Source organism: Stenotrophomonas sp. 10N36 (assembly GCF_056395005.1).
The window spans coordinates 1-115,343 of record NZ_JBFTIS010000011.1 but is presented as its reverse complement, the minus strand read 5'-3'; the positions used below and the strand labels follow the sequence as shown (position 1 = coordinate 115,343).

89 protein-coding genes and 1 pseudogene (1 of these 90 running past the window's edge) are annotated in these 115,343 nt (G+C 67.7%); 47 read left to right on the top strand and 43 right to left on the bottom strand.

What is annotated here, in order from left to right; translation table 11 throughout:
- Both AC1DCJ_RS12520 and tldD read left to right on the top strand, forming a co-directional pair.
- Positions 1 to 2,789, top strand: the 3' portion of a protein-coding gene (locus AC1DCJ_RS12520) for a YhdP family protein (RefSeq protein ID WP_478071094.1). The gene continues 1,090 nt to the left of window position 1, outside the view; only the last 2,789 of its 3,879 coding nucleotides appear in the window; the start codon falls outside the window, past its left edge; it ends in the stop codon at positions 2,787 to 2,789.
- 54 nt (positions 2,790 to 2,843) lie between these two features.
- Positions 2,844 to 4,289 (top strand): metalloprotease TldD, encoded by a 1,446-nt coding sequence (gene tldD / locus AC1DCJ_RS12515; RefSeq protein ID WP_038687117.1) that lies wholly within the window; start codon positions 2,844 to 2,846, stop codon positions 4,287 to 4,289.
- A gap of 83 nt (positions 4,290 to 4,372) precedes the next feature.
- Here tldD and yjgA read toward each other — a convergent pair whose 3' ends face one another.
- Entirely contained in the window at positions 4,373 to 4,990 is a 618-nt protein-coding gene (gene yjgA, locus AC1DCJ_RS12510) for a ribosome biogenesis factor YjgA (protein WP_137191762.1), read from the bottom strand.
- 69 nt (positions 4,991 to 5,059) lie between these two features.
- On the opposite strand from yjgA, the gene pmbA reads away from it, so the two are divergent.
- Together pmbA and AC1DCJ_RS12500 are read left to right on the top strand one after the other, a co-directional pair.
- Positions 5,060 to 6,427 (top strand): metalloprotease PmbA, encoded by a 1,368-nt coding sequence (gene pmbA / locus AC1DCJ_RS12505; RefSeq protein WP_478071093.1) that lies wholly within the window; start codon positions 5,060 to 5,062, stop codon positions 6,425 to 6,427.
- Positions 6,428 to 6,505: 78 nt separating this feature from the next.
- On the top strand, positions 6,506 to 6,883 hold the full coding sequence (locus AC1DCJ_RS12500) for a DUF4870 domain-containing protein (protein ID WP_038687123.1): 378 nt from the start codon (positions 6,506 to 6,508) through the stop codon (positions 6,881 to 6,883).
- A gap of 631 nt (positions 6,884 to 7,514) precedes the next feature.
- Here the strand turns inward: AC1DCJ_RS12500 and AC1DCJ_RS12495 are convergent.
- The 5 genes from AC1DCJ_RS12495 to AC1DCJ_RS12475 all read right to left on the bottom strand — a co-directional run bounded on the left by AC1DCJ_RS12495 (position 7,515) and on the right by AC1DCJ_RS12475 (position 12,303).
- The gene (locus AC1DCJ_RS12495) at positions 7,515 to 8,393 is read right to left on the bottom strand and encodes a polyprenyl synthetase family protein (protein WP_313246712.1); all 879 of its coding nucleotides are present in this window, start codon (positions 8,391 to 8,393) and stop codon (positions 7,515 to 7,517) included.
- Positions 8,383 to 8,643 carry an exodeoxyribonuclease VII small subunit gene (locus tag AC1DCJ_RS12490; RefSeq protein ID WP_038687128.1) on the bottom strand — a complete coding sequence of 87 codons (261 nt, stop codon included), beginning with the start codon at positions 8,641 to 8,643 and terminating at the stop codon, positions 8,383 to 8,385. The genes AC1DCJ_RS12495 and AC1DCJ_RS12490 overlap by 11 nt, the downstream gene beginning before the upstream one ends.
- Positions 8,644 to 8,679: 36 nt before the next feature.
- On the bottom strand, positions 8,680 to 9,966 hold the full coding sequence (gene tilS, locus AC1DCJ_RS12485; protein WP_428712287.1) for a tRNA lysidine(34) synthetase TilS: 1,287 nt from the start codon (positions 9,964 to 9,966) through the stop codon (positions 8,680 to 8,682).
- A 67-nt stretch (positions 9,967 to 10,033) separates the two neighbouring features.
- Entirely contained in the window at positions 10,034 to 10,594 is a 561-nt protein-coding gene (locus AC1DCJ_RS12480) for a WG repeat-containing protein (RefSeq protein WP_478071092.1), read from the bottom strand.
- The gene (locus AC1DCJ_RS12475) at positions 10,594 to 12,303 is read right to left on the bottom strand and encodes an alkaline phosphatase (RefSeq protein WP_478071091.1); all 1,710 of its coding nucleotides are present in this window, start codon (positions 12,301 to 12,303) and stop codon (positions 10,594 to 10,596) included. Before AC1DCJ_RS12475 ends, AC1DCJ_RS12480 begins: the two co-directional genes overlap by 1 nt.
- A 149-nt stretch (positions 12,304 to 12,452) precedes the next feature.
- On the opposite strand from AC1DCJ_RS12475, the gene AC1DCJ_RS12470 reads away from it, so the two are divergent.
- From AC1DCJ_RS12470 to AC1DCJ_RS12440, 7 genes are all read left to right on the top strand, one after another.
- Positions 12,453 to 13,781, top strand: coding sequence for a dicarboxylate/amino acid:cation symporter (locus tag AC1DCJ_RS12470; RefSeq protein ID WP_137191756.1), 1,329 nt, complete (start codon positions 12,453 to 12,455; stop codon positions 13,779 to 13,781).
- 947 nt (positions 13,782 to 14,728) lie between these two features.
- On the top strand, positions 14,729 to 15,259 hold the full coding sequence (locus AC1DCJ_RS12465) for a hypothetical protein (RefSeq protein ID WP_478071090.1): 531 nt from the start codon (positions 14,729 to 14,731) through the stop codon (positions 15,257 to 15,259).
- Positions 15,256 to 15,894, top strand: coding sequence for a hypothetical protein (locus AC1DCJ_RS12460; protein ID WP_313426774.1), 639 nt, complete (start codon positions 15,256 to 15,258; stop codon positions 15,892 to 15,894). Before AC1DCJ_RS12465 ends, AC1DCJ_RS12460 begins: the two co-directional genes overlap by 4 nt.
- Before the next feature lie 56 nt (positions 15,895 to 15,950).
- Positions 15,951 to 17,360 (top strand): adhesin, encoded by a 1,410-nt coding sequence (locus tag AC1DCJ_RS12455; RefSeq protein ID WP_392732997.1) that lies wholly within the window; start codon positions 15,951 to 15,953, stop codon positions 17,358 to 17,360.
- A 135-nt stretch (positions 17,361 to 17,495) separates the two neighbouring features.
- Positions 17,496 to 18,194 carry a C39 family peptidase gene (locus AC1DCJ_RS12450; protein WP_478071089.1) on the top strand — a complete coding sequence of 233 codons (699 nt, stop codon included), beginning with the start codon at positions 17,496 to 17,498 and terminating at the stop codon, positions 18,192 to 18,194.
- A gap of 8 nt (positions 18,195 to 18,202) precedes the next feature.
- Positions 18,203 to 18,961: a hypothetical protein gene (locus tag AC1DCJ_RS12445; protein WP_137191751.1), complete on the top strand. Its 759-nt coding sequence runs from the start codon at positions 18,203 to 18,205 to the stop codon at positions 18,959 to 18,961.
- Between the two features lie 48 nt (positions 18,962 to 19,009).
- Positions 19,010 to 20,314, top strand: a complete 1,305-nt coding sequence (locus AC1DCJ_RS12440) for a transporter family protein (RefSeq protein ID WP_137191750.1) — start codon at positions 19,010 to 19,012, stop codon at positions 20,312 to 20,314.
- 230 nt (positions 20,315 to 20,544) lie between these two features.
- Here AC1DCJ_RS12440 and AC1DCJ_RS12435 read toward each other — a convergent pair whose 3' ends face one another.
- From AC1DCJ_RS12435 to AC1DCJ_RS12425, 3 genes are all read right to left on the bottom strand, one after another.
- A complete protein-coding gene (locus AC1DCJ_RS12435) occupies positions 20,545 to 21,882 on the bottom strand; it encodes a sigma-54 interaction domain-containing protein (RefSeq protein WP_478071088.1) in 1,338 nt (445 codons plus the stop codon).
- A 572-nt stretch (positions 21,883 to 22,454) separates the two neighbouring features.
- Positions 22,455 to 23,231, bottom strand: coding sequence for a C40 family peptidase (locus AC1DCJ_RS12430; RefSeq protein ID WP_038687151.1), 777 nt, complete (start codon positions 23,229 to 23,231; stop codon positions 22,455 to 22,457).
- 131 nt (positions 23,232 to 23,362) lie between these two features.
- Positions 23,363 to 23,890, bottom strand: coding sequence for a C40 family peptidase (locus AC1DCJ_RS12425; protein ID WP_392732967.1), 528 nt, complete (start codon positions 23,888 to 23,890; stop codon positions 23,363 to 23,365).
- 110 nt (positions 23,891 to 24,000) lie between these two features.
- Here AC1DCJ_RS12425 and AC1DCJ_RS12420 point away from each other — a divergent pair, with 110 nt between their 5' ends.
- The 7 genes from AC1DCJ_RS12420 (at position 24,001) to AC1DCJ_RS12390 (ending at position 31,212) form a co-directional block, all read left to right on the top strand.
- Positions 24,001 to 24,480, top strand: a complete 480-nt coding sequence (locus AC1DCJ_RS12420; protein ID WP_128096127.1) for an FKBP-type peptidyl-prolyl cis-trans isomerase — start codon at positions 24,001 to 24,003, stop codon at positions 24,478 to 24,480.
- 98 nt (positions 24,481 to 24,578) lie between these two features.
- Positions 24,579 to 25,838, top strand: a complete 1,260-nt coding sequence (locus AC1DCJ_RS12415; RefSeq protein ID WP_478071087.1) for a DUF418 domain-containing protein — start codon at positions 24,579 to 24,581, stop codon at positions 25,836 to 25,838.
- A gap of 117 nt (positions 25,839 to 25,955) precedes the next feature.
- Positions 25,956 to 27,311 (top strand): glutathione-disulfide reductase, encoded by a 1,356-nt coding sequence (gene gorA / locus AC1DCJ_RS12410; protein ID WP_478071086.1) that lies wholly within the window; start codon positions 25,956 to 25,958, stop codon positions 27,309 to 27,311.
- An 87-nt stretch (positions 27,312 to 27,398) separates the two neighbouring features.
- Positions 27,399 to 28,319 (top strand): DMT family transporter, encoded by a 921-nt coding sequence (locus tag AC1DCJ_RS12405; RefSeq protein WP_313422118.1) that lies wholly within the window; start codon positions 27,399 to 27,401, stop codon positions 28,317 to 28,319.
- Positions 28,226 to 28,684: an MGMT family protein gene (locus AC1DCJ_RS12400; RefSeq protein WP_478071085.1), complete on the top strand. Its 459-nt coding sequence runs from the start codon at positions 28,226 to 28,228 to the stop codon at positions 28,682 to 28,684. The genes AC1DCJ_RS12405 and AC1DCJ_RS12400 overlap by 94 nt, the downstream gene beginning before the upstream one ends.
- Before the next feature lie 97 nt (positions 28,685 to 28,781).
- Complete coding sequence (locus tag AC1DCJ_RS12395; RefSeq protein WP_038687159.1) at positions 28,782 to 29,453, top strand: rhomboid family intramembrane serine protease; 672 nt, start codon at positions 28,782 to 28,784, stop codon at positions 29,451 to 29,453.
- A 97-nt stretch (positions 29,454 to 29,550) separates the two neighbouring features.
- The gene (locus tag AC1DCJ_RS12390) at positions 29,551 to 31,212 is read left to right on the top strand and encodes an SDR family oxidoreductase (protein ID WP_478071084.1); all 1,662 of its coding nucleotides are present in this window, start codon (positions 29,551 to 29,553) and stop codon (positions 31,210 to 31,212) included.
- Between the two features lie 125 nt (positions 31,213 to 31,337).
- Here AC1DCJ_RS12390 and AC1DCJ_RS12385 read toward each other — a convergent pair whose 3' ends face one another.
- Together AC1DCJ_RS12385 and AC1DCJ_RS12380 are read right to left on the bottom strand one after the other, a co-directional pair.
- Positions 31,338 to 33,371, bottom strand: a complete 2,034-nt coding sequence (locus AC1DCJ_RS12385; protein WP_478071083.1) for a M13 family metallopeptidase — start codon at positions 33,369 to 33,371, stop codon at positions 31,338 to 31,340.
- A gap of 339 nt (positions 33,372 to 33,710) precedes the next feature.
- Positions 33,711 to 35,825, bottom strand: a complete 2,115-nt coding sequence (locus tag AC1DCJ_RS12380; protein ID WP_181406247.1) for a M13 family metallopeptidase — start codon at positions 35,823 to 35,825, stop codon at positions 33,711 to 33,713.
- 231 nt (positions 35,826 to 36,056) lie between these two features.
- On the opposite strand from AC1DCJ_RS12380, the gene AC1DCJ_RS12375 reads away from it, so the two are divergent.
- Complete coding sequence (locus AC1DCJ_RS12375) at positions 36,057 to 37,655, top strand: phytoene desaturase family protein (RefSeq protein WP_478071082.1); 1,599 nt, start codon at positions 36,057 to 36,059, stop codon at positions 37,653 to 37,655.
- Between the two features lie 52 nt (positions 37,656 to 37,707).
- Here the strand turns inward: AC1DCJ_RS12375 and AC1DCJ_RS12370 are convergent, their stop codons facing one another.
- The 3 genes from AC1DCJ_RS12370 to AC1DCJ_RS12360 form a co-directional block, all read right to left on the bottom strand.
- A complete protein-coding gene (locus AC1DCJ_RS12370; RefSeq protein WP_137191740.1) occupies positions 37,708 to 38,502 on the bottom strand; it encodes an SEL1-like repeat protein in 795 nt (264 codons plus the stop codon).
- A gap of 119 nt (positions 38,503 to 38,621) precedes the next feature.
- Complete coding sequence (locus tag AC1DCJ_RS12365; RefSeq protein WP_258317501.1) at positions 38,622 to 40,601, bottom strand: alpha/beta hydrolase family protein; 1,980 nt, start codon at positions 40,599 to 40,601, stop codon at positions 38,622 to 38,624.
- A gap of 98 nt (positions 40,602 to 40,699) precedes the next feature.
- A complete protein-coding gene (locus tag AC1DCJ_RS12360; RefSeq protein WP_478071081.1) occupies positions 40,700 to 43,513 on the bottom strand; it encodes a TonB-dependent receptor plug domain-containing protein in 2,814 nt (937 codons plus the stop codon).
- Positions 43,514 to 43,962: 449 nt separating this feature from the next.
- On the opposite strand from AC1DCJ_RS12360, the gene apbC reads away from it, so the two are divergent.
- Positions 43,963 to 44,820 (top strand): iron-sulfur cluster carrier protein ApbC, encoded by an 858-nt coding sequence (apbC, locus tag AC1DCJ_RS12355; protein ID WP_137191738.1) that lies wholly within the window; start codon positions 43,963 to 43,965, stop codon positions 44,818 to 44,820.
- Between the two features lie 172 nt (positions 44,821 to 44,992).
- Positions 44,993 to 45,565: a dCTP deaminase gene (gene dcd / locus AC1DCJ_RS12350; RefSeq protein WP_038687170.1), complete on the top strand. Its 573-nt coding sequence runs from the start codon at positions 44,993 to 44,995 to the stop codon at positions 45,563 to 45,565.
- 243 nt (positions 45,566 to 45,808) lie between these two features.
- Here dcd and AC1DCJ_RS12345 read toward each other — a convergent pair whose 3' ends face one another.
- From AC1DCJ_RS12345 to AC1DCJ_RS12335, 3 genes are read right to left on the bottom strand one after another with little or no spacing between them, the layout of a single operon-like run.
- Entirely contained in the window at positions 45,809 to 45,976 is a 168-nt protein-coding gene (locus AC1DCJ_RS12345; RefSeq protein WP_019182647.1) for a LiaI-LiaF-like domain-containing protein, read from the bottom strand.
- A 15-nt stretch (positions 45,977 to 45,991) separates the two neighbouring features.
- Positions 45,992 to 46,414, bottom strand: a complete 423-nt coding sequence (locus tag AC1DCJ_RS12340; protein WP_038687173.1) for an HIT domain-containing protein — start codon at positions 46,412 to 46,414, stop codon at positions 45,992 to 45,994.
- Entirely contained in the window at positions 46,411 to 47,082 is a 672-nt protein-coding gene (locus tag AC1DCJ_RS12335; RefSeq protein ID WP_141058947.1) for a dienelactone hydrolase family protein, read from the bottom strand. The genes AC1DCJ_RS12340 and AC1DCJ_RS12335 overlap by 4 nt, the downstream gene beginning before the upstream one ends.
- A gap of 204 nt (positions 47,083 to 47,286) precedes the next feature.
- Here AC1DCJ_RS12335 and rimO point away from each other — a divergent pair, with 204 nt between their 5' ends.
- Together rimO and AC1DCJ_RS12325 are read left to right on the top strand one after the other, a co-directional pair.
- Positions 47,287 to 48,651: a 30S ribosomal protein S12 methylthiotransferase RimO gene (rimO, locus tag AC1DCJ_RS12330; protein ID WP_137191735.1), complete on the top strand. Its 1,365-nt coding sequence runs from the start codon at positions 47,287 to 47,289 to the stop codon at positions 48,649 to 48,651.
- A complete protein-coding gene (locus AC1DCJ_RS12325; RefSeq protein ID WP_478071080.1) occupies positions 48,648 to 49,478 on the top strand; it encodes a DUF3025 domain-containing protein in 831 nt (276 codons plus the stop codon). The genes rimO and AC1DCJ_RS12325 overlap by 4 nt, the downstream gene beginning before the upstream one ends.
- 696 nt (positions 49,479 to 50,174) lie before the next feature.
- Here the strand turns inward: AC1DCJ_RS12325 and greB are convergent.
- Together greB and AC1DCJ_RS12315 are read right to left on the bottom strand one after the other, a co-directional pair.
- Positions 50,175 to 50,681 (bottom strand): transcription elongation factor GreB, encoded by a 507-nt coding sequence (gene greB / locus AC1DCJ_RS12320; protein WP_038687182.1) that lies wholly within the window; start codon positions 50,679 to 50,681, stop codon positions 50,175 to 50,177.
- Positions 50,682 to 50,690: 9 nt separating this feature from the next.
- A complete protein-coding gene (locus AC1DCJ_RS12315; protein ID WP_137191734.1) occupies positions 50,691 to 52,196 on the bottom strand; it encodes a helicase HerA-like domain-containing protein in 1,506 nt (501 codons plus the stop codon).
- 134 nt (positions 52,197 to 52,330) lie between these two features.
- On the opposite strand from AC1DCJ_RS12315, the gene AC1DCJ_RS12310 reads away from it, so the two are divergent.
- Positions 52,331 to 53,935, top strand: a complete 1,605-nt coding sequence (locus AC1DCJ_RS12310) for a transglycosylase SLT domain-containing protein (protein ID WP_478071079.1) — start codon at positions 52,331 to 52,333, stop codon at positions 53,933 to 53,935.
- Positions 53,936 to 54,020: 85 nt separating this feature from the next.
- The gene (locus AC1DCJ_RS12305; protein ID WP_137191732.1) at positions 54,021 to 54,362 is read left to right on the top strand and encodes a ribonuclease E inhibitor RraB; all 342 of its coding nucleotides are present in this window, start codon (positions 54,021 to 54,023) and stop codon (positions 54,360 to 54,362) included.
- A 136-nt stretch (positions 54,363 to 54,498) separates the two neighbouring features.
- Here AC1DCJ_RS12305 and asd read toward each other — a convergent pair whose 3' ends face one another.
- Together asd and AC1DCJ_RS12295 are read right to left on the bottom strand one after the other, a co-directional pair.
- Positions 54,499 to 55,341 (bottom strand): archaetidylserine decarboxylase, encoded by an 843-nt coding sequence (gene asd, locus AC1DCJ_RS12300; RefSeq protein WP_478071078.1) that lies wholly within the window; start codon positions 55,339 to 55,341, stop codon positions 54,499 to 54,501.
- On the bottom strand, positions 55,338 to 55,988 hold the full coding sequence (locus AC1DCJ_RS12295; RefSeq protein ID WP_137191730.1) for an SCO family protein: 651 nt from the start codon (positions 55,986 to 55,988) through the stop codon (positions 55,338 to 55,340). Before AC1DCJ_RS12295 ends, asd begins: the two co-directional genes overlap by 4 nt.
- Positions 55,989 to 56,639: 651 nt before the next feature.
- On the opposite strand from AC1DCJ_RS12295, the pseudogene AC1DCJ_RS12290 reads away from it, so the two are divergent.
- The 8 genes and pseudogenes from AC1DCJ_RS12290 to AC1DCJ_RS12255 form a co-directional block, all read left to right on the top strand.
- Positions 56,640 to 57,446, top strand: a pseudogene (locus AC1DCJ_RS12290) (IS110 family RNA-guided transposase); the annotation flags it as partial.
- Between the two features lie 274 nt (positions 57,447 to 57,720).
- On the top strand, positions 57,721 to 58,212 hold the full coding sequence (locus AC1DCJ_RS12285) for a chemotaxis protein CheW (protein WP_038688527.1): 492 nt from the start codon (positions 57,721 to 57,723) through the stop codon (positions 58,210 to 58,212).
- Between the two features lie 151 nt (positions 58,213 to 58,363).
- The gene (locus AC1DCJ_RS12280; protein WP_128095882.1) at positions 58,364 to 58,747 is read left to right on the top strand and encodes a hypothetical protein; all 384 of its coding nucleotides are present in this window, start codon (positions 58,364 to 58,366) and stop codon (positions 58,745 to 58,747) included.
- Positions 58,748 to 58,843: 96 nt separating this feature from the next.
- Positions 58,844 to 61,213 (top strand): methyl-accepting chemotaxis protein, encoded by a 2,370-nt coding sequence (locus AC1DCJ_RS12275; RefSeq protein ID WP_478071077.1) that lies wholly within the window; start codon positions 58,844 to 58,846, stop codon positions 61,211 to 61,213.
- Positions 61,214 to 61,765: 552 nt separating this feature from the next.
- Positions 61,766 to 64,036 (top strand): methyl-accepting chemotaxis protein, encoded by a 2,271-nt coding sequence (locus AC1DCJ_RS12270; RefSeq protein ID WP_137189406.1) that lies wholly within the window; start codon positions 61,766 to 61,768, stop codon positions 64,034 to 64,036.
- Positions 64,037 to 64,090: 54 nt separating this feature from the next.
- Positions 64,091 to 64,954: a CheR family methyltransferase gene (locus tag AC1DCJ_RS12265; protein ID WP_038688533.1), complete on the top strand. Its 864-nt coding sequence runs from the start codon at positions 64,091 to 64,093 to the stop codon at positions 64,952 to 64,954.
- Complete coding sequence (gene cheD, locus AC1DCJ_RS12260) at positions 64,951 to 65,547, top strand: chemoreceptor glutamine deamidase CheD (protein ID WP_038688535.1); 597 nt, start codon at positions 64,951 to 64,953, stop codon at positions 65,545 to 65,547. Before AC1DCJ_RS12265 ends, cheD begins: the two co-directional genes overlap by 4 nt.
- A complete protein-coding gene (locus AC1DCJ_RS12255) occupies positions 65,544 to 66,614 on the top strand; it encodes a protein-glutamate methylesterase/protein-glutamine glutaminase (RefSeq protein WP_137189405.1) in 1,071 nt (356 codons plus the stop codon). Before cheD ends, AC1DCJ_RS12255 begins: the two co-directional genes overlap by 4 nt.
- Positions 66,615 to 66,829: 215 nt before the next feature.
- Here AC1DCJ_RS12255 and acnB read toward each other — a convergent pair whose 3' ends face one another.
- From acnB to AC1DCJ_RS12240, 3 genes are all read right to left on the bottom strand, one after another.
- Complete coding sequence (gene acnB / locus AC1DCJ_RS12250; protein WP_478071076.1) at positions 66,830 to 69,415, bottom strand: bifunctional aconitate hydratase 2/2-methylisocitrate dehydratase; 2,586 nt, start codon at positions 69,413 to 69,415, stop codon at positions 66,830 to 66,832.
- 61 nt (positions 69,416 to 69,476) lie between these two features.
- Entirely contained in the window at positions 69,477 to 69,875 is a 399-nt protein-coding gene (locus AC1DCJ_RS12245; RefSeq protein ID WP_038688541.1) for a type II toxin-antitoxin system VapC family toxin, read from the bottom strand.
- 7 nt (positions 69,876 to 69,882) lie between these two features.
- Positions 69,883 to 70,107 (bottom strand): AbrB/MazE/SpoVT family DNA-binding domain-containing protein, encoded by a 225-nt coding sequence (locus AC1DCJ_RS12240; RefSeq protein WP_038688544.1) that lies wholly within the window; start codon positions 70,105 to 70,107, stop codon positions 69,883 to 69,885.
- 287 nt (positions 70,108 to 70,394) lie between these two features.
- Here AC1DCJ_RS12240 and acnA point away from each other — a divergent pair, with 287 nt between their 5' ends.
- The 3 genes from acnA to rpfF all read left to right on the top strand — a co-directional run bounded on the left by acnA (position 70,395) and on the right by rpfF (position 76,695).
- Positions 70,395 to 73,151: an aconitate hydratase AcnA gene (gene acnA / locus AC1DCJ_RS12235; protein WP_478071075.1), complete on the top strand. Its 2,757-nt coding sequence runs from the start codon at positions 70,395 to 70,397 to the stop codon at positions 73,149 to 73,151.
- A 261-nt stretch (positions 73,152 to 73,412) separates the two neighbouring features.
- Positions 73,413 to 75,089 carry a long-chain fatty acid--CoA ligase gene (locus AC1DCJ_RS12230; RefSeq protein ID WP_478071074.1) on the top strand — a complete coding sequence of 559 codons (1,677 nt, stop codon included), beginning with the start codon at positions 73,413 to 73,415 and terminating at the stop codon, positions 75,087 to 75,089.
- 736 nt (positions 75,090 to 75,825) lie between these two features.
- Positions 75,826 to 76,695, top strand: a complete 870-nt coding sequence (rpfF, locus tag AC1DCJ_RS12225) for a diffusible signal factor synthase RpfF (RefSeq protein WP_313247053.1) — start codon at positions 75,826 to 75,828, stop codon at positions 76,693 to 76,695.
- A gap of 12 nt (positions 76,696 to 76,707) precedes the next feature.
- Here the strand turns inward: rpfF and AC1DCJ_RS12220 are convergent, their stop codons facing one another.
- The 4 genes from AC1DCJ_RS12220 to prfB all read right to left on the bottom strand — a co-directional run bounded on the left by AC1DCJ_RS12220 (position 76,708) and on the right by prfB (position 83,533).
- Complete coding sequence (locus AC1DCJ_RS12220) at positions 76,708 to 78,882, bottom strand: response regulator (protein WP_478071131.1); 2,175 nt, start codon at positions 78,880 to 78,882, stop codon at positions 76,708 to 76,710.
- A gap of 544 nt (positions 78,883 to 79,426) precedes the next feature.
- Complete coding sequence (gene rpfG / locus AC1DCJ_RS12215; RefSeq protein ID WP_478071073.1) at positions 79,427 to 80,566, bottom strand: cyclic di-GMP phosphodiesterase response regulator RpfG; 1,140 nt, start codon at positions 80,564 to 80,566, stop codon at positions 79,427 to 79,429.
- Positions 80,567 to 80,763: 197 nt separating this feature from the next.
- On the bottom strand, positions 80,764 to 82,281 hold the full coding sequence (gene lysS / locus AC1DCJ_RS12210; RefSeq protein ID WP_141058308.1) for a lysine--tRNA ligase: 1,518 nt from the start codon (positions 82,279 to 82,281) through the stop codon (positions 80,764 to 80,766).
- A gap of 126 nt (positions 82,282 to 82,407) precedes the next feature.
- Positions 82,408 to 83,533, bottom strand: a protein-coding gene (prfB, locus tag AC1DCJ_RS12205; RefSeq protein ID WP_137189397.1) for a peptide chain release factor 2 whose coding sequence is annotated in 2 segments (ribosomal slippage) — positions 82,408 to 83,457 and positions 83,459 to 83,533 — 1,125 coding nt in all. Because the reading frame shifts where the segments join, the coding sequence is not laid out codon by codon here.
- Between the two features lie 204 nt (positions 83,534 to 83,737).
- Between prfB and AC1DCJ_RS12200 the strand changes: the two genes are divergently transcribed.
- Entirely contained in the window at positions 83,738 to 84,484 is a 747-nt protein-coding gene (locus AC1DCJ_RS12200) for a M48 family metallopeptidase (protein ID WP_478071072.1), read from the top strand.
- Between the two features lie 58 nt (positions 84,485 to 84,542).
- On the opposite strand, the gene AC1DCJ_RS12195 is transcribed toward AC1DCJ_RS12200, so the two are convergent.
- Both AC1DCJ_RS12195 and AC1DCJ_RS12190 read right to left on the bottom strand, forming a co-directional pair.
- Positions 84,543 to 85,418: a LytTR family DNA-binding domain-containing protein gene (locus AC1DCJ_RS12195; protein WP_478071071.1), complete on the bottom strand. Its 876-nt coding sequence runs from the start codon at positions 85,416 to 85,418 to the stop codon at positions 84,543 to 84,545.
- Between the two features lie 128 nt (positions 85,419 to 85,546).
- Positions 85,547 to 88,468 (bottom strand): VIT domain-containing protein, encoded by a 2,922-nt coding sequence (locus AC1DCJ_RS12190; protein ID WP_478071070.1) that lies wholly within the window; start codon positions 88,466 to 88,468, stop codon positions 85,547 to 85,549.
- A 138-nt stretch (positions 88,469 to 88,606) separates the two neighbouring features.
- Between AC1DCJ_RS12190 and AC1DCJ_RS12185 the strand changes: the two genes are divergently transcribed.
- A complete protein-coding gene (locus AC1DCJ_RS12185; RefSeq protein WP_478071069.1) occupies positions 88,607 to 89,665 on the top strand; it encodes a DUF1176 domain-containing protein in 1,059 nt (352 codons plus the stop codon).
- A 30-nt stretch (positions 89,666 to 89,695) separates the two neighbouring features.
- Here AC1DCJ_RS12185 and AC1DCJ_RS12180 read toward each other — a convergent pair whose 3' ends face one another.
- Both AC1DCJ_RS12180 and recJ read right to left on the bottom strand, forming a co-directional pair.
- Positions 89,696 to 90,307 (bottom strand): hypothetical protein, encoded by a 612-nt coding sequence (locus AC1DCJ_RS12180; protein ID WP_478071068.1) that lies wholly within the window; start codon positions 90,305 to 90,307, stop codon positions 89,696 to 89,698.
- Positions 90,308 to 90,377: 70 nt separating this feature from the next.
- Entirely contained in the window at positions 90,378 to 92,156 is a 1,779-nt protein-coding gene (gene recJ, locus AC1DCJ_RS12175; protein WP_394343835.1) for a single-stranded-DNA-specific exonuclease RecJ, read from the bottom strand.
- 168 nt (positions 92,157 to 92,324) lie between these two features.
- Between recJ and AC1DCJ_RS12170 the strand changes: the two genes are divergently transcribed.
- Positions 92,325 to 93,362 (top strand): DUF1176 domain-containing protein, encoded by a 1,038-nt coding sequence (locus tag AC1DCJ_RS12170; protein ID WP_478071067.1) that lies wholly within the window; start codon positions 92,325 to 92,327, stop codon positions 93,360 to 93,362.
- Positions 93,363 to 93,413: 51 nt separating this feature from the next.
- On the opposite strand, the gene AC1DCJ_RS12165 is transcribed toward AC1DCJ_RS12170, so the two are convergent.
- The 5 genes from AC1DCJ_RS12165 to dapB form a co-directional block, all read right to left on the bottom strand.
- Positions 93,414 to 94,334 carry a phosphoglycerate mutase gene (locus tag AC1DCJ_RS12165; RefSeq protein WP_428712319.1) on the bottom strand — a complete coding sequence of 307 codons (921 nt, stop codon included), beginning with the start codon at positions 94,332 to 94,334 and terminating at the stop codon, positions 93,414 to 93,416.
- 6 nt (positions 94,335 to 94,340) lie between these two features.
- Positions 94,341 to 94,805 carry a transcription elongation factor GreA gene (gene greA, locus AC1DCJ_RS12160; RefSeq protein ID WP_026069738.1) on the bottom strand — a complete coding sequence of 155 codons (465 nt, stop codon included), beginning with the start codon at positions 94,803 to 94,805 and terminating at the stop codon, positions 94,341 to 94,343.
- A gap of 8 nt (positions 94,806 to 94,813) precedes the next feature.
- On the bottom strand, positions 94,814 to 98,056 hold the full coding sequence (carB, locus tag AC1DCJ_RS12155; RefSeq protein ID WP_137189390.1) for a carbamoyl-phosphate synthase large subunit: 3,243 nt from the start codon (positions 98,054 to 98,056) through the stop codon (positions 94,814 to 94,816).
- Between the two features lie 148 nt (positions 98,057 to 98,204).
- Positions 98,205 to 99,335, bottom strand: coding sequence for a glutamine-hydrolyzing carbamoyl-phosphate synthase small subunit (gene carA, locus AC1DCJ_RS12150; RefSeq protein ID WP_141058315.1), 1,131 nt, complete (start codon positions 99,333 to 99,335; stop codon positions 98,205 to 98,207).
- Between the two features lie 291 nt (positions 99,336 to 99,626).
- Positions 99,627 to 100,367 (bottom strand): 4-hydroxy-tetrahydrodipicolinate reductase, encoded by a 741-nt coding sequence (gene dapB, locus AC1DCJ_RS12145; protein ID WP_314402876.1) that lies wholly within the window; start codon positions 100,365 to 100,367, stop codon positions 99,627 to 99,629.
- Between the two features lie 155 nt (positions 100,368 to 100,522).
- Between dapB and AC1DCJ_RS12140 the strand changes: the two genes are divergently transcribed.
- Both AC1DCJ_RS12140 and AC1DCJ_RS12135 read left to right on the top strand, forming a co-directional pair.
- Complete coding sequence (locus AC1DCJ_RS12140) at positions 100,523 to 100,924, top strand: MerR family transcriptional regulator (RefSeq protein WP_478071066.1); 402 nt, start codon at positions 100,523 to 100,525, stop codon at positions 100,922 to 100,924.
- A 53-nt stretch (positions 100,925 to 100,977) separates the two neighbouring features.
- The gene (locus AC1DCJ_RS12135; protein WP_478071065.1) at positions 100,978 to 101,559 is read left to right on the top strand and encodes an NAD(P)H-dependent oxidoreductase; all 582 of its coding nucleotides are present in this window, start codon (positions 100,978 to 100,980) and stop codon (positions 101,557 to 101,559) included.
- Between the two features lie 138 nt (positions 101,560 to 101,697).
- On the opposite strand, the gene AC1DCJ_RS12130 is transcribed toward AC1DCJ_RS12135, so the two are convergent.
- From AC1DCJ_RS12130 to AC1DCJ_RS12120, 3 genes are read right to left on the bottom strand one after another with little or no spacing between them, the layout of a single operon-like run.
- Entirely contained in the window at positions 101,698 to 101,952 is a 255-nt protein-coding gene (locus AC1DCJ_RS12130) for a DUF6587 family protein (protein WP_137189385.1), read from the bottom strand.
- The gene (gene feoB, locus AC1DCJ_RS12125) at positions 101,952 to 103,811 is read right to left on the bottom strand and encodes a ferrous iron transport protein B (protein ID WP_448135770.1); all 1,860 of its coding nucleotides are present in this window, start codon (positions 103,809 to 103,811) and stop codon (positions 101,952 to 101,954) included. The genes AC1DCJ_RS12130 and feoB overlap by 1 nt, the downstream gene beginning before the upstream one ends.
- Positions 103,808 to 104,062 (bottom strand): FeoA family protein, encoded by a 255-nt coding sequence (locus AC1DCJ_RS12120; RefSeq protein ID WP_313247042.1) that lies wholly within the window; start codon positions 104,060 to 104,062, stop codon positions 103,808 to 103,810. The genes feoB and AC1DCJ_RS12120 overlap by 4 nt, the downstream gene beginning before the upstream one ends.
- 119 nt (positions 104,063 to 104,181) lie before the next feature.
- Between AC1DCJ_RS12120 and AC1DCJ_RS12115 the strand changes: the two genes are divergently transcribed.
- The 6 genes from AC1DCJ_RS12115 (at position 104,182) to yeiP (ending at position 110,498) form a co-directional block, all read left to right on the top strand.
- The gene (locus tag AC1DCJ_RS12115; protein ID WP_137189384.1) at positions 104,182 to 104,970 is read left to right on the top strand and encodes an enoyl-CoA hydratase-related protein; all 789 of its coding nucleotides are present in this window, start codon (positions 104,182 to 104,184) and stop codon (positions 104,968 to 104,970) included.
- Between the two features lie 9 nt (positions 104,971 to 104,979).
- Positions 104,980 to 105,366: a VOC family protein gene (locus tag AC1DCJ_RS12110; protein WP_478071064.1), complete on the top strand. Its 387-nt coding sequence runs from the start codon at positions 104,980 to 104,982 to the stop codon at positions 105,364 to 105,366.
- 192 nt (positions 105,367 to 105,558) lie between these two features.
- On the top strand, positions 105,559 to 106,452 hold the full coding sequence (locus tag AC1DCJ_RS12105; protein WP_478071063.1) for a hydroxymethylglutaryl-CoA lyase: 894 nt from the start codon (positions 105,559 to 105,561) through the stop codon (positions 106,450 to 106,452).
- Between the two features lie 83 nt (positions 106,453 to 106,535).
- Positions 106,536 to 109,016, top strand: a complete 2,481-nt coding sequence (locus AC1DCJ_RS12100) for a sensor domain-containing protein (protein ID WP_478071062.1) — start codon at positions 106,536 to 106,538, stop codon at positions 109,014 to 109,016.
- Between the two features lie 78 nt (positions 109,017 to 109,094).
- A complete protein-coding gene (locus AC1DCJ_RS12095) occupies positions 109,095 to 109,865 on the top strand; it encodes an SDR family NAD(P)-dependent oxidoreductase (RefSeq protein WP_141058320.1) in 771 nt (256 codons plus the stop codon).
- Positions 109,866 to 109,931: 66 nt separating this feature from the next.
- The gene (gene yeiP, locus AC1DCJ_RS12090; protein WP_038688595.1) at positions 109,932 to 110,498 is read left to right on the top strand and encodes an elongation factor P-like protein YeiP; all 567 of its coding nucleotides are present in this window, start codon (positions 109,932 to 109,934) and stop codon (positions 110,496 to 110,498) included.
- 273 nt (positions 110,499 to 110,771) lie between these two features.
- Here yeiP and AC1DCJ_RS12085 read toward each other — a convergent pair whose 3' ends face one another.
- From AC1DCJ_RS12085 to AC1DCJ_RS12075, 3 genes are all read right to left on the bottom strand, one after another.
- Complete coding sequence (locus AC1DCJ_RS12085; RefSeq protein WP_478071061.1) at positions 110,772 to 111,506, bottom strand: MliC family protein; 735 nt, start codon at positions 111,504 to 111,506, stop codon at positions 110,772 to 110,774.
- Between the two features lie 99 nt (positions 111,507 to 111,605).
- Positions 111,606 to 111,995: a nuclear transport factor 2 family protein gene (locus AC1DCJ_RS12080; protein ID WP_478071060.1), complete on the bottom strand. Its 390-nt coding sequence runs from the start codon at positions 111,993 to 111,995 to the stop codon at positions 111,606 to 111,608.
- 1 nt (position 111,996) lies between these two features.
- Positions 111,997 to 115,110, bottom strand: coding sequence for a multidrug efflux RND transporter permease subunit (locus AC1DCJ_RS12075; protein WP_478071059.1), 3,114 nt, complete (start codon positions 115,108 to 115,110; stop codon positions 111,997 to 111,999).
- Positions 115,111 to 115,343: the final 233 nt, after the last annotated feature.

Sequence of the window (115,343 nt, the reverse complement as noted above, 5' to 3'; positions counted from 1 at the left end):
TGCAGCACGCCGCGCCGCATGCGCGCATGACCCAGGTACGGGTCGCCGCCGAACGCGGCGGCCCCGTGTCGATCCAGGGCGAACTGGCCGACGTCGGCTTCGCACCGTCCGGACACGCGCCCGGGCTGAGTGGCGTGGGCGGGCGCTTCAGCGCCGACGCCGACGGTTTCCAGCTGGACCTGCAACCGAACCGGGTGATGCACTTCGACTGGCCCACCGGCTTCGGCCAGCGCCACGACGTGCGCCTGGCCGGGCAGCTGGTTGGCTGGCGCGACGAGGCCGGCGGCTGGCGGTTCGGCACCCCGGCGCTGCGCGTGCAGGGCACCGACTACGCCGCCGACGTGCGCGGCAGTGTCTGGTTCCAGGGCGACGGCACCCGGCCGTGGCTGCAGCTGGCCGCGCGCATCGACGACGTGCCGATGACCGTGGCCAAGCGCTTCTGGATCCACTCCAGGATGAGCAAGGGCGCCACCGACTGGCTGGATGCCGCGCTGGTGGCCGGGCAGGTCCGCAACGGCGTGGGCCTGGTCAGCGGCGACCTCGACGATTGGCCGTTCGACCGCAACAACGGTCGCTTCGAGGCTACCGGGCATATCAGCAACGGCACCATCCGCTTCCAGCATGACTGGCCGGCCATGGGCAAGGTGGACGCCGATATCGCCTTCATCGGGCCCGGCTTTGAACTGCACGGCGGCGGCGACCTGGCCGGCGTGGCGGTGAACCGCTTCGATGCGGGCATCGTGGATTTCGGCGAAACCCCGCTGTACGTCAAGGCCACCACCCAGACCGACACCGGTGCCCTGCTGGCGATGCTCAAACAGAGCCCGCTGCACGCCACCTATGCCGAGACCCTGGACAATCTCACCGCCAAGGGCCCGGCCAAGGTCAGCTATGACCTGCTGCAGCCGCTGCATCCCGACCAGGGCCCGGGCCACATGCTGGGCACGGTCGACCTGCAGGGCGTGGCACTGACCGAAAAACGCTTCGCGCTGGCCTTCGACGGCATGCGGGGCCAGGCCCGCTACAGCCGCGACGGTTTCGGTGCCGAAGGGCTCAACGTGCGCCACCTGGGCCAGGACGGGCTGCTCAGCCTGCGCGCCGGGGGCTTCGTGCGCGACTCGCAGCAGGCCTTCGAATCCGAACTCACCGCGTCACTGGATGCCGGTGCCTTGCTGGACCGCGCGCCCGAGTTGAACTGGCTCAAGCCCTACATCGCCGGCAACGCGCGCTGGACGATCGGGGTCACCCTGCCGAAGGTGGCCGCCGGTGCGAAGACCGAGCCGCCGACTTTGCTGACATTGCGCTCGGACCTGGTCGGCACCCGCCTGGACCTGCCAGCGCCGTTGGACAAGGCCCCGGGCGTGCCGCTGGCAACCACGGTCAACGCCCAGTTGCCGATGGGCAGCGGTCGCGTCGACGTGGCGTTCGGCCAGCGCCTGGCCCTGGCCGCCCGCACCCACAACAACCAGACCGGCGTGCAGGTGACGCTGGGCAGTGACCGGGTCGACCGCGATCCGCCGGCCAGTGGGTTGGCGGTCAATGGTCGCAGCGGGTCGCTGGATGCCTTGGAATGGATCGGTCTGGCACGCACGCCCGATGGCGGTGACGGCAAGGACGCCATGCCGTTGCGCCAGGTGGATGTGCAGGTCGGGCAGCTGCTGCTGGCCGGGGGCGTGTTCGCGCAGACCCGCCTGCAGCTGCGGCCCACGCCGTCCACGGTGGAAGTGCGCCTGGACGGCCCCTCGCTGGCGGGCACCCTGAGCGTGCCCAATGCCGACGGCGGCACCATCGTCGGCAAGCTCAGCCGCGTGCATTGGCAGTCGCTGCCGACGCCGGCGAAGGTGCCGTCCGATGGCGCGCCGATCCTGCTGCCGCCCGATGCCACCCTGCCGGCCCGGGTCCAGGCCAGTGCCAACGACACCAACCCGGCCAAGATTCCCCCGCTGGCGCTGGACATCGACGACCTGCAGTTCGGCAAGGCCAAACTGGGCCAGGCGGTGCTGCGCACGCGCCCGTTCGGCAACGGCCTGAGCGTGGACCAGCTGCAGTTCCGCGCGCCCAAGCAGGCCATCGACATCCAGGGCCGCTGGCTGGGCATGGGCGCCGCTGCGCGCACCCAGGTCAATGTCGATGTGAAAAGCGAGGACCTGGGCGGCCTGATGCAGAACCTGGACTACGGCGGCCAGTTGCGCGGCGGCCAGGGCCAGCTCAGCCTGGACGCCGGCTGGCAGGGCGGTCCGTCGGACTTCCAGCTGGGCGCGCTGCAGGGGCAGATGCAGGTGCATGCGCGCAACGGCCAGTTGCTTGAGCTGGAGCCCGGCGCCGGGCGTGTGCTGGGCCTGCTCAGCGTGACCCAGCTGCCGCGCCGGTTGATGTTCGACTTCCGTGATTTCTTCTCCAAGGGCTTTGCCTTCAACCAGGTCGAGGGCGCGCTGGAGTTCGCCAACGGCATGGCCACCACCGACAAGGTGCTGATCGAAGGCCCGGCGGCCAACATCAGCATCCGCGGCCAGACCGACCTGCGCCGCCAGCAGTTCGACCAGACCATCGACGTCAACCCGCGTGCCGGCAACCTGCTGACCGTGGTCGGCGCGGTCGCTGGCGGACCGGTGGGCGCCGCCGTGGGTGCGGCGGCCAATGCGGTGCTGGGCAAGCCGCTGGGGGCGATCGGGGCCAAGACCTACCGGGTGACCGGCCCCTGGGCCGAACCCAAGGTCGAGGTGATCGACCGTGACGATGCCCCGCCGCCACGGGCGGCTCCCGCTGCGTTGCCGCCCCCGGTACGCTGACCTCCTTTCCCGCGCCCGGGTTGCGAACGTGGCCCGCGCCCTCAGATAGATGACATGACCGATAACGCACTTACCCTTGCCAACGACCGCCTGCTGCTGCCCGCCGGGCTCGATGCCGGTGGACTGGAACGTACCTTCGGCACCCTGCTGGGCCCGGGCATCGATTTTGGCGATCTGTATTTCCAGCACGCCCGGCGTGAAAGCTGGAGCGTGGAAGATGGCATCGTCAAGGACGGCGCCCATTCGATCGAGCAGGGCGTCGGCGTGCGCGCCATCGCCGGCGAAAAGACCGGCTTTGCCTACTCCGACGACATCCACCGCGACGCGCTGCTGGCGGCGGCGCAGTCGGCCCGTGCGATCTCACGCGAGGGCGGGGCGCAGCAGGCGCGCTCGCTGGTGCGTGGCAACGGCCGCGCGCTGTACCCGGCCCTGGACCCGATCGACGGCATGGGCAACGAAGCCAAGGTCGAGGTGCTCAAGCGCCTGGACCGGTACCTGCGCGCCGCCGACCCGCGCGTGCAGCAGGTGATGGTGAGCCTGTCCGGCGGCGTGGACACGGTGCTGATCGCGCGCAGCGACGGCGTGCTGGCGGCCGACATCCGGCCACTGGTGCGGCTGAACGTGCAGGTGATCGTCGAGCAGCACGGGCGCCGCGAGTCCGGCTATTCCGGCGGCGGTGGCCGTTACAGCTATGCCGAACTGTTTGCCGACGACCGCCCCGAGCGGTTCGCCCGCGAAGCGCTTCGCCAGGCGCTGGTGAACCTGGAGGCGATCCCGGCCCCGGCCGGGGTGATGACCGTGGTGCTCGGCCCGGGCTGGCCCGGCGTGCTGCTGCACGAGGCGGTGGGCCATGGCCTGGAAGGCGACTTCAACCGCAAGGGCACCAGCGTCTATGCCGGCCGCGTGGGCGAGCGCGTGGCGGCCCCGGGCGTGACCATCGTCGATGACGGCACCCTGGACGGGCGTCGCGGTTCGCTCAACATCGACGACGAGGGCCATCCCACCCAGTGCACCACGCTGATCGAGGACGGCATCCTGGTCGGCTACATGCAGGATTCGCTCAACGCGCGCCTGATGGGCGTGGCCCCGACCGGCAACGGCCGCCGGGAATCGTTCGCGCACATGACCATGCCGCGCATGACCAACACCTACATGCGCGCCGGCCAGCACGATCCGGAAGAAATGATCCGCTCGGTGAAGAAGGGCCTGTATGCGGTCAACTTCGGCGGCGGGCAGGTCGACATCACCAGCGGCAAGTACGTGTTCTCGGCCACCGAGGCCTACCTGATCGAGGACGGCAAGGTGACCGCGCCGGTGAAGGGCGCCACGCTGATCGGCAACGGGCCGGAAACCATGCAGAAGGTCCGCATGATCGGCAACGACCTGGCCCTGGACGAGGGCGTGGGGATCTGCGGCAAGGATGGCCAGAGCGTGCCGGTGGGCGTGGGCCAGCCGTCGCTGCTGATCGATGGCATCACCGTGGGCGGCACCCAGGCCTGAGCCAGGCCATGCGCCCGTGCTGCCGGTTCGAGCGCCCCGCGGGGGCCAGCCCTGGGCTGGCACCGCCGCGTGGGCAGCCGGGCTCAGTCTTCGGCGCTGTCGTCGCCGTCCTGGTCGTGCCGGTCGTCCTGGTCATCCAGGTCGTCGGCCGCGGTCAGGTTGGCCGCGTCCAGGCCCAGCGCGGCCGGCAGCAGCAGCGTCCGCAGCAGCTGGTAGATCTCGCGGTAGGCGCGCGGCGGCTTGTTCTTGGCCTTCTCGGCCTGGGCGTTGCGCACCAGCGTGCGCAGCTGCTGGCGGTCGGCATGCGGGTATTCGTCCAGCAGCGCGCCCAGCGCCTTGTCGCCGTCCTTCAGCAGGCGCTCGCGCCAGTCTTCCACGCGGTGCATGGTGGCCACTTCACGGCGCGAGGTTTCGCTGTTGGCATCCAGCGCATCGCGGATGGCATCCAGTGCGGCATCGTCTTCGCGGCGCATGTGCTTGGCCAGGAACGCCAGCTGGCGCTTGTGGGCGATATGCGCGGTGATGCGCTTGGCCTCGGCGATGTGCGGCAGCAGGTCTTCGGGCACCGGCACCCGGGCCAGCTGGGCCGGGGTCAGCGCGACCAGCTTCTCGCCGAGCGCCAGCACGTCCAGGGCGTCCCGGCGGTTCTGGCTACGGCTGATGTCTAGGAATTCACCGGTATCTTCGTCGCGTCCGCGCATCGTCTTATTTCCACATCCGTAAACTGTGCCCCGCGTTGCGCCAGGCACTCACCCGTACAGGATAAAGCATTGAACGTGATCTCCCCTGAAGTCTCCCCGGCCGACGACAGCCTGCAGCGCCTGGAGCAGCTGGCCGACATCTCTCAACGCCTGCTGGAACGGGCCAAAGCCATGGGCGCCAGCCAGGCCGAGGTCAGCTGCAGCGACGAGCGCGGCCTGGACGTGAATGTGCGCCTGGGCGAGGTGGAAACGGTGGAATCCACCCGCGACCGCGGCATTGCGGTGACCGTCTACTTCGGCCAGCGCAAGGGCAGCGCCAGTACCGCCGACCTGCAGGACGCCAGCCTGGAATCGACCGTGGCCCAGGCCTGCGCCATTGCCCGGCACACCGAGGACGACGCCGCGGCCGGGCTGGCCGAGGCCGCCCTGATGGCACGCGAGTTCCCCGATCTGGACGGCTGGCACCCCTGGGACCTGGGCGCCGACGAGGCGCTGGACCTGGCCCTGGCCTGTGAAGCGGCCGGGCGTGAGGCCGATGGCCGCATCAGCAATTCCGATGGCGCCTCGGCCGCCACCTCGCAGAGCCTGTCGGTGTATGCCAATTCGCATGGTTTCATGGGCCGCGAGCGCAGCAGCCACCACTCGGTGGGCTGTGCGTTGATCGCCGGGCAGGGCGACGGCATGCAGCGCGATGGCTGGTACAGCAGCGCGCTGGCCCGTGAAGACCTGGAATCGGCCGCCGCGATCGGCCGCCGTGCCGCCGAACGCACCGTGGCCCGGCTGCAGCCGCGCTCGATGGCCACCGCGCAAATGCCGGTGCTGTACTCGCCGGAGGTGGCGCGGTCGTTGATCGGCAGCCTGCTTGGCGCGGTGTCCGGCGGCGCGCTGTACCGGCGGGCCAGCTTCCTGCTCGACAGCGTCGGCACCCGCCTGTTCCCGGACTGGTTCCAGGTGGACGAGCTGCCGTTGCTGCGCCGCGGGCTGCGTTCGTCGGCATTCGACGGTGATGGCGTGGCCACCCGCAACGCGGCGTTGATCACCGACGGCGTGCTGCAGCGCTACATCCTGGGCAGTTACTCGGCGCGCAAGCTGGGCCTGGCCACCACCGGCAATGCCGGCGGGGTGCACAACCTGAAGGTGGCGGCCAATGCCGGCGACCTGGCCTCCATCGCCCGGCAGATGGGCGAGGGCCTGCTGGTGACCGAACTGATGGGCCAGGGGGTGAACGGGGTGACCGGCGACTACTCGCGCGGTGCCGGTGGCTTCCGCGTGGAGAACGGCGAAATCAGCTATCCGGTCGATGGCGTCACCATTGCCGGCAACCTCAAGGACATGTTCGCCAGCATCGAGGCGGTGGGCAGTGACGTGGACCGTCGCTCGCACGTGCAGGTCGGTTCGATCCTGGTCGGGCGGATGACCGTTGCAGGCAACGATTGACGTATCCTATCCCGGCTGCTCTGGCAGGCGGGGAGCCTGTCGCGCAATACCTACACACACCGAACAAGGAGTTTCACCGTGAGCGAATTCGACAACGTCACCGCCCCGCCGCCGGCCCCGACCGGTACCGCGCCGGCCGATCAGCGCACCATGGCGCTGGTGGCCCACATCCTGGGCATCTTCACCTGGTTCATCGGCCCGCTGATCATCTGGATGATCAACAAGGATGACAGCAGCAAGTCGTTCGTGACCGACCAGGCCAAGGAAGCGCTGAACTTCCAGATCACCATCACCATTGCGATGCTGATTTCGTTCGTGCTGATGATCGTGATCATCGGCGGCCTGCTGGCCCCGCTGGTCGGCATCCTGAACCTGGTCTTCTGCATCATCGCCGCGGTGAAGGCGAACAACGGCGAAGCGTACCGCTACCCGTTCACCCTGCGCCTGATCAAGTAATCAGACCCGCAGTGTGGAAACAAAAAACGCCCGGCACTGCCGGGCGTTTTTTTGTGTGTTTCCCCTGCGCGGAAGCGGTCTGGCGCGCAGCCTGGTCAACACGCGAAGGTACTGGGGGATCGGGGCTTTCGCTGCAGGCGAGGGCGTGTGTCTTCGGTCTGGCATCGCGCGCGCGTCCGGGCCCCTTGGCGGCCGGCAGGCCCTTGTGCAAATGTCCCCCGGCGCCGGCCTGCGGCCGTCACCTCCTCCTTTATTTTGCCAAGGACCTGTCGGCGGCCAAGGGGCTGGGCTTGCGGGATGTGAGTGCGGGCTTCCACGCTTGGTGATGCTGCCGCGAGTTCTCTGCACACGATGCGCAGGTGGGTACGTCGCCACCGTCGGGGGCGACGCTGTTTTGCAGGAATGCCTGCGTCCAGCAGAGCCTCGCCGTGCGTGGAGGCCGCTGTTCACCCGCCACACGCCGAGCCGTTTGGCGGCCGGCAGGTCCTTGGCAAAATAAAGGAGGAGGGCGACGCGCAGGCGTCGGCCGGGGGACATTTGCGCAAGGGCCTGCCGACCGTCAAGCGGCCCCGAACGCGCGCGCAACGGCTGAGCGAAGACACCGCACCCCGCCAAAACGCCGCCAGGCGCGTCAGTGATCGCGTTCGACCGCCAGCCGCCCCAGCGCACGCAAGGCATCGGCGCGTTCGTCGTAGCCGGCCAGGCTGTCGTGCATGCGTTGGCTGAGTGCGGCCAGTTCGGCCTTGGCGCCGTCCATGCCGAGCAGGGCGGGGAAGGTCGACTTGGCCTGCGCCTCATCCTTGCCGGCGGTCTTGCCCAGCTGTTCGGAACTGGCTTCGACGTCCAGGATGTCATCGCGCACCTGGAACGCCAGTCCCAGTGCACTGGCGAAATCATCCAGCTGCAGCAGGTCGGTCTGCGGCGCATCGCCACACAACGCGCCCATGCGCACCGCCGCGCGGATCAGCGCGCCGGTCTTCAGCGCATGCATGCGCTGCAGGGACGCCAGCGGCTGCGCATGGCCGGTGGCATCGATGTCCAGCGCCTGACCACCGCACATGCCGGCGGCGCCGGAAGCGTGGGTCAGCGCCTGCAGGCAGTGCACGCGCAACAGCGCCGGCAGCGCGGCATCGGCCAGCAGGCCGAACGCACGCGTCTGCAGTGCATCACCGGCGAGGATCGCGGTGGCTTCGTCGAAGGCGATGTGCGTGGTGGGACGGCCGCGACGCAGCGCGTCGTCGTCCATCGCCGGCAGGTCGTCGTGCACCAGCGAATAGGCGTGGATCAGCTCCACCGCCATCGCCGGTGCATCCAGTGCGTGCTCGTCGGCACCGAACACCTGGCCGCTGGCATACACCAGCAGCGGCCGCATGCGCTTGCCACCGCCGAGCACCGCGTAGCGCATCGCCTGATGCAGGCGCTGCGGTGCGTGTTCGGGAGAAGGCAGGCTGGCGTCGAGCTGGCTTTCGATGCGGTCGCGCCAACGCGCGAACGTAGACTCAACCATCATGGCCGGGCGGATCGAAGCGTTCGGCGGTGTCGGGGCGGGCCGGGTCGCTGAGCAGGCGCACGCGCAGTTCGGCCTGCTCCAGCGCCTGCTGGCACTGGCGGTACAGGCCGACGCCGCGCTCGTAGGCGCTGAGCGATTGTTCCAGGCTCAGATCACCGGCTTCCATCTTCTCCACCAGCTGTTCCAGTTCTTCCAGCGACTGCTCGAAGTGGACGACCGGGGAGGTTTCATTGGGGGACTTCTTGGGCATGGGACAAGTGTGATGCGCCAACCCAGCGGGGTCAATTCACGCCGCGCCCGGGGTCCAGCGCAGCTGTGCGTGGTGTTCATCCAGCCAGTGCTGCAGCGGTGCGGCGATGACCCGGTCGCCGGCCGCCATCAGCACCGCGCCGTCGAACAACAGCGGCAGCTGGCGTCGCTGCCACGGCGGCAGCCCTCGTTGTTGCAGCAGGTCCTTGAGCGCATGGGAGTGTGTGCGCCCGGGCAACTGGATACGCTCGCCGCCGCGGCGCGCGCTCACCTGCAGGGGCGTGGCCAGCTGCTTGGCGCCCAACAGCTCCAGCTGGCCGCCGTCGGGCAGCGCCAATGGCGCACGGCCATCCCAGTGCACGCTCCAGTGCGGGGGCAACGCCAGCGTGGCCGACAGCAGGTGCAGTTCGCTGCGCCACCGGCGGATCCGCGCGCCCTGCCAAGCGAACTGGGCGTCGGCGTCGTGCGCGGCCGGCAGCAGGTCACGCTCGATGGCGTCCACCCCGGCGGCAGGCAGCGGCGGCAGCCCGCAGTTGCGCACCCACTGGCGCAGCAGGCGGGCGCGGCGTTCGCGCGGCAGCCGCAGCAGGCGCGTGCCATCCAGCACCCCGGGGGCCAGGCTGCAGCGGCGCAGGGCGTCCTGGTCGGACACGTCCAGCAACTGCTGCGCCTGCGCGCAGAGTGCGGCGCTGCGTGCGAAGGCGGCATCGGCCTGCGGCCAGCGTTGCTGCAGCAGGGGCAACACATGCAGGCGCAGGAAATTGCGGTCGGCCTCGTCGCTGGCATTGCTGGGGTCGTCGACCCAGTGCAGCGCCTGCGACTGCGCATAGGCCAGCAACGCGGCGCGCGGCACCTGCAGCAGCGGGCGCCACACGGTACCGGTGGCAAACGGTGCCTCGCTGCGGATCGCGGCCAGCCCATCCACCCCGGACCCGCGCAGGGCGCGCAGCAGGAACGTCTCGGCCTGATCATCGCGATGATGGGCCAGGGCCAGCTGTTCACCCGGGCGCAGGGCGCTGGTGAACGCATCGCGGCGGGCGTGGCGCGCGGCGGCCTCCAGGCCGTGGCCGCTGTCGCGGGCCACGTCGACGCCGATCACCTGCAGGTCGATGTTCCAGGCCGTGCAGATCGCCTGGCAATGCTGCGCCCACGCGTCGGCAGCCGGTTGCAGGCCATGGTGCACGTGCACCGCACGCACGCCGGCATCGCGCTGTGCAGCCGACTGCGCCAGCCAATGCAGCAGGACGGTGGAATCGAGTCCACCACTGAAGCCCACCAGCACTGGGCGGGGGGCATCAGACAGGTTGGGTAAGGGCGAGGACATCGGTTCGGTCAGGCTCAGGCAGGGAGGCAGTATCGACGCTGCGGGCCAGGCTCGCCACGCACAGCGGTCAGGGAGTGGGCGGTTCGGGCACGCGGATGCCCTGGCGATTGATATGGAACCAGTGGCCGCCTTCCACCGGCGTGTGGCCTTCGCCGTCGGGTGTGCCGGGGCGGCAGCCATTGCAGACCTGGGCGATGCCGTCGGCGAAGGGCCAGGCGAAATCGAAGGTGGCCGGGAACGCCTGCTCCAGCGCGGCGGTGAAGTAGCCCACGCGTGGGCCGATACGGCCGCGCAGCAGGCCCTCTTCAACATAGTCCGGCCCGCTGTCCCAGGTCAGCACGGCCTGGCTGCGGCCGGTACGGGTCACGTAGTGGAAGCTGCCGGCGGCATACACCGCCGCCAGCCCATCGGCATCGTAGGGGAGATCGGGCAGGACGCTGGCGGCGATGCGTGGCGAGCCATCGACCACCTCGCAGCCGGGCAACGCCCACAGGCCGTGTTCGTCGGTGAGCACCTGGCAGGCCGGTGCCTGGGCCAGCGCGGTGCCCGCCCAGGCCAGCCCGGCCGCCAGCAACAGCGGCCGCGCGTGGCGGCCCCTGCGGCGTGCGGCCGGCGTGCGTGCCGGCATCAGTTGGCGTCGGCCTTGCGCTCGAACGCCTTCGGCGTGGGCAGGTCCACCGGCACGCCCTGGGCGTCGCAGGTGCCGGCCTCGCACAGGCGCTGGCGCAGGCGCGGGGTGGCCTGCACGATCATGTGGTAGATCGTGTTCTGCTCCATGGTGCCGCGGATGGCCTTGCTGCCCGGGCCGCGTGCCCAGATGCCGACGTCTTCGCCACCATGGGTTTCACTCTTGGTCGGCACCAGCGCTTCCTGCATGTAATCGGGGTGCTCGGTGTCCACGTGGCTCAGGTCCGGGCGACCGGCGGCCGGGTCGAAGCTGCTCGGGTTGTGCGGATACACCTTCGGGCCGGCCGGCTGCTGGTTGGTGGCGCCGGTGTAACCGGGGCCGTTGGCGTAGCTGAGCGTGGTGTAGGGCAGGCCGAGGCCGTCGCGGGCCACGTCCAGGCCGCCCACGCCGTCTTCGCCGCCCTTGTCCTTGACCTTGCCCAGGATCGGGTTGCCGCGGGCCGGGTAGCCGACGAAGTTCAGGGTGTGCGAATGGTCGGCGGTGACGATGATCAGGGTGTCCTGGTCGGAGGTCGCCTCGACGGCCGCGCGCACGGCATCGGACAGGGCCACGGTATCGCTGAGGGCGCGGTACGCGTTGCCGCTGTGGTTGGCATGGTCGATGCGCGCGCCCTCGACCATCAGCACGTAGCCTTCCTTGTGCCCGGACAGGGTGCTGATGGCGGCCTTGGTGAGCTCGGCCAGGCTGGGTTCGCCGGACGGGTCGTCCTTGCGCTCGATCTCGTAGCGCATGTGGTCCGGCTCGAACAGGCCCAGCAGCGCCGGGGCATTGCGCGCGGCCTGCAGCTGCTTGGCGTTCCAGACATAGGCGCCCTGCGGGTGGGCCTGCTGCCATTCGGTGACCAGGCTGCGGCCGTCCAGGCGCTGGCCGACCTTGTCGTCATACTCGGGATCGCGCTCTTCCACGGTGGTGAATTCACCGCGGCCGCCGCCGAGGGCAACCAGCGGGCCACGGCCATAGCGCGCGGTGGACAGCAGCTGCTGGGCGATGTCGGTGCAGCCGGCGGCCTTGGCGGCGTCGGGCACGTCGGTGTCGTTTTCCCAGTTGCGCTCGGGCGAGTGCGCGTAGGTGGCCGCCGGGGTGGCGTGGGTCAGGCGCGCGGTGGACACGATGCCGGTGGCCATGTGCGCGCTGTCGGCCAGCTGCAGCCAGGTCAGCAGGCCCTTGTTGAGGCTGTCGGCGCAGTCGTTGCGAGTGCCTGCGCTGACGCCGATGGCGCCCATGTGGGTCTTCACGCCGGTGGTGATGGCGGTCATGGTGCCGGCCGAATCGGGGGTCTGCGAGTCGGTGTTGTAGGTCTTGCTGAATGCGGTGGCCGGGAAGCGCTCCCAGGACAGCAGGTTCTCTTCACCCGGATTGCCGTTGCGCTGGCCTTCGAAAATGCGCGCGGCGGCGACCGTGGTGAGGCTCATGCCGTCACCCAGGAACAGGATGACGTTCTTGGCCTTGCCGTCCATGGCGCCGCTGCCGGCGGCACGGGCGGCCCCGCTGCGGTACCACCACTGGGGGGTTTCACCGGCCGGGTGGGCGACGGCTGGAACATCGACGGCAACTGCGCCGGGGGCCGTGGCGGCGGGGGTACCGGTGGCGCAGGCGCCGAGCAGCAGGGTGGTGGCGATGGCCGCCACCAGGGACGTGGAACGGGACATGGACGGGCATATCTCACAGGTGAATCGGGCGTTCATTATGCAGAACGGCGCAAGGCACGCCGATGACACGCTGATTTTCCGTGTGCGCCTCGTTCCGCGGGCGCGGTTGGGCTAAGGTGCCTAGCTGTCGAATTCTCTCTGGAAAGCTCATGACGCTGGTTTCTGCGTGGTTGCGGATTCCGTTCTGGCAACGCGTGCTGGGCGGCTTCGTGCTGGGTGCGCTGGCCGGGTGGTTGCTGGGTCCGGCGGCTGAGGTCTGGTTCGGCCCGTTGGGCGACCTGTACGTGACGCTGATCAAGATGATCGCGGTGCCGCTGGTGTTCTTCGCGGTGATCAACGCGATCTCTTCGCTGCACGGGCAGAAGTCGGTGGCGGCGTTGGGCGGGCGCACGTTCCTGTGGTTCATCATCACCGCGGCGCTGGCGGTCTGCGTGGGGCTGGCGGTGGGCACGATCCTGCAGCCGGGCACGGGCAACCTGAGCCTGAGCATGGACCACGGCTACACGCCGCGCGAAGTGCCCAGCGTGGTGAAGGTGCTGATGGATGTGGTGCCGTCGAATGTGTTCTACGCGCTGACGGGCATTGGCACGCGGGTGAACGCGGCCGGTGAGACGGTGCTGGCGGCGGGGCGCGGGTCGATCCTGCCGGTGATCTTCTTCGCGGGGCTGCTGGGCTTTGCGATGGTGAAGCTGGGCGACAAGGTGGCCGAGGCGCGCAAGCTGACCGGGCAGATGAGCGACATCATGATCCAGGTGACGCGCTTCGTGCTGGAGATGACGCCGCTGGGAACCTTCGGGTTGATCGCCGGGCTGGTGGGCAGTTATGGGTTCGAGAAGCTGCTGCCGCTGGGCAACTTCGTGCTGGCGCTGTACGTGGCCTGCGCGTTCCATATCGTGGTGGTGTACGGCGGGCTGCTGCTGTCGCATGGGTTGAATCCGCTGAAGTTCTTCCGCGGCGCGGCGCCGGGGATGCAGGTGGCGTTCGTGAGTTCGTCGAGCTTTGCGGCGATGCCGGCGGCGATGCGGTCGATCACGCACAATCTGGGCGTGAACAAGGATTACGCGTCGTTCGCGGTGCCGTTGGGTGCGAGCATCAAGATGGACGGCTGTGGTGCGATCTACCCGGCGTTGTGCGCGGTGTTCATCGCGCAGTACACGGGGGTACCGTTGACGCCGGAGCAGTACATCGTGGTGTTGATCGCGTCGGTGCTGGGCAGTTTCGGTACGGCGGGCGTGCCGGGCACGGCGGTGGTGATGGCGACGGTGGTGTTGAGCGCTGCGAACCTGCCGTTGGAGACGATCGGGTATCTGTATGCGATCGACCGGATCCTGGACATGATGCGCACGATGACCAATGTAACGGGGCAGATGCTGGTGCCGGTGCTGGTGGCCAAGGAGACCGGGTTGCTGGACAAGGCGGTGTACGACAACCCCTCCACCAATCTGGGCGTGGACGAGCTGGAGAAACGCGCGTCCTGAGTGTCGCGTTCGATGATGATGAGGATGAGGATGAGGATGGGCCCGCGAAAGCGGGCCTGTTTTTTTTTGGAAGCTGAAAGCAACTTCAACTTCAACTTCAACTTCAACTGCTCAAAGCCGGTGTCCGAGTGCTGCTGGGGTGGGGCGGCATGGGTGGGTATCCGGGACACGCCGCAAGTACGTCCTTGTAGGCTCCGTCGCGCCATCCATGGCGCTCAGGGTCCCGGCTACCCACCCACGCCGCCCCCTCACACTGGGTCGGTGTCCAGGCGAGAGCAAGAGCCGCAGTGCACAGGCAGATGCATGCACTGCCGCTCGCCTGTTAGCTGAAGCTCGAAATCTGATATGGAATGGAGTCAGAGGATTGCCGTGCTGTTGCCTGTTGCTCTGCCCAGGCCACCAGCCAACTGTCGAGGGATGGGGTGGGTGGGTTCACGGGACCCTGAGGCGCAGGGATGCGCCGACGGAGCCTACATGGTGAGGACGCATTGCTTGCGAGGCATTGCCTCGCATGCGTCCGAACGCACAGCCGCCAGCGGCTGGGCCGGGCCACGGAGCGGGACTTGCGGCGTGTCCCGTGAACCCACCCAGCCCATCCCAGGTTGGGGCACAGGGTAAACGACGCTTTTCGCGGCACCGCTTGCAACCACGCAACTGCAGAGACAGCACGCGCACTGCGGTAAAACAAAACGCGTGCGACCAACCTGACTACGCGCTGTAAACGGTGTATCAGCCGGTGTAACACACGTGATACACCCACGAAGAATCCAGCAGTGGCGGGCTTGTCGGTCGTGTGATGCGCTTGTTCAGCAGATGTTATCTCCAACGAATCTGTAACAACGCTGTTGCGCTGTTACACCGTAGCGGCGGCGAAGGCCCGTGTTTGCTCGCGTGCGGAGTTGGCACGATTGCTGCGTTACCCCTCCGCATGTTTCGAGGAGGGCGCCATGGACAGCGTTGTTGCACACCGCACCACCACCACCGCACTCTGGCTGCTCGCCACCGCGCTGGCCCTGCCGATGGCCGCCCAGGCCTCCGGCGCACGCCAGGGCGTCAAAGCGCAGCCCGGTGAAATCGTCCTCCTGCGCGACGTCTCCGCCCGGCCGGCCTACCGGCCCGCGCCCCCCGGCATGGCCCTCATCGCCGACCCCTCGCCCAAGCGCGAAGTGAACCAGGCCCTGGGCACCTCCACCGGCATGGACGAACTCAGCGACGACGACTACGCATCCTTGGGCTCCAACACCGGTGCCGGCGCCACCCACGCCCCCACCGCCATCGAACGCGTCACCGGCGCCAACGTCACCTCCACCCTGGGCAAAGTCACCGACAGCGGCGTCCTCTCCGGCGGCCAGCTCAGCAGCGCCATCGGCGGCCCCATGGGCGCCGTCACCGGCGCCACCCGCGGCATCGGCGACCAGGTGCGCGGCGCGCTCGCCCAGTTCCCGCTTGGCCAACCTGCGGGCGGGCCCGGCAAATGAACCGCCTGCACCGCACCCTCCTGCTGGCCACCGTCATCGCCTCGCCCCTGCCGCTCCACGCGCAGCAGCCCGATGACTACGCCACCATGCTCACCTACCTCAACACCAGCCGCATCGACGGCCGCGCGCTGTCCGGTGCCGACGGTGCCATCACCGTCAACATGACCGCCGGCGACCTCAACCAGCAGGCCAACCTGCTCGGCATCGCCAGCGGCACCAACGCACACATTGCCATCAACGCCCGCCAGCACCACAGCGCCAACCAGGTGCTCGGCGACGGCCCGATGGAGGCCAGCGCCAGCATCGGCGGACAGGCACTGAGCGGCGCCCGCGGCGTCGCCATGATCAACCAGGCCAGCGGGGCCGGCAACGCGACGCTCAACGTCGTCACCGCCACGCTGGCGCAACAGGGCATACGCGAGTCGAACGACGAGGCCCTGGCCTCATCGGGGGCGCTCGTGTCAGCAGGGGGGCAGGCGGCCGTTACTCGCGGCCGGCCGGCCGGAACCCGCAGCGTGGCGGTGGAAGCCACCGCGCTGCAGGGCTTCGACGGCGTCCTGCAACTCAATCAGATCGCGGGATCCGGCAACGCCACCGCCAATCAACTGAGCATCTCGGTGCAGTCCACCCCGTGAGTAGTCACATCCACCCGATTGTCTGTGATGAGAGAGAGGGCACCATGAACACCAACATGAAACGGACCGTACTTGCGCTGGCCATTGCCGCCGCGTCTGCTTCCGCCGGCGCCAACGGCTGGGGCAACGATCGCGACAACCAGAACCAGAATGCGAACATCAACCACCTGCACAACGTGGTCGAAACGCGCACCAACACCAACACCGATACCAACACCGAAACCAATACGCTTACCGATTCGCGTACCTGGAACCGGACCCGCAACACCACCACCAACAGCAATTCGACCAGCAACAGCACCGTCAACAGCGACGTGACCCGCAACCGCACCGTCACCGTCAACGAGAACAGCAACATCCAGGCTGACGAGCGCAAGGAAAAGAACAACCACGGCGTCGATGTAAACCTGGAAAAGGACCTGCGCCTGAGCTCGGACATCAACTTCTCGGGTGATCCGGAAATCACCGGCGAGCTGGAAGTGAACTCGGCGGCCATCGCCGTCATCGACAACCGCCAGTCGATCACCAGCAACGAAGCGTCCAACACGCTGCTCGACAACAACGCGTCCATCAGTGAAAACGTCGGCCAGGATGCCTCCGGCAACCTCGGCTTCAACGTCGCCGCCGGTGACAACAACGCCCAGGACAACGCCGCGTCGCTGTCGGCGGCCGATGCCTCCTTCACCTTCGGCATGTCCGATGCGGAAGTGTTCGTGAACCAGTATGGCGCGGGCAACACCACGATGAACGAAGGCGTGGTCAACAACTCCAGCCTCAGCGGAAACGCCTTCCGCGACGCCAGCGGCAACATCGGCGTGAACAGCGCAGCGGGCAACAACAACGAGCAGAAGAACGCGCTCGCCGCCTCGGTGTCCACCGCACGCATGGCCCAGTCGAGCATCAGCTCCAACCAGGTCTCCACCGGCAACAGCGTGAGCAACGAAGGCTACACGCGCGCCATGTCCGACACCACCGAAGTGACCATGCGCGGTCGCGTCGCCGGCGGTACGTTGGCCATCGGTGGGGGTGTCTATGAAGGCCGCGGCAACGCGTACCAGAAGGACAACTACTACCTGGATTCCTGGAGCGGTGACCTGCCGCATCCGGGTGGCAACGCCACCGGCCATCTCGACATGGACAGCGAGATCCAGAACGCGACCGCCAACCCCTATGCCGATGGCGTGGGTGGCATCGCCTTCGACACCGACGAAGAAGGCCGCCTGGGCTTCATCGAAGTCGGCGCAGCGGATCTGTATGCCAGCCTCAGCGGCACCGTGCGTACCACCCGTTGGGTGAACGTCAATGCCGAAAACAACGCGTCGCTGTCCGGTGATGCGTTCCGCGGTGCCACCGGCAACATCGGTGTGAACGTGGCCTCCGGCTCGGGCAACCTGCAGGCCAACAGCCTGGCCCTGGCCGTTGCACAGCCGGCGACCGGCGGCGGCGGTGGCGGCACCGGCGAGTAAGTCTGTCCGTTTTCGCAAGCAGTACGCGTTGAGCGCAACAAACCCGGCCATCCGCCAATGGCCGGGCCCCCGGGGGCCCCTGTCCCATTCTCCCCCTTTGGGGCAGGGGCTCCTTCCTTATCCGGAGCCACGCCAATGTTCAAGCACGCGCTGTACGGGTCGTTGTTGGTGCTGATGCTGCCGTTCGGCGCCGCGCGCGCCGGCGATGTCGGTTTCAGCGGCGTGCTGCCCAACGGTGCGGTGCTGACCCAGCGTGTGGAAAGCATGCAGGAACGGCGCTTCCGCAACGTGGTGCGGCAACACACCGATTACAGCTGCGGCGCGGCGGCCCTGGCCACGATCCTGCGGTACGCCTACCACCTGGAGGCGGACGAAGGAACGGTGATCGAAGGCATGATGGGGGTCTCGGACCCGCAACTGGTCCACCAGCGGGGGTTCTCGCTGCTGGACATCAAACGTTACGTTGAATCGATGGGCATGCGCGGACGCGGCTACCGCGTCAACGAAGAGCGCCTGCGCTCACTGCGCGTGCCCGGTCTGGTGTTGATGGATGTGCGGGGCTTCCGCCATTTCGTGGTCCTCAAGCAGGTCCGCAACGATGTGGTGGACGTGGCCGACCCGATCCTGGGCAACCGCAGCATTCCCGTCAGCGAATTTCTGCAGGCGTGGCCGTCGCGCGCCGTGTTCATCGTGATCGGAACTGACTTCGATCGCAACACGGTGCTGCTGCAGCCCGGCGAACGGCCCAGTGCGCGCTCGCTGTATGCCCGGCAGGGGCCGATCACCGACGCGGAGTTGGTGGATTTCGGCTTCACCCATGCCGACTTGTTCTAGGAGGCTCCATGAACATCGCACGCTGGACGCACGGTGTACTGCTGATGGCCCTGCTGGGGGCCCTGCCGGCACATGCCGAGGAAGGACGGCCCGGCAAGGGCCTCAGTGAAATTCCCGATCCCGAGCTGAACCTGATGCGCGGCCGCTACACGGTCAACGGCAGCAGCGTGGCCTGGTTCGGGGTGACCATGATCAGCCAGTGGACCAGCGGCGGGCAGGCGGCTACCAGCGCGCTCACCGTGGGCATGGACTTCCGTGCCGGCGGTGCGCCGAAGGTGAGCTTCACCCCGTCGGTGACGGTCACCGCCGCCGATGCGCCGTTGCCGGTGTTCACCGGGCGCAGCATCGATGCCAGCGGCCTGCAGAACGTGGCCGGGCTGACCCAGAGCATCCAGGTTGCCGGTGACGGCAACGTGGCCGGCAACACGACCCACCTCACTGTGCGCGACGGCGATGCACCCGCACCGGCGGCGCAGGGCCAGCACCTGGCCAGCGTGCAGCAGGGCGGCGTGAGCGCGGTGGCGCAACTGGACGGCAACAACGCCCGGGTGCAGCTGCAGATTGAAGGCGTGGGCGCGGTACAGCAGTGGATCCGCAGCGGCAGCGTCGGGCAGAGCATCGCCCTGGGCAGCGACGGCCAGACCGTGAGCAACCGCATGCAGATCGATCTTGTCCGGCAATCGCTCGCCAGCAATGTCCCGCTCAGCCAGAACGTGGCCCAGGCGATGACGCTGGTGCGCGGTGTCGGCATGGGTCCCGGCCAGTAATTCCCGTGGCCGGGCAGGGGGAGTGACACCACAACGTGGACCAAGGCAATGCACACCTCGACACGCGTAACACCGCTGGCGCTGGCGGCGCTGGCACTGATGGCCGCGGCCGGCGCGCATGCGCAGGCCGCGCCGGCCGATGAGGCCGACGTCAAGGCGCTGATCGCGCAGCTGGAAACCCTCAAGGCCAACTACGCGCAGGAAGTGCGCCGGTTGCGCGAACTGGACATGCAGGTGCAGGCGATGCAGGCCCGGCTCACGGGCAAGACCGCGCCGGTGGCCGGTGCCGCCCCATCGCCGCCGCCACTTCCCGCCGGGACCCCGGCCGCCCCCGTCAGCGCGGACGGCTACGCCAGCAGCGCCGAAGAGGCGCAGCAGGCCAAGCAGGCCTCGCGGCGCAGCGTGGATGACGTGAAGCAGCAGCAGGCGGCGTTGTTCAGTCGCCGCTTCACCGTCGAAAACAGCCTCACCTACTCACGCTATGACCGCAAACAGGTGACGCTCAACGGCTTCCTGGCCCTGGATGCGATTTTCCTGGGCAACATCGCCATCGAGAACGTCGAGTCGGACACGATGACCTACAACGTGGCCGCGCGCTGGGGCGTCAGCCCCCGCCTGACCTTGAACCTGGACGTGCCTTACCTGGCGCGCAAGACCGTGTTCCAGAAGGGCGGGGCCGGCGGTTCGGCCGCGGCGATCGCCCAGGAAGAAACCACCGGCAACGGCCTCGGCGACGTCGCGCTGAGCGCCAACTACCGGTTGTTCGCCGAGCACGGTCGCTGGCCGGAAACGGTGCTCACGGTAGGTGCGACGGCGCCTACCGGGCGGGCGCCTTATGGCCTGGACTGGAAGGTGCTGGAGCGCGACGACGATGACTTCATCCGTTTCGCGGTGCCCGAACAGCAGCCCACCGGCAACGGGGTGTGGCAGGCCAACGTGGGCCTGTCGGCAGTGAAGACCGCCGACCCGGCGATCCTGTTCGCCAACATCGGCTACATCCATTCCTTCCCGCGCAGCTTCGATGACCTGGATGCCAACCCGGATACGGTCAACCCGGGCGAGGTGAAGCTGGGCGGGTCGTATTACTTCGGTGCCGGCGTGGCATTCGCGTTCAACGAGCGCACCAGCCTGAGCATTTCCTTCAGCGACAAGCTGAGCAGCCGGGCCTCCACCCGCTACCGCAACGGGCAGTGGTTCAAGGTGATCGGCAGCGATGCCAATGCCGGCACGTTGAACCTGGGCATCACCTACGCGCTCAACCGCAACACCACGCTGGTGAGCCTGCTGGGCATCGGCCTGACCCCGGACGCGCCCGATTTCACCCTCGCCTTCAAAGTGCCGTACATGCTGTGAGTGGGGGGCGGCTCCGTTCGGGCGTGCCGTCAGCGTCGGGGCCCCTCGGCGGCCGGCAGGCCCTTGTGCACATGTCCCCCGGCCGACGCCTGCGCGTCGGCCTCCTCCTTTATTTTGCCAAGGACCTGCCGGCCGCCAAGGGGCTCGGCTTGCGGGATGCAACGGCGCGCTCTGCTGCCGGCTGCGAAGGTCGGTGTCGTTCGGCGCGCGACAGCTGCCGGTAGATCTGCTCAGCGCAACTCGGGGAGGGCCAGCTGGTGCTTGCGGCAGAGTCGGTAGACCGTTACCCGTGAGACCTGCATGTCGCGGGCGCAGGCGGTGATGTTGAATTCGTTCTGGCGCAGCGCGTGCAGCAGCGCGTCGCGTTCGGCCGATCTGCGTGCGTCATGCAGCAGCCGCTGCGGCATCTCCAGCTGGGCCGGGACCAGCTCCAGGTCGGCGGCACTGATCAGTTCGGCGTCGGTGACGATCGCCGCGCGCTGGATGCGGTTGAGCAGCTCGCGCACATTGCCGGGCCAGTGGAAGCGTTCCAGGGCGCGCCTGGCATCGGCGCTGAAGCCGCGCGCGCGGGTGACGTGGCGGTCGCGGAAGCTGGCCAGGAAGTGCTGGGCCAGCAGCAGGATGTCGCTGCCGCGGTCGCGCAATGGCGGTAGCGGCAGGCGCAGGACATTCAAGCGGTAGAACAGGTCGCGGCGGAACTGGCCGCGCTCCACCGCCTGTTCCAGATCGACGTGGGTGGCGGCCAGCACGCGTACATCCACCGCCAGCGGCTTGTTGCTGCCGACGCGTTCGACGGTGCCTTCCTGCAGTACGCGCAGCAGGTTGGTCTGTGCATCCAGCGGCAGGTCGCCGATTTCATCGAGGAACACGGTGCCGCCGCTGGCCGTCTCGAACAGGCCCAGCCGGCGGTTGGCGGCGCCGGTGAAGGCGCCACGTTCGTGGCCGAACAGTTCGGACTGGACCAGCGCGGCGGGGATGGCGCCACAGTTGACGGCGAGAAACGGCCGGGCATGGCGCGGCGACAATGCGTGCAGGGCCTGGGCGGCCAGTTCCTTGCCGGTGCCGGTTTCGCCGGTGATCAGTACCGGGAGGTCGACCGGGGCGAATTTGCGGATGGCGCTGCGCGCGATCTGCAGCACGGCGCTGTCGCCGATGAGCTGCTGCGGTCCGTGCGTGGGCGGCTGCTTGGCGTCGCCGGCCAGTTGCTGGAGGCGCTGGACGATGCGGGCCAGGTCCAGGGGCGCGGCAAAGGTTTCCACGCAGACGGCCAGCAGTGCCTGCAGGGCGGGCGAGGGCGGCGGTGCGCCGGCGGGCAGGATGGCCAGCAGGGTCATGTGCCGGTGTTCGTCGAGCAGGGCCTGTAGCCGGGCCAGGTTGGCCGGCAAGGCGGTGCGCAGGTCGAGCAGGCCGACCACGTGGTCGCTGCCGCGCATGCCGATGGCCACGCAGTCGTCGGTGGCCACGCCACGGACCTGCCAGCCTGCGGCCGCCAGGGCGGTGCGTTCTGCCGCGAGTGGGGACCCGAACCAGATTACACACCGGGCCGGAAATTCAGGGACTGCCGCCATGCGTCACCTTGTAGACGAGTGTCACGGGCGGAATCTGATGCTGGTCCGGTGGCCTTGGACGTGCCGCCCCACGTCCGGGTCCGCGGCCTGGACCGACGAGGCGGGCAGGCACTTGGTTTACTGGCTGTTGCGTGTTCGACAAGAAGGACAACGCGGGTTGGGGGCGGCAGCGGCCAACGAAGGTGTGTCTCCCATCTAGGGAAGCGTCCTGTTGCAAGGGCCGCCGCAGAGTGAGCACGACGCTACGCGGGAGGCGCTTGTGCAGGCGTAGATTGGATCAGCTGGCGTCTCCGATCGGGCCGGTCGCGCGCGTGAGGGCCCCGTAGCAGCCGGTAGGCCCCTGGCGCAAATGTCCCCCGGCCGCGGGGCGGCCTCCTCCTTTATTTTGCCCAGGAGCCTACCGGCTGCTACGGGGCTCGGCTAGCGGTAAGCAGCGGAAGCCTGGCTTTTCTGGCGCCGTCGGTGGGTCGGGAAGCGTCAAGGCACGTTTCTGCTTGCCCCTCAAATGGGAGAAGACCCAAAAAAAACCGCTGCAGGGCAGCGGTTCTTTTCAACAGGCGGGCGGCGGCAACTCAGAGGTCGACGCGGCGGGCCTGCATGAACTTGGCGCTCCAGTAGCCGGTCATCAGGCTGTCCACGCGGACGTCCTTGCCGGTGCTGGGGGCGTGCAGGAAGCGGCCTTCACCGACGTAGATGCCCACGTGGTCAACCCGGCCCTTGCGGCCGAAGAACACCAGGTCGCCGGCAGCCAGCGCGTTGCGGTCGTTGATCAGCTCGGCTTCGCCGTCATGGGCCATCTCGCGCGACACGCGCGGCAGTTCGATGCCCAGGGCGGTGCGGAACACGTAGCCGACCAGACCGCTGCAGTCGAAACCGCTGTCCGGCGAGGTGCCGCCCCAGCGGTACGGCGTGCCCAGCAGGGTCATCGCGCGGCGCAGCAGCGACTGCACCTTGCCGTTGTCGGCCGCGCCGCCGACCACGGCGCCGTTGGCACCACTGCTGGCGTCGTAGTTGGCGAGCAGGCGGCTCAGGTCGCCGGCGAACATCGCCGAGCGGTCCATCAGGGGAATGGTGTCGTTCGCGGCCAGATGGGGAAGCAGGGCGGCGAGGGTGGCACTGGCAGCGGCGTCGGCCTTGCTGCGGGCGGGGGCGTCAGCCTTGGGCTTTGCCACCGCGGGGGATTCGGGGGTGCTGGCGCCGGCCGAAGCGGCATCGACAGCAGTGGCCGGTGCGGTCTGGGCCCAGGCCGGAAGGCTGGCCAGGCAGAGCGCGAGGGCGAGAAAAACGGAGCGGGTGCAGCGCTGGGGGGCGGCGGTCTGGCCTTGGCTTGGCAGGTCGGCTGTCGTCACGCGGCGGTCACTTAATAAAAACGATGGGTGATGATGCCGTGTAAGCGCAGTGATTAGGTACAAATTTCGTTAATTTTTCGTTTACAAACACGTGATGCGCATCACAAATTTGACCCTTACCCCTGTTCAGCTTAGTGCAGAACGCGTTTTGCGCCGGTGTAGTGGTCCTTCCAGTAGGCCCCCCCGAGGGAGTCCAGCCGGACCGTGCCGCCGGTGCTGGGGGCGTGCACGAAACGTCCTTCGCCGACGTAAATGCCCACATGTGACACGTTGCCGCGGCTGCCAAAGAACACCAGGTCACCCGGTGCCAGGCGCTTGGGCTCGATCTTCGGGCCCTGCACGGCGGCCAGGTCGCGCGAGGTCCGGGGCAGCTTGAGGTCGAGCATCTCGCGGTACACGTAGGTCACCAGGCCGCTGCAGTCGAAGCCCGACTCGGGCGTGTTGCCGCCGTACCGGTAGGGCGTGCCGACCAGGCCGATGGCGCGCATCAGCACCGCGTTGGCCGCCTGCGGGTCGTTGGGCGCCACGCTGGGCCAGACCTGGGTGGAGGCGGGCGGGGCGGCGGGACGGGTGGTCTTGCCGCCACCACAGGCGCTCAACAGGGCCGTGAGGGCCAGCAGGGCCAGTCGGGTCGTGCGCGGAACTGGCGTCATGTGCAGGTTGTCCGGATAATGCGCGGCCTCAGAAGGCCGTCATGATGGCGGCGTATCCGGCGGGGAACAACCCGCCCCACCCGTCTGCCATCGGCAGCGACCAGCCAGAGTTGCGCATGAAGATCGAAAAAGACCGCGTCGTCCGTTTCCACTACACCGTTGCCGAGCAGGGCCAGGAGCCGATCGAGAGCTCCAAGGACCGTGATCCGCTGGCGATCCTGATCGGCCACGGCAACATCATCCCGGGCCTGGAAAACGCCATGATGGACAAGGAAGCCGGCGCCACCTTCGAGGTGGACGTCAAGGCCGCCGATGCCTACGGCGAACGCCGCGAGGGTCTGACCCAGCGCGTGCCGAAGAAGCATTTCGGCACCAGCAAGCTGGTCCCGGGCCAGCAGGTCGTGCTGCAGACCAACTTCGGCCCGCGTGCGGTCACCGTTGAAAAGGTCGGCATGAGCGTGGTCGACGTCGACCTGAACCACCCGATGGCCGGCAAGGACCTGCACTTCTCGGTCGAGATCGTCGATGTGCGTGAAGCGGCCGCCGAGGAACTCGAGCACGGCCACGTGCACGGCGACGGTGGCCACCAGCACTGAGTGCTGGCCAACCCGCCTGATCCAACGGCCCGCTTCGGCGGGCCGTTGCCGTTGTGCGCCCCGCTCGTTGCGTTCGTGGGCGCCCACGCCGCCGCATAATGACCGCCTTGCCGGACGGAGTGCCTGTGAACGCTGCTTCCCCCCTTCTGCAGCCGGTTGCCGCCGGCGACCGCATCGCGGTGCTGGACATCCTGCGCGGGTTCGCCCTGTTGGGCATCCTGTTGATGAACATGGAGGCCTTCAGCGGTCCGCTGGACCTGGCCTTCACCGGCATCGACCCGCACTGGCACGGCCTGGACTACGCCGCTGACGCGGCCATCTACGTGCTGGTGCAAGGCAAGTTCTTCACCCTGTTCTCGCTGCTGTTCGGTGCCGGCTTTGCGATCATGGCCCAGCGCGCGGACGCGGCCCGGCGTGCGTTCACCCCGTTCTACCTGCGGCGTAGCGCGGCCCTGCTGCTGATCGGCCTGTGCCACGCGCTGCTGGTCTGGTCCGGCGACATCCTGGTGGTGTACGCGCTGGTGTCGTTGCCTCTGCTGGCCTGTCGCGAAGCCCCCACGCGCTGGTTGCCCGCGATGGGCGTGCTGACCTATCTGTGCGCGGCAGCGCTGATGCTGCTGCTGGGCCTGTTGATGGGCCTGTCGGCGCACCTGGAACCGTCGGGCACGCAGGTGCGTGATGCCGTGGCCCAGGCCGGGCACACCATCGACATGCAGCGCCAGGCGTATGGCCATGGCACTTACCTGCAGGCGGTGGTGCAGCGCCTGAGTGACTTCTTCGCCCAGCTCAGCGCCGTCATCGTGGTGGGCCCGGAAGTGCTGGGCATGTTCCTGATCGGCAGCTGGTTCGCCCGCAGCGGTGCCTTGGCCACGCCGGACAATTTCGCGCGGCTGTACCGGCGGCTGCGCTGGGGCGCACTGCCCATCGGGCTGGCCATGATGGTGGCCAGCGCGATCTGGCAGCCCTACCTGGCGCCGGGCACCTTCACCGCCGCCAGTGGCGCGGCGTTCGCGCTGAATTCGGTGGCATCGCTGCTGATGTGCCTGGGCTACCTGGCCTGGATCGTGCGGGCACGCGCGCGGCTTGCATGGCTGGCACCGGTGGGGCGGACGGCGCTGACCCAGTACATCGCACAGTCGCTGGTGTGTACGTGGGTGTTCTACGGTTACGGCCTGGGCGCCTTTGAACAGATGCCGCGTGCCGGCCAGGTGCCGTTTGCGATGGCGCTGTTCGCGCTGCAGGTGGTGGCCAGCACGGTGTGGCTGCGCTATTTCCGCTTCGGTCCGCTGGAGTGGGTGTGGCGTGCGATGACCTACCTGCACTGGCCACCGTTGCGACGCGCGCCCACCCCACGTTGAGCGCCGTCCTCACGGCTGGATCGCAGCCGGACATGGCATGCTCATGGCCTGCATGCGCGGTGGCGACAAAAACAGCATTTCACCGTGTGGCGCACCTTACCGAGTCGAGCACTATCCATGAGCAATCACTACGACTATGACCTGATCGTGCTGGGCGGCGGCTCCGGCGGCCTGGCGGCGGCGTTCCGCGCTGCGCAACATGGGCAGCGCGTGGCGATGCTGGAGCCCGGCGAACTGGGCGGCACCTGCGTCAACGTGGGCTGCGTGCCGAAGAAGGCGATGTGGCTGGCGGCCGACCTGTCGGCAAAAATCGGCATGGCCGCGGCGATGGGCTTCGACGTGCCGGTGCGGCCGGCGTTGGACTGGAAGGAACTGGTGGTGCATCGCCAGGCCTACATCGCCAACATCCATGCCAGCTATCTCAAGCGCCTGAACGAGAACAACGTGGTGCGGGTGCCGCGCAAGGGCCGGCTGGTCGATGCGCATACGGTGGAATGCAGCGATGGGGTGCGCATCAGCGCCACGCACATCCTGATTGCCACCGGCGCCCATCCGCAGCGACCGGACATTCCCGGCGCGGAACTGGGCGCGGTATCGGATGATTTCTTCAACCTGTGCAGCGCGCCGGCGCGCGTGGCCATCGTCGGCGGCGGCTATATCGCCGTTGAACTGGCCGGGCTGCTGCAGGCGCTGGGCAGCAAGGTCACGTTGCTGGTGCGGGGCGAGCGCTTGCTGGAACGCTTCGACGCCGAACTCACCGCGCAGCTGGCCGAGAACCTGCGTCACCAGGGCGTGCAGGTGCATTTCAACTATCGCCTGCGCGAACTGCGTCGTGAGGGCGAGACGGTGGTGGCGTACGGCCACGATGGCCCGCACGAGGCGGTGTTCGACCAGCTGTTCTTCGCCACCGGCCGCCGCGGCAACAGCGCCGGCCTGGGGCTGGAAGCGCTGGGAATCGTGGTGGGCGACAAGGGCGAGGTCGAGGTCGACGAGTGGCAGACCACCGCCGTGCCCAGCGTGCACGCGGTGGGCGACATTGCCGGCAAGGTCGGGCTGACGCCGGTGGCGATCGCGGCCGCGCGCAAGCTGATGGACCGCCTGTTCGGGGGCAACCCGCAGGCAAAGATGGACTATGCCAACGTCGCCAGCGTGGTGTTTTCGCACCCGGCGCTGGGCGCGGTGGGGCTGAGCGAGGAAGAGGCGCGCGAACAGCATGGCGACGTGCGCGTGTACCGCAGCAACTTCCGCCCGATGCTGGAAGCGCTGTCCGACGGCACCCAGCGCAGCCTGTTCAAGCTGGTCTGCGTGGGCGAAGAGGAACGCGTGGTGGGCGTGCACCTGCTGGGTGAAGCTGCCGACGAGATCCTGCAGGGCTTCGCGCTGGCGGTGAAGATGGGCGCGACCAAGGCCCAGTTCGATGACACCGTGGCGATCCACCCGACCTCGGCCGAAGAGATCGTTTTGATGCGGTAGGCGCGCGCATTCGCGCGTTCCCCCACCGTGCGACAATTCACTCTCCACCCATCCTCCGGCCGCCCCGTGCGGCCGTCTGCCGTCCCGATGCCGTCACCTGTGTCCGCGCTGCCCACCTCTTCCGCCCGCATTGCTGCCGGCGGCATCGCGCTGGCCGCGGTGGGTGCCATCGCCGCCTCGGGCAAGGCGGTGATCGTCAAGCTGGCCTACCGGCATGGCGTGGATGCCACCACGCTGCTGGCACTGCGCATGCTGATGGCCTTCCCGCTGTTCGCGCTGCTGGCGGTGTGGTCGGCGCGGCGGGCAACGGCGTTGTCATGGGGCGATCGCGGCCGGGTGCTGTGGCTGGGTTTCACCGGCTACTACCTGTCCAGCCTGCTCGATTTCCAGGGCCTGCAGTACATCAGCGTGACCCTGGAACGGCTGATCCTGTATCTGAATCCCACCCTGGTGCTGCTGATCAGCCTGGTACTGCTGAAAAAGCGTCCCGGGCGCTGGCAGCTGGTCGCGCTGGGGCTGAGCTACCTGGGCGTGCTGCTGGCCTTCGGCCATGACCTGCAGCTGGAGGGAGGGCGCATCCTGCTCGGCAGTGCGCTGGTGTTCGCCAGTGCCCTGAGCTACGCGCTGTACCTGTTCGGCAGCGGCCAGGTGGTGGCGCGGATCGGCGCGATCCGGCTCACCGCCTACGCCAGCTGCGTGGCCTGTGTGCTGTGCGTGCTGCACTTCGCGGTGCTGCATCCGCTGGCCGCGCTGGGGCAGGCACCGACCCCGGTGTACTGGCTGTCGCTGATCAACGCGACACTGTGCACGGTGCTGCCGGTGTTGGCCATCATGCTGGCGGTGAAGCGGATCGGCTCGTCGTTGGCGGCCCAGGTGGGTATGCTCGGCCCGGTATCCACCATCGTGATGAGTCTATGGCTGCTCGACGAACCCATGGGCCCCTGGCAGATCCTGGGAACCGCCCTGGTGCTGCTCGGGGTGCTGCTGGTCAGCCGCGTACGCGCGTGAAGCCGGCCGAGGCCGCGTCGGCGGCCGATGCGGCCGCGCAGACGCGCGAGCGCATCCTGGCGGTGATCCGCGCGATCCCTCGCGGGCAGGTCATGGGCTACGGCCAGGTGGCGGCCAAGGCCGGGTTGCCGGGCAGGGCGCGGCTCACCGCGCGCGTGCTGGGCATGAACGAGGACCCGGACCTGCCCTGGCATCGGGTGCTGCGCTCGGACGGTCGCATCGCCATGCCCGAGGGGTCGCACGGGTGGCGTGAGCAGAGCCAGCGGCTGCGCGCCGAAGGCGTGGCCATCGAGCGCGGGCGGGTCACGCAGATGCCGCGCAGCACCGGTGACGACCTGGACGCGTCCCTGTGGGGGCCGGGCTGACATCGCCACGGTGTGCGGTGGTTGAATGCGACGACGCAGGAGGCGGCCAGGGCGGGGCGCTGCGGCTATGATGGGCACGGTTCCAAAGGATGCCCTCATGTTTCCGCGATTGCCCACCGTCACCAAGGCACTGTTGATTGCCAACATCGTGCTGTTCCTGCTGCAGCAACCGTTCCTGCTGGGCAACGGCACCTTCGAGCCGTTCATGCTGCAGCCGCTGCGCGATGGCTTCGATCCGTTCTCGCCGGGCGGCAACTTCCAGCCCTGGCAGCTGCTGACCTACGGGTTCCTGCATGGGGGCTTCGGCCATCTGTTCTTCAACATGCTGGCGCTCTTCATGTTCGGCGCGCCGCTGGAACAGACCTGGGGCGAGAAACGCTTCCTGACCTATTACCTTGTCTGCATCGTCGGCGCCGGGCTGTGCCAGCTGCTGGTGGGCATGATGATGGCCGACCCGGCCACCGTGCTGGGTGCCTCCGGCGGCGTGTTCGGGCTGCTGCTGGCCTACGGCATGCTGTTCCCGAACCAGCGGGTGATGCTGCTGTTCCCGCCGATTCCGATGAAGGCACGCACCTTCGTGATCGTGTTCGGCGCAATGGAACTGATGCTCGGCGCCACCGGCTGGCAGCCCGGCGTGGCCCACTTCGCGCACCTGGGCGGCATGTTGTTTGGCTGGCTGCTGATCCGGTACTGGCGCGGCCAACCGCCGTTCAACAAGCGCCCGCCGGGCGGCGGTCCGCGCAAGAACCACCTCCGCAGCGTCCGCTAGCAGCGAACGTGCAGGCGGCACACCACGCGAAGGGCACCCATGGTGCCCTTCGTCGTATCCAGGCAACGGGTTGAACGGAAGCAAGGACGTTTCGCGCATGAAAATACTGATCCTGGGGGGGTATGGCGTGTTCGGCGGGCGCCTGGCGCGACTGCTGGGCGACCGGGCCGACCTCGAACTGCTGATCTGCGGCCGCAACCTCGCTGCGGCGACCGCGTTCTGCGACAGCTACACGGGCACGCCGGTGCTGCGCCCGCTCCGGGCCGACCGGCAGCACATCGCGCCGCTGCTGCACGCCGAGCGGCCGGACCTGCTGGTGGATGCCTCCGGTCCGTTCCAGGATTACGGCGAGCACCCGTACAGCGTGATCGAGGCCTGCATTGGCGCGCGTATTCCCTACCTGGACTTCGCCGATGCAGCCGATTTCGTGTTCGGCGTGGCGCAGTTCGACGCACAGGCCAGGGCGGCCGGGATCTTCGTGCTGTCCGGGGTCAGCAGCTTTCCGGTGCTGACCGCCGCGGTGCTGCGCGAGATGGCCGGGCGCATGGATATCGTGGCGGTGGAAGGCGGCATCGCACCGTCGCCGTACGCCGGGATCGGGCTCAACGTGATGCGCGCGGTGGTGGGGTATGCGGGCGCACCGGTGAAGCTGCAGCGCAACGGCGCGCCTTCGCACGGGCTCGAGCTGGCCGAGAGCCGCCGCTTCACCATCGCCGTGCCGGGCAAGGTACCGCTGCGCAACCTGCATTTTTCGCTGGTGGACGTGCCGGACCTGCAGGTGATTCCACCCGAGCACCCGACCCTGACCGATATCTGGATGGGCGCCGGCCCGGTGCCGGAAGTGCTGCACCGGGTGCTCAACCTGCTGGCCAGGGCGCGCGCCCGGTTCGGCCTGCCATCGCTGGTGCCGCTTTCACCGCTGTTCTACACGGTGCTCAACCGGATGAAGTTCGGCGAGCATCGCGGCGGCATGTACGTGCACGCCGCCGGCATGCGCGGTGGCCAGGCGGTGGAGGAAAGCTGGCACCTGCTCGCCGAGGGCGAGGACGGCCCGTACATTCCGTCGATGGCGATCGAGGCGGTGGTGCGCAAGCTGCTGGCGGGCGAGACGCCGGCCGAGGGCGCGCGGCCCGCCACGCACGCGTTGGCGTTGTCGGACTACGACCGGTTGTTCGAGGGCCGTGCAATCTTCACCGGCTTCCGCAGCGAGGACCCGCACGCGCCCCTGTACCAGCAGGTGCTGGGCAGTGCCTTCGCGCAGTTGCCGGCGCAGGTGCAGGCACTGCATGCCGACGCGGGCGAACGGCGCTGGCGCGGCACCGCCGAGGTGCGGCGCGGGCGCGGCTTGCTGGCTCGGATGGTGGCGGCGCTGATCGGGTTTCCACCGGCGGCCAGCGCGGTGCCGGTCAGCGTGGGCTTTACGCCCGAGCGTGGCGGCGAGCGCTGGACCCGCGATTTCGGCGGTCGCCGGTTTTCCTCGTGGCAGCGTCGCGGGCAGGGCAGGAACACGCACCTGCTGGTGGAGCGCTTCGGCATCGTCGATGTGGCGCTGGCACTGGTGGTCGATGCCGACTGCCTGCGGCTGGTGGCGCGCCGCTGGTCGTGCCTGGGCATTCCGCTGCCGAAGGCGCTGCTGCCGGGCGGAAACACGTTCGAGACAGAGCGCGACGGGCGCTTCGTGTTCGACGTGGAGATCGCCGCGCCGTGGATCGGCCTGATCGTGGGCTACCGCGGCAGCCTGGTGGCGGACCCACGGTAGCGCCACGCCATGCGTGGCCTGGCTCTACCGCCCGGGGTGGGATGCCGGTGCCGCGGCGAACGTCGGCGCGCAACGAAAAAGGGCGCCCGAAGGCGCCCTTTTCCTGACCGTGCCTGCGGCTGGACTCAGCGCCAGACCTTGATCTGGTCGTTGTCCACGCGCTGCATCGGCTGGCCCGGCTTGCAGCTGAAGGTCGCACCGAATGCCGGCAGGTTGGACAGGGCACCGTTGGTGCGCCAGCGGCCCGGGGCCAGCACGTCGCTGGTGAGCCGCTGGGCGGCCTCGTTCGGCGACAGCTGCTGTGCCCACAGTGCGGCCCATGCGCGGAAGAAGCCCTGCTGGGCAGCCGGCTTGGCCGACGGTTCCACCGCCTTGTAGGCTTCCCACGCCAGTTCCAGGCCCGCCACGTCGGCCAGGTTTTCCTCACGGGTCAGTTCGCCGTTCACCTTGGCACCCTTGATGCCCGGGAAGTCGTACGCGCTGTACTGGGCGGCCACGCGGCTGCCGAGCAGGGTCCAGGCGGTCTTGTCGGCCGGGGTCCACCAGCTGCGCAGTTCGCCCTTGGCATCCACCAGCGCGCCCTTGGCGTCGACGGCGCGGGTCAGTTCGTGGGCGACCAGGGCACCGAAGCTGCCGAACTTGTCGGCGGCATCGGCCTTGGCGTTGAACACCGGGCCCTGCAGCACGGCGGCGGTGACGATCAGGCGGTTCTGCGCGATGTCATAGGCCAGCGCGGGCTGCTGCGGCAGCACGTCCCAGCGGCGGTCGGCGTTGCCCTTGCCGATGCGCTTCATTTCTTCGCGGTGGCGCCAGGTGGAGGCGATCAGCATGTTGCCGCCGAAGCTGCCACGGCCCATCGGCTGCACGCTGTAGTCGAGGTCGCGCAGCGGGGTGCCGATTTCGATCTTCAGCGCGGCCAGCTTGGCCTGCGCTTCGGTCTTGGCATCGTTGCTGAGCCAAGTGCTGCGCTTGACCGCATCGATCTGCACTTCGCGGATCTTGTCGACGATGACTGCCGCCTGGCGACGATCATCGGCGGACAGGTACTTGCTGGCATATTCGCGGCCGAGCATCGGGCCGGCGGCGACGTTGATCGCATCCAGGGTCTGTTCCCAACGCGCCGGGGCGATGGTTTCGCCACGGATCACGCGGCCGCGGAATTCGAACTCGGCATCGCGGTAGGCCTTGGACAGGTACGGGGCCATGGCATCGCCCACGCGCCAGCGCAGGTAGGCCTTCCACTGGTCCGGCTTGATGCGGGTGACCATGCCGTCCAGCTGCTTGAACAGCGCGGGGTCGGCCAGCGAGACGAGGTCGTCGTTGACGCCCTGGACCTTGAGGAACGCATCCAGCTGCAGGTTGCGGTAGCGGCTGTTGAGGTCCTTGGTGGAGATGGGGGCATAGTTGTTGAACGGGTTGTTGATGCCCGCCAGCGACTGTGCGTTGCGCGCCAGTTCGGTTTCCAGCGCGATGACGGCCTGCGCTTCGGCGTCGAGCTTGGCCGCCGGGGTGCCGGTGAGGGCCAGGATCTGCTTGACGTAGGCGCGGTAGCGGGCCATCAGCGCGACGGTGTCGGCGTCGGTGCGGGTGTAGAAGGCCGGGTCGGGCAGGCCCATGCCACCCTGCATGAAGTAGCCGATGTGGCGGTCGAGCGCCTTGAGGTCCACGTCTGGGGCAAAGTTGAAGGCCACCGGGATGCCGACCTGGTGCAGCGCGGCGATCGAGGCGGGGACGTCCTTGGCCTTCTTGATGGCGTTGATGCGGGTCAGCAGGGGGGCGATCGGGTTGGAGCCGTCGGCTTCAACGGCGGCTTCGTCCAGGCCGCTGGCCCAGAAGTCGCCGAGCAGCTTCTGCACGGTGCCCTGCGGGGTCTTCATGGATGCATCCAGCAGCTCGCGCTGCTGCAGGCGGGTACGCTCGGCCAGCTGCCCAAGGGCGGTGGTGGCGCCGGTCTGCGGCACGGGATTGGCTTTCAGCCACGCGCCATTGCTGGCTTCATAGAAGTCGCTGCACTGGGCGCTGACCGCCGGCGCACGCGCGGCCTTCTTCTTCGGCGCAGCGTGCGCATCGTGTGCGATGACCAGGGAGGCCGCCGTAAATCCATCCCTGGAGGCTCGTGAGCGCCATCCATGGCGCCCAACGGTCCCGCGAAACCCCACACCCCCGCCTTCGACAGTGGGTCGGCATCCAAAGAAAAGCGAAAGCACGCAGGGCAGGTTTGCTTTTCCGTGCGTGCCGGGAGTTGTCCAAGGGCTGGTGGGGGTGGGTTTGCGGGACCCTGAGCCGCATGGATGCGGCGACGGAGCTTACATGGACGTACTTGCAGCGTGTCCCGCAAACCCACCCCCACCGGCCCAATGCAGTCCAGTCGCACGCCGGCGGCTTTTGCTCTGCTTGCTGTGTTCAATTGACCAATCGCGATACCTGCAAAGGAAAAAACAAAGGCCCGGGAAATCCCGGGCCTTTGATTGCAGCGGTTCACGCGGTGGCGCGATGGTTTACCAGATCACGACCTGCTGGTCGCCGGCGCGGACCATCGGCGAGCCGGCCTTGCACTGGAACGCAGCGGCGAAGGTCGGCAGGTTCGATGGCGCGCCCATGGCGCGGAACTGCGCCGGGGCGTGCGGATCGGTGGCCAGGCGGACCTTGGCGTTCTCCGGGGTGTACTTGGTGCGCCACACGGTGGCCCAGTTGAAGTAGAAGCGCTGATCGCGGGTGAAGCCGTCGATCTTCGGATCTTCCTTGCCGGCCGAGGCCTTCTGCAGCGCGTCGTAGGCGGTTGCCACGCCGCCCAGATCGGCGATGTTCTCGCCCAGGGTCAGCTTGCCGTTGACCGCCTGGCCGTCCACCTTGTACCCGTCGAACTGCTTGACCAGCTTGCCCGTCAGGCCGCTGAAGTTCTTGGTGTCCGCCGCGTTCCACCAGTTCTCGAAGTTGCCGGTCGGCCCGAAGCGGCTGCCCTGGTCGTCGTAACCGTGGGTCATTTCGTGGCCGATCACCGCACCGATGCCGCCGTAGTTGAGCGCATCATCGGCCTTCGGGTCGAAGAACGGCGGCTGCAGGATCGCGGCCGGGAACACGATCTCGTTCTGCAGCGGGTTGTAGTAGGCGTTGACCGTCTGCGGGGTCATGCCCCACTCGGTCTTGTCCACCGGCTTGCCGATCTTGGACAGGCTCCACTTGTAGTTGAACGCGTTGGCCGCGCGCACGTTGCCCAGGTAGCTGTCGCGACCGGTGGTCAGGCCGTTCCAGTCACGCCACTTGTCCGGGTAGCCGATCTTCGGGGTGAAGGTTTCCCACTTGGCAATGGCCTTGGCCTTGGTCTCGTCGCTCATCCAGGTCAGACCCTGGATACGCTCCTTCAGCGCGGCGGCGAGGTTCTTGACCAGTTCTTCCATCTTGGCCTTGGCTTCCGGCGAGAAGGCGACCTTCACGTACAGCTGGCCAAACGCATCGCCGGCGTCGTTCTCGATGGTGCCCAGCACGCGCTTCCAGCGCGGCTTCTGTTCCTTCTGACCGTTCAGGGTCTTGCCGTAGAACGCGTAGTTCTCATCCACGAACGCATCGGCCAGGTACGGCGAGGCGCCGTCCACGGTGTGGAAGCGCAGGTAGGCGCGCCACACCGACGGATCGGTGTCACCCAGCGCCTTGCTCACTTCCTGGTGGAAGGACGGAATGGCCAGCGAGAACTTCTCCGGCGCGGCCACGCCCTGGGCCTCGAAGAACTTGGTCCAGCTGAAGTTCGGGGTCAGCTTGTCGGCATCGGCCAGGGTGACCGGGTTGTAGTACAGCGACACATCGCGCGACAGCTCGACGCTGGACTTGGAGGCCTTGGCCAGACGGGTTTCGAACTTCACCACATCGTCGGCCTGCTTGGCCGCATCGGCGGCGGCAACGCCGGACAGTTCCAGCACCTTGGCCACGTGTGCCTGGTAGGCCTTCAGCTTGTCGGCGTTCTTGGCGTCGGTGTAGTAGGTGGTGTCCGGCAGGCCCAGGCCACCCTGGCTGGCGTACGCCATGTTCATGCTGGAGTTCTTGAAGTCCGCTTCCGGACCGAAGCCGAACAGCACGTTCTCGCCCTTGGCCGCGCTGCTGCGCAGGAAGTCGGCGACGGCGTCCTTGCTCTGCAGGGCGTCGATGGCGGCCAGGTCGGCCTTGATCGGCTCGATGCCCTGCGCGTTGATCTTGGCTTCGTCCATGCCGGTGGCCCAGAAGTCACCGACGATCTTCTCGATCCCGCTGGGGTTCTTCACCGCCGCGACCTGCTCGGCGAGCTGGTGCTGCACGGCAACCGAACGTTCGTCCAGGATGGTGAAGGCGCCCCAGCTGGTGCGGTCGGCCGGAATCTCATTGGCGGCCAGCCACTTGCTGTTGACGTAGTCGCCGAATGCGTTGCAGGCGTCCAGGCTGGTGTCCAGGTCGGACGGGTGGAAGGCGTTGTAGGCGGGCAGCTTGCTGTCGTCGAGCTTGTACTCGGTGGCAGCAGCGGCAGGGGTGGCCGGTGCGGCGGTGGAGGCCGCGCTGTCCGTAGCCGGGGTTTCGTTCTTGCCGCAGCCGACCAGCGCGGCCGAAACGGCCAGGGTCAGCAGAACAATCTTGGGAGTGCGAGCGATCACTGTGAATGGCCTCCAGGCCGATGGGTCATGCGTGGGCTGGCCCCTGCGGGGCCGTGGGCCAGACGATACGCCGCTGGCCCGGCCTGCAAGGGTGTCGAAGGTCATGGCCGATGGCAAGCCGCCCCTGCGTGGGGCCGGTCACCGCCTTCGGCACGGCCGGACGACCGCAGCGGCAAAGTCGTGGCCTGTGGGGCGACACGCCCTGCCGTGGCGGTGTATACAACGGCCATGGCAAACCCTTCTGCGCAGGCGTGGGACGCGGTCATCATCGGCGCCGGACACAACGGTCTGGTCTGCGCGGCGTACCTGGCGCGCGCAGGCAAGCGCGTGCTGGTGCTGGAGCGCCGTGGGGTGGTCGGGGGTGCGGCGGTCACCGAGGAATTCCATCCCGGCTTCCGCAATTCGGTGGCGTCCTACACGGTGTCCCTGCTGCAGCCCAAGGTGATCGCCGACCTGGACCTGCCTGCGCACGGGCTGACGGTAGTGCCGCGCCGCATCAACAATTTCCTGCCACTGCCCGACGGCGGCTACCTGCTGGCCGGAGCCGGTCTTACCCAGGCCGAGGTGCGCCGCTTCTCCGTGCGCGACGCGCAGCAACTGCCGGCCTACGAACAACGGCTGGAGGTGTTCGCCGACGTGCTGCGCGCGGTCGCGTTGCAGGCGCCGCCCAACGTGGGCAGCGGGCACTGGCTGCAGGCCCTGCCTGAACTGTGGCGGGCGGGGCAGCTCGGGCGGCGGTTGCACGCGCTGTCGCCCGGGCTGCGCCAGGAACTGCTGGACCTGTTCACCATTTCCGCCGCCGAGTACCTCGACCGCTGGTTCGAGAGTGCGCCGATCAAAGCGCTGTTCGGTTTCGACGGCGTGGTGGGCAATTACGCGAGCCCGTATGCACCGGGCACTGCCTACGTGCTGCTGCACCACGCGTTCGGCCAGAGCAACGGGGTCAAGGGCGCCTGGGGCCACGCCATCGGCGGCATGGGCGCGATCACCCAGGCGATGGCACGTGCGGCCGTCCAGGCCGGCGCGCAGATCCGCACCGATGCCGGCGTGCGTCGCGTGCGGGTCGAGGCGGGCAGGGCGGTGGGCGTGGAGACTTTGGATGGCGAGCGCATCGACGCCCGCGCGGTGGTGGCCAACGTCAACCCGAAACTGCTCTACGAACAGCTGCTGACCGCCGACGAGGTACCGGCGCCCACGCGCGAACGCATGGCCAACTGGCGCTGCGGCTCGGGCACCTTCCGCATGAACGTGGCGCTGTCGCAGTTGCCCGACTTCCGCTGCCTGCCCGGTGCGGGCGACCACCTGACCGCCGGCATCATCATCGCCCCGTCGCTGGATTACATGGACCGCGCCTACACCGATGCGCGCCAGCAGGGCTGGTCGCGCGAGCCGATCGTGGAGATGCTCATTCCCAGCACGCTGGATGATTCGCTGGCGCCGCCCGGGCAGCACGTGGCCAGCCTGTTCTGCCAGCACGTGGCGCCGGAGCTGCCGCACGGGCGCAGTTGGGACGATCATCGCGATGAAGTGGCCGACCTGATGATCGCCACGGTGGAACAGCATGCGCCGGGATTTGCCGCCTCGGTGCTGGGCCGACAGGTATTGAGTCCGCTGGACCTGGAGCGGACCTTCGGCTTGATCGGGGGCGACATCTTCCATGGCGCGCTGAGCCTCAACCAGCTGTTCAGTGCACGCCCGATGCTGGGCCAGGCCGATTACCGCGGCGCGTTGCCGGGGTTGTATCTGTGCGGGTCCGGCACGCATCCCGGCGGCGGTGTCACCGGTGCGCCGGGGCATAACGCCGCGCAGGTGATCCTGCGCGGCTGACTGCAACCGCCCACACCGCATCGACCGCCCAAGCGGACGATGCGGGCCCTGTTCAGGGCTTGGTGTCGGTCGGTTCGAGCTGCGGCATTTCGCTGCCGGCATCCGGTTCGGGCAGGTCCTGAACCGGGCTCACCACCGGAATACGCGAGCTCGCATCGCCGGCCTTGACCTGCTCCACGCCGCCCACATCGACCGTGCCGATACGCGGCTTGGTCCAGACCGCGTCATGCCAGGCCTGGTACTTGGCCGGGTCCCAGAAGCGCTCGTCGTAGAACTTGGAGCCATCGATCTCGCGCGAGCCGCTCGGACCGGGAACCACGATGCGCAGATTGCCGGCAAAACCGGTACGGCTGCCGGTGACCGCCTTGCGCTCGCGACGCAGCACCGCGGCGATGCGAGGCTTGGCCGCGGCATCACCGTAACGGGCGTAGATCGCTTCGCCTTCGGCAAGCGCACGTGCGCGCTCGGCTTCGGTGAGCTGGCTCCAGTAACGCTCACGCAGGCCCACGAAACCTTCATAGCCGCGTTCGGCCGCCAGGTCCATCCAGACATAGGCCAACGCGCGGTCCTGGGCGGTGCCGTCACCATTCCAGAGCATCTCGGCGACCATGCCCTGGGAGGGTTTGTCGGCGTACTGCGCGGCGTACTGGAAGAAGCGGAAGGCATCCTCGCGCTTGCCGGCCTTGTGCTTCTCCAGGGCCAGCAGGCGGAAGCGCAGGTCGGGGTGACCATTGAGGAAGCCAGCGGTGATCATCAGCTGGTCCTGCGTGGGGTCGGGCGGTGCCGGCGTTGCACTCCAGGCCGCGGGCGCGGCCAGCAGCGCCGCCAACAGAACAGGTGTTGCCATCCATTGCCGGTGTTTCATATAAATGTGTTCCATCGCATGTGTGAAGAAGCGCCGGGTGGGCGTGCCCACCCGGCAATACAGCCTACGTCAACCCTGCGACCGCAGTACGGTCACCGGTCTCAGTTGCGGGCCGGCGTGGTGCCACCGGCGCCGATGTGGCGGTCGAAGAACTTCAGCATTTCGGTGTACAGGTTCACGCGCGCTTCCTCGCCGTAGAACCCGTGCATTTCACCGCTCTGGATGATCATGCCTTCCGGCTTGTTGCCGGCGGCAATCAGTGCCTTGTTCATCAGTTCGGTCTGCTCGGGCACCGCGCGCACGTCACGGGCACCGGCGGCCAGATAGACCGGGATCTTGACCTCGGCCGCACGCAGTGCAGGCGAGGCGCGATTCCAGTCGGCGCGTTCGGTGCCGTGAGTACGGCGCAGGTAGCGCAGCCCCGAGTCACGCTGCGGGATGTCGCCCTTCTTGAACAGCATGTCCACGTCGTACACGCCCACGTAGCCGAACGCGCACTTGAACAGGCCCGGTTCGCGGATCGGGGCCATCAGTGCCGAGTAGCCGCCAAAGCTGCCGCCGTAGATGCAGATGCGGTTGCGGTCCACGTAGCCACTGTTGATGGCCCAGTGCGTGGCTTCCAGGATGTCGTTCTGGATGCCCTGGTCCCACTGGCGGTGGCCGGCGTCCTGGAAGGCCTTGCCGTACCCGGCCGAACCACGGAAGTTCACCTGCAGGGTGGCGTAGCCGCGGTTGGCGAACAGCTGGGCTTCCGGGTTGAAGCCCCAGTTGTCGCGCGGGCCGATCGGGCCACCGTGCGGGTTGACCACCAGCGGCAGGTTCTTGCCGTCCGATCCATTGGGCAGGGTGAGGTAGCCGAAGACCTTCTTGCCGTCGCGGGTGGTGATGCTGAAGGGCTTGATCGACGCCATGTTCTTCTTGTCGATCTGCGGCCGGCGCGACATCAGGAAGCGGGCCTTGCCGCTGTCGCGGTCGTACAGGTACAGCTCGCCGGGGTTGTTGTCGCTGTAGACGCTGACGATGATCTTCCTGCCATCCTGGGTGTAGCTGGAGAAGTCGACCATCTGGCCCTCGAACGCCGCGGCCAGCGAGGCGTACAGCTCGGCGTCGGGGTGGTTTTCGTCGATCAGCTTCACCGCCGGTGCGGCCGCCTCGGTGACCACGCCCACCAGCGTGCTCTCATCGGTGGACCAGATGTAGTTGGACACCTCCGCGGTGGGATCCTGGAACAGCGACTTGAACGCGCCGGTGGTGGTGTCCAGCGTGCCCACGGCTGCCGGTGCCTTGTCGTCGTCCTGGGTGGCGTACACGGTGCCGGTGTTGGTCGTGGTGATCACGTCCAGGTGCTTGCCGTCGGCCTTGGAGGCATTGAGCAGCGTCCAGCCGCTGCCATCGCGGCGGTACAGTTCGCTGCGCTCTTCGTACTCGCCTTCCTCGTTCTTGCTCGAGGTGCACACCGCGAAGCGCGGCTCCTTGGCGGCATCCAGCGCGATGCTGCAGTTTTCCTTGGGCGCGCGGCCCAGCGACGTGCGCCGGCCGCTGACGGTATCCATGCGCACCACTTCGGTGTTGGCGCCTTCAGACGAACGCGCCGACGTCACCTGCATGATGACGTTCTGGTCGTCGTCCTTGAGGGTGTCCAGCAGCGAGAAGCTCTCGCGGCTGACTTCCTTGCCGCGCTGGGTGGCATCGCGGGTGCCGTAGTAGATCAGCGGACGGGGCTGGCTGCCATCGGCATTGACGGCATACCACTCGCCGGTGGACATCGGCGAGGCATAGCCGCCGAGCTTCTTGACCGCGTTGAACAGCAACCGGTCCGGGCTGGTCCAGTAGAACGAGCCCACGCTCTTCTTTTCGGGCAGCGTGTTGACCTTGATCGGCTTCAGGTCGCTGGTGCGGATGACGGTCAGTACGTCCTGGTCACCCTGGTCGACGGTGATCGCCAGGTACTCGCCGGTGGGCGAAATTTTGACCGAACTGTAGGAGGCATGCCCGACGAAATCCTTGACGGGCTGTTGGGGGGCGGCGGCCAGCGCCGACGGGGCTGCCGTCGACACGACCAGCGCCAGGAGGGGCAACATGCGCTTCATACGCATTTCTCCAGATAGATGAGACAGGTTTCATGTCCTGCAAAGCGAAGAGCCCGGCAAGCCGGGCTCTTCGATGCAACCCGGATCGATCAGTTCAGCTTGTACTCGAACTGCACGAAGACCTCGCGGCCGATCGGGCTGTAGTTGTAGAAGAAGAACGGGTACGTGTTGTAGGTGTCATCCTTGGGCGACATTTCATCGAAGACGTTGTTCACGAACAGACCGATGGTGGCCTTGTTGGTGACCTTCTTCTGGATGTTGGCGTTCCAGACCACGTACGAACCGATGCGGCCGGTTTCAGCCCAGTTCGGCAGCGAGCCCCAGCGGTAGCCGTACACGGTGGTTGCCCAGTCGTCGCGTTCCCAGCTGGCGGTCCAGTTGATGCGGCTGCGGAAGTTGAAGAACTGCTTGTGGTCACGCACGTTGCGCGTGCCGCTGCCCGGGAACTCCTGGTCTTCCAGCTTCAGCACGTGGGTCCAGTTCAGGCCCAGGTCGAAATCGCCCCAACGGTCGGTATCGATCTTGTACTTCCACGCCACGTCCAGACCGGAGGTCTTCTGGTTGGCCTGGTTGAACGGCACCGAGTGGTAGTCGACCACGTACTCGTCTTCACCGGTGGTCGGGTTGATGCCGTCACGACCGACCAGGCTGCGGAAGTAATCGCAGGCGGCCGAGGTGCCATCCACCGGCTGGCCGTCGCGGGTCTGGCCCAGGCGGCAGTCGGCTTCATTGCGCATCAGGTAGCCGAAGGAGATGTCCTTGACCGCGCCCTTCAGCTCGATGTTGTAGTAATCCACGCTCAGCGACATCTGGTCCATCACGTCCCAGACGAAGCCGACGGTCGTGGACTTGCCGGTCTCTTCCTTCAGGTTGCGGTTGCCCTGGCGATCGCCCTGGATGGAGTAGGTGTAGTCGGTACCGGAGCCGCAGTCGGTGTTGCTCAGCGGGTCCAGGCCGTCACGACGGCAGCGGTATTCATCCAGCGCGCCGTTGAGGAAGAAGCCCGACGGTTCGGCAAAGATGTAGTGCATGTCCGGCGCACGGAAGCTGGTGGCATGGGAGCCGCGCAGCAGCAGGCTTTCGAACGGGCGGTATTCCAGGCCCGCCATCCAGGTGGCAGCACCGTCGACCGAGCTGGCGTCGTCGTACTTGTCGTAACGACCTGCCAGGTTGGCCTTCAGGGTGCTGACGATCGGGATGCTGAACTCCAGGCCCACCGCGTAACGGTTGCGATCGCCGCCGCCGCCGGTTGCGGTACGGCCGAGCGGACCACCGGTGCCGGTGTAATCCTGGGCCATGCGCGCATCGGGCGAGACGTCGTACTTCTGCTGCGCTGCTTCCAGCACGCCGGCCATGGCCAGCGGGCCGGCCGGCAGCTCGAACAGGTCGCCGCTGACGCCGAAGGTCGCCTGCGAGGCCTGTGACGAGGAGGTGTTGGAGAAGTTGTCGCTGAAGGCGGCAACGTCTTCCGGCGACAGCGGGTTCAGCAGGCGGTCGACATTCAACTGGTAGATCGGCAGGCCGTTGGGACGGGTGCCCAGCTGCGGACCATAGAAGAAGTCGCGGATGCGGCTGGCGACCGGCCAGTTGAAGTTGTCATCGGCGGTGTAGCGCGAGTGGGACACGGTGGCATCCCAGTCGAACTTCTCGCCGAAGTTGCCGCGCAGACCGAAAGCCACGTCCAGCGACTTCTCGACGAAGTTGTTCTGCGCACCGGTGCTGCCCACTTCGGACGGGGTCAGGATGCGCTGCACGTTGCCGACGGTGCCGCCGAACTGCGGGTCGTAGTGGTTGGTGATACCCAGGGCCGCGCCGCTGGCGAAGAAGCGGGTGGCGCTGGCCAGCTTGGCTTCCGAACGCGAGGCACTCAACTGGGCCCAGGCCTGCATGCCGCCGGTGAAGTCGTAGGTGCCGTACAGGTAGCCGGACTGGGTGCTGTCGGAGTTGCGGATCGACTGGGTGGCCGGGTAGCCGAAGTAACCGCAGCGGTTCGGCGCGGCGACGGTCGGTGCGGACTTGTAGGTTTCAAAGTCGGCAAAGCGACCGCAGACTTCTTCCAGGCCACCGGCGGCCGGCCATTCGCGAATCGCGCCGGCGCCGCGGTTGACGGTGAAGCGCACCGATTCCACGGCAGTGGCGTCGGCCGGATCAACCGACGGGTCGTCACGGTAGGAATCCATGAAATCGCGCTGGCTGGCGTAGATCGCCTCGCGCTCCAGGGCCTCGAAGGCGTAGGTCAGGCTCCAGTTGCTGCCGGTCTTGCCGCCGACCCACTGGAAGCGACCCGAGTCACCGCCACCCTGGGTGGTGGTGCCACCGCGCAGGGTGACCGTGTCGCCCTCGAAGTTGGTCTTCATGATGATGTTGACCACGCCGGCCACGGCGTCGGAGCCGTAGATGGCCGATGCGCCGCCGGACAGGATTTCGATGCGATCGATGGCGGCGGCCGGGATGTTGGCCAGGTTCACCGCGTTGGACTGACCGTTGTAGGGCAGCGGGTAGTCGGTGGCGCGGCGGCCGTTGATCAGCACCAGCTGATAGCCCGGGCCGAGGCCGCGCAGGTTCAGGAAGCTGGCGTTCTGGGTGAAGCCGCCGGACAGTTCGTTCTGCACCGAACCGGTGAACTGGCTCAGGGTGGTCAGCGCGTCATAGACGGTGTTGAAGCCCTGCTTTTCGATGTCCTGGGAGGTCACCACGACTACCGGAGCCGGGCCTTCCACTTCGGCGCGCTTGATGCGCGAGCCGGTCACGGTGACCTTGTCCAGCTGGGTGGCGCCGCGGGTTTCGGTGCCCGACGCGCTGCTGCTGTCCTGGGCGAAAGCCGGCGAGATGGCCGATACAACCAGGGCCGTGGCCATGGCAAAGCTCAGCGGGTTGCGGCTGAGCAGAGTGCGGTTCGTCATTGGTGAAACCCCCTAAAAGTCTTTTTTTGCACCCGGCGCCTGCCGGGTGGTGCACCCGTGGCCGACGTCCTTGTGCCCCTTCGAGGTCTCACTGGGAGACCTCTTCACCAGCATCACGCGCTGATGACCTGAGATTAACATGGGCTTAACTTGTCGTGTCAACCGTTCATCAACGCGTCATAAAGACAAAATATGCAAATCCTTGTGGGACAACGCAATTGGCCCGAAATCACCGGCAAGTAATTGATTCCATAGGAATAGTTTCGTTTGAAACTGTCGCGGGCGCCGCCTCCCCGTGTCCCGGCGCTGTCCCTGGACATCGCATCAGCGGGTAGGGGTGTGTTCAGACTGGCGGCATGCCGACGGCATCGGGATGGCGCCGGCTACGGCCGTGGATGGCGGCTTGTATACTGCGCAGTTCAGCGCAATCGCTTCTTCGGAGTCATGCAGTGAGCCCCAGCCAGTCACGTCGTCCCCACGCCAGCCAGGTGCAGAAAGGGCTCAGCCCGCATCCGCGCATCCGCAACGTGATTGCCGTGGGATCGGGCAAGGGCGGCGTGGGCAAGTCCACCACGGCGGTGAACCTGGCCGTGGCGCTGGCCAAGCTGGGCGCGCGCGTGGGCCTGCTTGATGCCGACATCTACGGCCCGAGCGTACCGGCCATGCTCGGCCTCAGTGGCCGCCCGGAAAGCCCGGACAACAAGTCGATCGAACCGATGCGCGCCTTCGGCGTGGAGACCATGTCGATCGGCTACCTGATCGAAGACGAGACGCCGATGATCTGGCGCGGCCCGATGGCCACCTCGGCGATGACCCAGTTCTTCAATGACACCCTGTGGGACGACCTCGATTACCTGCTGATCGACCTGCCGCCGGGCACCGGCGACATCCAGCTGACCCTGACCCAGAAGATTCCGCTGGCCGGCGCGGTGATCGTCACCACGCCGCAGGACATCGCCACGCTGGATGCCAGAAAGGCACTGAAGATGTTCGAGAAGGTGGAAGTGCCCGTACTGGGCATCCTGGAGAACATGGCCGTACACACCTGCAGCAACTGCGGCCACCGCGAGCACCTGTTCGGCGACGGCGGCGGCGAGCGCATGGCCGCGCAGTACGGCGTGCCGCTGCTGGGGTCGCTGCCGCTGGAAATCGGCATCCGCGAGCAGGGCGATGCCGGCACTCCGATCACTGCCGCATTGCCGGACTCGGCAGCCGCCCAGGCCTACCTGCGCGCGGCCGAGCGCCTGATCGAGGAAGTGGCCAAGCGCCCGCGCGCCAGCATTCCGATTCTGTCGTCCCTGATCTGACCGCGCGGGCCACGGCCTGGCACGTCTGAACCGCACACGGCCCGGCATTGCCGGGCCTTGTCGCCTGCGCATCCCGGCATCGCGGCTGGCCGCAACCCGGGTGGCTGTTTAGAATCGTGGCCCGGGCGCCCGTTGGCGGTGCCGTTGTTCCTTTCCGCACCCAGGACCCCCCATGAGCATCAAGAGTGACCGCTGGATCCGTCAGATGGCCGAACAGCAGGCGATGATCGAGCCGTTCGAAGCCGGCCAGGTCAAGCAGGCCAACGGCCAGCGCATCGTCAGCTACGGCACCTCCAGCTACGGCTATGACGTGCGCTGCTCGCGCGAGTTCAAGGTGTTCACCAACATCAACTCCACCATTGTCGACCCCAAGCACTTCGACCCGGGCAGCTTCGTGGACATCGTGGGCGACGAGTGCATCATCCCGCCCAACAGCTTCGCGCTGGCGCGCACCGTGGAGTACTTCCGGATCCCGCGCGACACCCTGGTGGTGTGCCTGGGCAAGAGCACCTACGCGCGCTGCGGCATCATCGTCAACGTGACCCCGCTGGAACCGGAGTGGGAAGGCCATGTGACCCTGGAATTCAGCAACACCACGCCGCTGCCGGCGCGCATCTATGCCAACGAAGGCGTGGCCCAGATGCTGTTCTTCCAGGCCGACAAGGACGATATCTGCGAAACGTCCTACAAGGACCGCGGCGGCAAGTACCAGGGCCAGACCGGCGTGACCCTGCCGCGCACCTGATGACCACGCGGGTGGCGCGGCGCACCTGATCAATCCCCGGGCGTGCTGCCGCGTCCGCGCCTGGTAGAGCCGACCGTTGGTCGGCTGCCTCTGCGGTTACCGTTACCCATCAAGGGTGGCGACCACAAAAAAGCGCGGAGTACTCCGCGCTTTTTTGTGGCTTGGTCCGGCGTGCGGCGTGGTAACCAAAAAGCAGCGGACCCAAAAGCAGCGGACCCAAAAGCAGCGGACCAACGGTCCGCTCTACTTGCCGCGGCCGAACAGCAGGCCGATGCCCACCGCCACCAGCACCACCGGCCACCAGGTGAGGATCAGCTTCCCCATGTTCATGTTGGTCCAGCCCAGATTGCTGGCCAGCAGGAACAGGCCGACGAGGATGAGGACGATGGCAGCGACAAGGTTGGAACGCATCAGGGGCAGGGTCCGCTAGGGCTGGGGCGAATATCCTAGCCGTTCCTTCCAGTGCGCGACACGTTCGGCCAGCACCGCCGGATCGAAACGGTGCGCCTGGCCCTGGCCCCACACCGGGCCCGGCCACGCCGGATCGCCAACGTGGCGGCCGATCACGTGGAAATGCAACTGGCGCACGATGTTGCCCAGTGCGCCGATGTTGATCTTCTCCACCCCGTCGGTGCCCTTGAGCGCCTTGCAGGCACGGTTCAACTCGGTGCGCAGTTTGTCCTGCTGATCGCCGTCCAGGTCGATCCACTCGGTGATGCCGGCCAGCCGGGGCACCAGGATCAACCAGGGGTAACGCTCGTCGTTCATCAATCGCACTTGCGACAACGGCCCTTCTGCTACCAGTACGCTATCGGTGGCCAGGCGTGGATCCAGTTCGAACTCGCTCATCCAAGATGCTCCGCAAAGAAGTCCAGGGTGCGTTCCAGCGCCAGGGTGGCGCTGTCTGGATCATACGCATGTCCGACGCTGCGGTTGAAGGCGTGGTCGGCGGGGTACACGAAGGTGGCCATCTGCGGCAGCTTCTCGCGGTGGGCGGCGATCGCCTCGGGCGGGATGCTCTTGTCCTGGGCCCCGAAGTGGAACATCACCGGCGCCTTGGGCGCTTCGTCCAGGAACTGCACATTGCGCGCCCCGTAATAGCTGACCGACGGCAGGCCCAGCCGCAGCGCTGACAACAGCGCGATGCTGCCGCCCCAGCAGTAGCCCACCGTGCCCACCTTGCCGGCCGGGGCCAGCCGCGAGGCGGCCGCGCGCACTATCTCCAATGCCTTCTCCACGCCCAGCGCGTTCACCCGTTCCAGGCCCTGTTTCACCCCGTCCGGGTCGTAGGGCAGGGCATCGGGGTCGGCGTCCACCCCGTCGATGAGGTCGAAGAACGACGGCGCCAGCACCGCGTAGCCCTGCGCGGCAAAGCCCTCGGCCACCTCGCGCACGTGCGCGTTGACCCCGAAGATCTCCTGGATGACCACCAGCCCGCCACGGGGCTTGGCCGCCGGCGTGGCCTGCCAGGCCCGGACCGGACCGTGGTGCGTATCGAGCGTGACCCACTCACCCATGATGCGTGACTCCTGTTGGTTCAGGCGTTCATTATCGGCCGCGCGCCGGTTAGGGCGGTGTCAGCGGCCGTGCCGGGTCTGGCGGGATCGCCTTGATGCGATTCAGGGCCCGGCCCCCAACGCCGGTATACTTGCCGCCGTTTCCGGCCCCAGGTCCCCACGCCATTCCGGCATGGGCCCAGGCCCCCAGAGTCCCGCGATTCCATGTCCCAGCTGAACCCCAAAGTCGGCTTCGTCAGCCTTGGCTGCCCGAAGGCGCTCGTCGATTCCGAACGCATCCTCACCCAGCTGCGCTCGGAGGGCTACGACATCGTGCCCTCCTACGATGCGGCCGACGTCGTGGTGGTCAACACCTGCGGCTTCATCGATTCGGCCGTGACCGAGTCGCTGGATGCGATCGGCGAGGCGATGAACGCCAACGGCAAGGTTATCGTCACCGGCTGCCTGGGCAAGCGCCCCGAGCAGATCCGCGAGGCGTACCCGAACGTGCTGGCGGTGTCCGGCCCGCAGGACTACATCAGCGTCATGGAGGCCGTGCACGCCGCGCTGCCGCCCAAGCACGATCCGTTCGTGGACCTGGTGCCCGACTACGGCATCAAGCTGACCCCGCGCCACTACGCGTACCTGAAGATCTCCGAGGGCTGCAACCACAAGTGCAGCTTCTGCATCATTCCGTCGATGCGCGGCAAGCTGGTCTCGCGCCCGGTCGATGAAGTGCTGCGCGAAGCGGAGCGGCTGGTGCGCGGTGGGGTGAAGGAACTGCTGGTGGTGTCCCAGGACACCTCGGCCTATGGCGTGGATGTGAAGTACGCCGAGCGCATGTGGCGCGACAAGGCCTACCAGACCCGGCTCAAGGCGCTGTGCGAAGGCCTGTCCGAACTGGATGCCTGGACCCGCATGCACTACGTGTATCCGTACCCGCACGTGGACGAGATCGTGCCGCTGATGGCCGAAAACCGGATCCTGCCGTACCTGGACATTCCCTTCCAGCACGCCAGCCCGCGCATCCTGAAGCTGATGAAGCGCCCGGGTGCGGTCGACAAGACCCTCGAGCGCGTGCAGCGCTGGCGCCAGCTGTGCCCGGACATCACCGTGCGCTCGACCTTCATCGTCGGCTTCCCCGGCGAGACCGACGCCGAGTTCGAGGAACTGCTGAGCTTCCTGGACGAGGCCCAGCTGGACCGCGTGGGCGCATTCGCCTACTCGCCGGTGACCGGTGCCACGGCCAACGACCTGCCCGACGCGGTGCCCGAGGAAGTGAAGCAGGAGCGCCTGGCGCGCTTCATGGAGCGCCAGGCGGAGATTTCCGCTGCGCGCCTGGAGGCCAAGATCGGCACCGTGCAGCAGTGCCTGGTCGATGCGATCGAAGACGGTATCGCGGTGGCACGTTCGAAGGCCGACGCGCCGGAGATCGATGGCCTGGTGCATATCCAGAATGCCGAGGAAGCCCGCCTGCGCGTGGGTCAGTTCGTCGACGTGGAGATCACCGAGAGCGACGACCACGACCTGTATGGCGACGCGTTGATCGACGCGGCGGCCCGCAAGCCGTTCGACCTGCAGGTGCTGTGACCGCGGCGGCGGTCGATGTCGGCGGCACCCGCCGCCGTTTCATCGCACCGCCGCGTGGCGTGGTGGCGGCGGACGTCTTCGCCCAGCCACTGTTTGCCGGATTCTCCCGCTACGCCGATCTGATGACGGCGGCCGACTGGCCGACCGTCGCGGCGCTGGATGCCCGCCTGGCGTTGCCGGGCCGGCACCTGGTCGAGCAGGACGACGCGCTGTTGGCCGACGGCCTGCATTACGAGCAACGCATTGCCCAGGGCCGCATTGCCACCCGCGCGGCGAACTGGCACGACCTGTTCAACGCGCTGGTGTGGGCACGCCATCCGGCCATCAAACATGCGCTCAATGCCCGCCAATGCCTGCATATCGCTTGCCACGGTCCGCAGCAGCGCAACCGTGCGCAGGCGGCGCTGACGCAGTTCGACGAAACCGGCGTGATCGTGCGGGTGCGCGATCCGGCGGTGGTGCAGGCCTGGAACCGGCATGACTGGACGGCGGTGTTCGCGGACCGGGCAGAGCAGTGGAGCAGCGGCGAAATCGCCGTGGCGGCGGTGATCGGCCACGCGTTGATGGAGCAGGCCTTGTTGCCGGGGCGTCTGATGGTGGGCAAGTGCGTGGTGGTGTGCGCCGACGAGGATGCGCGCGCTGTGGCGCAGGTCGCACGGATGATCGATAGCGGGCGCGTCCTCAACGACCCGCTCGAGCTGCGGCCGTTGCCGCTGGCGGGCATTCCCGGCTGGCATCCGCGGCAGGATGCGGCGTTTTACCGGCAGGCCGATTATTTCCGGCCGCTGCGCGACGGCAGGGGCTATCCCGCGCCGCATGACGCGTAAGGCCGCGCACGGTAGGGTTGGTTCCCAAACAACCGCCGATAGCGGCGCACCACCCGGTGACGCCGTGCGTTGAACGGCGCAAAGGCCTTTGTTGCCGATGGTCATGCCCACACAGAACGCGGCGTTCTCAACGGCAGTCGATTGGGATGCGACCCTACCAACAGCGGGCAGTCCTCAACGCCCGGTTGGCCTGCGCACCAGAACGCCCCGCACGGTAGGGTTGGTTCCCGAACAACCGCCGATAACGGTTCACCACCCGGTAACGCCGTGCGTTGAACGGCGCAAAGGCCTTTGTCGCCAATGTTCATGCCGATACCGAACGCGGCGAATCCCATGGCAGTCGATTGGGATGCGACCCTACCAACGGCGGGCAGCCCTCAACGTCCGGCTCCTCTGTGCACCAGTGCGCACGCACGGTAGGGTTGGTTCCCAAACAACCGCCGATAGCGGCGCACCACCCGGTAACGCCGTGCGTTGAACGGCGCAAAGGCCCTTCGTCGCCGATGTTCATGCCCACACCGAACGCGGCGTTCTCCACGGCAGTCGATTGGGATGCGACCCTACCAACAGCGGGCAGTCCTCAACGCCCGGTTGGCCTGCGCACCAGAACGCCCCACACGGTAGGGTTGGTTCCCAAACAACCGCCGATAGCGGCGCACCACCCGGTAACGCCGTGCGTTGAACAACGCCAACGCCTCAGCCCGCGCCGTACTCCACCGCGAGGATCGCAAAGCCGTGGCGGCCGCTGGGCAGCTCCACTTCAAACTCGTCATCCACGCGCTTCTTCAACAACGCGCGGGCCAGCGGCGAATCGATGCTGATCCAGCCGGTGGCGGCATCGGTCTCGTCCGGGCCCACGATGCGGTAGCGGCTGGTATCGCCGCTGTCCACGTTCTCCAGCTCCACCCAGGCGCCGAAGAACACTGCCTGCGGATCGGTCGGGGTGGTGTCGACCACGCGCAGCGACTCCAGCCGTTTGGTGAGGTAGCGCACGCGCCGGTCGATCTCGCCCAGCTGCTTCTTGCGGTAGGTGTACTCGGCATTCTCCGAGCGATCCCCCTCGGCCGCCGCCGCGGCCAGCGCCTTGACCACCTCCGGTCGGCGCACCCGCCACAGGTCGTCCAGTTCGGTCTTCAATCGCTGATGGCCCTGTGCGGTGATCAGGGCCGTACTCTTTTCCGCCGGGGGACGCCAACGCGACATCGGTTTCGCTCAGCGCTTGCCGCCGAACAGCCCGCCCAGGATGCCGCGCACGATCTGGTTGCCCAGCTTGCTGCCTACGGTCCGGGTGGTCTGCTTGGCCATGGTTTCGATCATGCCCTGGCGGCGCTTGGTGCCGAAGATGGCGTCCTTGATCGACTGGCCAAAGCCGCCTTCCTGCTGTTCGTCCTGCTCGCGCGTGCGGGCCTTGGGCGTATCTGCCTGCGCCACCACCTTCTGCGCGCGCTGGGCCAGCAGTTCGGCCGCCGACTCGCGGTTGATCGCGGTGTCGTAGCGGGTGCCCACCGGGCTGCCAGCGCGTACCTGGGCGCGTTCGGCCTCGGTGATGGCGCCCATCCGGCAGCGGGGCGGGGCGATCTGGGTCTGCTGCACGGGAGAGGGGATGCCCTTGTCCTGCAGCGTGGACACCAGTGCCTCACCGGTGCCGAGCTTGGCCAGCACGGCCGCCACGTCGAGCTTGGGATTGGGCACGAACGTTTCGGCAGCGGTCTTCACCGCCTTCTGGTCGCGCGGGGTGAAGGCGCGCAGCGCATGCTGCACGCGGTTGCCGAGCTGCCCCAGGATGTTGGCCGGCACGTCGTCGGGGAACTGCGAGCAGAAGTACACGCCCACGCCCTTGGAGCGGATCAGCCGCACTACCTGCTCGATGCGCTGCACCAGTGCCGGCGGCGCATCGTCGAACAGCAGGTGGGCCTCGTCGAAGATGAAGACCAGCTTCGGTTTGTCCAGGTCGCCCACTTCGGGCAGGGTTTCGAACAGCTCCGACAGCAGCCACAACAGGAACGTCGAGTACAGCTTGGGCTTGAGGACCAGCTGGTCGGCGGCCAGGATGCCGATCACGCCACGGCCGTCATGGTTGACCCGCATGATGTCGGCCAGTTCCAGCGCCGGCTCGCCGAAGAAGGCTTCGCCGCCGTCCTGCGACAGGCGCAGCAGCGAGCGCTGGATCGCCGCCACCGTCTGCGCACTGACCAGGCCATATTCGGTGGAGATGTCCTTGCGTTCCTCGGCGACCAGGCCGAGCAGCGCGCGCAGGTCATCCAGGTCCAGCAACAGCAGGCCGCGGTCGTCGGCCAGCTTGAACACGATGTCGAGCACGCCGGACTGGGTGTCGTTGAGCTCCAGGATGCGGCCCAGCAGCGTGGGGCCCATTTCGCTCACGGTGGTGCGCACCGGGTGCCCCAGCTTGCCGTACAGATCCCAGAAGATCGCCGGGCTGGCGGCGGGGGCATAGTCGGCCACGCCGATCTCCCGTGCCCGCTGCAGCAAGGCCTCGGTACCTGCACCGGCCACGGCCAGGCCGGACACGTCGCCCTTCACATCGGCCAGGAACACCGGCACGCCGATCCGCGAAAAGCCCTCTGCCAGGGTCATCAAGGTGACGGTCTTGCCGGTGCCCGTGGCCCCGGCCACCAGGCCATGGCGATTGCCCAGGCGGGGTTGCAGGGTCACGGCGATATCGTCGGTGATGCCTTTGCCGAGCAGGATCGGATCCATGGTCAACTCGCTTGTGCTGGTGCTGTGTGAATGGGCAGGATTCTAAACGTCGACGCAGGTTGCCGGGTCGACCGGGTTGCCCCGATGCAAGTGGCGCGGCTACTCTGCCCCATCTTTCGCACACAGTGCCAAAAATGCCCGTTCCTGTCTTGCTTGTCCGTGGTTGGCCGCTGTTGGCGCTCGCTGCAATGCTCTCGTTCGTGCCGGAGGCCCATGCACAGCGGGTTTCGGCCCGTGATCGGGTGAAGATCGAAGCGCTGGACCAGCGCATGGCCGCCGCCGAGAAGCGCTACCGCGATGCGCTGGTGCTGGTGGCCAATGCCGATCCCAAGGGCAAGAACGAAGGCGATGCCGCCTTGGAGGACATGGAGGATGTGATCAGCGCCTGTGTCGCCCAGAAGGGCTGCCAGGTCAGCAACATGCTGCCGGCCTACAAGCGCCTGCTGAAGGACAACGCCGACAACCGTGACGGCGAGGGCGACGAACTGGCCAGCGACGGCGGCCTGCTGGAAGCCGACCCGGACCACATCGGCCCGCTGTCGGCCGACGTGCCCGAAGCGGCGCGTGCGGCCGCGCTGCTCAACGACAAGCGCCACGCCTTCGACAACATGGTCGAGTACAACCCGGCGGTGCAGGCCGGCATCCGCCGCTGGCTCACCGACATGCGCCCGGCCTTGATGACCACCTACGAGAACTACCAGAACCTGCGCCAGGTGATGTGGCCCGAGTGGGAGAAGCGCGGTCTGCCCGAGGCGCTGCTGTTCGGGATCATGGCCAAGGAATCCAATGGCCGCGTCCACGCCTCCTCGCGCGCCGGTGCGGCCGGCCTGATGCAGTTCATGCCGGCCACCGGCCGCCGCTTCGGGCTGGGCCCGGATGGCACCGGCTTTGACACCCGGTTCGATGCGCGCAGCGCCGCCGAGGCCAGCGCCACCTACCTCAACGAGCGCATGCGCGAGCTCAATGGCAGCGTCGAGCTGTCGCTGGCCGGCTACAACGGCGGCGAAGGCCGGGCCGTGCGCGTGTTCCGGCAGAGCGGCGGCCAGGGCTTCTGGGTGGACAGCGTGTACAACCAGTTCCCCGGTGAAACCAAGGACTATGTGCCGATGGTGATCGCCGCGGCCTGGATCTTCCTGCATCCGCAGCAGTACGGCGTGGAGTTCCCGAAGATCAGCGCGCAGCCGGCGACGATCCGGCTGGCCAAATCCACCACCATCTACGAGCTGACCATCTGTCTGGGCAGCGCCGGCACCCGCGACGGTTACATGCGCGCGCTGCGCAACCTCAACCCGCGCTATGAGGCCGACGGCTGGATTCCGGCCGGTACCACGATCAACGCCACCACCCGTATCGCCGGCCTGTACAACCGGTATTGCGTCAGCGGCCCGCGCGCGGACCTGGCACGCACCCTGATCACCGCCGACCTCAACGCCGCGATCGTGCGCCCCGCCGTGGCCAGCTACACCGGCAACGTCGCGGTGGGCAGTGTGGTGCCGGTGGCGCAGGTGCAGGCCAGTGCGGTGGCGTCCACCCCGGTCGCCCCGGTGGCCACGCCTGCGGCAAAGCCCAAGGCCAAGCCGGCGCGCAGCCACAAGGTAGGCAAGGGCCAGACCCTGGGCGCGATCGCCGACAAGTTCCAGTGCGACGTGCGTGAACTGGCCCGTGCCAACGGACTCAAGGCCCCGGCCTACGCGCTCAGGCAGGGCCAGGTGCTCAAGCTGCAGGGCTGCGGCAAGTAAGCACACGCCCAATGGAGTAGGCTGCCGGCATCACGCCCGCGGCCACTCCCTTTCGGCCACCGGGTCACGCATACAGGACAAGACGATGGATATCACCGCAATCAACGAGATGTTCGCCAACATCCGCGAAAACACCGATTGGGACCTCAATGGCCCGATGCTGTGGGGCTATTTCTTCGTCAACACCACCCCGGAGCCGTTGAGCGGCCTGGGCGAGAAGCTGGTCGGCATGGGCTACAACCTGGTCGAGATCTTCGAGCCGGACCTGGAAGAGGGCGAGGCGCCGTACCACGTGCTGCACGTGGAGCGCGCCGAAGTGCACAGCGAAGCCTCGCTGGACGCCCGCAACCACGAGCTGCAGGCGCTGGCCGAAGCCAATGGCGTGGAAGACTACGACGGCATGGACGTCGGCCCGGTCGAGATCTGACCGCAGCGGACCGCGTCCTACAAAAAACGCCCCGGTCTCCCGGGGCGTTTTTTCATGGGCGTGAGCCCCCGGTAGTGCCGGCCGCTGGCCGGCTCCCCGTACCGCCTGCAATGCCGGCCAGCGGCCGGCACCATCGTTACTTCAAGGTCGCCAGCGCCTGGCCCAACTGCACGGCATGCTCGGCATCCAGATGCGGAGCGAACTCGGCCACGCCCGGCGGCAGCAGGATGATCACGGTGGAGCCGTAGTTGAAGCGCGCCATCTCCGCGAACCGCTCCAGCGTGATCCCCTTGCCGCGGTAGTCCTTGCGGGTGATCGTGTCGCCGTACGCCGGAATCTCTTCACCGCCCCACACGGTTTCCACGCCGGACACCAGCATCGCGCCCACCATCACCGACACCATCGGACCGAAGTCGGTATCGAAATGGCAGACCAGGCGTTCGTTGCGGGCGAACAGGCCGGGCACGGTGTTGACCGCAGCCGGGCCCACGCTGAACAGACGGCCGGGCACGTGCACGGTTTCGCGCAGGGTGCCGGTCCACGGCATGTGCACGCGGTGGTAGTCCTTGGGCGACAGGTACACGGTGGCGAACAGACCGTGGTGGAACACCTCGGCATCCTTGGCGTCGCCGAGCAGTTCGGCGGCGGTGAACGACTGTCCCTTGGCCTGGAAGATGCGGCCGTCCTCGATGGCGCCGAGCTGGCTGATACGGCCATCGGCGGGCATCACCAGGGTGCGCGGGTCGGGCGCGGCCACGCGGGCGCCGGGCTTGAGTGCGCGGGTGAAGAACTGATTGAAGGTGGCATAGCTGCGCGGGTCGGGATTGGCGGCCTCGGCCAGGTTGACGCCAAACTTCTCGGTCACGGTGTCGATCAGCCAGCGCGAGATCCGCGGGTTGCTGGAGTACGCCAGGCGCCGTGCCATCGAGGACAGCAGGCGGTGGGGCAGGACGTAGCTCAGCGTGGTGGTCAGGCTCATGGTGCGGTTTTCTCGGTCAGCGTCTGCAGATCGCGGGCAATGGCCTGCGCATTGAAAGGGGGGCGGATCAGGCCGGCAAGTTTGCCGTCCGGGTCCAGCACGGCCAGGCTGGCCGAGTGTTCGAGGGTGTAATCCTCGGGATTCTCATCAAACTGTTTGCCGGGCACTTTCTGGAACACGAAGCCGAGCGAGGTGGCAAAGCGTTCGAGCGAGGGGACGTCGGCGGTGGCGGCCAGGGTGTCCTTGTGGAAGGCGTGCACGTACTCGCCGAGGCGGGCCGGGGTGTCACGTTCGGGATCCACGGAGATGAACACCAGGCGCGGGCGCAGGGTGTCGGGCTGGGCTTCCCACTGTTTCTGGGCCTGGGCGAGGTCGGCCAGGGTGGTGGGGCAGACGTCGGGGCAGAAGGTGAAGCCGAGGAACACGAGGGTCCAGTGGCCTTTGAGCTCGCCGGGAATGAGGCGGGTGCCGTCGGACTGGCTGAGGTTGAAGTCAGGCAGGGGCCGGGGCTGGGGATAGAAGGTGATGGATTCGGTAGCGGGGCGGTCGCTGGCCGGCTTGGGCGCGAACACTTTCTGCGCGGCGACCAGGCCCAGGCCGGCGGCCAGGGCGATGAGCAGGATGATGCCGACGTTGCGATTGAACATGGAAAGCCCGTTCCCGGAAGGGGCCACCATGATAGGGGCGGCGGCGACGCTGTTGGGTCTTTTGGGGTTTGTTGGGGTGATTCTTTGAAGAGCGTAGGTCTGAAGCGAAGGCAAAAGCCGGAGCCGAAGCCGGAGCCGAAGCCGGAGCCGAAGCCGGAGCCGGAGCCGGAGCCGGAGCCGAAGCCTTGGTGTGCAGCGATCGGAGGCGGCGCCGGCACGGGTGGGGTTGCGGGGCACGCTGCAAGTACGTCCTTGTAAGCTCCGTCGGCGCATCCATGCGCCTCAGGGCCCCGCAACCCCACCCGTGCCGACGCTCGACAGTTGGCTGGTGCCCAGTGGGACAAGGCAGTGCACGGCAAAGCAAAGCAGGGCAGGTCATGGCACGGCAGGGCAAATGCAAAGGCAATGGTGGGGCGGTTTGGGTGAGGCGCGGGGAGGGAGCCTTATCTGATCGGAATCTGGCAGTTTAGGTGTCGAGAGCCGGCGTGGGCCGCCGTGTGAGCCTGGATCTCGACGATCGCCGTGTAGCTTGGCGCCCACGCCGGAATCTCCCTTGATCCGCCCGAACAGTTGCTGGAGCTGTCACTCGAAGCGATAAGACTGGGCAAGCGGGGGAGCTCTCGACCCTTCCAGACTATACGGAGTCGGGCGATGAACGGGATCGGGATTGATGTAAGCAAGCGCCGGCTGGATGTTGGAACCTCCGACGGCCAAACCCTGCAGGTCAGCAATGACCCCTCCGGTTTCGCTGAATTGGACCTCTGGCTTAGGGAGCGCCCGAGTAACCAGATCGTGCTGGAGGCCACCGGTGGCTACGAACAGCCTGTGCTGGATTTTCTGCACAAGGCCGGTCATCCGGTGGTTCGGGCCAATGCCTTGCGGGCGCGGAAGCTTGCTCAGGGGCTAGGCCAGAGGGCCAAGACCGACCGCTTGGATGCCTATGCATTGGCACAGATGGCCACGCTGGTGAAGCTGCCGGCCTATCAGCCGTTGGAGCCTTGGCAGCAGAAACTGCGGGAGTTTGTGCGGGCACGTCGACAGATGATCCAGGCCTTGGCCGTCGCGCGACAGCAGCAGGAAATGGTGGGTGATCGTGAACTGCGCCGGCTTTTGCAGGCCAACATCACCCACCTGAAGACACTGGTTAAACGCCTGGGAAAGCAGATTGCCGAGCAGCTCGCTCAACAGCCCCAGCTCACGGTTCTGAAGTCGATGAAGGGCGTGGGGCCGGTGGTACAGGCGGTGCTGGCCAGCTACCTGCCTGARCTGGGCCATATCAGTGGAAAGGCCATCGCCAGCTTGGTGGGCGTGGCGCCGATGTCCCACGACAGCGGGACGATGCGTGGAAAACGAAGCATCCACGGCGGTCGAGCCGAGATCCGTCAGGTGCTTTACATGGCCGGCATGTCGCAACGCCCGCGTGCGCGACGCTCAAAGCGGACCGATCCCCGCCTGAAGCGCGCCCGGGCACATCTCCAACGGCTGCCGGCCAGCGGCCGGCACTACCGTGCCCGTCTGCTGGAGGGGCCGAAGCCTCCTCCAGCAACACAGTTGCTACACGGACGTACTTGCGGCGTGTCCCGGCAGGGCCTGGCACCGCCCGCCGCGCATCAGCAGTGAATAGCTGTCCGCCGCAACAGACCACCTCCTCTAAAGTCGCCCGACTCCAGGCCGATATTGAGCGTGACGCCCGGTTTTTCCTTACCGCCACGCCCGACCCAGGATTCCTTCCATGAACGACAGCAACCCCAACGCCGCCAGCAGCGGTGGCGAGTATCTCAGCTTCACCCTCGGCGCCGAGCACTACGGCGTGGACATCCTCAAGGTCCAGGAAATCCGCGGCTACGACTCGGTCACCCGCGTGCCCGATGCCCCCGATTACATCAAGGGTGTCATCAACCTCCGCGGCACCATCGTTCCGGTCATCGACCTGCGCCTCAAGCTGCGCCTGGAAAAGGCCACGTATGACGCCTTCACCGTCATGATCGTGCTCAACGTCGAAGACCGCGTCGTCGGCATCGTCGTCGACAGCGTCTCCGACGTCATCCCGCTCAACGCCGACCAGATCCGCCCCACCCCCGAGTTCGGCGCCGCGGTCGATACCCGCTTCATCTCCGGCATCGGCACCCAGGACGATCGCATGCTGATCCTGCTGGATATCGAAACCCTGCTCGACAGCGCCGACATGGGCCAGCCGGCCCAGGTCGAAGACGCCGCCGCCTGATCGTGCCCCGCCATCCCGGTCGATTCGACCGGGATGTGAAAAAAGTTCTTCAGTTCCCTGCGCGACGGCCGATAGCTGCTTCAGGACCCGGCTGTGTAGGGCTGCCCAAGGCCGGGCCAACTCGTCCAATTTCCCCCGGAGATTCTTCCCGATGAAGTCCCTGCTTGCGCTGTTCTCGGTTGCCGTCCTCGCCTCCTCTGCCTCGTCCGCCTTCGCCCAGTCGGCCGAGATGATCCCGCCGGAAATGGCGCCGCGCTCGGTCGGCAAGGACGGCATGGTCTGTGGCAAGGTCGAAAAGGCCCGCTACGCCGAAGGCTCCGAAGGCCAGCCGACCTTCCTGTACATGGGCGGCGCGTTCCCGCGCCACACCTTCTCGGCCCGCATCGCCGGCGCCAACCGCGGCAAGTTCAGCTTCCCGCTGGAAACCCTGGAAGGCAAGACCGTCTGCGTGATCGGCAAGATCGCCCGTGACGCATCGCGTGCTGAAATCGAAGTCAGCTCGCCGGCCGGCCTCAAGCTCGCCAACATCAAGTAATCCGCCGTACGCCATGCCACGCCGGCACTGGCCGGCGTGGTCGCTGCAACCGGGCACGACGCCCGGACGCGTTTGCCACTGGAGATCGCACCGCCCATGCCCTGGATCAACAACCTCAAACTGATGCCGAAGTTGATGCTGACTTTCGGCGTCCTCCTGCTGGTGATGCTGCTGCAGGGCATCGTGGCGTATCGCGGGCTTTACTCGCTCAACAACGTGACCACCGAACTGGCCGGCCACCGGATGGAGAGCATCCGCACCGCCGGTGAAATCCGCGGCATGGTCGGCGAATACCGCAACTCGGCCTACCAGGGCCTGATCCGCGCCAGCGACGACGTCAAGGCCGACGCCAAGAAGCGCGCCGCCGACCTGCGCGGCAAGATCGACCTGTCCATCAAGAAATACCCCGAATTGATCGACAATCCCCAGCAGAAGAAGCTGTTCGACACCTTCGCCAAGGATTGGAAAGACTCGCTGGCCTCCTACGATGCCGTCACCGAGATGCTGGAACTGGATCTCCCCGATGACGCCGTGGACACCTTCGTCGGCGAAACCCGTACCAAGCACCAGAAGGCCTCGTCCGCGCTCGAAGCACTGATCGCCGAAGACAACCGCCTGGCCCGCGCCTCGCGCGAGGAAGCCGAATCGACCTATGCCGCCTCGGCCACCCTGACCATCATCGCCCTGCTCGGCGGTGCCGCACTCGGCCTGGTGCTGGTGTACCTGTTCGCCCGCTCGCTGGTTGGCAGCATGCGCGGCGCCGTGTCGGTCGCCAATGACGTGGCCGGCGGCAAGCTGGACGGCCACATCGACGTCAGCCGCAAGGATGAAGTCGGCGACCTGATGCAGGCCATGCAGCGCATGCAGCGCGACCTGCGCGAGCGCACCGAAACCGACCAGGCCATCGCCCGCGAGAACCTGCGCATCCGCACCGCACTGGATTACAGCTCCACCGGCGTGTACCTGACCGACAACCAGCTCAACATCGTGTACGCCAACCGCGCACTCGAGCAGAGCCTGTCGCAGTACCAGGACGAGCTGCGCAAGCACCTGCCCGATTTCGATGCCAACACCTCTCTGGTGGGCCGTCCGCTGACCGTGCTCGAGCACCGCGGCGAGATGGATGCCACCCTGCTGAACAACCTCAAGGCCAACGGCGTGGCCCGTCGCGCCATGCAGTTCGGCGACGCGCAGTTTGCCCAGGTGGTCTCCACCATCCGCAACGAAGAAGGCGAGAGCGTCGGCCACGTGGTTGAATGGCGCGACCGTACGCCGGAAGCGCTGGTCGAAGCCGAAGTGGCGCGCGTGATTGCCCAGGCCGCCGCCGGCGACCTGTCCGGCCGCATCCGTGCCGAGGGCAAGGAAGGCTTCTTCCTGCAGCTGGCCCAGCAGATCAACGGCCTGCTGGACGCCAACGCGGCCAGCATCGAGCAGATCTCCGGCCTGCTCACCGCGCTGTCGCAGGGTGATCTCACGGTGCGCATGCACGGTGATTTCCAGGGCGTGTTCGCCACCATGCGCGACGACGCCAATGCCACTGCCGAACAGCTCAGCGGCATCGTCACCAAGATCAAGCACTCCAGCCAGGCCATCAGCTCGGCGGCCAGCGAGATCGCCACGGGCAACAGCGACCTGTCGCGCCGTACCGAACAGCAGGCCGCCAACCTGGAAGAAACCGCGGCCTCGATGGAGGAACTGACCTCCACCGTGCGCCAGAACGCCGAGCATGCCCGCCAGGCCAACCAGCTGGCCATCGGCGCGCACAGCGTGGCCAGCCAGGGCGGTGATGTGGTCGGCCAGGTGGTGACCACCATGAGCGCGATCCAGACCTCGTCCAAGAAGATCGCCGAGATCATCTCGGTCATCGACGGCATCGCCTTCCAGACCAACATCCTGGCGCTGAACGCAGCCGTGGAAGCGGCGCGTGCCGGCGAACAGGGCCGCGGCTTCGCCGTGGTCGCCTCCGAAGTGCGCACCCTGGCCCAGCGTTCGGCCGGTGCGGCCAAGGAAATCAAGGGCCTCATCGACGACTCGGTCGGCAAGGTCAACGACGGCTCGGCGCTGGTGCACAAGGCCGGCGCGACCATGGGCGAGATCGTCGCCTCGGTGCAGCGCGTGACCGACATCATGGCCGAGATTTCCGCGGCCTCGCAGGAACAGTCGGCCGGCATCGAGCAGGTCAACCAGACCGTGGTGCAGATGGACGAAACCACCCAGCAGAACGCCGCGTTGGTGGAAGAAGCCACTGCCGCTGCCCGTTCGATGGAAGAACAGGCCGGCCACCTCAGCGACGCGGTATCGATCTTCAAGCTCGACGCGCATGACGTGGTGCTGCCGCCGGCAGCCGTGGCCACCCCGGCCCCGCGTGCCGCACGCCCGGTTGCCACCGCCCCGGCCCCGGTCCGCCGCGCAGCAGCCCGCCCGGTCGCCACCGAACTGGCCGACGGCGACTGGCAGGAGTTCTAAGCGCACCAGCAGCCTGTAATCCCGCATCACAAAAGGCCCCGATACCCATCGGGGCCTTTTTGTTGGCAAGGCGCATGACCGCGCCCACCGGTAAACACCGGTGGAGCCACCCCATGGGTGGCTGCACAAGCTCCCGCAGGGGGGTAGAGCCGACCGTTGGTCGGCTGCCCACGACCCCAGACGGTAGAGCTGACCGTTGGTAAGCTGCACGCGGCCCCAACCGGTAGAGCCGACAGTTGGTCGGCCGCACACGGCCCCAACCGGTAGAGCCGACCGTTGGTCGGCTGCACAAGGCCCCAGCCGGTAGAGCCGACCGTTGGTCGGCTGCACAAGGCCCCAGCCGGTAGAGCCGACCGTTGGTCGGCCGCACACGGTCCCAACCGGTAGAGCCGACCGTTGGTCGGCTGCACGCAGCGCCAGAAGGTCCGCACCCACCCACGGGGTGACCCCACCCCAACCTGAATACGCTCAGTCACCCACCCTCAATAGCCGCTGCCTTTGGCCGATAACAGCATTGCCGCGACACGTTCGTCGACCAAAGATGCCCTGCCCATGAATCTGATCAGCCGCTGGAACCAGTACTTCTCCAACCTGTCCGTCAGGCGCAAGCTCAACCTGCTCACCGCGTTGATCGCCGTCGGCGTCATCGCCCTGGCCGTGATCGCCGCGCGCATGCAGTACCTGGACCTCACCGATACCCGCAAGGACAGCCTGAAGATCCAGGTCGAGCTCACCTACGGCATCCTGGACCACTACCATCGCCTGGCCGAAACCGGCGAGCTGACCGAACCGGCCGCCAAGGCTGCCGCACTGGAAGCGCTCGCGCGCATGCGCGCCGACAGCGACGCCTACTACTACAGCGTCTACGACACCCAGTACCGCGTGCTCATGCATCCGTTCCGCAAGGATCTGATCGGCAAGGACATGCAGGCGTTCCGCTCCGAAGACGGCGTGCAGCTGTTCCACGACCTGGTGCAGGTCGCCCGCCAGGGCGGCGGCGTGGTCTCCTACAAGTGGGCCAAGGCCGGTGCCGAAGGCCTGTACGACAAGTCCTCCTATGCCGGCCTGTACAAGCCGTGGCAGTGGGTCATCAGCAGCGGCGTGTACATGGAAGACGTGCAGCGCCAGGCGCTGGTGTTCACCGCCATCATGACCGCCAGCGGCGGCGCCGTGGTGCTGATCGTGCTGGCCCTGAGCTGGCTGATCGGCAACCGCATCACCCTGCCGCTGCGCCAGGCCACCCAGGTCGCCGAGAGCATCGCCGCCGGCAAGCTCGACAGCCGCATCGGCGCCCAGGCCCACGACGAACCGGGCCGCCTGCTGGAAAGCATGGCGCGCATGCAGCAGCAGCTGCACGCGGTGATCAGCGGTCAGCGCGACATGGCCACCCGCCATGACGCTGGCCAGACCAGCTTCCGCATGGACGAAAGCGCCTTCCCCGGCGAGTACGGGCTGATGGTGCACGAAACCAACACCCTGGTCGGCGCGCACGTGCAGACCATGCAGAACGTCCTGCAGGTGGTGCAGCGCTACGCGGTGGGCGACCTGTCCGCCGAGATCGCGCGCTACCCCGGTGAGAAGGCGGCCATCACCGACACCGTCGATTCGGTCAAGCAGAACCTGGCCAGCATCAATGCCGAGATCAAGCGCCTCGGCGCGGCGGCGGCGGCGGGCGACTTCAGCCAGCGCGGCGACACCGCCGGCTTCGACCACGACTTCCGCCTGATGATCGCCAACCTCAACGCGATGATGCAGGTCAGCGACGACAACCTGGGCAAGCTCTCGCAGCTGCTCTCGGGCATCGCCGAAGGCGACCTCACCGTGCGCATGCACGGCGACTTCCAGGGCGTGTTTGCCAGCATGCGCGACGATGCCAACGCCACCGTGTCCCAGCTGACCCAGATCGTCGGCCAGATCCAGACCGCGGCCGGCAGCATCAACCAGGCGGCCGGCGAGATCGCCAGCGGCAACAGCGACCTGTCGCGCCGCACCGAACAGCAGGCGGCCAACCTGGAAGAAACCGCCGCCTCGATGGAGGAGCTGACCTCCACCGTGCGCCAGAATGCCGAGCATGCCCGCCAGGCCAACCAGCTGGCGATCGGCGCGCACGGCGTGGCCAGCCAGGGCGGCGAGGTGGTCGGCCAGGTGGTCACCACCATGAGCGCGATCGAAGCCAGCTCCAAGCGCATCGCCGAGATCATCTCGGTCATCGACGGCATCGCCTTCCAGACCAACATCCTGGCGCTGAACGCAGCCGTGGAAGCGGCGCGTGCCGGCGAACAGGGCCGCGGCTTCGCCGTGGTCGCCTCCGAAGTGCGCACCCTGGCCCAGCGCTCGGCCGGTGCGGCCAAGGAGATCAAGGGCCTGATCGACGACTCGGTGGCCAGCGTGGCCGACGGCTCGGCGCTGGTGCGCAAGGCCGGCACCACCATGGGCGAGATCGTCGCCTCGGTGCAGCGCGTGACCGACATCATGGCCGAGATCTCCGCCGCCTCGCAGGAACAGTCGGCCGGCATCGACCAGGTCAACCAGACCGTGGTGCAGATGGACGAGACCACCCAGCAGAACGCCGCACTGGTCGAAGAAGCCACCGCTGCAGCGCGCGCGATGGAAGAACAGGCCGGCCAGCTGTCCGACGCCGTGGCCATCTTCCGCCTGGACAACCACGTGGCCGCCGCCGTCAGCGCGGTTACCGCGCGCGTGGCGGTGCCGGGTCCGGCCCGGCCTGCCGCCCGACCGGCCGCGCCCAGCCCGGTACGTGCCGCGCCTGCCCCGCGCGCGCCGCGCACCACGCCGGACGACGGCAACTGGCAAGAGTTCTGAGCCTTCGCGGCGGCCACCCGGCCGCCGCCTCCCCACCCTCCTTCGAGTCCGCCCGTGTCCACGCCTTCTGCCCCTGCCACCACCGCCCAGAACGGCCGCGAATTCGAGTTCGCCGATCGTGATTTCCGCCGCGTCTGCGACCTGATCTACCAGCGTGTCGGCATCTCGCTGGCACCGGCCAAGCGCGACATGGTCTACGGCCGCCTGTCGCGGCGCCTGCGGGCGCTGGGTCTGCGCAACTTCCACGACTACCTGGACCAGCTCGAACGCGACGGTGGCGACGAATGGCAGGCGTTCACCAACGCACTGACCACCAACCTCACCGCGTTCTTCCGCGAACCGCACCACTTCGAAAAGCTCGACACCGAACTGCGCGCGCGGTCCGGCCACGGCACCCTGCAGCTTTGGTCGTGCGCGGCCTCCACCGGTGAGGAGCCCTACTCCATGGCCATCACCGCGTGCGAAGCCTTCGGCACGCTCAAGCCGCCGGTGCGGATCCTGGCCACCGACGTGGACACCCAGGTCCTGGCCACCGCCAGCCGCGGCGTGTACGCCATCGACCGGGTGTCCGGGCTGGACCCGGCGATCAAGAAGCGCTATTTCCAGCGCGGCAGCGGCCCCAACGAAGGCAGCTGCCGAGTCAACCCGGCCCTGCGCGACCTGATCGACTTCCGCCCGCTCAACCTGCTCAGCAGCCGCTACGACGTCGGCGGCCCGTTCGATGCCCTGTTCTGCCGCAACGTGATGATCTATTTCGACAAGCCCACCCAGCGCGGCATCCTGTCGCGGCTGATCCAGCACATGGGCGATGACGGCCTGCTCTACACCGGCCACTCGGAGAATTACCTGCACGCCGCCGACCTGATCCAGCCGTGCGGGCGCACGCTGTACAAGCGCGCCCCCGGAGCCCCGGTATGAACGCCGTGATCCGCAACGACGATGTGATGCGCTACTTCGACAGCCGCTTCAAGGTGACGGCGGCCAAGCTGTTGCCCACCCAGTACCTGGTGGTGGACGACGACACCGCGCTGACCACCACGCTCGGCTCATGCGTGGCCGCCTGCCTGCGCGACCCGGTGCTGAAGATCGGCGGGATGAACCACTTCCTGCTGCCCGAAGGCAACGTCGGCGACGGCGCGCCCGCCCGCTATGGCAGCTATGCCATGGAACTGCTGATCAACGACCTGCTCAAGCGCGGCGCACACCGCAAGCGCCTGGAAGCCAAGGTGTTCGGCGGCGCCAACGTGTTGAAGGGCTTCACCAGCAACCCGGTGGGCACGCGCAACGCCGAGTTCGTGCGCCAGTACCTGCAGGCCGAGCACATCCCGGTGCTGGCCGAGGACCTGTGCGGCATCCATCCGCGCAAGGTGTGGTTCTTCGCCGACACCGGCCGGGTGGTCGTGCAGCGCCTGCCGCACGCCCACGAAGCCGAAGTGGCCGCCACCGAATCGGCCGTGCGCGCCCGCCTGTCCAAGGCCCCGGTCACCGGCGGCGTGGAGCTGTTCGAATGACCCAGACCGGCCCCTGTCGCGTGCTGATCGTCGACGACTCCGCCGTGGTGCGGCAGATGCTCAGCGAAATCCTCGCCAGCGACCGCGATATCGAGGTGGTCGGCACCGCCGCCGACCCGTTGCTGGCGCGCGAGAAGATCAAGCGCCTGGCCCCGGACGTGATCACCCTGGACGTCGAAATGCCGCGCATGGACGGCCTGGCGTTCCTGGAAAACCTGATGCGGCTGCACCCGCTGCCGGTGGTGATGATCTCCTCGCTGACCGAGCGTGGCGCCGATACCACCCTGCAGGCGCTCGCGCTGGGCGCGGTGGATTTCGTGTCCAAGCCGAAATTCGACGTCGCCCGCGGGCTGCAGGCCTATGCCGAAGAGATCATCGGCAAGGTCAAGATGGCCGCACGCTCGCGCGTGCGCACCCTCGCCCGCCCCAGCGCCCCGCGCATCACCCTGGACGCGGTGGCCCCGGCCGCCACGCCGCGCGCGATCCAGTTCCGCACCACCGACCGCCTGATCGCCATCGGCGCCTCGGCCGGTGGCACTGAAGCGCTGCGCGTGGTGCTGGAAGGCATGCCGGCCGACGCGCCGGCAGTGGTGATGACCCAGCACTTGCCCGCCACCTTCAGCACCCCGTTCGCCGAACGCCTGGACCGCCATTCGGCGATGTCCGTGCGCGAAGCCAGCGACGGTGAAGCGGTGCTGCCCGGCCACGCCTACCTGCCGCCCGGCGGCAAGCACCTGCGCATCATCCGCGACGGTGCGCGCTGGCGCTGCCGCGTCGACGACGGCCCGGCGGTGAACCGGCACAAACCGGCGGTGGACGTGCTGTTCCGTTCGGTGGCCGAAAGCGCCGGCGCCAACGCCATCGGCGCGATCCTCACCGGCATGGGCGACGACGGCGCCCGCGGCCTGCTGGAACTGCGCAACGCCGGCGCCTCCACCCTGGTGCAGGACGAAGCCACCAGCGTGGTCTGGGGCATGCCGGGCGCGGCCTACAAGCTCGGTGCCACCGAAGAAATGGTGCCGCTGGAACGCATCGCCGAACGACTGATGGCCATGGCCCGCGCATAACGTAGAGCCGGGCTCTGCCCGGCTGTCCGAATCACGTAGCGCCGGGCTCTGCCCGGCTGAGGGGGTCCGCGCGAACGGCAGCCGGGCAGAGCCCGGCGCTACGGAATCTACGCATCACAACGAAAAACCCCCGGCGTTCACCGGGGGTTTTTTGTTTTCAGCCCATCGACCAACGGTCGATGGCTACCGGTTGCCGGCCATCGGCCGGCAACGCATCAGGCAGCAACCGTCTTGGCCACGTCCTGGTAGTCCTCGATCTGGTCGAAGTTCATGTAGCGGTAGATGTCCTTGCTGCTGGCATCCAGCACGCCGATGTCGGCCATGTACTCTTCCTTGGTCGGGATGCGACCCAGACGCGAGCAGATCGCGGCCAGTTCGGCCGACCCCAGGTACACGTTGGAGTTGCGGCCCAGACGGTTCGGGAAGTTGCGGGTCGAGGTCGAGAACACCGTCGCACCCTCACGCACCTGTGCCTGGTTGCCCATGCACAGCGAGCAGCCCGGCATTTCCATGCGTGCGCCGGCGGTGCCGAAGGTGCCGTAATGGCCTTCCTTGGTCAGCTCCGAGGCATCCATCTTGGTCGGCGGGGCCACCCACAGCTTGGTCGGGATGTCGCGCTTGCCTTCCAGCAGCTTGGCCGCCGCACGGAAGTGACCGATGTTGGTCATGCACGAACCGATGAACACTTCGTCGATGGCCGCACCGGCCACGTCCGACAGCGTCTTGACGTCGTCCGGATCGTTCGGGCAGGCCACGATCGGTTCAACGATGTCGGCCAGGTCGATCTCGATGACGGCGGCGTATTCGGCGTCGGCATCCGGGGCCAGCAGCTCCGGGTTGGCCAGCCAGGCTTCCATCTTCTCGATGCGGCGCGCCAGCGAACGGGCGTCCTGGTAACCCTCGGCGATCATCCACTTCAGCAGCGTGATGTTGCTGGTGAGGTACTCGATGATCGGCTCCTTGTTCAGGTGCACCGAGCAACCGGCGGCCGAACGTTCGGCCGAGGCATCGGACAGTTCGAACGCCTGCTCGACCTTCAGCTCCGGCAGACCTTCGATTTCCAGGATGCGACCGGAGAAGATGTTCTTCTTGCCGGCCTTGGCCACGGTCAGCAGACCGGACTTGATCGCGTACAGCGGGATCGCGTTGACCAGGTCACGCAGGGTCACGCCCGGCTGCATGGTGCCCTTGAAGCGCACCAGCACCGATTCGGGCATGTCCAGCGGCATCACGCCGGTGGCGGCCGCGAAGGCCACCAGGCCCGAGCCGGCCGGGAACGAAATGCCCACCGGGAAACGGGTATGCGAGTCGCCGCCAGTGCCGACGGTGTCGGGCAGCAGCATGCGGTTGAGCCAGCTGTGGATCACGCCGTCGCCCGGGCGCAGCGAGATGCCGCCACGGGTGGAGATGAACTCCGGCAGCGTGTGGTGGGTCTTGACGTCCACCGGCTTCGGGTACGCGGCGGTGTGGCAGAACGACTGCATCACCAGGTCGGCCGAGAAGCCCAGGCAGGCCAGGTCCTTCAGTTCGTCACGGGTCATCGGGCCGGTGGTGTCCTGCGAGCCCACCGAGGTCATCTTCGGTTCGCAGTAGGTGCCCGGGCGCATGCCCTGGCCTTCCGGCAGGCCACAGGCGCGGCCGACCATCTTCTGCGCCAGCGAGAAGCCCTTGCCGGTATCCGGCGGGTCCATCGGCAGGCGGAACAGATCGGTCGGGGCCAGGCCCAGCGCTTCGCGCGCCTTGGCGGTCAGGCCGCGGCCGATGATCAGCGGAATGCGGCCACCGGCGCGCACTTCGTCGAACAGCACGTCGGACTTGACCTTGAACTCGGCGATCACCGCGCCGTCCTTCAGGGCCTTGCCGTCGTACGGGCGCAGCTCGATCACATCGCCCATGTTCATCTGCGACACGTCGAGTTCGATCGGCAGCGCGCCGGCATCTTCCATGGTGTTGTAGAAGATCGGAGCGATCTTGGAACCCAGGCACACGCCGCCGAAGCGCTTGTTCGGGATGAACGGAATATCTTCGCCGGTGAACCACAGCACCGAGTTGGTGGCCGACTTGCGGCTCGAACCGGTACCGACCACGTCGCCCACGTAGGCCACCAGGTGGCCCTTGTCCTTCAGAGATTCCAGGAACTTGACCGGGCCGCGCTTGCCGTCTTCTTCCGGCTCGATGCCATCGCGCTTGTTCTTCAGCATCGCCAGGGCGTGCAGCGGGATGTCCGGGCGGGTGGTGGCGTCCGGGGCCGGCGACAGGTCGTCGGTGTTGGTTTCGCCGGTCACCTTGAGCACGGTGATGGTCAGGCTTTCGGGCACCTGCGGGCGGCTGGTGAACCACTCCGCATCGGCCCAGCTCTGCAGCACGCCCTGGGCGTTCGCATTGCCGGCCTTGGCCTTTTCCTGCACGTCGTGGAAGGCGTCGAAGACCAGCAGGGTCTTCTTCAGCGCATCGGCGGCGATGGCGCCGACCACGGCGTCATCCAGCAGCTGCACCAGCGGGGCGACGTTGTAACCGCCGAGCATGGTGCCCAGCAGTTCGGTGGCGCGCTCGCGGCTGATCAGCGCATTGACTTCGCTGCCCAGGGCAATCGCGGCCAGGTACGAGGCCTTGACCTTGGCGGCGTCATCGACGCCGGCCGGCACGCGGTGGGTCAGCAGTTCCAGCAGGAACTCGGCTTCGCCGGCGGGCGGGTTCTTCAGCAGTTCGATGACGTCGGCCGTCTGCTGGGCGTTCAGCGGCAGCGGCGGGATGCCAAGCGCGGCGCGCTCGGCTACGTGGTGGCGGTAGGCTTCCAACATGACAACTCCCGGGATTTCTTTGAAAAGACTGCGATTGAATACAGCGGTGGAATAAGTGGGCTCAAGCGTGCGGCACGATCAGCTTCAGGCCCTTGAAGTAGTCGCGGTAAAACGTATCGTTCCAGGTGATCAGGCCATCGCACTGCAGCAGCGCGTGCGACCCGACCATGAAATCGTCCAGCCCGCGCCTGCTGGTGCCGCGCTGGCGGTGGCGGCGGTGCATCTCGCCGGCGCGCAACGCGGACTTGGCTTCCAGCGGGCTGAAATGGATGCCCATTTCTTCCAGCGCGCCCTGCACCTCGGCGCCGCCGCGCAGCGAGGCGCAGATCTCGGCCAGGGTGACGCCGCAGATCACCACGCGCCCTCCGACCAGGCTTTGGCGCAGGCAGGCTTCCACGGCATCGGCCTGGGGGCCGTTGCTGAGCAGCTCGATCAGGACCGGGGAATCGACGGCGATCATGCGCGGCTCACTCGGCGTCGCGGACCGCGTCGACGGCGGCCTGGGCCGAATCGAAGCCATCCAGGGCGAACTTGCCGCGTGCGCGCGAAATCGCGTCGTCCACGCTCTTGCGCAGGATGATCCGGCTGCCGTCCAGTTCCACTTTCAGCTGGGTGCCCTTGGTCAGGCCGAGCGCATCGCGGACCGCCTTGGGCAAGGTGATCTGTCCGCGTTCTGCAACGGTGGCTTCCATCGGTAGGCCCTCCAAAGTATGCACAAATTATACATACTTCCGGGGGCATACTTCTACCCGAGGACGCGCCACGCCCCATTCCGGCCTTGCCGGCCAAAGGATACGCAGGTCCCCATGACATCAGCGATACATATCTCTATGTACCCTGAGACCCGATGCCGCAGGCCGAAGGCCGGCTGAATCGTTCATACTCGGAACGGTCACCGGGCCTATGGGCCAACGGCGAACGCAAGCAGGCCTGCCTCGGGCGGGCCAACGCAAGCCATCCGCAAGAGGAGTCACCCCGCATGAGCGATTCGTTCTCCACCCGCAGCCAGCTGGACGTCGGCGGCACGACCTACGACTACTTCAGCCTGCCCAAGCTCGGACAGCAGTTCGACATCTCCCGCCTGCCCTACTCCATGAAAATCCTGCTGGAGAACCTGCTCCGGCACGAGGATGGTGGCGCCACGGTCGGTCGCGACCACATCGAGGCAGTGGCCCGCTGGAACCCGACCGCCGAGCCGGACATCGAAATCGCCTTCATGCCTGCGCGCGTGGTGCTGCAGGATTTCACCGGCGTGCCCTGCGTGGTCGACCTGGCCGCGATGCGCGATGCGGTGGTCAAGCTGGGCGGCCGCCCGGAACAGATCAATCCGCAGATCCCCTCGGAACTGGTGATCGACCATTCGGTGCAGGTGGACGTGTTCGGCACGCCCGACGCGCTGGACCTCAACGGCAAGATCGAATTCCAGCGCAACATGGAGCGTTACGGCTTCCTGCGCTGGGGCCAGAAGGCGTTCGACAACTTCAAGGTGGTGCCGCCCAACACCGGCATCGTCCACCAGGTGAACCTGGAGAACCTGGCCCGCGTGGTGATGACCGCCGACAAGGACGGCACGCCGGTGGCGTACCCGGACACCGTGTTCGGGACCGACAGCCACACCACCATGATCAATGGCATCGGCGTGCTCGGCTGGGGCGTGGGCGGCATCGAAGCCGAGGCGGCCATGCTCGGCCAGCCGTCCTCGATGCTGATCCCGCAGGTGGTGGGCTTCAAGCTCACCGGCAAGCTGCCCGAGGGCGCCACCGCCACCGACCTGGTGCTCACCGTCACCCAGCAGCTGCGCAAGCACGGCGTGGTCGGCAAGTTCGTCGAGTTCTTCGGCGAAGGCCTGCAGCACCTGCCGCTGGCCGACCGCGCCACGATCGGCAACATGGCCCCGGAATACGGCGCCACCTGCGGCATCTTCCCGATCGACGAAGAATCGCTGAACTACCTGCGCCTGTCCGGCCGCAGCGAAGAACAGATCGCGCTGGTCGAGGCCTACGCCAAGGCGCAGGGCCTGTGGCACGACGCGCAGACCGCGCACGCCAGCTACAGCGCCACGCTGGAACTGGACATGGGCACGGTGAAGCCGTCGCTGGCCGGCCCCAAGCGGCCGCAGGACCGCGTGCTGCTCGAAGACGTCAAGCAGAACTACCGCGACAGCCTGGTCGGGCTGACCACCAACCGCGACAAGCGCACCGAGGATGTCTCCAACTTCGTCAACGAAGGCGGCGGCGCGGCGGTGGGCAACGAACAGCTGGCCAAGGGCTACAGCGATGTGGAACTGGACGGCACGCGCTTCCGCCTGAAGGACGGCGCGGTGGTGATCGCCGCGATCACCTCGTGCACCAACACCTCCAACCCGGCGGTGATGATCGGTGCGGGCCTGCTCGCGCGCAACGCGGCCGCCAAGGGCCTGGACCGCAAGCCGTGGGTGAAGACCTCGCTTGGCCCAGGCTCGCGCGTGGTCACCGATTACCTTGAAAAGGCCGGCGTGCTTACCGAGCTGGAGAAGATCGGCTTCTACGTGGTCGGCTATGGCTGCACCACCTGCATCGGCAATTCGGGCCCGCTGCCGGCCGAAGTGAGCGCCGGCATCGCCGCCGGCGACTTGGTGGTGACCTCGGTGTTGTCGGGCAACCGCAACTTCGAAGGCCGCGTGCACCCGGAAGTCAAAATGAACTACCTGGCCAGCCCGCCGCTGGTGGTGGCCTATGCGATTGCCGGTACCACCGACATCGACCTCACCACCGAGCCGCTGGGCAATGACCGCGACGGCAACCCGGTGTACCTGCGCGACATCTGGCCGAGCAACAAGGAAATCGGCGACGTGATCGCCGCGACCATCGGGCCGGAGATGTTCAAGCAGAACTACGCCGATGTGTTCAAGGGCGACACCCGCTGGAACACCATCGCCTCGCCGGACGGCGACCTGTACGAATGGGACGGCGCATCGACCTACATCAAGAACCCGCCCTACTTCGACGGCATGACCATGCAGGTCGGTCACGTCGACGACGTGCACGGCGCGCGGGTGATGGGCCTGTTCGGGGATTCGATCACCACCGACCACATCTCCCCGGCCGGCAACATCAAGAAAGACTCGCCGGCGGGCCGCTTCCTGCAGGAGCGCGGCGTGCAGCCGGCCGACTTCAACAGCTACGGCAGCCGCCGCGGCAACGATGACGTCATGGTCCGCGGTACGTTCGCCAACATCCGCATCAAGAACCTGATGTTCGGCGGCGAGGAAGGCGGCAACACGCTGTACTTCCCCGCCGGCGGTGGCGAGCCGCAGAAGCTGGCGATCTACGACGCGGCCATGAAGTACAAGTCCGACGGCGTGCCGCTGGTGGTGTTCGCCGGCAAGGAATACGGCACCGGCTCGTCGCGTGACTGGGCGGCCAAGGGCACCAACCTGCTGGGCGTCAAGGCCGTGATCACCGAGAGCTTCGAGCGCATCCACCGCTCCAACCTGGTGGGCATGGGCGTGCTGCCGCTGCAGTTCAAGGCCGGCGAGAACGCGCAGAGCCTGGGCCTGGACGGTTCGGAAACCATCGACATCACCGGCTTGAACGATGGCGCCAGCAAGACGGCCACGGTAACGGCCACCAAGGCCGATGGCACCCGCAAGACCTTCGAGGTGCACGTGATGCTGCTCACGCCGAAGGAAGTGGAGTACTTCAAGCACGGCGGTTTGCTGCAGTACGTGCTGCGCCAGCTGGCAGCCAAGGGCTGACCCCACCGGTAGGCCCCGACCGTTGGTCGGGGCTGCCATGAAAGCGCCACGACCAACGGTCGTGGCCCACCGGGGTCGTGGCCCACCACGGTCGTGGCCCACCGGTCGGTGGCCGCATGCGGCTGTCACTACCGCGGCAGATCGCCGCCCCCTTCACGCCCCCTTCGCCTTTTCCATCCGGCCCGGTATGCTGCCCGGACGTGAACTGGCGGATACTCAGGGCCAGCACACACTTTCATCAACGATTCCTGGAGGGGGAATATGAGTCTGGAACGTCCCTGGCTGCAGAGCTATCCCAACGGCGTACCTGCCGAGATCGACGTCAACGAGTTCGCTTCGGTCTCTGCCGTGTTCGATACCTCGGTGGCCAAGTACCGCGACCGTCCCGCCTACTCCAGTTTCGGCAAGCAGCTCACCTATGGTGAAACCGACGCGCTGGTCGAGCAGTTCGCTGCCTACCTGCTCGGCGAGCTGCAGCTGAAAAAGGGCGATCGCGTCGCCCTGATGATGCCCAACTGCCTGCAGTACCCGGTGGCCACCTTCGGCGTGCTGCGCGCCGGCCTCACCGTGGTCAACGTCAACCCGCTGTACACCGCGCGCGAGCTCAAGCACCAGCTGGTGGATTCCGGCGCTGCGGTGCTGGTCGTGGTCGACAACTTCGGCGACACCGTCCAGCAGGTCCTTGCCGACACCCCGATCAAGCAGGTCATCACCACCGGCCTGGGCGACATGCTCGGTGCCAAGGGCCTGCTGGTGAACTTCGTGTTGAAGTACATCAAGAAGATGGTGCCCAACTACAGCATCCGCGGCGCGGTGCGCTTCAACCAGGCACTCAAGCTGGGCAGCCGCCACACCCTGCCCAAGGTCGAGATCGACCATGAGGATGTGGCCTTCCTGCAGTACACGGGCGGCACCACGGGCGTGGCCAAGGGCGCCATGCTCACCAACCGCAACCTGATCGCCAACATGCAGCAAGCCTCGGCGTGGCTGTCCACGTCGGGCATCGAGCCGGGCAAGGAAGTGATCATCACCGCCCTGCCGCTGTATCACATCTTCGCATTGACGGCGAACGGCCTGGTCTTCATGAAGTTCGGTGGCTGCAACCACCTGATCACCAACCCGCGCGACATGAAGGGCTTCGTCAAGGAGCTCAAGGCCACCCGCTTCACTGCCATCACCGGCGTCAACACGCTGTTCAACGGCCTGCTCAACACGCCCGGTTTCGACGAGATCGACTTCTCCACCGTGAAGTTCACCCTGGGCGGCGGGATGGCCGTGCAGCGCGCGGTCGCCGAGCGCTGGAAGAAGGCCACCGGCGTGACCCTGGTTGAAGCCTATGGCCTGACCGAAACCTCGCCGGCCGCCTGCATCAATCCGCTCAACCTGGCCGAGTACAACGGCGCGATCGGCCTGCCGATCCCGTCCACCGATGCGTGCGTCAAGGATGACAACGGCAAGACGCTGACCCCGGGCGAAGTGGGCGAGCTGTGCATCAAGGGCCCGCAGGTGATGAAGGGCTACTGGCAGCGTCCGGAAGAAACCGCCCAGGCCATCGACGCCGACGGTTGGCTGCACACCGGCGACATGGCGCGGATGGACGAGCACGGCTTCTTCTACATCGTCGACCGCAAGAAGGACATGATCCTGGTGTCCGGCTTCAACGTGTACCCCAACGAGGTCGAAGACGTCATCGCGATGATGCCGGGCGTGCTCGAAGTGGCCGCGGTCGGCGTACCCGACGAGAAGTCCGGCGAAGTGGTCAAGGTGGTCATCGTCAAGAAGGACCCGAACCTGACCGCCGAGATGGTCAAGGAACACGCCCGGGCCAACCTGACCGGGTACAAGCACCCCCGGATCGTGGAATTCCGCAAGGAACTGCCGAAGACCAACGTCGGCAAGATCCTGCGCCGCGAACTGCGCGATACGCCTGCCCCGTAAGGATGTGCGGACAGCGATGACGAACAGAACCCCTGCCGGCAACGGCGGGGGTTTTTGATTGGCGCGCCTGTGGTCGAAAGGACGGCATGCCGCCGTCAATGGCAGTGGTACTGGTAGGGTCGGTTCCCAAACGACTGCCGATGCAGCAGATCGTCGCGGCGAATGCATGGCCGTTGCCGAAGAACGCATCCGCGTCGCATCCTTGCACAGCGGCGGCTCCGGCCAACGTCATGCCCACCATCGGCCGGGACACACTGCGTGCGGTCGTCTGGGGAGCGACCCTACCAGCGACCCCGTCAGGCCGCCAGGATGGCCGGAGTGGTAGGGTCGGTTCCCAAACGACTGCCGATGCCGCAAATCGTCGCGGCGAACGCATGACCGCTGCCGAAGTGCGCCATGGCCCCCGGGCCACATCGGCGCGCCCTCGCCGGCCACCGGTACCGGTACGCAGCCCCCACCCTCCATATTCATCACATTCCGAAACGTAGCGCCAGGCCCTGTGCCAGCCCCCGCGCGCCGCAGGATGCCCCGCCCCGCAGGGGTTTGCCGGCCTCCCCTTGCCAAGGCGGGCCGTGCCGGGTGCTGCCCGGGACGGCGCGGCGGCCGGGCGGTACCAGCCCCGCTTGCAGGCGGTTCACACCGCGCGCATAGAATCACTCGCCGCCGCACGTTCTGCTCGCCCCCTTCATTCTCCGTCCGCAATGCGGTCGGCCGGACGGTCTTACGGAGAACTCCCATGTCTGCAGTCCATCCCTTTGCCCCCCGCCCGCAGCTGCACCCGACCCTGCGCATCACCGAAGAAGCGCACCGTGACGTGTACTGGATCCACATGCACGCCAACCTGGTCGACCAGCCCGGTCGCCCCTGCTTCGCCTCGCGGCTGGTGGACGATATCGTGGGCTACCAGCGCGAACTCGGCGAACGCCTGAGCATCTCCCACGCCTTGTCCCCGCACGTGGTGCTGGCGTCGGACAGCGACGTGTTCAACCTGGGCGGCGACCTGGAACTGTTCTGCCGCCTGATCCGCGAGGGCGACCGCCCGCGCCTGCTCGACTACGCCCAGCGCTGCGTGCGTGGCGTGCATGCGTTCCACGCCGGCCTGGGCGTGCGCGCGCACAGCATCGCGCTGGTGCAGGGCAATGCACTTGGCGGCGGCTTCGAGGCCGCACTGAGCTGCCACACCATCGTGGCCGAGGAAGGCGTGCTGATGGGCCTGCCCGAGGTCCTGTTCGACCTGTTCCCGGGCATGGGCGCCTACTCCTTCATGTGCCAGCGGATCAGCCCGCGCCTGGCCGAGAAGATCATGCTGGAAGGCAACCTCTACACCGCCCGCCAACTGCACGAGATGGGCCTGGTGGACGTGGTGGTGCCGGTGGGCGAAGGCGTGGCCGCGGTCGAGCGGGTGATCAAGGACAGCAAGCGCATTCCGCACGCCTGGGCGGCCATGCGCGAAGTGTCGGAAGTGTCCAGCATGGTGCCGCTGCACGAAATGATGCGGATCACCGAGATCTGGGTGGACACGGCCATGCAGCTGGGCGAAAAGTCGCTGCGCACCATGGACCGGCTGGTGCGGGCACAGGGCCGGCGCAACGCTGATGCCGGCTGAGCCTGGCCATGTTCAGGAGGGCGTGCACTCGTCGCCATCGGACTGCCGCAGGGCCACAGCCCGGGCGTCGAGTGCCTTCCTTCCCTGTCGCAACGCATTGCCCAAGGCGCCCGCGCGCGGGGTCCATTCGGCCTTGAGCTGCCAGTCGGGCATGCGCATCAGTTCACCCCCGGCATTGGCCACCTGGACCAGGCCGAGGTTGCTGGCCACCCCACGCAGCGCGTGGGCGTGTTCGCGCAGCTGATCCCAGGCCTGCTGTTCACCGCTGGCCTGGATACGGGCCATGCAACCGTCGACATCGCTCAGGCACTGGGCGATGAACTGCTTTTCAAACCCCTCCCCCATGCCCAGCGCGGCCAGCTCGTCGAGCACCGCCGGATCCAGCGCGCCGGCCACCACCGGCGCGGCGGGCACCGCCTGGATACCCGGCTCGGGCCGCGTGTTGGCGGCGATGTCGGCCAGGATGTCGAGCAACCGCGTGGCCACCACCGGCTTGGCCAGGAAGGCGCGTGCACCGGCCTGCTCGCAGCGCAGGATCGAATCGGGGGTGACATCGGCGCTGAGCACCATCACCGGGATGTAGGGCATGCCACTGGCCTGCATCACCCGCAGCTGTTTGAGCAGGTCCAGCCCGCTCATGCCGGGCATGTGCAGGTCGACGATGGCGGTGTCGAAGTCGGACTGCTCCAGCATGTCCAGCACCTGCTCGCCGCCATTGACGCAGACCACCTTGTGGCCGGCCTTCTCCAGCAGGCGCTGCAGCACCATGCGGTTGGCGGCATGGTCGTCGGCCACCAGCACGCGCAGGCTGCGCACCCGCGCGCGGTGGCGCAGGAACGGATTGGAGAAGGCGATGACGTTGCCGCTCTCGGTGGTGTCGCCGGTCAGTACCGGGGTCATCGCCACGTCCAGCGCGATTTCCACCCAGAACACGCTGCCACGTGGGCTGTTGGGGGTATAGCCGATGCGGCCGCCCATCGATTCCACCAGGCCCTTGGCAATGGAGGTGCCCAGACCGGTGCCCTCGTGGCGGCGGGCCAGGCCCACGTCGGCCTGCTCGAAGGCATCGAACAGGCGCTCGCGCAGCGCGGCCGGCACGCCGATACCGCTGTCGAGGATCTCGAAGCGCAGCATCACCCGCTCGCCGACCTGCCCGTCCAGCAGCGACACCCGCAACGCCACGAAGCCGTCGTCGGTGAACTTGACCGCGTTGCCCATCAGGTTGAGCAGGATCTGCTGCAGGTGGCCGGCATCGCCGTACAGCCGCGGCGGCACGTGCTCGTCCACCACCACGCGGTACTCCAGCGCCTTGGTGCGCGCCTGCGGGGTCAGGATCAGGTTGATCGCCTGCAGCACGTCGGCCAGGGCGAATTCGTGGCGCTCCACGCGGACCTTGCCGGCCTCGATGGCCGAGATGTCCAGCACCTCCTCCACCAGCGCCAGCAGGCTGCGCGCCGAGGCCTGGATGGTGTTGAGGCACTCGCGCTGCTCCTCGTCCAGGCGGGTGGTGGCCAGCACTTCGGTCATGCCGGCCAGGCCGTTCAGCGGGGTGCGGAATTCGTGGCTCATGTTGGCCAGGAAACGGCTCTTGGCCTCGTTGGCCTGGCGCGCCTCGGCCACCGCGCGGGTCAGTGCGTGCAGCAGCGAGTCGAAGTACAGCGGGATCGCCGCCAACCCTAGCAGCAGCCCCCACGCCAGGTAGCTGTGCTGCTGCCAGTACGGCGCCAGCATGATCGTGCACAGGAAGGCCACGCAGCCCATGGCCGTGGCCACGCGCAGGTAGGTGCTGCCATAGCGCATGCCGTTGCCGATGGTGACCCACAGGCACACCGCATACAGCGGCGCGGCCGGCTCGCCCTGGATGGTCATGATCAGCCCCATGCAGGAATAGTCGGTGAGCATGCCGATCACCCGCCGCACATGCGATACGCCGGGCTGCAGCAGGATGGCCGCCAGCAGCCCGGCCGACACCGTCAACTCGAAGGCCAGGATCAGCCAGGTGGCCAGCAGCGTATCGCCGTGGTTCTCCAGGTAGCGCCAGCCCAGGTAGATGATGAACAGCGAGGTGATCGCGATGCGGATCAGGTTCTGCGCGTGCTCGCTGTCGGGCCGGCCGGACAGGCGCTGCTTGAACCGGGCCAGCAGGTGCTGCTTGCCGGCGGGGCCGGTGCGGGGAGACTCGTTCATGGGGGGCACTCGCATGCGTCGGCGCAGCAGGGTCGAGCAGCACAGCGGCACCACTGCCAGCCCCAACCAAAGGAAGAAAGCCAGCCTGGCGTTGTCCATCCAGTACGGGGTCAGCAACACGGTGGTACCAAAGCCAAGCATGGCCAGCGCGATGGCAGCGGCCAGGTAACGGTTGCCATAGCGCAGCCCATTGCCCACCGTCACCCACATCACCACCGCATACACCCAGGCCAGCGGCTCGCCCATCTGGATCATGCCCAGCGCGATCAGCCCGTAGTCGGCAAGCATGCCGACCACCCGGCGCAGGTGCGACCGCTGCGGCCGCCACAGCAGCCAGCCCAGCAACAACAGCGACATGCCCAGCCCGGTCAGCGCCGTGGCCAGCACGCCGTGGTACTGGTCCAGCAGGTGGTTGCGCGCCCCCGCCAGCAGCACATACAGCAGGATCAGCGAAATCAGCGCGATCCGCACGACTACCTGCCCGTGCTCGGTATCCGGACGTTGCGCCAGCCGGCGCTTCAGCCACGGGTACAGAGGCTGCATCTCACATTCCCGGGCGGGTCGAGGCGGTCGAGTGCTGGGCGCAGATCTCTTCCAGCTGCTCGCGGCCCTTCATCAGCGCATCCACGCAGCGCGGGTCGAACAGGCGGCCGCGCTGCGCGTACAGGTAGGCCATGGTGGCTTCCATCGTCCACGCTTCCTTGTACGGGCGGGGCGAGATCAGCGCGTCGAACACATCGGCCACCGCCACGATCCGCGCTTCCAGCGGAATCGCATCGCCGATCAGGCCGTCGGGGTAACCGCTGCCGTCATAACGCTCGTGGTGGCGCAGCGCGATCAACGCGCCCACCTGGATGAAGCGGTTCTGGCTGCCGCTGAGCAGCTCGTAGCCGATCCGCGGGTGCCGGCGCATGATCGCCAGCTCTTCTTCGTTGAGCTTGCCCTGCTTGAGCAGCACTGCATCGGGAATGGCGATCTTGCCCATGTCGTGCAGCGGCGCGGCCATTTCGATCAGCTTGCACTCTTCTTCGGGCAGGCCGAGTTGTTCGGCGATCAGCCCCGCCACGTGCGCCATGCGCTCCAGGTAGGCGCTGGTACCGGCATCACGGAACTCGATCGCACGCGCCAACCGCGACAGGGTCTCGCGTTCGCGCTCTTCCACTTCGTGCATGCTGGCCAGCAGGCGCTGCTCCAGCGACAGCGCACGCTRTTTGACGTTTTCCGATTGCTGGCGCAGCTGCAGCAGGTTGTAGCAGCGCGCGCGCAGTTCGCGCGGGCGGATCGGCTTGACCAGGAAATCGATGACGCCCGCTTCCAGCGCGGCCTGGCGGATCGGCTCGTCGCCGACCACGGTGATCAGGATCACCGGGATGTCGCGGTGCTTGGGCAGGCGGCGGAACCGGCGGGCGAATTCCAGCCCGTCCATTTCCGGCATGCGGTAGTCGAGCAGCAACAGGTCGACGGGGTGCGACTCGCACCAGGCCAGCGCGGTGAGCGGGTCACCGAAGTCGTGCACGCTCAGTTCCGGCGCGATGTCCTCGATGACATGACGCAGCATGGTGCGCGCGGACGTCTGATCGTCAACGATGACAATATTCAAGGCTGCTTCCGCCGTCTTCCTGGACCACACTGGAACATGCTGCGGAAAGGATATTCCGCCACTCTGCACACTGGCACCTTGCATGGATCCGCCTCCCGTCGCGATCGCCCGGTTCATGATCGTAGCCGCAGTGTGATGCGGGCGTCACGCCCGCCTTCGGCTCGATACCTGCCTGGCCATCACGCAGAACTGTCGCAATGACCACGCATAAACGATACGCGCGCGGCCACGACAGCGGAACCCCGCCCGGGATGCCCGTGTCGGGCACCCGGACGTACGTCTCAGTTTTCCGGACGCATGTAGGGGAACAGCAGTACATCACGAATCGAACTGCTGCCGGTCAGCAGCATCACCAGGCGGTCGATGCCGATGCCCAGCCCGCCAGTCGGCGCCATACCGTACTCCAGCGCACGGATGTAATCGGCGTCGTAGTGCATGGCCTCGTCGTCGCCGCCTTCCTTGGCCGTCACCTGGGCCTGGAAGCGGGCGGCCTGGTCTTCCGGGTCGTTCAACTCGGAGAAGCCATTGGCCAGCTCCTTACCGTTGATGAACAGCTCGAAGCGGTCGGTGTAGCCCGGCTGGTCATCGTTGGCGCGGGCCAGCGGCGACACCTCGACCGGGTGGTCGGTGATGAAGGTCGGCTGCACCAGGGTGTGCTCGACGGTGGCCTCGAAGATCTCCAGCAGCAGCTTGCCCCAGCCGTAGGACGGCTTGATGCGGATCTTCAGGCGCTCGCAATGGGCGGCCAGCGCGTCGCGGTCGGTGCAGTCGGCGGCGCTGATCTCCGGGTTGTGGTGGCGCACCGCCTCGTCCATGCGCCAGCGGCGGAACGCCGGGGCCAGGTCGATGGTGGCACCGTCCCACTCCACCGTGGTGGTGCCCAGCACCTTGCTGGCCACGTCACGGATCACGCCTTCGGTCAGGTCCATCACTTCGGTGTACGTGGCGTAAGCCTCGTACAGCTCCATCATGGTGAATTCCGGATTGTGGCGGGTGCTCACGCCTTCATTGCGGAAGTTGCGGTTGATCTCGTACACGCGCTCCAGCCCACCCACGACCAGGCGCTTGAGGTACAGCTCCGGGGCCACGCGCAGGTACAGGTCCAGGTCCAGCGCGTTGTGGTGGGTGGTGAACGGCTTGGCCGTGGCGCCGCCGGGGATGTAATGCATCATCGGCGTTTCGACTTCCAGGAAGTCGCGGCTGTCCAGCCAGGCGCGCATGGCGCGGATGATCCGCGAGCGCTTGATGAACACCTCGCGCGACTCCGGGGTCACGATCAGGTCGACGTAGCGCTGGCGGTAGCGCTGCTCCACGTCGGCCAGGCCGTGCCACTTGTCCGGCAGCGGGCGCAGCGACTTGGTCAGCAGGCGGATGCTGGTGGCCTTGACCGACAGCTCGCCGGTCTTGGTGCGGGTGAGCCCGCCTTCCACGCCGATGATGTCGCCCACGTCCCAGCCCTTGAACGCCGTGTAGGCATCGCCCAGCGTGCTGCCCTGCAGGAACAGCTGGATGCGACCGGACTCGTCCTGGATCTGGGCGAAGCTGGCCTTGCCCATGACGCGCTTGGCCATCAGGCGGCCGGCCATCTTGACCTGGCGGTCGGTGGCTTCCAGCGCTTCGGCGGTCCACTGTTCGGCATCGGCAAACTCGGCCTGCAGGCTGCCGGCGAACTGTTCACGGCGGAAATCGTTCGGGTAGGCGATGCCCTGCCCGCGCAGGGCGGTCAGTTTCGCGCGGCGCTCGGCGATGAGGCTGTTCTCGTCGACGGGGGGCTGCGGCGCGGCGGTCTGATCGTTCATGGCGTGGGTCTATGTATGTCGGGGGGAGGTACGGTCCCCGCCATCATGCCGATGGTCGGGGCGGATTGCGAAACCGGGCGCGGCCCGGGCACAGCGGATCGGGGCCGCGCATGGCGGCCCCGACGGTCAGGCGTCGGTGCGTTTGGCACCCACGGCCAGGCCGGACTTCAGGCTGGCTTCGACGAATTCGTCGAGGTCGCCGTCCAGCACCTTCTGCGTGTCCGACCGTTCGATGCCGGTGCGCAGGTCCTTGATACGGCTCTGGTCGAGCACGTAGTTGCGGATCTGGCTGCCCCAGCCGATGTCGGACTTGGTGGCTTCCACGGCGTCACGCTCGGCGTTGCGCTTCTGGATTTCCAGCTCGTACAGCTTGGCGGCCAGCATCTTCATCGCGTTGTCGCGGTTCTGGTGCTGGCTGCGGCCGGTCTGGCAGGCCACGACCGTGTTGGTCGGAATGTGCGTGATACGCACCGCCGATTCGGTCTTGTTGACGTGCTGACCACCTGCGCCGGAGGACCGGTACACGTCGGTGCGCAGGTCGGCCGGGTTGATGTCGATTTCGATGTTGTCATCGACTTCCGGCGACACGAACACCGAGGTGAAGCTGGTGTGGCGGCGGTTGTCCGAATCGAACGGCGACTTGCGCACCAGGCGGTGCACGCCGGTTTCGGTCTTCAACCAGCCGTAGGCGTAATCGCCTTCCACGCGCAGCGTGGCCGACTTGATGCCGGCGACGTCGCCACCGGACACTTCCATCAGCTCGGTCTTCCAGCCGCGCGATTCGCACCAGCGCAGGTACATGCGCAGCAGGATCTCGGCCCAGTCCTGGGCTTCGGTACCACCGGCGCCGGCCTGGATGTCGACGAACGCCGCGGCGGTGTCCATCTGGCCGGAGAACATGCGCTGGAATTCCAGCTGTTCAACGTGCTTCTGGTACTTGTCCAGGTCGGCGACCACGGCCAGGGCGGTATCTTCGTCCTGTTCGCTGTCGGCCAGTTCCAGCAGTTCGCCGGACTCGGACAGGCCATCCAGGATCGTGGCGATGCCGCCCACGGTCTTTTCAAGGTTGGCGCGTTCGCGGCCCAGGTTCTGGGCGTACTCGGCGTTGTTCCAGATATCCGGGTTTTCCAGTTCCCGGGTTACTTCTTCCAGACGCTCTTTCTTGGCGTCGTAGTCAAAGATACCCCCTGAGCGACAGCACGCGATCGGTGAGATCGGTGATGCGCTGGCGGACAGGATTGAGCTCGATCATGTCGGCAATTAGTGCGTGCGAAAAGACTGTCCATCATAGCCTATCCGGGGCTTTGAGGCCGCAACGGCCGGCGGCGGTGGCGCCCGGGCGGCCCGCGTCAGCGATGGGTGAACACGCCGGGCGGGCCAGAGGGTAGACTCCTGCCGCGCCCGGTGGCCCCCGCCAGCGGTCGCCCCCAATATCACCTACATGGAGCTTTACCCGATGAGGAAGTCATCCTCCGCTGTTCTGCTGGCCCTGGCCTGCTTCGCCGCTGGCAACGCCTCGGCCATCGACCTGAAGTCGCTGGCCGGCACCGGCATGAAGGCCGGCCAGGCCCTGACCCTGTCCGATGCCGACGTGGCCAAGGCCGCCGACCAGGCCTGCGCGTACATGGACAAGGACAACAAGATCGCCCCGGCCAACAGCCCGTATGCCCAGCGCCTGGCCAAGATCACCCAGGGCCTGGCCAACGAAGACGGCCTGAGCCTCAACTTCAAGGTCTACCTGACCGAAGACGTCAACGCCTGGGCCATGGCCAACGGCTGCGTGCGCGTGTACTCGGGCCTGATGGACATGGCCTCCGACGACGAAGTGCGCGGCGTGATCGGCCACGAGATCGGCCACGTCAAGCTGGGCCACAGCAAGACCAAGATGCGCACCGCCATGCTGACCTCGGCCGGTCGCGACACCCTGGCCGCCTCCGGCAACGCCAACGTCGCCGACCTGACCCAGGGCCAGCTGGGCGAGTTGGCCGAAGGCTTCGTCAACGCCCAGTTCTCGCAGAAGGAAGAGAGCGCGGCCGACGAGTACGGCTACCGCTTCATGAAGCGCCACAGCTACGACCCGGCCGCACTGGCCAGCATGTTCCGCAAGCTGTCCAGCGAAGGTGGCCTGATGTCCTCGCACCCGGGCTCGGAAGCGCGCGCCGGTCGCATCGACGCGATGATCAAGAAAGACGGCAAGCGCTGAGCTGCCTGACGGCATCCCGGGCGTCCGGGGTGCCACGCCGGCTGGCGGCCCGCTGCCGTCAGCCGGTGGCCTGCGCCGCCAGTGCCTGGCGGAACGACGGCAGCTGCCGGCGGCTGCACGGCACCCGCCCGCCATCGTCCATGTGCAGCAGCGCCTCACCGCCGTCCAAGGGCTCGATCGAGACCAGTCGGCGCACGTTGACCACCCAGCTGCGGTGGGCACGCACGAAGATCGCCGGATCCAGCCGCTCCTCCAGCGCCGCCATGGTGCTGCGCAACGGATAGTCGTGCCCGCGCACGCGCAGGTTGACGTAGTTGCCGGCGGCCTGGGCGTATTCGATATCGGCGGTGGCCACCAGGAAATCGCGGCCCAGCTTGCGCACCAGGAAGCGTTCGGGACGTGCCACATCGGCGGGCTCCGCCGTGGGCGCGTCATCGGGCGCTGCCAGCAGATGCGCCTCGCCCTGCCGTCGCCGGCCGAACCAGCTGAAGAAGTGTTCGATCGCCACGAAGCTGAAAAACGCGCGGACGTCCTTGAGGTACTCGTACACCAGCCGCGTCGGCCAGGGTGAGCCGTCTTCGTAGTGCTGGCCCAGCGCCGCATAGGACGCGTGACGGAGGGCCATCATCCCCACCACATGCACCAGCGACCACGCCACGCTGGCCAGCAGGTACGCCGGCAGCCGTCGCTTCCAGGTATCGGCATGCAGCGGCCAGCGCTGGCAGCCCCACCACAGCAACGGCAGGGTCAGCAGAATCATGGCGACACTGCTGAGCTCCCAGATCATCGGTTCCCACAGTGCCAGGCCATCGCCACGGCGCTGCGCGTCCATCACTTCGACGAAGGCGTTGGCGACCGCAGTGGTGAGCAGGATGGCCGACCAGACCAGGAAGCGGGTGGCGGGACGCCAGCGCACCGGCGCGGCGGGGGCCATGACAGGGTCCATGCAGAAGGGCCGGAAAAGAGGGGCAGACCCTGGATTGTAGCTGCCCGCCCCAGTGCAGACAGGGCGACGTCGTCGGCGTCGCCCTGCCCTGCTCCCGGTCGAACCGCGGTGGCGTGCTAGCGCACCTCGAACTCGCCCACCAGCACCGTCTCGGCTTTGTCCTTCAGGCGCATCGTGACCTGCTGGTCGCGCTGCTTGCCGGTGCCCCAGTGCGTGCTCAGGCGCAGGCTCAGGGTGGTGGCGCCGGTGACCAGCTGCTCGCGGCTGCCGAAGAAGTTCGCCTCCACTTTGTACTTGCCGGGCTTGGCATCGCGCAGCGAGAACTGCTCGGGCCCGTAGCCGCCGGTGAAGTCCTGCGACATCTGCCCGCCCTGGTAGGTGAGCCGGTTGCCGTAGTAGGCGCGCTCGCCGTTGGGGTCGGTCACCCACAGGTCCATGTCGCTGTTGTCGCTGTCCCAGCTGAGCACCACCCGCAGGTCCAGCGGCAGTGCCCGGCGCAGCCGCGGATCGACGGCACGGGCATCCACGCGTTCGCGTGCCGCCAGCGTGTTGAGTTCGTCCAGCGCGATCAGCGAGATGCCGTCGAAACGGCTGTCCCAGGGCCGCACCACCACCTCGTTGAGCGCGTCCAGCGCCGGCTGGTACTGGCCGCTGGCCTCCAGCGCCAGACCCAGGTCGCGGAAGCTCTGCGGCTCCTCCTCGCCCAGCCGCAGCACCTGGCGGAACACCGGCACCGCCAGGTCCGGCGCATTGGCCTGCATCAGGCGGTAGCCGAGCACGCGCAGCACGTGGCGGTTTTCCAGCTGCATCTCGGCCAGGTTGGACAACACGCGCAGGCCCAGTTCGCGCTGGCCGGCGGCCAACAGCAGGTCGGCCACGTCCAGATAGAACGCACTGCTGTCGCTGTGCTGCTCGCGTTCGGCCAGGTACAGCGCGTACAGCTGCGCCGGCGCGGCACCGCGCAGGCGGCGGGCATAGGCCGAATCCGGTTCCCAGGCAGCCAGCGTGACGGCGATGGCGCCGCTGTTGCTGCTGCGGCTGCGCTTGCTGCCGGTGACAGCCATTCTCTCCAGGTTGCCCCGCGTTGCGGCGGCCGGGGCCATCTGTGGCGATGGCGCCGGCGGTGCGGGCGGCGAAGGCGGCGTGACCACGTCATTCACGCGCGTCTCCATGTAGACCTGTGCATCCGCAGCGGCAACCGCCATGGGCGCGGCCTTGGTGAGCACCGGTTGGGTCGCGGGCGTGCCCTTGGGCCAGCGCGTGTTCCACCAGCGCTCGCGTTCGGCGAACTGCAGCGCGATCTGGTCCAGGCGCTGCGCACGCGCCTGCTTTTCGTCGCCGATGCGCACGGCATGCAGGCGGTCGTAGTCGGCGCGCAGCGGCGCCGGGGCGCGGATGCCATAGCGCAGGTAGTCGTCCAAGGTCTCCAGCACCAGCAGCGAGGTGTCCGCACCGACCATCCCGAACTGCTGCGACAGCGCGCCGATCCGCGCGGCATTGCCCGCCGGGTCGGCGGCGTAACCGGCCAGCGTGGCGCTGGCCCAGGCCTGCGCCACCAGCCCTCCGTCCAGTGCCCGGGCACCGGCCAGCGTGATCCGCTGGGTGTGGTCGCGGCCATCGGCCAGACGCATCTGCACCTCCACCACGCCATCATCGCGCTGCACCCGGCCGGACACACGCAGCCAGCCCTGGCTGGCCGCGCTGGCGTCGGCCACCAGCTGGTCCACGCCGGTGCCGCGCAACGCCACGACCTGCGCCGGTTGCTGCAGCAGCAAGGGCAGCACCGCCTCGACCTCGGCCGCACTGGACAGCACCAATGCCTGGCCATGGTGGGCGCCGGTCCACGCACGCAGGCGGGCACCGTCGGTGCGCGCGCCGGCACTGCTCAGCGCGTACAGCCGCTGGCCCGCTGCCAGTGTCGGCGGCGCCGGGGTGCCGTAATTGGACAGGCCATCGCTGACCAGCAGGTACTCGCCGATGTCGGCCCGTGGGGTCCACGCGCCAAGCGCGCTGGCACCGTCCTGCGGCAGGCCGGTCAGGTAGGTCCGCAACGCGCTCCAGTCGCCGCGCTGGATACGGAAGCGGCGCGCCGGTTCGGCGCGATCGCGCAGTACGGTCAGCTCCACCTCGCCCGTGCCCAGCGCAGCGAAGTAACGGTCCAGCACCGCGAACTCCGCGGCCCGGTCACGCTGGCGCGCCGAACCGGATGCGTCCCACACCAGCCCCACGCGCTTCGGCAGCACCCGCGGCGTGGCCTGTGCCGGTACCGGAACCTGCGCCAGCAGATAGCGCTGTCCCTCGTGCAGGCCGGTCACCACGTCGGGCTGCCGCACCTGCGGCAGACGCCACAGCGCCTGGGCAGGCAACGCATCGCCGCGCCCATGCCACTGCGCGACATGGGCGCCCTGTTCGGCACTGAATTTCCAGGGCGACGGCTGGATCGTTGTCGGGGCACCGGTGCCCCGGGCTTCCATGCGCAGCACCACCTCGTCGGCGCCCCGCGCGAACTGCAGCGGCACCGCCCAGCGCAAGCCCTGTGCATCCACGGGCAGGGTGTCACGGAAGGTGAGCACGATGCGGCGGCTGCCCTGGGCCGGGATCGGGTACACGCGCAGGCGGAACTGGTTGCCCGCAGTCTGCTCCAGCAGGCCCGGGTCAACCCGGCGCCGCTCGATCGCCTCGAATATCTGGCGGCCCTGCGCCTTGGGCACCGGCACCGCGTCGCGCAGCACGCCGTCGATGTCCAGCGCGAACCCGGCCACCTGCTGGCCGTCGGCCAGCGGGAACTCGAGCTGCCCTTCAAGCACGCGGCGGTTGGGGTTGAAGAAGGTCATCTCGATGCGGGTCTCGCCCAGGCCCGCCACCACGCGGCTGTCCAGGCGCACCTGTCGCAGTTGCACGGGCACCTCGGCCCCGGCCACCTGCAGCACCGGCGTTACCGGTGGCGGACGCGGCACCGTGCGTGCCGGTGCCAGACCTGCCTGCGTGCCCAGCAGCAGCATGCCCAGCATGCCGATCCCACGAAGTGTGCGTTGCATGTGACGCTCCTTATCCGATGACAGCAGGTTGAACGGATCATGCCGGCAAACGGGGTTGAGCCGATGCAAGGCTTGGCGTGCCCGCCGCAGTGGGCCAAGATGCCGCTCCCCCATTGCGTCATTACAAGGACGTCCCGCATGCGCCTGCCTGCCCTGCTCCCCCTGCTGTTGCTGGCCCCGTTGCTGCCGGCCCACGCCGCGCCCGCCGCCGTCAGTGGCGTGAGCTTCACCCACAACGACTGGACGCTGGCCTGCGACAACACCCGCACCTGCCGCGCGGCCGGTTACCAGAACGACGAGGACGGCGGCAATGCGCCGGTGTCGATCCTGCTGACCCGCCTGGCGGGCCCCGACCAGCCGGTCAAGGCCGAGGTGATGCTCGGGCAAATGGACGGACCAGCACTGCCCAAGCAGCTGTCACTGCAGATCAACGACACCAAACTGGGCGCACTGGCCTACAAGGCCGCAGACGGCACCGCCGTGCTCTCGCCGGCACAGGTGAAGGCCTTGCTGTCCACCTTGACCGGCACCAGCCGGATCGTGCTGACCGGCAACGATGGCAAGCGCTGGACCGTGTCCGATCGCGGCGCCTCGGCGGTGCTGTTGAAGATGGATGAATTCCAGGGCCGTCTGGGCACGCCCGGCGCGCTGGTGCGCAAGGGCACCAAGGCGGAAAACACGGTGCTGCCGGCCGTGCCGATGCCGGTGGTGAAGCTGGCCAAGGTCGTGCCGACCCGCCCCGCCGATGAAGCGCTGGGTGAATCGAAGGCACTGCGCGCGGCGCTGGCCGCGGCGACCTCGGCCGACGACTGCGAGGCCCTGCACCCGGGCGACAGCGTGATCTCCAATGAGGGCCCGCAGGAGATCACCGTGCAGCGTCTGAGCGCAGACAAGCTGCTGGTCTCGCAGGCCTGCTGGCGCGCCGCCTACAACACCGGCGACGGCTACTGGGTGGTCAACGACCGTGCCCCGTACCAGCCGCGGCTGGTGACCACCTCCGGCGCAGGCGATGACGTGCGCACCATCGTCGAATCGCACAGGGGCCGCGGTCTGGGCGACTGCTTCTACACCACCAGTTGGGGCTGGACCGGCACCCAGTTCGTGAAGACCGACGTGTCCAGCACCGGGCTGTGCCGGTTGGTCTCGGCCGGCGGCGCCTGGGAAATGCCGACGCTGGTGAGCACGGTGCAGGAGTAACCCCGCATACGCCGAGGTGAACGGCGACGCTCAGGCGTCGTCGTCTTCCCAGCCATCGAACGGAAACAGCATCGGCAACAGGGTTCCCATCACCCCCATGCTCTGCATCACCGCATGGTCGGCGGTGTACGGGCGCGACCAGGTGGCATGCCGGGCGTGCACCGGGCGGTCGGGCGCATGGGCCAGGTGATCGACATAGGCGGCGAGCAAGTGCTCCGCAGCCTGCTGACGTTCACTGTCGGTCCGGGCGCTGCGCCATGCAGCATGCAGGGGGCGCAGCGGGGCGGGATCGGGCAGCTGGCAGGTGAACGCCAGCGCGCCGGTCTGGTCGTCTGCATCCCGGTAATCGTCCGGATCGGCCGATGGTTCGTAGGCCGTGGCGACGCAGCGGGTCCTGGCCAGGCGCGCCATTACGGCGGCAACCGCGTCGTCGACCGTGACCGCGTCGGCCGGCGCGTCGCCCTCGCCCGCCACGCGCGCGGTCAGCTCCAGCCCCAGCAACCACGCCACACTCTGGCGTGAGCCTTCCAGGTCCGGGAACTCGAAGCCTTCACGGGTCGACAGTTCGGTGCGTGCAGCCTCATCGGCCTGCAGCACGATGCGGCTCTGCAGGTCGAAGCGTTCGATGGGCGATGGGCGCATATGGGCGTGTGTCGTAAAGGGGAGCCCGGTCAGCAGCAGGCAGGCCGACAAGAGCAGGCAACGGCGCGGCTCATGCATCGGCGCAGTGTTCGATGATGAGCTGGATCGCACCGCCACCGCGGTAGTCGTCGCTGACCAGGCGGTAGGCGATGTGTACGTGGTTGGCCGGGGCGGTGCCCTTCCAGCCACTGAAGTGGATCGCATTGATCGGTTCGGCACGGCCGGGCACGCGCAGGCTGAGTTTCAGGTGTTTTTCCTTCAGCACCTGCCAACGCGCCACCTGGAAATGGCCGTCGAACAGCGGCTCGGGGAAGCCCTGCCCCCACGGACCGGCCAGGCGCAGCGCTTCGGCATGGCGGAAATCGAGTTCCCCCGGTGCCAGCTCGCCATCGCTCAGCAGCAGCTGCTGCAACGACGCCGGGTCCATGCTCGATTCGACCACGGCCACGAATGCCTTCTGGAAATCCTCGAAGCGTGCGTGCGGCAGGCTCAGGCCCGCCGCCATGGCGTGGCCACCGAACTTGTCGATCAGGCCCGGGTGCGCGGCATTGACCAGCGCCAGCGCGTCACGGATGTGGAAGCCGGGGATCGAGCGTGCCGAGCCGCGCAACGAATCGCTGCCCGGTTCGGAGGGGGCAAACGCAATCACCGGGCGGTGCAGGCGGTCCTTCATCTTCGATGCCACCAGGCCAACCACGCCGGGATGCCAGTCGGCATCGAACAGGCACGCGGCGATCGGGCGTTCGCCTTCGGCCGTGAGCATCGCGCGCGACACCGCCAGCTCGGCGTCGTCGGTCATCAGCTGCTGCACCGCGCGCCGTTCGGCGTTGATCTGCTCCAGGGTCTGGGCGATCTCGCGGGCCTGGCCGCGGTCTTCGGTGAGCAGCAGTTCGATGCCCAGCGCCATGTCTTCCAGGCGCCCGGCGGCATTCAAACGTGGGCCAAGTGCGAATCCGATGTCGGTGGCGCTCAGCCGTGCCGGATCGCGGCCGCTGGCCTCGATCAAGGCCTGCAGGCCCACGCAGCCCTGCCCTGCGCGCAGGCGGCGCAGCCCGGCAGCCACCAGTGCACGGTTGTTGGCGTCGAGCGCCACCAGGTCAGCCACGGTGCCCACCGCGACCAGATCCAGCAGGGTCAGCAGGTCCGGCTCCGGAGTCGCCGCAAAGGCGCCCTGTTCGCGCAGGTGGCGACGCAGCGCCATCAGCACGTAGAAGATCACGCCCACGCCGGCCAGCGCCTTGCTGGGGAAGGCATCGCCGCTGATGTTCGGGTCCACCAGCGCATCGGCCGGCGGCAGCCGCTCACCGGGCAGATGGTGGTCGGTGACCAGCACTTTCCAGCCCAGCGCCTTGGCCGCCGTCACGCCGGCGTGGCAGGCAATGCCATGGTCGACGGTGACCAGCAGGCCCGGCTGCAGGTGCGCCAGGTCGGCCACCAGCGACGGCGACAATCCGTAGCCGTGCAGGATGCGGTTGGGCACCGCGTGCACGACGTCGCGCGCACCGAGCATGCGCAGCCCGCGCACGCCCACCGCGCAGGCGGTGGCGCCGTCGCAGTCGAAATCGCCCACCACCAGGATGCGGGCGTTGCTGGCAATTGCACCGGCCAGCAGTTCCACCGCGTCCTGCATGCTGCCCATCAGCTCCGGCGCATGCAGCTGGGCCAGCTTCGGCTGCGCCTGCGCCGCGTCGGTCACCCCGCGCGCGGCATACAGGCGCTGCAGCAGCGGCAGCATGTCGGCAGGCCAGCCAGCCACGGCCACGGCATCGCGACGCTGGAGCGCGACGGCGTGGGTGGGGTTCGGGGTACGGGGGAGCAGCGCAGCAGCGGCGGTGGAAGACATCGGCATCGCCGGGTTGCAGAGAGTGCCGCCATGATACCGGCTGGCTCCGGTAGCTGCTCTGCGGGTACATCGGTCGACACGTGCGTTCCCGTGCATGCGCCGATGTTGGATACTCCCTGCCCGCTTCCACCCGGCTATTTCATGCCCTTCTCTGCATTGCCGTTGCGCCTAGCCATGGCCCTCTTGCTGGCACCGGTCACCGCCGCAACGGCTTCTTCACTGGGTACGTCGTTCTTCGAGCACGATTGGCTGCTGGCCTGTGACAACACCCGTACCTGCCGCGCCGCCGGATTCAGCGCCGACGCACCGCTGGCCTTCAGCCTGCTGTTCGAACGTCCCGGCGGGCCGGATACCCCGGTCACCGCGATGCTGGGCTACGTGGACGGCGCCGAATACGGGGATGCCGGAGAGAAGACGCCGGCGGCCAGGCCCACCGGCGCGCTGCAGCTGCGCGTGGACGGCCGTGCGCTGGGTACGGTGGTTCCCACGCAGCCCGAGGCACCGGCCACGCTCAGCCAAGCACAGGTAGACGCGCTGCTGGTCGCGCTGCGGCGCGATGCGCCCATCGCGATCATTGATGCGGTCGGCAGCGCCTGGCCCATTTCCAACCGCGGTGCCACGGCCCTGCTGCTGAAGATGGACGCCATGCAGGACCGGCTCGACACCCCCGGCGCGCTGATCCAGCGCGGCACCCGGCCGGAGTCGAGCGTGCCGCCGGCCTTGCCCAGGCCGGTGCTGAAGAATCCGCCACCGCTGGCTGAAACACGGCCGAGTGATGCGGCGCTTGCCGAACGCAAGGACCTGATGGACGCGCTGTTGGCCGGCCGTGACATGCAGGCGGTGTGCGCATGGCAGGAGGATCGGGTGGAATCGACATCACTGGACGTGCACCGGCTGGACCCGGTGCACCTGCTGGCGTCGATGACCTGCCACGGGCCGGGCTACTACGCGAGCGGGCCGAGCTGGGTGATCCGCGCGCAACCGCCGTTCGAGCCGGCGCTGGTCACCACCGCGCACGTGTTCCTGCGGCCTCCGGACGCGGTGCTCTACGAAGAGAGGGACGAGCGGACGCTGGGACGCTGCGGGTTCGGGCGCTACTGGGTCTGGGATGGCACGCGGTTCGTGGTGAGCCGCGAATACGTGACCGGGCTGTGCCGGGCCATGCCGGGCGGCTTCTGGCACCTGGCCACGTTCGAGACAGAATTGCGCTGAGCCCTGGCGCTGGCCCGATGCAGAAACGCCGACCCTCGGTCGGCGCTCTACTCAGGCGTCATGAAGCTGGACCGGCTTCTTCCAGAACCGCCAGCGCTGGCCCTTATCGATTTCGAAACGCACGCCGTCTTCGAAATCCAGGACCAGGCGACGCAGCTCACCGCGCTGCACCGCCACCAGCAGCGGCCGGATCGCATCCTTGCCCAGCTGTTCAAGCGAGCGCAGCTGGCGAAGATCCACCAGCGCGTCCACCTGCTGCTCGCCATCGGCATGCACGCCGGCCGCACGGGCCAACGCCTGCAGCAGTGCCTCGCGGCTGCGTACCTGCGCGTGCGGGGTATGCACGGCTTGGGGCAGTTGACCGCCGCCCCAGAACCACAACGAATTGATCGCGCGTTTGCCCGCCGCCGTGCGCTGCTCATTCCACGGGTGGGTATGCAGCACCACCTGCGCTTCGGTCAGCAGGGCACGCCAACGGCGCCCGGCGTCGCCTTCGGGCAGATGCATGAACAGGTCATCGCCGAGCACGTCGTCTGGGGAATCGAACACCGGCAAGGTGGTGCCCGGCGGCAACCGCAGGTACCACCGCGACGGCACCGGCGCGTCCAGGGTAAACCCGAACCCGGCAAACAGCGGCTGCAACGCCGGCAGCAGCTGGGCCACGTCTTCGGCGTCGGGCCGCAGCGTGTCGCCGTGGCCCATCATCCGCGCACCCTGCATGTCCGGCACCACATGGGCCGGGTCGGCACGCAGCCAGATCGCCTCGCCCGCGTCGCCCACGTCCAGCTGGCGGGTCAACGCGGCCACTGGCCAGTGCGCCGGCTGCAGCTGGAAATGCCGCTGCAGCTGGGCGTCCTCACCGGCCTGGACGCTGCTGCGTTCGGCCCGCCCGAGCGCCTTTGCCACGTCATCGGGCAAGGGCGCGGCCGGGAACCGGCTGCGCGCCGGCAGCAGCAGCGTCGCGGTGGCCATCGCGGCTCAGTCCAGGTACTGGACGCTGACGATTTCGTACTCGCGCTGGCCGGCCGGTGCGTCGATGGTGACCGCATCGCCTTCCAGCTTGCCAATCAAGGCACGGGCCAGCGGCGAAGAGATCGCGATCAGGCCCAGCTTGATGTCCGCCTCCAGGTCACCCACGATCTGGTAGCGCTTCTCTTCATCACTCTCCACGTCCGACAGCTCGACGGTGGCACCAAACACCACCTTGCTGCCGGCGTTGAGCTTGGTGATGTCGATGATTTCGGCGTGCGACAGCTCGCCTTCCAGCTGCTTGATGCGGCCTTCGATGAAGCCCTGTTCTTCGCGCGCGGCGTGGTACTCGGCGTTCTCCTTGAGATCGCCGTGTTCGCGCGCTTCGGCGATCGCCGCGATGACCTTGGGGCGCTTGACCGACTTCAGGTGGTCCAGCTCTTCGCGCAGACGCTGCGCGCCCTTCAACGTGATCGGTGCTCTCATGCGTTCAACTCCTTGTGCAGTTCCTGCAGCGACCAGACCGGGCCGGTCCCGCGGAATTCCAGTGATTGCACCAGCGCCTTGGCGCCGGCAATGGTGGTCGAATAGGTGACGCGGTGCTGCAGCGCCTCGCGACGGATCGAGAACGAGTCGTTGATCGCCGCACGCCCTTCGGTCGTGTTGACGATATACACGATCTCGCCGTTCTTGATCGAGTCGACGATGTGCGGACGGCCTTCGACCACCTTGTTGACGATCTCGCAGTCCATGCCGTGCTGCTGCAGCCAGGCACCGGTGCCACGCGTGGCCACCAGCGTGTAGCCACGCTCCAGCAGCAGCTTGGCCACCGGCAGCACGCGCTGCTTGTCCGGGTCACGCACCGACACGAACGCCTTGCCCAGCGGCGGGGCCTTGATGCCACCGGCCTCCTGCGCACGCGCGAAGGCGGCGCTGAAGCTGCGGCCCACACCCATCACCTCGCCGGTGGAGCGCATCTCCGGCCCGAGGATCGGGTCGACGCCCTGGAACTTGGCGAACGGGAAGATCGCTTCCTTGACCGAGTAGTAGTCCGGCACGATTTCCTTGAGCGCGCCCTGCTCGGCCAGGGTCATGCCGGCCATGCAGCGCGCGGCGATCTTGGCCAGCGCCATGCCGGTGGCCTTGGACACGAACGGCACGGTGCGCGAGGCACGCGGGTTCACTTCCAGCAGGTACACGATGTCTTCGCCGTTCTCGCCGGCCTGGATCGCGAACTGGGTGTTCATCAGGCCGACCACGTTCAGGGCCTTGGCCAGTTCCACCACCTGGCGGCGCAGCTCGGCCTGGGTCTCGGCCGACAGCGAGTACGGCGGCAGCGAGCAGGACGAATCGCCCGAATGCACGCCGGCTTCTTCGATGTGCTCCATCACGCCGCCGATCAGCACGTTGCCGTCCTTGTCGGCAATGATGTCCACGTCCACTTCCACCGCGTTGTCCAGGAAGCGGTCCAGCAGCACCGGCGAATCATTGGACACCTTCACCGCGTCACGCACGTAGCGGGCCAGGTCGGATTCGCCGTACACGATTTCCATCGCGCGGCCGCCCAGCACGTAGCTCGGGCGCACCACCAGCGGGTAGCCGATCTCGCGCGCCAGCAGCAGGGCTTCCTGGTCGTTGCGGGCGATGCGGTTCGGCGGCTGCTTCAGGCCCAGCTTGTCCACCAGCTGCTGGAAGCGCTCGCGGTCTTCGGCCAGGTCGATGGAGTCCGGCGAGGTGCCGATCACCGGCACGCCGTTGGCTTCCAGCGCGCGCGCCAGCTTCAGCGGGGTCTGGCCGCCGTACTGCACGATCACGCCCTTGGGCTGTTCCAGCTCGACGATCTCCAGCACGTCTTCCAGCGTCAGCGGCTCGAAGTACAGGCGGTCGGAGGTGTCGTAATCGGTGGAGACGGTTTCCGGGTTGCAGTTGACCATGATGGTTTCATAGCCATCCTCGCGCAGCGCCAGGGCCGCGTGCACGCAGCAGTAGTCGAACTCGATGCCCTGGCCGATGCGGTTCGGACCGCCGCCCAGGATCATGATCTTGTCGCGGTTGCTCGGCGCGGCCTCGCACTCGTCCTCGTAGGTCGAGTACAGGTAGGCCGTGCTGGTGCCGAACTCGGCGGCGCAGGAATCCACGCGCTTGTACACCGGGCGCACCTTGTGCGCACGGCGCAGCGCGCGCACGGCCGCTTCGTTGGTACCGGTCAGTTCGGCCAGGCGGGCATCGGAGAAACCGGCGCGCTTGAGCTTGCGCAGGCGTGCGCCGTCCAGTGCGTCGATGCCGTCGGCCGCGACCTGTGCTTCGGCCTGGATGATCTCTTCGATCTGGTCCAGGAACCACGGATCGATGTGCGACAGCGCGAACACCTCTTCCACGCTGAAGCCGGCACGGAACGCGTCACCCACGAAGAACAGACGCTCCGGGCCCGGGGCCTTGAGCTCGCGCTTGATGGTGGTGATGTCGTCTTCGTTGGCCAGGTCCAGGCCGGTCGGGTCCAGCCCGATCTTGCCGGTTTCCAGGCCACGCAGGGCCTTCTGCAGCGATTCCTGGAAGGTGCGACCCATCGCCATCACCTCGCCCACCGACTTCATCTGGGTGGTCAGGCGCGCATCGGCGGCCGGGAACTTCTCGAAGGCAAAGCGCGGGATCTTGGTGACGACGTAATCGATCGACGGCTCGAACGAGGCCGGGGTCAGGCCGCCGGTGATCTCGTTCTTCAATTCGTCCAGGGTGTAACCCACGGCCAGCTTGGCCGCGACCTTGGCGATCGGGAAGCCGGTGGCCTTGGAGGCCAGCGCCGACGAACGCGACACGCGCGGGTTCATTTCGATCACCACCACGCGGCCGGTGGTCGGGCTGATGCCGAACTGCACGTTCGAGCCGCCGGTATCCACGCCGATCTTGCGCAGCACGGCGATGGAGGCATCGCGCAGGCGCTGGTATTCCTTGTCGGTCAGGGTCTGGGCCGGGGCCACGGTGATCGAGTCACCGGTGTGCACGCCCATCGGGTCCAGGTTCTCGATCGAGCAGACGATGATGCAGTTGTCGGCGGTGTCGCGCACCACCTCCATCTCGAATTCCTTCCAGCCCAGCACCGACTCTTCCACCAGCACTTCGGTGGTCGGCGACAGTTCCAGGCCGCGGGTCACGATATCGACCAGCTCTTCGCGGTTGTAGGCGATGCCGCCACCGCTGCCGCCCAGGGTGAAGCTGGGGCGGATGATGGTCGGGTAGCCGACGCGGGTCTGGATCTCGATCGCTTCTTCCAGCGTGTGCGCGACGGCGGCCGACGGGCAGTCCAAGCCGATCTCGCCCATGGCCACGCGGAACAGCTCGCGGTCTTCGGCCATGCGGATCGCGTCGCGCTTGGCGCCGATCAGTTCAACGTTGTACTTCTCCAGCACGCCGTTGTCGGCCAGGTCCAGCGCGCAGTTCAGCGCGGTCTGGCCGCCCATGGTCGGCAGCAGCGCGTCGGGCTTTTCCTTGGCGATGATCTTCTCGACCGTCTGCCAGTTGATCGGCTCGATGTAGACGGCGTCGGCCATCTCCGGGTCGGTCATGATCGTGGCCGGATTGCTGTTGACCAGCACCACGCGATACCCCTCGTCCCGCAGCGCCTTGCAGGCCTGCGCGCCGGAGTAGTCGAACTCACAGGCCTGGCCGATGACGATCGGGCCAGCACCGATGATGAGGATGGTTTTAAGGTCAGTGCGCTTTGGCATTGTCTTCTCTAAGTCAGTACAGCGTGTCGGGGTGATCGCACGCTGTCGATCAGGAAACTTCCGGGGGTGCGGCGCCGCGCCAAGGGCTGCGGCACTGCAGGGACTCGCGTTCCGTCGCGATGCCGCCGGGGGCGCCGGCGGCGGCGGATCAGGCCTTGGCCTGCGCCATCAGGGTCACGAAACGGTCGAACAGCGGCGCCACGTCGTGCGGACCCGGCGAGGCTTCCGGATGGCCCTGGAACGAGAACGCCGGCACGTCGGTGCGTGCGATGCCCTGGTTGGTGCCATCGAACAGCGACCGGTGGGTCACGCGCAGGGTGGCCGGCAGCGTGGCTTCATCCACCGCGAAGCCGTGGTTCTGCGAGGTGATCATCACCCGGCCATCGTCCAGGTCCTGCACCGGGTGGTTCGCGCCGTGGTGGCCGTGGCCCATCTTGACCGTCTTGGCGCCGGAGGCCAGCGCCAGCAGCTGGTGGCCCAGGCAGATGCCGAACACCGGCAGCTTCTTGTCCAGGAACACCTTGATCGCCTCGATGGCGTAGTCGCACGGTTCCGGGTCACCCGGGCCGTTGGACAGGAACACGCCGTCCGGGTTCATCGCCAGCACGTCGGCGGCCGGGGTCTGCGCCGGCACCACGGTGATGTCGCAGCCACGCTCGGCCAGCATGCGCAGGATGTTGAGCTTTGCGCCGAAGTCGTAGGCCACGACCTTGAACGTCGGGGCGGCGCTGACGAACTCGTTGTTGTCCAGGTCCAGCTGGCCTTCGGTCCACGGGTAGGCCTTGTCGGTGCTTACCACCTTGGCCAGATCCATGCCCTTCAGGCCGGGGAACTTGCGCGCTGCTTCCAGGGCGGTGTCCACGTTGATGCCGTCACCGGCCATCAGCGCACCGTTCTGGGCGCCGCGCTCGCGCAGGATGCGGGTCAGCTTGCGGGTGTCGATGCCGGAGATGGCCACCACGCCGCGCTGCAGCAGCCAGTCCTGCAGCGACACCTGGCTGCGCCAGTTGCTGGGACGGCGCGGCACGTCGCGCACGATCAGACCGGCCGACCACACCTTGTGGGCCTCGTCGTCCTGGTCGGTCATGCCGGTGTTGCCGATATGCGGGTAGGTCAGCGTGACCATCTGCCGGGCGTAGGAAGGATCAGTCAGCACTTCCTGATAACCGGTCATGGCGGTGTTGAACACCACCTCGCCGACGGACAGGCCGGGCGCGCCTACGGATTCGCCCTCGAATACGGTGCCGTCTTCGAGGACGAGGATTGCGGCTTGGGTCACGGAGATCTCACTTTGGCTACCGATGGGGGCACCGAAGTCACGCCTGCGCTCCACGAAAAAGCGGCTGCAAAAAAGCGCGGACTGCGGTGCGGGACCGGTCCGGCTGTCGTGATTCGGCGAGCGGGAATTGTAAAGGCAAGGGGGCTGCGACGCCAGCGTTTACATGCATGCGCTGACGTACGGGCGCGATCACCGCGCCCGGGGTTCAGCCAGCGCAGCGCTCGCGGCCGCGTCCGGCCGCGTCCGGCCGGTCGGTCCGGGCGGACCGGCCGGCCTGTTCAGCCAGCGCGTTCAGCCAGCAGCGGCCGGGGTGGCCCCGGCCAGCAGGTCGCGGACCCGGTAGCTGCCGGGCGCGCGGCCGGCCAGCTGGGTGGCGGCAAACAGCGCGCCGCGGGCGAAGATGTCCCGGTTGGTGGCACGGTGGGTCAGCTCGATTCGCTCGCCCAGCCCGGTGAACTGGACCAGATGCTCGCCCACGATGTCGCCGGCCCGCAGGCTGGCGTAGTGCGGGTCCGCCCCGCCCTTCTGCGCCGCGGCACCCAGCGTCAGCGCGGTCCCGGAGGGCGCGTCCTGCTTGTGCACGTGGTGCGACTCGACGATGTCGCAGTTCCAGCCGGCCAGCGCCGCCGCAGCGCGCTCGACCAGCTCGTCCAGTACCGCCACGCCCAGGCTGAAGTTGGACGCCCATACCAGCGGAATGCCGGCGGCCGCCTGGATCAGCGCCTGGCGCTGCGCCTCGCTGATCCCGGTGGTGCCCGACACCAACCCGGCGCCACGTTCGACGCACAGCGCCAGGATCGGGTCGAAGCCTTCGGGCAGGCTGAAGTCGATGGCCACGTCGAAGGTGGGCGCACCGGCCAGTTCGCTGCTGGCGAAATGCGGTACACCGTCCACCACCCGTTGCGCCGGTGAACGGCGCGTCACCGCGGCGACGATCTGCAGGGAAGCGTGTTCGGCGGCGAGCCGCAGCAGGGCCTGGCCCATGCGTCCGGACGCGCCGTGGATGAGCAAACGAAGAGGGGGAGTGGTCATGCCCGCAGGCTAGCGGTGCGGGCAGGCCTGCACAAGGGCAAATACGGCGCGCATGCTCCCGCTTGCTACCCTGTGCACCTGTTTTTCCAGGCCCCCACCCATGCAGCGTTCGCAGCAACGAGTTGGTGTCACCGGCGGCACGGTGCGCGACTGACATGCTCATTTCCGAAGTGGCCCGGCGCAGCGGCGCCAGCCAGAAGGCGATCCGCCTGTACGAGGCCCGCGGTCTGCTGGCCACGGTGCCGCGCATCAACCGTTACCGCCACTACAGCGAACAGGACCTCAACCTGGTGCTGTTGATCCGCCAGGCGCTGGTGCTGGGCTTCCGGTTGGCCGACGTAGCCGCGCTGCGCCGCGATGACGGCAGCATCGACTGGGATCAGGTGCAGGCCCTGCTGGCATCACGCCAGTATGCCGTCCGCGCCGAACTGGCGCGGCTGCGGCAGCTCGACACCGCGCTGACCGACCTGCGTGCCGAGGTGGCCCTGCTGGCGGCCGACGGCCACCACGGCCCGCTCGATGCCTGTCTGACCCAGGGCGCGTGCGTGGCGGCTTGACTCTGCCCCATGGGGCAGACCGTAGCCTGCACCACCCCGCAACGAGCGCCCGCATGTCCCGATCCATCGTCATCCTGCTTGGCCATCCCGACCGCGACAGCCTGTGCGGCGCGCTGGCCGCGCGTTACCGACACGCCGCGCTGGCCGCCGGCCATCAGGTGCAGCTGTTCGCACTGGGCGAGATCGACTTCGATCCGATCCTGCGCCACGGTTATCGCCAGATCCAGCCGCTGGAACCGGGCCTTGAACAGATCAACGCCGCCATCGCCGGCTGCCAGCACCTGGTGCTGGTGTATCCCACCTGGTGGGGCGGCATGCCGGCCTTGCTCAAGGGCTTCTTCGACCGCGCCTTCCTGCCCGGGGTCGCGTTCCGCTACCGCGCCGATTCGGTGTGGTGGGACCGCCTGCTGGCCGGCCGCAGCGCACGGGTGATCACCACCCTGGACACCCCGCCCTGGTACTACCGCTGGGTGTACCGCATGCCGGGGCACCAGCAGATCCGGCGGACGATCCTGGACTTCTGCGGGATCCGGCCCGTGAAGATCAGCGGCTTCGGACCGGTGCGCAGCGCTTCCGAGGCGCAGCGCGAGGCGTGGCTGCAGCAGGCCGAGCGATTGGGCCACCAGGCCCGCTGACCCACGGTAGAGCCGAGCTCTGCCCGGCTCGCGTCAGAAGAGTAGCCCCGTAGCGCCGGGCTCTGCCCGGCTTGTGTCAGATCACCGCAGCATTGAGCGAAGAGCAGCCGGGCAGAGCCCGGCTCTACGCGCGCTGATTCAGTGCTGTTTCGGGGTGCTCGGGCCGCAGCTGTCGCAGCCGCCGCAGGCGCCACCGCCGCCGCTGGCCGGGGGCGCGATCTTCCGCCCAAGTGCCTGCAGCCAGGCGGCACGCTGCGGCTTCACCAGCCCCAGCGCGATCGCCCCGCGCGCCTTGCGCACGGTGCCCGGGAACTGCTTCTTCAGCACCACCCAGGCGCTGACCAGCACGATCAGCACCACCACGATGTACTGCAGCAGCAGGCCGGTGCTCATCAGCCGCCGCCCAGTGCCACGGTCACCTGGTAGGTGACCAGCGCGGCAAGATAGGCCGCGGCGAACAGGTAGACGGTGGCAAAGCCCACCTGCTTCCACGAATTGGTTTCACGCTTGATCGTGGCCAGCGTGGAAATGCACATCGGCGCGTAGATGAACCACACCAGCAGCGACAGGCCGGTGGCCAGCGACCAGCCATGGGCCACCACCGGGGTCAGCGCCTGGATCGCCGCGTCATCATCGGCGGCGGACAACGCATAGATCGTGGCCAGCGAGGACACCGCCACTTCGCGCGCGCCCATGCCCGGGATCAGGGCGATGCAGATCTGCCAGTTGAAGCCCAGCGGCGCGAAGATCGTGGTCATGGCATGACCGATCTGCCCGGCAAAGCTGTAGTCGATGGCCGGCATGGTCGCGTTGGCCGGTGCCGCCGGGAACTTCAGCAGCACCCACAGCAGGATGGTCAACGACAGGATGATGCCGCCCACGCGCTTGAGGAAGATCATGCCGCGCTCGTACAGGCCAACAGCCAGATCACGCGGGTGCGGAATGCGGTACGACGGCAGCTCCAGCATCAGCGGGTGCTCGCTCTTGTCGCGGCGCCACTTCTTCATCACCCACGACATCGCCAGCGCGCTGAGGATGCCGGCCATGTACAGGCCGAACAGGATCAACCCCTGCTGGCTGACGAAGCCCCACAGGGTCTTGGCCGGAATGAACGCACCAATCAGCAGCGCATACACCGGCAACCGCGCCGAACAGGTCATCAGCGGTGCCACCAGAATCGTGGCAAGGCGGTCGCGGGGGTCCTGGATGCTGCGCGTGGCCATGATGCCCGGCACCGCACAGGCGAAGCTGGACAACAGCGGGATGAACGACCGCCCGGACAGCCCGGCAGCGGCCATCATGCGATCCAGCAGGAACGCCGCGCGCGGCAGGTAGCCCGATTCCTCCAACGCCAGGATGAAGGCGAACAGGATCAGGATCTGCGGCAGGAACACCACCACCCCGCCCACGCCGGCAATGATGCCGTCGGTGAGCAGACTGGTCAGCGGGCCTTCGGGCAGCACCGTGGCCACAGTCTCGCCCAGCCAGCCGAAGCCGGCCTCGATGCCGTCCATCAGCGGCGTGGCCCAGGCAAACACCGCCTGGAAGATCAGGAACATCACCACCACCAGGGTGATCAGCCCGAACACCGGGTGCAGCAGCCAGCGGTCCAGCGCGTCATCGATCTTCGCGGTGCGGGTGGGCATGCTGACCGACGCGGCCAGGATGCCGCGCACCTGCGCGTGGTAATCCGCGTCCGCATCGGGCATCGCCACGGGCGCCTGCAGGTGCGGCACCATCGCGTCCAGCCGCGCAACCAGCGCCTGGGCACCGTTGCGGCGCACGGCCACGGTTTCCACCACCGGCACGCCCAACGCCTGCTCCAGCGCCGGTACGTCGATCTTGATGCCACGGCGCTCGGCCGCATCCACCATGTTCAGCGCCACGATCATCGGCTTGCCCAGCTCGCGCAGTTCCAGCGCGAAGCGCAGGTGCAGGCGCAGGTTGGTGGCGTCGATCACACACAGCAGCACGTCCGGCGCGGCCTCGCCCGGGTAGAAGCCCCGGCACAGGTCGCGGGTGATGGCTTCGTCCAGGCTGGCCGGCTGCAGGCTGTAGGCGCCCGGCAGGTCGAGCACGGCGAATTCGCGCCCGGACGGCGCACGCAGGCGGCCTTCCTTGCGCTCGACGGTAACGCCGGTGTAGTTGGCCACTTTCTGGCGGCTGCCGGTGAGCTGGTTGAACAGCGCGGTCTTGCCACTGTTCGGGTTGCCCACCAGCGCCACGCGCAGCGGCAGTGCCACCGCGCTCATGCCGCCGCTCCGGCCGGGATCGCGGTGATCAGGATGCGCCGGGCCTCGCTGCGGCGCAGGGCGAAGCGCGTGAACCCGACCTGCACCAGCAGCGGTTCACCGCCCACCGGCCCACGGGCTACCAGACGCACATCCTCGCCCTTGACGAAACCCAGCTCGCGGAGCCGGCGGGCGATCGCATCGTTTGCATGTAGGTCCTGCACGGCGTCCACCAGGGCGGAACCGTGCAGAGGCAGATCGGACAACGTCACGGAGCGCCTTCTTGCCAATCAGGAATGGTTATCAATTCTAGCATCGCCGCGCCGCGTCATTGCCCGTGCCCCATGGCCCGCTATGATCCGTACATGTATGGAGTAACCGCAGGCCCCCCATGAGTGATGCATTACGGATTGAACGCAGTGCCGCGGTACTGACGCTGTGGCTGAACCGCCCCACCCTGCACAACGCTTTCGATGCGGCCCTGATCGCCCAGCTCACCGCCGCGCTGGAAGCGGCCGGCCGTGACGAACAGGTGCGCGCGGTGGTGCTGGCCGGCCAGGGCGCCTCCTTCTCGGCCGGCGCGGACATGCAGTGGATGCGCGGCATGGCCGCCGCCAGCGAGGACGCCAACCGCGAGGATTCGCTGGCACTGGCGCGGCTGATGCGCACCTTGGACGAGCTGCCCAAGCCCACCATCGCACGGGTGCAGGGCGCCGCCTTCGGTGGCGGGGTGGGCCTGGTGGCCTGCTGCGACATCGCCATTGCCAGTACCAGCGCCCGCTTCGGCCTGACCGAAAGCCGGCTGGGCCTGCTGCCGGCGGTGATTTCCCCCTATGTGATCGACGCGATCGGCCCACGCCAGGCCCGCCGCTGGTTTGCCACCGGCGAGCATTTCGACGCCGAAACCGCGCTGCGGATCGGCCTGGTGCACCAGCTGATCGAACCTGAACGCATCGACGAGGCGGTCCAGCGCCAGCTGGGCCTGCTGGACAAGGCCGGCCCGGTGGCGTCGGCGTCGGCCAAGGACCTGGTGCGCCGGGTCAGCGTGGGCCGCGACCGCGACGCGCTGGACCGTGACAACGCCGCGCTGATCGCGCGCCTGCGGGTGTCGGCCGAGGGCCAGGAAGGCCTCGGCGCGTTCCTGGACAAGCGCGCCCCGCATTGGGTCACTCAGGATTAGGACACGCACATGCTCGACCATATTGGTATCCGCTGCGCCGACTTCACCCGCAGCCTGGCGTTCTTCCAGCAGGCCCTGGCCCCGCTGGGCATCCGGGTGTTGATGCAGGTCAGCGCCGAACAGACCGGCGACCATGACCATGCCGGCTTCGGCCGCACCGGCAAGCCGGACTTCTGGATCGGCAACGCCCCCGGCGCCCACGGCGGCGTGCACGTGGCCTTCAGTGCCGACAGCCGCGAGGCGGTGGATGCGTTCCACCGCGCCGCGCTCGCGGCCGGTGGCCAGGACAATGGCGCGCCGGGCATCCGCGAGTACTACCACCCCAGCTACTACGGGGCCTTCGTGCTCGACCCGGACGGCAACAACATCGAAGCGGTCTGCCACCGCCCGGGCTGAGCGCCCCCGGTCGCCCCCCGACGACCGCGCTCCCTGCCGCGGGCTGGCCGCTTTGTGGCCCAGCCCGCGTATCCCCCTTTCGTGGCCCGCCGGGGAACGCGGGCCACCCTCTTTCCCCTGGTATACCTGTGACCCGACCCCTGCCCCTTCTGCAGCCTGCTGTGCGCCGTCCCGTCCGCCGGGAGGCCTGCCATGGATGATTTCGTCCGCATCGTCGAAGTCGGCCCGCGCGACGGCCTGCAGAACGAAGCCCAGCCGGTGGCCACCGCCGACAAGATCGAACTGATCCGGCAGCTGTCGCTGACCGGCCTGCGCACCATCGAAGCCACCAGCTTCGTCAGCCCGCGCTGGGTGCCGCAGCTGGCCGATGCCGCCGAGGTCTACGCCGGTATCGCGCGTCGCCCCGGCATCGCCTACCCGGTGCTGGTGCCCAACGAACAGGGCTACGACCGTGCACGCGCCGTGGGCGTTTCGGAAGTGGCCGTGTTCACTGCGGCGTCGGAAACCTTCAACCGCACCAACACCAACGCCGGCATCGACGAATCGCTGGCCCGCTTCGCGCCGATCCTTGAACGCGCCAAGGCCAACGGGGTCAAGGTCCGCGGCTACGTCTCCACCGTGCTCGGCTGCCCCTACCAGGGCGAGGTAGCGGTCAGCGAGGTGGTGCGGGTGGCGCGCGCCCTGCACGACATGGGCTGTTACGAAATTTCGCTGGGCGACACCATCGGCGTGGGCACCCCGCGCAAGGCGCGCGCGATGCTGCACGCGGTGGCGGCCGAGCTGCCGATGTCGGCGCTGGCCGTGCATTTCCATGACACCTACGGCCAGGCGCTGGCCAACATCGATGCGTGCCTGGAAGAAGGCGTGCGCGTGGTCGATTCGGCCGTGTCCGGTGCGGGCGGCTGCCCGTACGCCAAGGGCGCCAGCGGCAATGTCGCCAGCGAAGACGTGGTGTACCTGCTGCACGGCATCGGCATGCGCACCGGCATCGACCTGCCGGCGCTGGCCGCGACCGGCCGCTGGCTGGCGGCGCGGCTGGGCCGCGAGACCGGCAGCAAGGCCGGCAAGGCGCTGGCGGCCACATGAGCCGCCGCGGCCCGCGCAGGGACGTTGCGGCCGGTGATCACCTCACCGCCCACGTCCACGCGCTGGCCGCCATGGACCGAGCCTTGGCAAGCCCGCCGGGCGAGGCCGACCTGCGCACCCTGCTGCGCGAGGTGCAGCAGGCGCTGCAGGAAGCGATGGACGACCGCCAGCTGGCGCTGCGCCGCTACACCGCGCTGTTCGATGCCGTGCCCGACCCGGTCAGCATCCTGAGCGAATCGGGCGTGGTGCTGGACCTCAACAAGGCCGGCGTGCGCGCCTATGGCCGCCCGCGCGAGGACATCGTCGGGCAGCCGATCGAACTGCTCAACCCTGACCTGCCCAACGACCACCTGGACCCGGTGTGGGAAGCGCTGCACCGGGGCGAAACCTACGTCATCGAAGTCACCAACATGCGCGGCGACGGCAGCCGCTTCCCGGTGGAGGTGCACTCAGCCGGGTTCGAGCACCAGGGCGAGCATTGCATCGTGGCCGTGGCGCGCGACCTGAGCAGCCGCTGGCAGGCCGAATCGCGCTACCGCCTGCTGATGGAGTCGATCGACAAGGGCGTGGTCCTGTTCGACAGCCACCTGCGCGTGGTCTCGGCCAATCCGGCCGCGCACCGCATCCTGGGCACCCCCGGCAACGGCGGCAGCCTGCAGGCGATGCTGGCCCCGGACGACTGGATCTGCGTGGACGAACACGGCCACCCGCTGACCCGCGAGCAATGGCCGGCGGCGGTGTCGCTGCGCACCGGCCGGATCATCCGCAGCACCATCGTCGGGCTGTACCACCGCCCGCGCGGCCGCATGATCTGGATCTCCACCACCAACGTGCCGGTGTTCGGCACCGGCCGCGACTGCCCGGACCACGTGTTCGGCATGTTCAGCGACATCACCGAACTCAAGCGCACCAATGCCCTGTTCGACCGCGCCCAGTCGCTGGCGCACATCGGCGGCTGGGAATGGGACCGCGGCCTGCAGCGGCTGTACCTCACCGACGAGGCCAACCGCATCCTGGGTCAGGAGCTGCCGCTGCACGACATGGCGCACCTGCTGGAATGCCTGCGCGTGGACGACCGCTCGCAACTGCAGCAGGCGCTGCTGGACGTGATCGACAAGCAGGTGCCGTTCGAACTGGAGCTGCAGGGCCAGCGCGGCGACGGGCATTCGTTCTGGGTGCGCATGATCGGCGAAGCCGAAGCCGGCGACGTGGATGCTGCGCGCATCGCCGGCACCGTGCAGGACATCACCGCGCGCAAGCAGGCCGAGGAAACCCTGCGCATCCAGGCCCGTACTGATCCGCTCACCGGCATCATGAACCGCGATGCGGTGCTCAACGACCTGGCCGCACGCATGGCCAACCCCACCCATTGCCGGGTGGCGGTGTTGTACATCGACCTGGACCGGTTCAAGACTGTCAACGACCTGCTGGGCCACAACGCCGGCGACGAACTGCTGATCGATGCCACCCGCCGCATCGCCACCGCGATCGGTACCGAAGGGCTGCTGGCGCGCTTCGGCGGCGACGAATTCCTGGTGGTCTGCGACACCCGCGACCAGGCCGACCAGCCCGAGCGCCTGGCCGAGGCGATCACGCGCGGGTTCAGCACGCCGTTCCGGTTCGGCAGCGACGAATTCGCAGTGACCACCAGCATCGGCATCGCCCGCGCGCCGCAGGACGGACTGCGCCCGCAGCAGCTGATCCAGAACGCCGACATCGCCATGTACGACTGCAAGCGGCGCACCCGCAACGGCTGGCAGGTGTTCTCCCCGGAGCTGGCGCAGCGCCAGCACGACCGCCTGCAGATCGAGAGCCGCCTGCACCGCGCGCTGGACGACGACGAGTTCCACCTGGTCTACCAGCCGCAGGTCAGCCTGCACGACGGCCGCATGATCGCCGCCGAGGCCCTGATCCGCTGGCGCAACTCGCAGCTGGGCGAACTGCGCCCGGACATCTTCATTGCGCACGCCGAAAGCACCGGTGACATCGTGCGGATCGGCTTGTGGGTGCTGCGCGAGGCCTGCCGCCAGATCCGCCAGTGGCAGGATGCCGGGCTGGGCATCGTGCGGGTGGCGGTGAATGTGTCCTACCGGCAGTTCGTCGGCGAGGACCTGGCCCGCCACGTGCGCCAGGTGCTGGACGAGTTCGGCCTGCCGGGCAGCGCACTGGAGCTGGAGTTCACCGAGCGGGTGCTGATCGAGGACGCGCCGGACACCCTGCAGACCTTCGCGCGCCTGCGCGAAATGGGCGTGCAGCTGACCATCGACGACTTCGGCGAAGGCTACAGCGCGCTGAACTACCTGCGCCGGCTGCCGATCCACGGGCTCAAGCTGAGCCAGCTGTTCGTCGAGGGCGTGCCGGGCAACCGCTCCGACGAGGCGGTGTGCGAGGCGGTCTGCGGCATCGCGCGCAGCCTGGGGCTGGGGCTGGTGGCCGAGGGCATCGAATCGGAGCCGCAGCGGCGTTTCCTGCAGGCCCTGGGGGTGACGGTCGGGCAAGGGTTCCTGTTCGCGCCCGGGCTGGCACCGGATGAATTCGCCCGGCGCCTGACGCCCCGTCACTGAGCCCGGCGCGCAGCGCACAACAGCGGCACGCCCCGCTTCCGCTAGAATCGGCGGTTCCTGATCCAGCGGAACCTTGCGATGCAGCTGTCTTCTGTCCGTGCCGTCATCACCGGTGGCGTCTCCGGCCTCGGCCTGTCCGTGGCCCAGTTCCTGGTTGCCCATGGCGGCAAGGTGGCCCTGTTCGATCTCAATGACGACAAGGGCGCGGCCGCCGTCGCGGCGCTTGGCGCCGACAACGCGCGCTACTTCACCACCAACGTCAGCGACGAGGCGGCCGTGGCCGCGCAGATCGATGCCGCATACGACTTCCTGGGCGGCCTGAATGTCGCCATCAGCTGCGCGGGCATCCTCGGTGCCGGCCGCGTGCTGGGCAAGGAGGCGCCGATGCCGCTGGCCAACTTCCAGACCACGGTGATGGTCAACCTGGTGGGCAGCTTCAACGTGGCCAAGGCCGCGGCCAACCGCATGCAGCACAACACCCCCGGCGACGACGGCGAGCGCGGGGTGATCATCAACACCGCCAGCGTGGCCGCCTACGAAGGCCAGATCGGCCAGGCCGCGTATTCGGCCTCCAAGGGCGGYGTGGTCAGCATGACCCTGCCCATGGCGCGCGAGCTGTCGCGCTTCGGCATCCGCGTGATGACCATTGCGCCCGGCATCTTCTGGACCCCGATGGTCGATGGCATGCCGCCGGCCGTGCAGGAATCGCTGGCGGCCTCGATCCCGTTCCCGCCGCGCCTGGGCAAGCCCGACGACTTCGCCGGCTTGGTCGGCCATATCCTGGGCAATACCTACCTCAACGGCGAAACCATCCGCCTGGACGGTGGCGTGCGTCTGGCGCCCAAGTAAACACACACCCATCCCGCCGGGTGCCCGGACAGGCGCCCTGACCTCCCACGAACCGACCTTCATTCCATGAAAGCCAACGACATCAAGAAAGGCAACGTCGTCGAATACAACAACGGCGTCTACCAGATCCGCGACATCGAGCGCAGCTCGCCGCAGGGTCGCGGCGGCAATGTCCGCTTCCGCTTCATCATGTACAGCGTGCCGGGCGGCAACAAGCTCGATGCCAGTTTCGATGCCGACGACAACCTGCCCGAAGTCGAACTGCTGCGCCGCCAGTCCACCTATTCCTACAAGGACGGCGACGCGTTCGTGTTCCTGGATGACGAGGACTACACCCCGTACATGGTCGACGCCGATGTGCTGGGCGATGACGCCGGCTACATCACCGATGGCCTGACCGGCATCTACGTGCAGGTGATCGACGAAACCCCGGTGGGCGTGCAGCTGCCGACCAGCGTGGTGCTGGAAGTGGTCGAGACCCCGCCGGAAATGAAGGGCGGCACCGCCACCAAGCGCCCGAAGCCGGCCAAGCTCAGCACCGGCATCGAAATCATGGTGCCCGAATACATCGCCAACGGCGAACGCGTGCTGGTCAACACCGCCACCGGTGAGTTCGCCGGTCGTGCCGACTAGTCGGTAGCGCTGACCCAAACGGGTGGAGCTGACCCAAACAGGTAGAGCTGACCCAAACAGGTAGAGCTGACCGTTGGTCAGCTGCTTGTGACGCAAACCGGTAGAGCTGACCGTTGGTCAGCTGCTTCTGCTTCCGATGCCAACAACGCAGCCGACCAACGGTCGGCTCTACCATGCAAAACCAAGCCGACCAACGGTCGGCTCTACCTTGCAAAGCCCAGCCGACCAGCGGTCGGTTTTATCATGCAAAACCCAGCCGACCAACGGTCGGCTTTACGGCTTGGCGGCCAGGGCCGGGGCCCCGGCAAAATCCCCGCAGCCGTGATACTGGCGGGCGCCTACGGTCAACATGGCCGTGGCACCGAACGCCTGCCCACTCATGTCGTCCTGACACACGGTGCGCTGGAAGGTCAACTTGACCGGCGTGCCGTCTGCGGCCGTGCCCGACCAGCCATCCTTGCCCTGGGTGGGCGCTGCGATCTCCAGCGTGCGCTGCCCGTAGTCGGTTTCCACGCGCAGGTGCGGCGTGGCGCCGGCAGCCACTTCGGCCAACCAGCCCGGCTCGTTGCCGGTGGCCCGGAAACCGCCCGCGGTAGCGTCCTGCGCTGTCGGCAGCGGCGCTGCAGCGCCCTGTTCACCACTGCCCGTGCAGGTGCGATCCGGCTCGCCCTTCAACTGCAGCGTGCCTTCGGTGGTGCCCTTGGTCCAGAAGACATTGCCCTGACCGTCACCGTAGCGCGCGCCGGACGCCGCCGGTTCCGATGCCATCGGGTAGGTGCGGCCTTCCACCACGACGCTGGCCGAATCCTGGCCGCGGTAGGTGGCCTGCACGGCGACGTCGCCACACTGGAACGCGTAGCTGCGTTCGTCGGAGGTGGCAGCGGCCATGGGCGGCGGCGCCTCGCCCGCACCCGCGTCGCTGGCGTTGCCCTCGGCACGTTGCGCGGGCTGGCAGGCGCTCAGGCCGGTGGCGATGGCCAAGCTGATAAGCCACGGGGATGCACGCATGTTGGACTCCTTGCGGTTGTTGCGATCAGCGAACCATCGTAGCCCGCAGCCTGCAGCAGGAGGTGAAGCAGCCCTGACTCCACGGGCTGCAGCATCGGTTCAGATCCCGCGCGGCGGCAGCAGTCCGATCGACAGCAGGTGCACGCCGGCCGCGTTCGATGCGCTGGCCCACACCCGCAGCAGGCGCAGCGCACGCGCGTGTTCGCCGCCCGCGTCGGCATAACGCAGCCGCACGTCGCTGGACACCAGGGTCAGCTGCCCGCACACCAACGGCTCCACCGCGCCCTGTTCGAGCGCGGTGATCCGCAGTTGCCCGCTTGACCACGCCGTGAGGCAGGGATGGGCGCCCAACCACTGCCCTGCCCCGTCGCTGAAAAACAGCGACGGCGACAGCCAGACCTGCAGTGCGTCCACGTCCTGCGCCAACAGCAGCTGCAGCACCTGTGCCTCGGCCGTTGCGATGGTGTGTTCAAGCACGGTCATGCTCATGTCATTCCTCCCGGCGTCGCCGCCATGGCCAGCGCCAGCGGCGTGCGCCCTGCACCAGTACGTAGAACAGCGGCACGAAGAACACCGCCAGCACGGTGGCGGTCAGCATCCCGCCAAATACCCCGGTGCCGATCGCATGCTGGGTTTCGGCCGACGCGCCGGTGGCCAGCATCAACGGCACCACGCCCAGCGCGAACGCCAGCGACGTCATCAGGATCGGGCGCAGCCGCAGCCGTGCGGCCTCGATCGCGGCATCCACCAAGCTATGCCCCTGCAGCTGCAGCTGGCGCGCGAACTCCACGATCAGGATCGCGTTCTTGGCTGACAGCCCGATCACGGTGATCATCCCGACCTTGAAAAACACATCGTTGGGCAATCCGCGCAACAGCACGGCCGCCACCGCGCCCAGCAAGCCCAGCGGCACCACCAGCAACACCGCCGCCGGGATCGACCAGCTTTCATACAGCGCGGCCAGCACCAGGAACACCACCAGCATGGACAGCAGCATCAGCCACGGCGCCTGCGCACCAGACGCACGTTCCTGCAGCGACTGCCCGGTCCAGGCCAGTGCGAAGCCGGCCGGCAACTGCCGCGCCAGCCGCTCCATCTCGGCCATGGCCTGGCCGCTGGACGCGCCCGCTGCGGCATTGCCGGACAGGCTCAGCGACGGGAAGCCCTGGTAGCGTTCCAGCTGCAATGGCGTCTGCGACCACACCGGGGTGACCAGCTCAGCCAACGCCACCATGCCACCGTTGGCATTGCGCACATGCAGCTTGAGCACGTCGTCCACCTGCATGCGGTGCGGCGCGTCGGCCTGCACGATCACCTGCTGCAGGCGGCCTGCATTGGGGAAATCGTTGACGTACTGCGAGCCCATCGCCGCCGACAGCGTGTCACTGATCGCACTGAAGCCCACGCCCATGGCCTGCGCCTTGTGCCGGTCGATCTCCAACCGCACCGTGCTGCCCGATGGCAGGCCTTCAGCATGCACGTCGCGCAGCAGCGGGCTGGCGGCGGCCAACGCCAGCAGCTGCTGTTGTGCCGCCTGCAGCTGCGCTTGGCTCTGGCCGGTCCGCGCCTGCAGGCGCAGGTCGAACCCGGACGAGGTGCCCAGGCTGTCGATGGCCGGCGGGGTCACCACGATCACCTGACCTTCCGGCGCGGCAGCCATGGCCTGCTGCGCGCGTTCCACCTCGTCGGCCACGGTGGCACCGGCGCGCGCGCCCCAATCGTTGAGCATGGTGTAGGCCATGGCCGCGTTCGGTCCGGACCCGGCGAAGCTGTAGCCCATGATCGCCTGGTTGGAGGCGATGCCCGGCCGCGCGGCGATGTGCGCCTCGTAGCGTTGCATCACCTCCAGGGTGCGCTCGGCGGTGGCATCGGCCGGCAGCTGGATGGAGGTCATGAAGTAGCCCTGGTCCTCTTCGGGCAGGAACGCGCCGGGCAGCAGGTGCAGACCCAGTCCCAACGCCACCACCAGCGCGGCGAACACGGCCATGCTGCGCCCGCCGCGCTGCAGGATGCGCACCACGCGCCCCTGGTAGCCGTCGGTCATGCGCGCCATGCCACGGTTGAACGCGCCGAAGAAACCACCGCGCCCGTGGTGGCCGCGCGTACTCGGCTTGAGCAGCGTGGCGCACAGCGCGGGGGTAAGGGTCAGCGCCAGCAGCGCCGAGAACAGGATCGATACCGCCATGGCCAGGCTGAACTGCCGGTAGATCGCGCCCACCGACCCGTCGGCGAGCGCCATCGGAATGAACACCGCGGTGAGTACCAGGGTGATGCCGATCACCGCACCGGTGAGCTCCTTCATCGCCTTGGCGGTGGCCTCCCGTGGCGGCAGGCCTTCTTCGGCCATGATCCGCTCGACGCCTTCCACCACCACGATGGCATCGTCGACGATGATGCCGATCGCCAGCACCATGCCGAACATGGTCAACACGTTGATCGAGAAGCCGGCCGCCAGCATCACCGCGAAGGTGCCCAGCAGCGCGATCGGCGCCACGATGGCCGGGATGAGCGTGTAGCGGATGTTCTGCAGGAACAGGTACATCACCGCAAACACCAGCACCATCGCCTCGACCAGGGTGATCAGCACTTTCTGGATCGAGATCGCCACGAACGGCGCGGTGTCGAACGGCACGGTGGACTGCATGCCCACCGGCAGGGTCGGTTCGAGTTCGGCCATGCGTGCACGCACCGCGCCGGCCACCTTCACTGCGTTGGCCCCGGGCGACAACTGGATGGCCGCCGCGGTTGCCGGCGCGCCGTTCTCGCGGGTGGACCACGCATAGCTTTCCGCGCCAAGCTCGACCCGCGCCACGTCACCGATGACCACCCGGGAGCCATCCGGGTTGGCCCGCAGCACGATGGCGGCGAACGCCTCGGGCGTGCTCAGCTGGCCTTCCACGGTGAGGGGAATGGTGACCCGCTGGCCCGGCAACGCCGGCGAATCGCCGACCCGGCCGGGGGCAATCTGCGCGTTCTGTTCGCTGATGGCGGTGGTCAGGTCGCCCAGGGTGAGGCGGTAGGCCACCAGTTGCGCCGGATCAACCCAGATCCGCATGGCACGTTCGGCACCGAACAGCTGCACACGGCCCACGCCGTCGATGCGCCGCAGTTCTTCGACGATGTTGCGCGCCATGTAGTCGCTCAGGGCCACTTCGTCGAGGCGGCCGTCGGTGGAGCGCAGCCCGACCAGCATCAGGAAGCCCGAATCGGCGGCCTCCACGCCAAGGCCGTTCTGGCGGACCGCCTGCGGCAGCCGCGATTCGATCGCCTTGATGCGGTTCTGTACGTCCACCTGGGCCAGCTCCGGATCGGTGCCCGGGCGGAAGGTAGCGGTAATGGACGCCTCACCCGAGGTATCGGTGGACGAGGAGAAGTACAGCAGGTGCTTGACCCCGGACAGCTCGCGCTCGATCAGCCCGACCACGGCATCGTTCATGGTCTGCGCCGACGCCCCGGGATAGCTGGCATAGATGCTGATACTGGGCGGCGCCACGCTGGGATAGCGCTCGATCGCCAGGCGCGGAATGGCCAGCGCACCGGCCAGCACCACGAAAATAGCCAGCACCCACGCAAACACCGGGCGCTCAATGAAAAACTGCGGCATGCAACATCCTCTCGCCCTCGCACCGCGGCGAAAGCAGCCGGTGCAGTGGCATCGTCATCCACAAAAAAGGTTCTTCGTCGTACTCGATCAAAGGCACACAGCAAGGCAACGGCGTCAGGTGTGCACCTGTGCTGGATTGGCTGGTGGGGGTGGGTTGGCGGGACACGCTGCAAGTACATCCATGTAAGCTCCGTCGCCGCATCCATGCGGCTCAGGGTCCCGCCAACCCACCC

What these genes read in the sequence shown, in the direction of transcription:
- tldD (WP_038687117.1), top strand. Translation starts at nt 2,844, where the DNA reads ATGACCGATAACGCACTTACCCTTGCCAACGACCGCCTGCTGCTGCCC.
- yjgA (WP_137191762.1), bottom strand. Translation starts at nt 4,990, where the DNA reads ATGCGCGGACGCGACGAAGATACCGGTGAATTCCTAGACATCAGCCGT.
- AC1DCJ_RS12495 (WP_313246712.1), bottom strand. Translation starts at nt 8,393, where the DNA reads ATGATGGTTGAGTCTACGTTCGCGCGTTGGCGCGACCGCATCGAAAGC.
- AC1DCJ_RS12490 (WP_038687128.1), bottom strand. Translation starts at nt 8,643, where the DNA reads ATGCCCAAGAAGTCCCCCAATGAAACCTCCCCGGTCGTCCACTTCGAG.
- tilS (WP_428712287.1), bottom strand. Translation starts at nt 9,966, where the DNA reads ATGTCCTCGCCCTTACCCAACCTGTCTGATGCCCCCCGCCCAGTGCTG.
- AC1DCJ_RS12480 (WP_478071092.1), bottom strand. Translation starts at nt 10,594, where the DNA reads ATGCCGGCACGCACGCCGGCCGCACGCCGCAGGGGCCGCCACGCGCGG.
- AC1DCJ_RS12475 (WP_478071091.1), bottom strand. Translation starts at nt 12,303, where the DNA reads ATGTCCCGTTCCACGTCCCTGGTGGCGGCCATCGCCACCACCCTGCTG.
- AC1DCJ_RS12470 (WP_137191756.1), top strand. Translation starts at nt 12,453, where the DNA reads ATGACGCTGGTTTCTGCGTGGTTGCGGATTCCGTTCTGGCAACGCGTG.
- AC1DCJ_RS12465 (WP_478071090.1), top strand. Translation starts at nt 14,729, where the DNA reads ATGGACAGCGTTGTTGCACACCGCACCACCACCACCGCACTCTGGCTG.
- AC1DCJ_RS12460 (WP_313426774.1), top strand. Translation starts at nt 15,256, where the DNA reads ATGAACCGCCTGCACCGCACCCTCCTGCTGGCCACCGTCATCGCCTCG.
- AC1DCJ_RS12455 (WP_392732997.1), top strand. Translation starts at nt 15,951, where the DNA reads ATGAAACGGACCGTACTTGCGCTGGCCATTGCCGCCGCGTCTGCTTCC.
- AC1DCJ_RS12450 (WP_478071089.1), top strand. Translation starts at nt 17,496, where the DNA reads ATGTTCAAGCACGCGCTGTACGGGTCGTTGTTGGTGCTGATGCTGCCG.
- AC1DCJ_RS12445 (WP_137191751.1), top strand. Translation starts at nt 18,203, where the DNA reads ATGAACATCGCACGCTGGACGCACGGTGTACTGCTGATGGCCCTGCTG.
- AC1DCJ_RS12440 (WP_137191750.1), top strand. Translation starts at nt 19,010, where the DNA reads ATGCACACCTCGACACGCGTAACACCGCTGGCGCTGGCGGCGCTGGCA.
- AC1DCJ_RS12435 (WP_478071088.1), bottom strand. Translation starts at nt 21,882, where the DNA reads ATGGCGGCAGTCCCTGAATTTCCGGCCCGGTGTGTAATCTGGTTCGGG.
- AC1DCJ_RS12420 (WP_128096127.1), top strand. Translation starts at nt 24,001, where the DNA reads ATGAAGATCGAAAAAGACCGCGTCGTCCGTTTCCACTACACCGTTGCC.
- AC1DCJ_RS12415 (WP_478071087.1), top strand. Translation starts at nt 24,579, where the DNA reads ATGACCGCCTTGCCGGACGGAGTGCCTGTGAACGCTGCTTCCCCCCTT.
- gorA (WP_478071086.1), top strand. Translation starts at nt 25,956, where the DNA reads ATGAGCAATCACTACGACTATGACCTGATCGTGCTGGGCGGCGGCTCC.
- AC1DCJ_RS12405 (WP_313422118.1), top strand. Translation starts at nt 27,399, where the DNA reads ATGCCGTCACCTGTGTCCGCGCTGCCCACCTCTTCCGCCCGCATTGCT.
- AC1DCJ_RS12400 (WP_478071085.1), top strand. Translation starts at nt 28,226, where the DNA reads ATGGCTGCTCGACGAACCCATGGGCCCCTGGCAGATCCTGGGAACCGC.
- AC1DCJ_RS12395 (WP_038687159.1), top strand. Translation starts at nt 28,782, where the DNA reads ATGTTTCCGCGATTGCCCACCGTCACCAAGGCACTGTTGATTGCCAAC.
- AC1DCJ_RS12390 (WP_478071084.1), top strand. Translation starts at nt 29,551, where the DNA reads ATGAAAATACTGATCCTGGGGGGGTATGGCGTGTTCGGCGGGCGCCTG.
- AC1DCJ_RS12375 (WP_478071082.1), top strand. Translation starts at nt 36,057, where the DNA reads ATGGCAAACCCTTCTGCGCAGGCGTGGGACGCGGTCATCATCGGCGCC.
- AC1DCJ_RS12370 (WP_137191740.1), bottom strand. Translation starts at nt 38,502, where the DNA reads ATGGCAACACCTGTTCTGTTGGCGGCGCTGCTGGCCGCGCCCGCGGCC.
- AC1DCJ_RS12365 (WP_258317501.1), bottom strand. Translation starts at nt 40,601, where the DNA reads ATGTTGCCCCTCCTGGCGCTGGTCGTGTCGACGGCAGCCCCGTCGGCG.
- AC1DCJ_RS12360 (WP_478071081.1), bottom strand. Translation starts at nt 43,513, where the DNA reads ATGACGAACCGCACTCTGCTCAGCCGCAACCCGCTGAGCTTTGCCATG.
- dcd (WP_038687170.1), top strand. Translation starts at nt 44,993, where the DNA reads ATGAGCATCAAGAGTGACCGCTGGATCCGTCAGATGGCCGAACAGCAG.
- AC1DCJ_RS12345 (WP_019182647.1), bottom strand. Translation starts at nt 45,976, where the DNA reads ATGCGTTCCAACCTTGTCGCTGCCATCGTCCTCATCCTCGTCGGCCTG.
- AC1DCJ_RS12340 (WP_038687173.1), bottom strand. Translation starts at nt 46,414, where the DNA reads ATGAGCGAGTTCGAACTGGATCCACGCCTGGCCACCGATAGCGTACTG.
- AC1DCJ_RS12335 (WP_141058947.1), bottom strand. Translation starts at nt 47,082, where the DNA reads ATGGGTGAGTGGGTCACGCTCGATACGCACCACGGTCCGGTCCGGGCC.
- rimO (WP_137191735.1), top strand. Translation starts at nt 47,287, where the DNA reads ATGTCCCAGCTGAACCCCAAAGTCGGCTTCGTCAGCCTTGGCTGCCCG.
- greB (WP_038687182.1), bottom strand. Translation starts at nt 50,681, where the DNA reads ATGTCGCGTTGGCGTCCCCCGGCGGAAAAGAGTACGGCCCTGATCACC.
- AC1DCJ_RS12315 (WP_137191734.1), bottom strand. Translation starts at nt 52,196, where the DNA reads ATGGATCCGATCCTGCTCGGCAAAGGCATCACCGACGATATCGCCGTG.
- AC1DCJ_RS12310 (WP_478071079.1), top strand. Translation starts at nt 52,331, where the DNA reads ATGCCCGTTCCTGTCTTGCTTGTCCGTGGTTGGCCGCTGTTGGCGCTC.
- AC1DCJ_RS12305 (WP_137191732.1), top strand. Translation starts at nt 54,021, where the DNA reads ATGGATATCACCGCAATCAACGAGATGTTCGCCAACATCCGCGAAAAC.
- asd (WP_478071078.1), bottom strand. Translation starts at nt 55,341, where the DNA reads ATGAGCCTGACCACCACGCTGAGCTACGTCCTGCCCCACCGCCTGCTG.
- AC1DCJ_RS12295 (WP_137191730.1), bottom strand. Translation starts at nt 55,988, where the DNA reads ATGTTCAATCGCAACGTCGGCATCATCCTGCTCATCGCCCTGGCCGCC.
- AC1DCJ_RS12285 (WP_038688527.1), top strand. Translation starts at nt 57,721, where the DNA reads ATGAACGACAGCAACCCCAACGCCGCCAGCAGCGGTGGCGAGTATCTC.
- AC1DCJ_RS12280 (WP_128095882.1), top strand. Translation starts at nt 58,364, where the DNA reads ATGAAGTCCCTGCTTGCGCTGTTCTCGGTTGCCGTCCTCGCCTCCTCT.
- AC1DCJ_RS12275 (WP_478071077.1), top strand. Translation starts at nt 58,844, where the DNA reads ATGCCCTGGATCAACAACCTCAAACTGATGCCGAAGTTGATGCTGACT.
- AC1DCJ_RS12270 (WP_137189406.1), top strand. Translation starts at nt 61,766, where the DNA reads ATGAATCTGATCAGCCGCTGGAACCAGTACTTCTCCAACCTGTCCGTC.
- cheD (WP_038688535.1), top strand. Translation starts at nt 64,951, where the DNA reads ATGAACGCCGTGATCCGCAACGACGATGTGATGCGCTACTTCGACAGC.
- AC1DCJ_RS12255 (WP_137189405.1), top strand. Translation starts at nt 65,544, where the DNA reads ATGACCCAGACCGGCCCCTGTCGCGTGCTGATCGTCGACGACTCCGCC.
- acnB (WP_478071076.1), bottom strand. Translation starts at nt 69,415, where the DNA reads ATGTTGGAAGCCTACCGCCACCACGTAGCCGAGCGCGCCGCGCTTGGC.
- AC1DCJ_RS12245 (WP_038688541.1), bottom strand. Translation starts at nt 69,875, where the DNA reads ATGATCGCCGTCGATTCCCCGGTCCTGATCGAGCTGCTCAGCAACGGC.
- AC1DCJ_RS12240 (WP_038688544.1), bottom strand. Translation starts at nt 70,107, where the DNA reads ATGGAAGCCACCGTTGCAGAACGCGGACAGATCACCTTGCCCAAGGCG.
- acnA (WP_478071075.1), top strand. Translation starts at nt 70,395, where the DNA reads ATGAGCGATTCGTTCTCCACCCGCAGCCAGCTGGACGTCGGCGGCACG.
- AC1DCJ_RS12230 (WP_478071074.1), top strand. Translation starts at nt 73,413, where the DNA reads ATGAGTCTGGAACGTCCCTGGCTGCAGAGCTATCCCAACGGCGTACCT.
- rpfF (WP_313247053.1), top strand. Translation starts at nt 75,826, where the DNA reads ATGTCTGCAGTCCATCCCTTTGCCCCCCGCCCGCAGCTGCACCCGACC.
- AC1DCJ_RS12220 (WP_478071131.1), bottom strand. Translation starts at nt 78,882, where the DNA reads ATGAACGAGTCTCCCCGCACCGGCCCCGCCGGCAAGCAGCACCTGCTG.
- lysS (WP_141058308.1), bottom strand. Translation starts at nt 82,281, where the DNA reads ATGAACGATCAGACCGCCGCGCCGCAGCCCCCCGTCGACGAGAACAGC.
- AC1DCJ_RS12200 (WP_478071072.1), top strand. Translation starts at nt 83,738, where the DNA reads ATGAGGAAGTCATCCTCCGCTGTTCTGCTGGCCCTGGCCTGCTTCGCC.
- AC1DCJ_RS12195 (WP_478071071.1), bottom strand. Translation starts at nt 85,418, where the DNA reads ATGGCCCCCGCCGCGCCGGTGCGCTGGCGTCCCGCCACCCGCTTCCTG.
- AC1DCJ_RS12190 (WP_478071070.1), bottom strand. Translation starts at nt 88,468, where the DNA reads ATGCAACGCACACTTCGTGGGATCGGCATGCTGGGCATGCTGCTGCTG.
- AC1DCJ_RS12185 (WP_478071069.1), top strand. Translation starts at nt 88,607, where the DNA reads ATGCGCCTGCCTGCCCTGCTCCCCCTGCTGTTGCTGGCCCCGTTGCTG.
- AC1DCJ_RS12180 (WP_478071068.1), bottom strand. Translation starts at nt 90,307, where the DNA reads ATGCGCCCATCGCCCATCGAACGCTTCGACCTGCAGAGCCGCATCGTG.
- recJ (WP_394343835.1), bottom strand. Translation starts at nt 92,156, where the DNA reads ATGCCGATGTCTTCCACCGCCGCTGCTGCGCTGCTCCCCCGTACCCCG.
- AC1DCJ_RS12170 (WP_478071067.1), top strand. Translation starts at nt 92,325, where the DNA reads ATGGCCCTCTTGCTGGCACCGGTCACCGCCGCAACGGCTTCTTCACTG.
- AC1DCJ_RS12165 (WP_428712319.1), bottom strand. Translation starts at nt 94,334, where the DNA reads ATGGCCACCGCGACGCTGCTGCTGCCGGCGCGCAGCCGGTTCCCGGCC.
- carB (WP_137189390.1), bottom strand. Translation starts at nt 98,056, where the DNA reads ATGCCAAAGCGCACTGACCTTAAAACCATCCTCATCATCGGTGCTGGC.
- dapB (WP_314402876.1), bottom strand. Translation starts at nt 100,367, where the DNA reads ATGACCACTCCCCCTCTTCGTTTGCTCATCCACGGCGCGTCCGGACGC.
- AC1DCJ_RS12140 (WP_478071066.1), top strand. Translation starts at nt 100,523, where the DNA reads ATGCTCATTTCCGAAGTGGCCCGGCGCAGCGGCGCCAGCCAGAAGGCG.
- AC1DCJ_RS12135 (WP_478071065.1), top strand. Translation starts at nt 100,978, where the DNA reads ATGTCCCGATCCATCGTCATCCTGCTTGGCCATCCCGACCGCGACAGC.
- AC1DCJ_RS12130 (WP_137189385.1), bottom strand. Translation starts at nt 101,952, where the DNA reads ATGAGCACCGGCCTGCTGCTGCAGTACATCGTGGTGGTGCTGATCGTG.
- feoB (WP_448135770.1), bottom strand. Translation starts at nt 103,811, where the DNA reads ATGAGCGCGGTGGCACTGCCGCTGCGCGTGGCGCTGGTGGGCAACCCG.
- AC1DCJ_RS12115 (WP_137189384.1), top strand. Translation starts at nt 104,182, where the DNA reads ATGAGTGATGCATTACGGATTGAACGCAGTGCCGCGGTACTGACGCTG.
- AC1DCJ_RS12110 (WP_478071064.1), top strand. Translation starts at nt 104,980, where the DNA reads ATGCTCGACCATATTGGTATCCGCTGCGCCGACTTCACCCGCAGCCTG.
- AC1DCJ_RS12105 (WP_478071063.1), top strand. Translation starts at nt 105,559, where the DNA reads ATGGATGATTTCGTCCGCATCGTCGAAGTCGGCCCGCGCGACGGCCTG.
- yeiP (WP_038688595.1), top strand. Translation starts at nt 109,932, where the DNA reads ATGAAAGCCAACGACATCAAGAAAGGCAACGTCGTCGAATACAACAAC.
- AC1DCJ_RS12085 (WP_478071061.1), bottom strand. Translation starts at nt 111,506, where the DNA reads ATGCGTGCATCCCCGTGGCTTATCAGCTTGGCCATCGCCACCGGCCTG.
- AC1DCJ_RS12080 (WP_478071060.1), bottom strand. Translation starts at nt 111,995, where the DNA reads ATGAGCATGACCGTGCTTGAACACACCATCGCAACGGCCGAGGCACAG.
- AC1DCJ_RS12075 (WP_478071059.1), bottom strand. Translation starts at nt 115,110, where the DNA reads ATGCCGCAGTTTTTCATTGAGCGCCCGGTGTTTGCGTGGGTGCTGGCT.